Raw genomic sequence first — 115,343 nt, forward strand, 5'->3', positions numbered from 1 at the left:
TAACAAGCAACTACGATGTTTCATATGTAAATGGAACTTTGGCAATAACCAAACGCTCACTTAACTTCACAGGAACAAGAGCATTCGATGGTTCAGTGACCTTTGCAGCAGCAAACTTAATTGCAGGCAACATTGTAAACGGTGATCCTGTTTCAATTGGGGGTAGCGCAACTGTTTCAAGCAGTAACCAAGGATTTTACACCAGTTTTGTCACAAATAACCTTACTTCATCTAATACAAACTATAAAGTTATCGGTGGTACAGTTAATGTTACTATCACTCCTGCATCAACATCTGTTACTGTTGCTTCTGTTTCTGTTCAGTATTCTGATCAAGTTACTTTAATCGCGACTGTTACTTCTTCAACTGGTCAAGCTGAATTAAATGCTACTGGTGGTACTGTAGCATTTAAAATTCAACTGAATAGCAACCCAATCATCACGCTTGGTTCAGCTTCGTTCACGTCAGGAAACACCGTTAGTAAAGACTTTATTATCACCCAAGCTCCTGGTACATATAAGGTAATTGCAGTTTTTACGCCTAATTCAAGTAATCTAAGTGGTATAACAAATGATAATACTGGACCGTTAACAGTAACTCAAGAAGATGCCCGTGTTTATTATACAGGGTCGACATTTGTTTCGACTTCAAGCAGTACTTCAAACACTGCAACTGTTGTTTTGAATGCAACAGTAAGGGATGTTACTGCCGAATCAGGGGATCCTTTATATGATGCCTATGCAGGTGATATCAGATATGCTAAAGTGAGGTTTGTTAATCGGGATGCTGGTGATGCACCTATTTCTGATTGGTTATCTGTTGGTTTAGTTAATCTTGCTGATTTAAAAACTGGAACTGTAAGCTATGTTTGGAATAGTGCAAGTACAGGTAGTGGAGATTCTGAACAGTATACAATTGGAATGATAGTTGACAATGGCTATTATATAAGAAATAATTCTGATGACAATACTGTAATAACAGTTTCCAAACCGCTTAATGACTTCATCACAGGAGGTGGTTATATGATACTTAAAAACTCTAATGGTCAACTTGCTGGCGATGCTGGTAGAAAAAATAATTTTGGTTTTAATGTCAAGTACAACAAAAGCGGTAAAAACCTTCAGGGTAATATCAATTCTATTTTCCGTAGAACTGAAGCTGACGGCAAATTACATGTTTATCAGATCAAAGGGAATGCAATGAGTTCTTTGAGCTTAATTGTCGAATCATCTACTACAGGTCCAGCAAAAGCAGTCTTTGATGGTAAATGTAATATTAAAGATATTACCTATACCAATTCTGCTTCACCTGAATACATCAAGATGTACGTAACGGATGGTTATCCAACGTCAGTTGATGGTGGTGCTTTACTACACGTAACAATGACCGATATGGGTGAGCCTGGGAAATATGATTCTATAGGAATTACAGTTACTTCAAGCAAAGGTGGAGTTTGGTTCTCAAGTAATTGGAACGGAATACAATCTGCAGAACAGATTATAGATGGAGGTAACCTTCAGGTTCATGGCTCCTCAAGTTCCATTGGTACTATTCCAACAGCTTTAGGTTTTGTAATGCAAAGTCCAGTTACATCACCGGTTAATTATGGTACAGAAATAACATTTAAAGCAACAATTACAGAATCAAATTCTGCAAATCCTTCAGGTTATGTTTATTTTTATGATGGGGCAAATTACCTTTCAAAAGGGGTAGTTAGTACAACAAGTGGAGTGACTTCAGTAACTTTAAAAATTGCTAATCTAGTTGCTGGTTCACATGATATTATTGCTTATTATAGTGGTGATTCTAAATTCGCTACTAGCACTAACTCTTTAGCTCTAACAGTAAATGCTTCAACTGCCCGCAGCAGTTCAGTAGTAACGGCTAAGAAAATAATATTAGCACCAGTAGGATTGGAACTGGTTCCATTCAATGTAATCGCTTACCCTAACCCTTCTAATAATCAATTTACATTGGCAATTGAGGGAGGTAGCAATGAAAAAGTGGAAGTGAAAGTGTTTGATTTATTGGGCAGATTGGTAAAAGTCATTAATAAAAATGACGCACAACCTACACTATTTGGTGAAGATTTACCAGCAGGTTCATACATAACAGTAATCAATCAAGGAATTGAGACAAAAACAGTTAGATTAATTAAAAAATAATTAAATTTTAAATAATGGTTAGTTTAAAGCCAGTCCAATTAGATTTGGGTTGGCTTTTTAATTCTCACACCTTCAATTTGAAGACAAATTTTAAAATTTAGTTAAAAAAAGGATGGGCTTAAAAACTTACATTTTAAAAAGGGTAGCTTTGAGTAAATTAAAAAAAAAACACAATTATGAAAAGAAATGCAACCGCAGTATGGAACGGCTCTCTTAAGGAAGGTGCTGGAAAGCTTACGACACAAAGTAAAACATTAGAGAATACTCAATATTCATTCAAATCTCGTTTTGAAGAAGGTACAGGTACAAATCCTGAGGAATTAGTAGCTGCAGCACATTCAGGTTGCTTTACGATGCAACTTTCGGCTTATATTACCGAAGAGGGTTTCGAAATTGAAAGTATTGAGACTAAATGCGATATTGATCTAGTTGATGGAACCGTTATTAGTTCTCATTTAACGGTAAATGCTAAAATAAAAGGGATTTCTGATGATGCTTTTCAACAACAAGTCACAAAAGCAGAGAAGAACTGTCCGATATCTAAATTACTGACTGCCGCGATTTCTACAACAGCCACATTGCTATAAAAAAGAAGTTTGAAATAAATAAGAAAAGGCTCCATTATGTTAATGGAGCCTTTTCTTATTTTAAAATTGATTTACTAAAACAGACACTATCGTCTATTCCTTCGTATTGTCCGTAATTTGAGGTTATGACGAAGCCATTTTTCTTGTACAGTGCGATGGCTTCCGGGTATTTTTTACCGGTTTCCAAAATGCAGCTTTTGAAGTTCTCTTCTTCTGCCCAAGACTCCAATTCTTTCAGAATTTTTGAGGCTATGCCTTTACCACGGTCTTCCGGATTAACAAACATCCTTTTTATTTCGGCAACTTCGTCTTTGTACACTTTAAAAGCGCCACAACCAATGGCTCTTTCGTCTTCGTAAACGACTAACGCGTGTTTGATGCTGTCCGTTTTGTTAAACTGCGCATAAAAGCTGTGTTCCTCCCCGTCGCGATTTTCAATATCTTTGTCGAGTTCCTGTATTAAGGCGATAAAATCAGGATTTTCAGCAGAGGTCCTTATAATTTGTATCATCTTAATCAAATAAATCAGATGATAAATAGCGATCACCTCGGTCACAGATTATGGCAACAATGACCCCCGATTCTAATTCTTCGGCAATTTTCAAGGCCGCCGCCACAGAACCACCGCTGCTCATTCCCGCAAAAACACCTTCTTCAAGCGCCAGTCGCTTGGTCATTGCACGTGCTTCTGTTTCACTTACTTCAATAATACGGTCCACTTTTGAGGCATCAAAGATTTTAGGCAAATATTCCTGCGGCCATTTTCGAATACCTGGAATTTGAGATCCATCACTCGGTTGCGCACCAACTATTTGTACATTTGAATTTTGTTCTTTTAGGTAGGTAGACGTTCCCATAATAGTACCTGTGGTCCCCATAGCAGCAACAAAATGAGTTACGGTGCCATGCGTATCATTCCATATCTCTGGACCTGTTGTTTTATAGTGGGCTTTCCAGTTGTCTTCATTGGCAAACTGGTTCAACATGATATAACCGCCTTCAGCTACCTTTTTGTCGGCATAATCTCTTGAGCCTAATATTCCTTCTTTTGCAGAAGTTAGGATTACCGTCGCACCATAAGCGCGCATGGTTTGGGTACGCTCTTTAGTAGAATCTTCGGGTAATACAAGTTCGATTTCTATATTTAATAATTGGGCAATCATGGCTAATGCGATTCCCGTATTTCCACTAGTGGCTTCAATTAATTTATCTCCTTTTTTAATGTCCCCTCTTTCTAAAGCGGATACAATCATATTATAGGCAGCACGATCTTTTACAGAACCTCCAGGATTGTTTCCTTCGAGCTTCAACAATAATTTTACATTCTTATTTTTAATCAAATTGACGCTTTCGACCAAGGGGGTATTCCCAATCAGGTCTAATAATTTTTTAGGCTCCATGCTATCTTAGTTCTTTTATTTTTACTTCTGTGGTTGTGGTATTGGTCACTAGTGAATTTTTAGGAATGGATTTGGTAATCCATGAATTCCCACCAATGATACTGTTTTTTCCGATTACGGTATTTCCTCCTAAAATGGTAGCATTAGCATAAATGCATACGTTTTGCTCCACCGTAGGATGTCTTTTTGCATTTTTCATATCTTTGCTCACGCTAAGCGCCCCTAAGGTTACCCCTTGGTATATTTTCACATTTTTTTCGATAACGGTTGTTTCTCCAATTACGATACCCGTCGCATGATCAATGAAAATGGGTGAATCTATTTTGGCTCCTGCATGGATGTCTGTTCCCGTAATTCTATGGGCATATTCGCTCATTAATCTTGAAAAGAGGAGCAGGTCTAAAACATAAAGTTCGTGGCTTAGTCTATAAATCGCGATAGCATAAAATCCAGGGTAGCCAAGGTATACTTCCTCGATGCTATTGGAAGCAGGATCATTTTCTAAAAAATAATTAGCATCTTGATTTAGTTTTTCAAGAACCGAAGGCAATTTTTCCAGATACTGATCCCAAATAGAATCACAGATTCCTTTTGGTTTTTTGCAGGCGATTACAGAAATTTCTTTGAAAAGAATTTTAAGTTCGTCAATGCTTTCGCTCAAAGGAGCATTGGCATCAAATAAAGTATAGAATAATTTTTCAGTAAAATCTTCTATTTTTGTTTTGATTCCGTAATTAATTGAAGAATGTCCCTTTAAAGAGATTATATTTTTAATAATCAGATCTTTTGTCATGATTATGGGATTGAATGGTTAGTAGAAAAGGCTTTAAATATGCAGAAATTAGGCATTGCAACAACAATTTCCTTCAGAAATTGATAAAAAAAAGTGAAAATTGAGGTGCTTTTTGATCATAATTTTGTTTTTGGTCTCAAAAAATAAGACGAAACAAATATATTGAACTATTTTGAATTAAACTCGAAGAATGACCATAGTCTCAGTAGAAGAGTGCTGATTTAAATTCTAATAGGTACAGAGTTCATTATTTTTTAAAAAGGAGGTTTTTAAATCCGTAAATTAGCATAGTAAAAACGATATAGATGGCTAGTATACCTACTTTTAAAAGTGATCTCTCAAATAAGGAATTCCCTTTGAAAGATAAGATCTCCGGGAAAATAATTCGAAATCCAATTTTAGCATTGATGCAAAACGATTTCCCTAATTTTTCGAAAGAGCAATCTTTATCTGTTACAGAATTAAATTTATATAAGGAAAAATACATCTCAAGCTATTTATCCAATGAAATAGGGGCGCTTTCGAATATTGAAAGTAAAATTAATGATGAACTAAAAGAGTATGACTCTCTGGTAAGTACAATTGAAGAAAAAGCAGAGCCTCGAACTTTTGGACAGATTATCGCTGATAAAGTGGCTGATTTTGGAGGTAGTTGGAAGTTTATAATCCTTTTTGGAGTTTTTATTGTACTTTGGATTTTATCAAATATATATATCTTGTACAATAAAGGATTTGATCCTTATCCTTTTATTTTATTGAATTTAATCTTATCCTGTCTTGCGGCTTTGCAAGCTCCGGTTATTATGATGAGTCAAAACCGCCAAGAAGAAAAAGATCGAGACAGAGCGAGAAGGGATTATATGATTAATCTAAAATCGGAACTTGAAATTAGAATGCTGCATGAAAAACTGGATCATTTAGTGAGACATCAACAAGAAGAATTAATAGAAATTCAAAAGATACAAATCGAAATGATGAATGATATCTTGAGTAGGATCAATAAATAAATGAGCTGAATTGTGGTTAATCGAAGTTCCTTAAAAATGTTTGTAGAAGTAACCGGCAATCATAAAAAGAACATTAATAAAAGCGACAACTAAAATTAATTTTTGAGAAATAAATCCCTTGTAAATAAAATGAAAACCAAGAAGGACTAAAAATAAAAGCGAGGTAAATAGGGCAGGATACATTTGGAAAGAAGCGGTAAGATCCCCTTTTAAAAGTAAGAGGAATGAACGTTGAAAACCACAGCCCAAACACTCCACTCCAAAGAGTGTTTTGCTTAGACAAGGAATCATATATTTTTCTAAATTCAAAGGTTTTGTTTTTTTACAATTTACAAAATTTCAGCAAACCATTTAATAAAAAAGAGAGCCAATTTTAAATTTATTACATTTGGAATCTGATAGGTAAAGAAATGAAAAAATTAATAATTCCAATGATGATTGTGGCAATACTTGTTGCTTTCTTTGAGCAGGTAAGTGCGGAAAAAAATGTGTATATAACCGTAATTGCAATTGCCGTTTTTATGTTTGGCATGATGCAGTTGAGCGCTAAAACGCCGAGTAAAAATCAAGATAATCAAGATAAAGAAGAAAAAGATGTTTAATAAAGGAGATAAAGTTTCAGTGCTGGACGAAGCCATAAATGGAGTAGTCGTATCTGTGAAAGATAAAGAGGTTACAATAGAAACAGAGGACGGATTCATGATGACATTTTTTGTCAATGAATTACTTAACATGAACGATTCCAGTAACTTAATGGATTCTATTAGAAGAGTTAATAGAGATGAAATAGCAAAAGAAAAAGAGATCCCAAAACCGAGGAGTTTTGTTAAAGAACGCAAAGATAAGCACGAAAGATCAGCCCCGGAATTCGATTTACATATAGAGAAATTGGTGCCAAACAAACAAGGGATGTCAAATTACGACATTCTTACTTTGCAATCTGAAACAGCTAAACGTCATATCGAATTTGCTATTCGCAACCGTATTCCGAAGATTGTTTTTATTCATGGTGTTGGTGAAGGTGTGCTAAAAGCAGAGCTGGATTTTTTATTGGGACGCTATGACAATATTGCTTTTCAGGAAGGTAATTATCAAAAATATGGTCAAGGTGCCACTGAAGTATTTATTAAACAAAACAGTAAATAAAATGCTGTCAGTTTAAAAAATAGTCCCGTTTGTAATTACAAACGGGACTATTTTTTGTTTTTTTTTAGGCTAGAACTGGTCGATTAATTAGAGGTTAATAGGACTCCATAAGTGAAACTATCACCCAGTAAAAAACTGTTATTTCCTTTTTTTAAAGTTGCTTTTTTAATGACAATGGTATGTTTATAATTTCCCGGTCCGTTCGTTGTAGTGGTTACTTCGATGATACCACTAGTTCCTGGAACACCTGCGACACCATTCCATTCTTGGCTCAAGGTAGGAGTAGTTGGGGTTGTTGTATTACAGAAATAGGATGCCGTTAATAACCCCGAAAATAAGCGATAAGTAAAGATGTTTGTAGACGTTCCAATAACCCCTGTTCGAGGGGTATTTAATGGTGTTGCTTCGTTGACAATTAGACTTGGATCTATATTAAGCATTAGTGCCTCACTGGTGGTGTAGTTGTAAATTTGATTAGAAGTCCCACATTTTTCTACTGTTTCATCAAAAAGAAAAGGTAAACTCGTAGCTGTAGTTACGTAATCCCCAAAAGGGAATGTTTCATAAACTTGGGTTCCGTTAGTTTTTGCAAAAGTAATATTTTTGAAAACTATGTTATGATTGTAGCCTGTAATTCGGGTACTGTTTTGAGTTGTGTTTACTGTTTTTACTGCCGTTGTAAAAATTTGTATTTGACCGGCTGTTGCGCTCCATTGGTCCGTTACGTAAGGTGTTGCAGGCGCAATTGTTTCACAAATGTTATCAGTTGCAACTGTACCATTGTAAAGTCGATAAACAACTCTATTTGTTGAGTTTATATCAATAATAGTTGGCGCACCTACAGTTGAAGGTTCAGTTGTAAATGAGGTAGTAGGGATGTCAAGAATCAGTGCCTCTTTATCATTTAGCTTGTAAATAAGATCATTTGTAGAACAACTTTCGGTTGTTACGTCTTCGAAGTTAATGTCTTCTTGAATTAAATTACCATCATCACAACCATTTAATGCTAACACAAAAACCAATAGGCTTAGAACTCTTTTCATTGTAAAATATATTTTTACAAAAATAGCTAAAAAATTGACAATTGATATTGGAGAATACACAATTGATATTTCATAACTTTGCAGTAATGAAAAAGATATACCTCGATAACGCATCAACGACAGCCATAAGACCCGAAGTTATTCAAGAAATGACCAAAGTGATGGCAGAAGATTTCGGAAATCCTTCGTCAACTCACAGTTTTGGCCGAAATGCCAAAAGTGTTTTAGAACTTTCCAGAAAATCAATTGCAAAGCAGTTGAATGCTGCTGCCCAAGAAATTATTTTTACATCTTGTGGGACGGAAGCCAATAATTGGATCCTTCGTTCTGCTGTGGAAGATTTGAAAGTAAAGCGCATTATAACCAGTAAAATTGAGCATCACGCAGTTTTATATACGGTTCAGGCATTGCAGAAAGAATTTGATATTCAGGTAGATTACGTTGCTGTCAAGCCAAATGGAGAAATTGATATCACAAATTTAGTTGAACTGTTAGCGCAGAATCATAAAACCTTAGTGAGTCTGATGCATGTTAATAACGAAATAGGAACTGTTTTAGATTTAAGTAGGGTTGCACCAATATGCAAACAATACAATGCGCTATTGCACTCTGATACGGTTCAGTCTATTGGAAAGAAAGAAATTGACCTGAAGGAGCTGCCTATTGATTTTTTGGTTGCTAGTGCTCATAAATTCCACGGTCCTAAAGGTGTGGGATTTGCATTCGTACGGAAAAATTCAGGCTTGCAACCATTATTTTATGGCGGTGAACAAGAGAAAGGATTGCGAGCTGGAACAGAAGCAGTACATCAAATAGCAGGAATGGCAAAAGCGATGGAGCTTTCCTATGCCAATTTAGAGACTGAAAGAGCTCAGATTTCCGAATTGAAAAAGTATTTAATTGAACAACTTGAAATCGATTTTCCTGGATTTATCGTTAATGGAAGTCAAGACGGTTTTTACAATATGCTAAATGTTTTATTGCCTTTTTCTAAGGACAAAACAGCCATGATTTTATTTCATTTAGATATGAAAGGGATTGCAGTGTCACGGGGAAGTGCTTGCCAGAGCGGAAGCATCAGGGCATCACATGTATTAGCTGAAATGCTTTCGGATGAAGATTTAAGAAAACCAAGTTTGCGTATCTCTTTTAGTCATTACAATTCTAAAGAAGATATAGACGTATTGATAGATGCTTTAAAAAGTATTTAAGTAAAAAAAAACCGCCAATTGGCGGTTTTTTTTAGACTGCTATATTTTCATTAAGTTCTGCCTCTTTTGCTCTCCTTATTTCTTCTAGAATTGTTTTTCTCTTTTTAGCTGTTATCATTAAACCAAGCATCATTATAATTGCTGTCATCAAGATTACTTGAATAATTAATGACTTGTTGACTAAAAGGATCATATGCTCAGGAGCGATACCCAAGAATAATAAGATTGTAATAAGCCCTCTAGGTGCTACAAAAAGCAAAGGAAATAAAGGCATTTTAGAAACTTTAAGCTGAATGAAACGCAAAATAAAAAGCATTACTACAATTCCTACAGCCCAGATAAACGTATCTGGATTTACAATTTCAGTGGTTTTAATCAAATACCCAAATAAAAGAAAGAATAATGCTCTAACCAGAAACGTAGCTTCAATTATCAATTCTTTAAACTTATGAACTTCCTTGTTCAGTAGGTCAAGTCTAAACTGTTGTGTCCATTTGTAGTGTCTTAACTCATCTAAATTACCAATTGACAGTCCAAAGACTAGGATGAAAATAAGTGCTGGTAAATGGAATATTTTTGATATTTCGTAAATTAGTATAATGAGCAGAACGATTGGTACAAACTTAATGTGGTGTTGAATTTTATTTAAAAGAAAGGATAGTAATATAGTTGCTACAAAAGAGATTGCAATTATGATTAGTATCTCCAGACAAAAGTATCCAAATGTTTCTAAGCCAAAGCTAGAGTTGTAGGCAATGAAATTGAAGAATACGACTCCAAAAATATCAGATAAGCTACTTTCGTAAATGATAAATTCCTTTTGACTAGAAGAAAGGTTTATTACGCTTGGAATCGCGATGGCGCTACTGATTACGCAAAAAGGAATCGCATTTATCAGACTAGATCTAAAAGAGTATCCTCCATAATAATGCAACAAATAGGCAAGGGAAAACGCTAACACAATCAAAGGCAAGAAAGCTCCTATAGATGATTTTTTTATCAATCCAATTTTAGATTTATTGAGTTCTAGTTCCAATGAACCTTCTAATACGATCAGAATAAGTCCAATTGTACCTAATACAGGTAAAGTAGCGGTAAGATCTGGTAGGTCAATATCAAAAAAGTAAGTTGCTTCTCTAACGACCCACCCTAAAAGTAATAATAGTATAACTGATGGTATTTTTGTCCTTGATGCCGTAAGGTCAAATAAATATGCGATGAGCAGCAGCAGACAAAGTGAAATTATAACTGTCATAGAAAATTAATTATATTTTTTAATTTTTAATGGTTTCCACAAGCAATAATGGAGATCTATTTTCTGAAATATAATACATTAGCTTGTCAAAACATAAATATATTTTTAAATATAAATAAATATTTGCGATTTAGCATTGTTTTTAGAAGCTAATAAGCTGTAAGTAAATGCTCTAATTTTTAATTTTTGCAGTCTCTAATTTTTATAAAAGTAACAGAAGCTAGCTATGATTCGGAGTATTTCTCCATTATTAAGTGAGTATTAGAAAAAAAGTAGAGTCAGCACTTTAGTTTATATTTTGTGTTTGTCTTCAAGACCAACTTGATAAATACCGGGGTATAGTACGTCCATATTTTCAATTTATAAGTTAGTGGGACTCAGAATTACGCCTAGCTTTTCTACAGTAATGATAATGGACTATTTTGTGATTCCTTTATCTGTAGTTTTTAAATGTTACTTTTTTTGTTCCTTTATTTTTTGTTTTTCTAGTCTTCTGAAGTAACCTCTGAAGAGAAAATTGTGTTTTAAAGCTTCTAAATTTTCGTTTAGTTTAGCACTGGATTCATTGACATTAGTCATTGTTGAGTCAATTTTATTTACAAGGTTGGGATCATTAGAAAGGTAGTTCAAGGCGCCTTTTCCATCTTTAATGTTTAGAATGGTTTTATTAAGATTAGTCACAACCCTATTTATTTCTAAACTTGAATTATCTAGATTATTAACGATTGTCTTTATACTATTGGCGACAGCTGTATCTTTTAAAAGACCTATTACGTTGTCTTTATTGTTCATCGATTCAAGAAGTTTGTTTAAATTTTTAGTGGCATTTGAGGTTTCTCTTCCTGATATTTTTAAATAATGCATGGTTTGTTTTAAATCTCTAGCTAGCTCAGCATCATTTAATAAGAGGCCTATAGTTCCTTTTCCAGCATTAATTTCTTCGGTGATTGTGAGTAAGTTTTCAGTAAGTAGTGCTGCATTATTATTTGTTTTACTGAGGGTGTTCAATAATTCATCTGTACTGACACGATTTACAGAGCGAATTTCATCTCCTGGTTCAACGGGCGCGTCAGTTCCTTTTCCAGGCAGAATATTTATAATCATACTCCCAACTAGTCCATCCGAACCAATAGTAGCTACTGCATCTTTCTTTATGTGTTTAAAGATAGTCTTGTCAATAATCATGTCCACTTTGATGTTAGTGTCATTGAGCATTTCAATCCCACGAACAGTTCCTACATTTACACCGGAGTAGCGGACATTATTTCCTATTTGCAAACCATTTACATTATTGAAAACAGTCTCCAAATGACTTGTTTTTCCAAACATTTTTTGCTTATCGCCAATGAGATAGGTAGCTAATATAAAAATCAGTAACCCAATTATTACAAAAAGGCCTAATCTTATTTTTTGTGATGTTGTTTTTTCCATGTCTATACTTATTTAAAAAAAGCTTGCACTTTTGGATCTGTTGAAGTTGATAATTCATCAAATGTTCCTTCGGCATAATTAATACCGTCGACCAGTAATATCATTCTATTCGAAATTACTCTGGCACAATCGACATCGTGTGTAATGATGATAGATGATGTATTGTATTTTTCTTGGATTGATTTCATTAATATCAATATTTCTTTGGCTGTGATAGGATCTAATCCTGTTGTGGGTTCGTCATAAAGAATAATTTTAGGTTGTAGAATTAGGGTTCTCGCTAAGGCAATTCTACGTTTCATTCCGCCTGAAAGTTCGGCTGGCATTAAGTTTACGGCATGTGCTAATCCCACATTTTCAAGTGCTTGCATCACTAAAGGTGTAGTGTCTTTTAGGACTCCGAATTTTTTAGTGTGACGACGCAATGGAAATTCTAAATTTTCTCTGACGGTCATCGAATCATACAATGCACTCCCCTGAAAAAGAAAGCCAATTTCTGTTCTGATTTCATCCAATGTTGTTCGACTGAGCTCTCCAATTTGCTCTCCCATAACCATAATGGAGCCACTATCAGCCTTTTCTAGCCCGATCAGGCATTTAATCATTACAGATTTGCCTGAGCCTGATTTTCCCATAATAACCAAGTTCTCACCTTCATGCAAAGTCATGTTAAAACCATTTAGAACATGATTGTCTCCATAGCTTTTTTTCAAGTCTTTGATTTCTATAATAATTTTTCTCTCTTGTATATTGGTACTCATAATTAGTTATAAATCATAAAATATATTAGTAACAAAAACAGCTATAAAATCGATAATAAAAAGGAGCATAGAGGTATAGACTACTGCAGAATTAGCGGCCACACCAACACCTGCCGTTCCTTTTTTACAATAATACCCTTTAAAGCATCCTACTAAGCCAATAGCAAAGCCAAAAAAGAAGCTTTTGATTGTAGCAGGTATCAGATCTCCAAATTCCAACGCATTAAAGACCTGATTGAAGTACAGTAAAAAAGATACATGCCCTTTTACATTTTCAACCAAATACGATCCAAAAAGAGCGATAGCATCGCCAAAAAAGACGAGTAGGGGAAGCATTAAAGTAGTAGCCATAATTCTGGTGACCACTAAGTATTTGAATGGATTGGTACCAGATACTTCCATAGCATCAATTTGTTCTGTAACGCGCATGGACCCTAATTCAGCACCAATACCGGAACCAATACGTCCTGCACAAATTAAAGCTGTGATAATAGGGCCTATTTCTCGAATTATTGAAATACTTACCATAGAGGGCATCCAAGAAACGGCGCCAAACTCAAGTAGAGTAGGGCGTGACTGTAAAGTAAAAACCAAACCTATAATAAATCCAGTAACAGCAACTAACAGCAAAGAGCGATTCCCCATATAAAAACATTGACGAAGAAATTCTTTAAATTCAAAGGGACGTCTGAAAGACTCTCTGAAAAAGCGACCGGCAAAATAGGAAAGTTCTCCAATTTCAAGTAAGAAAGATTTGATCAATTCGATTATCTTAAAAATGGCATTCATAAGCATCATGAATTAATTTTTATAATAGCAGACTACTCAAATATACGATTATTCTACTGATTATGAGATGTTTTAAATGCTGTAAAACTGATTTATTGGTGAGTTAGTCGAGGAAAAAGACTCTTTTATATAGATAATTTAATATTTAGTAAATACACTCTTATAAAAGACTAAAATGAAAGCTAGTGCTAACGCAGAACTGTATTTTTGAATATTGAAATTTATGTATGGTCTGAAAGATTTGCTCTCGCCAGTTAATTTTCAGATGGCTCACTTTATTTAAAGTAGCAGTTCAGTGGTTTTAAGAACTATTGAGTTTTTTGCAATTGTCGACTTAGAGAATCAATAAATCACTGATATCAATTCTATTGCTTTCATGCGGAATCGTGTTGCAGGTGATAATTTCCTTAGCACCAGAATTTTTTATTTCCTGATAAGCATTTTTAGCAAATACTGCGTGTACACCAATGCAAATAGGGGGTTTCATTCCTGCATTTTTTAAATGTGTAATCGTTTCAATCATGGTTCGTCCTGTTGAAATAATATCATCAACTAAAATAGGAATGTGCTCCTTGTACCGATCGACATTTGGTATAGATATTTCTACATCGTGGTCGCCATGACGAGTCTTATTTAAAATTATAAAAGGAGCATTGGCATTTTTTGCCACCTCAGCGACCCATTGTTCGCTTTCGCTATCGGGACCAATCAAAATAGGTTTTTCGATAGTATATTTTATCCAAGCTGAGATATGACTTGCGGCATGTGACACTGTGGTGGGGATGCTGTAAATTTCAGATAGAGAACTTCTTCGATGTAGGTGTGGGTCAATCGTTATTAAAGTATCTACAAATCCAGAAATTAAATTTGCAAAATACGTTGAAGTAACACTTTCTCCAGTATTGAAGGCTTTGTCCTGACGCATGTAAGCAAGATAAGGAGCGATGAGGCAAATGCTTTTAGCACCAAATTCTTTTGCGGTCTTCGCCAAAAAGTAAAGCGGTAACAATTTTGAGTCTGGTAGATGAAGGGTGCAAACTAGGAATACTTTTTTATCCTTTACATCAGATATAATTCGAACATAGGTTTCTCCATCAGGAAAAGAACGAATTTCGACAATTCCTTTTTCGGCCTGCTCTTTTTGAATAAGTATTTCGGCCAAATCTTCATTTCCAGGTAAAGCAAAATATATTTTTTTCATAACCGTTATTGAATTAAAATGATATCCTCTTCTGATTTCATGTAATCGATCGAGTATTTCAGCTCGCCTTTCGTTTCTGAATATATAGAATACAATAGATCTCCTTTTTGCACTTGTGTGTTCAAAGGCGTTTTTAGCGATACTCCTGCTTTGCTATCGTGCGGAGCGCCAGCGAGTTTTGCAATTTTCGCCAGTCTTCTGTTGTCAATTTCAATAACAATACCTGATTTCTCTGCTATAACATCTTCTTTATAGATAGCATATTCAGGTTCTCTAAAACCACCTTGCGCTTGGCATATAGCAAGGAACTTTTCGTATGCTTCCCCTGATGAAAGGATTTCCTTTGCAAGTTGTAATCCACTTTTGTTTTTTGTGCCATGAACCATGTCAATAATGCTCGCTGAAAGAAGTAACGATTTATTTCTTAAATCTTGAGGCGCGTCTTTTTCGTTTCGCAAAACACTCAAGACATCCATTGCTTCAAGTGAGGGACCAATGCCTCTGCCGATGGGTTGTGATCCATCAGTAAAAAGAACATTTACTTTGATTCCCATTGATTTGCCTACGACATTGAAGTAATATTTTAGTTTTTCAGCACCCTCTTCCGTTCTTACTTTTGCAGTTTTTCCTATTGGAATATCAATAACTACATGTGTGGAACCTGCTGCAACCTTTTTGGATAATACAGAGGCTATCATTTGTCCTTCACCATCTACATCAAGTGCTCTTTCTACACGTATTAGGATATCATCAGCGGGGCTGAGCTTTATGGAGCCGCCCCATACAAAGCATCCATTTTCTTGCTCTACTACTTTTTGAATTTGTTTGATACTGAGGTCTATTTTTGTCATGGTTTCTAAGCAGTCTGCTGTGCCTGCTGGGGATGTAATTGCACGAGACGAGGTTTTAGGTATCGTAAGTCCTAAGGCTGCTACGATAGCCACGACGATGGGGGTTGTTCTGTTTCCCGGAAGACCTCCTACACAGTGTTTGTCGACTACAATTTTTTTATCCCAAGACAATCTTTGTCCTGAGATTACCATCGCTTTGGTGAGTCCTATTATTTCGTCAATACTGAGGTTGTCACCGCCACAAGCCGTAATGAATGCTGCAATTTCAATATTAGAATATTCTCCCTTTACAATATCGTTTATAATGTTTTGTAATGCCTCATAATTCAGCTTCTGTCCATACATTTTAGCTCTAATACTTCTCATTGAAGTAACAGGCTGAACATGTGAAAAACTAATTTCGTCTCCCTCTTTAGCGTTTAAGTCACCCCAAGCACTTTCAGACAACCCCGCTTCTCCAGCTTGTAAAATTCCATCCGTAATAATGTATAAAGTGGCTATTTTAGATTTCCCTTTTACAGTTACCAATACTCTGTTTAACGCTTCAAAACCTTCAGATTTGCAGATGTGGCAATCTTTACGCATGAAAACAACATGTTCTCTTTGGGTGTCAATACCAAGATGGACTAATTTTAGAGTATTGAAAGTAGTATCCATTCTAATTTATATTTAAATGATTATTCCAATAGTATAGAGGAAAGAATTAATCTAATTATCCGAATTCATTCATCAGGAAAGGCAATCAGCAATCGATTTGATAGTGCGAGATTTCTATTATACCCTTCATAATTTATCAAAGACCAAATGAAATAGTTTAGAGATATAAATTAACTAGCTCTAATTTAGTCATTTATTCCATCATTTTTTTTAATTCTGCTATTGTTATAGGTTTTACTATATAATTACTTACCGCATCATAGGATTTTGCTTTAATTACATCGGCGGGATCTACTGAGCTTGTTATTATAAATATAGTTATTGGTCTATCATTTGGTATCTTAATAAACTCGTCAAGAAATTGCCAGCCATCCCAGACAGGCATGTTCAAATCCAATAATATTAAGTCAGGTAATTTTTCACCGCTCAATATAATGGGTTTCAATTTATCATAGGCTTCTTTTCCATTACGAAAGACCATAAAGGTTTCACAAAAATTAGCTAATTGCATTATTTTTTTTGTTCCAAAAACAAAAATTGGGTCATCATCAATTATACAAGCAATATCAATTTTTTTCATATTTAAAGTATGTTTTAAATGTTGTGCCTTTATTTTCTTCGCTTTCTACTTCTATTTTTCCACCGATCGCTTCTACTTGGTTTTTTGTTATAAACAGTCCAATGCCACGCGCATCTTCATTAGTATGGAATGTTTTATACATCCCAAAAAGCTTTCCTCTATTCTTTTTCATGTTGATCCCTATACCATTGTCTTCGATATGTACTACTACATAATCATTAGTGACAGTACAATATACCTTGACAAAACTTTCTCTTTCACCTGTTCTATATTTTATACCATTGGTGATGAAATTGAGTAATATACTTTCGAGATAGGCGGGAATTGCCTGAATAGATATTGCTGGGTCAATATGATTATATATAGTTACATCTGCTTCTACTGCAATAGTAGAGATGTTTCTAATTGTATTTTCCATGAACTCATATAGTCCTAAATTTTGTAGATTTTCAGTAATTGAAGTATTCATTAAAACAACTTCATTTAGATGAGTGATTGTTTCTTTTAAATTATTTGAGGCTGTATTCAAAAGTTGAATAAATTCATTCTCTGATAATTCAGGGTGCTCAAACGCTAATAAATCAAGCATCATAGTTATGTTCCCAGAATGGGATCTTAAATTATGTGAGACTATATGTGCAAAATTCTTGAGTCTTTCGTTTTGGTCTTTCGTGACATGAAGTAAAGATTGAATTTCTTTTTCTGTTTTTTTGATATAACTAATGTCAACAGCTATACCTAAATAGCCAGTAATATTTCCATCCGTTTTTACTGCAGTAACGGTAAGTTGGACAGGAAGTTGCGTTCCGTCCTTTTTAATGTAAGTCCATTCTCGTGTGTCGTAATCTCCTTTATTTGCTGCATACGTAAAGACGTCAAATCCTTCGACAGTGTCATCATGTTCAATAGAAAGTTCATAAGCTCTCGTCTCTATTTCTTTTTTTAAATGAATCAATAATGGTGTTTGATGAAAAAGGATTTCTTCTTTTTTATATCCTAGAAGATTTTCTGACCCTTTGTTGAAAGTGGTAATGATTCCGTTTATATCTGTCTCTATAATCGATACCTGAGTGCTGGATTCGATTAATCCCTGAATTTTAGAAATGGTATCTGCGAGCTCTTTTTCTGCTTTTTTTTGTGGAGTGATGTCTATAATTTGAGAAATAAAATACAAAGGCTCGTTGTTTTCATTTCTAACTAGTGAGGCTGATAATATAATATTTATGGTACTACCGTTTTTGCAAATGTATCTTTTCTCCATATGATAGAAAGAGCGCCTGCCTTTTACAAGTTCCTCTAATAATTTCAAATCAGCTTCTAAATCATCAGGATGGGTAATATCTTGAAAAGTTTGGTTCATTAATTCTTCTTCAGAGAAACCTAACATAGTACATAGAGCGTGATTTACCTTGAGCCATTTACCTTTTTCATCTAATAGTGCCATTCCAATGGCTGCATTTTCAAAGTTTCCTCTAAAGGCCGCTTCGCTGATACGAAGTTGTTCTTCCGTTTTTTTTCGGGCAGTAATGTCTGCCGTATACATGATAATTCCTCCTACAGTTCCATTGTCATTGTGCCAAGGTTTTATTTCCCATTCGAGCCATTGGATGCTACCATCTTTTCTCACAAATTTATCTTCGTCGCGCTTATCGGTCATTCCTTTTAAGCACTTTTCATGGATTTGTTTCCATTCTTCACCAATTTCAGGAAATAAATCATAATGGGAAGTTCCAATTATTATTTTGTCTTGCAAGCTGTAATCTACTTTCCATTTTTCGGACGACGCTAGATAACACATTTTAGTGTCAAACATGGCAATTGCAGTTGGTGTCTCTTCGATAAAAACAATATTTCTATCAATGATTTTTTTTTGTTCTGTGATGTCATATTGAGTCCCAAACATCATTAAGGGTTTGTCATCATCAGTCCAACTAATGATTTTACCTTTATCTAATATCCATATCCAATGTCCGCTTTTATGTTTTATACGGTATTCTGAATGGTAGTACTCTGTTTTTTTATCAAAACAATCCTTTAGTTTTTCATTAGATAATATTAGGTCATCTGGGTGTACTAGATCTATCCAAGTTTGAATACTGATAGGTTCAAGTTCATTAAGTGAATAGCCAATAATATTTGCCCAAAGTTCATTATAAGAGGTTTCTCCTGTTTGAATATTCCATTCCCAAGTTCCTGCATTTGTTCCCTCAAGTACACTTAAAAGTTTTTCTTTTTCTTGTGTGAGTTGCAGGTTAGCTTCTTTAAAGAGGGTGATATCCTGGAAAGTCCCATAAATACGAGTGCATACATCTTCTGAAAATACAGCCTGACCTATTGATCGTACCCAGCGGGTATTGCCGTTTAAAGTCTTTATCTGTAGTTCATGATCGTAAGGAATCCCTTTCGATACTGTAAGTCCAAATGAAGCTGTAATTAAATCTCTATATTCCCCTTCTTTATAAAAGTTGATAGCGGTATCCAGATCGGGTTCATAATTTTGAGGAGCCTCATGAATTTCTTTAGTCATGTCACTCCAATAGAGATTTTGATTAAGTAAATCAACCTCCCAATATCCTATACGGGCAGCTTGATTGCATTTTTCTAGAAATTCTTTTGCCTTAATACGTGAGCCCGTTTTTTCTTTTTGTACAGCTACTTGTTCGTGACTTTCCTCTTGATGACTTATTTTTGTATGACCACTTAATATACGGAATGTATTTCCTTCATTATCTTTAATAGGCATTGTTCTATATCGTAGTGAAGTGATGCCACCCATCTTATGATTGAATCTTAAAATTGTATCAACTTCATTAACGGGAACAGCATTGGCTTTTTTTAAATCTTCGGGGTGGATTATATTTTGCCATGCTGAGGTATTGTTCGACATTTCTTGAGGATCGTAGCCAATAGTCGACCAGAATTTTGAACTAATCCACTCTTTTTCTTTTTGTTCTATATCTCTATAGGATATTCCATCTGAGCCCCATTCTTGAATGAAATCAAAAATGGAAATGTCTGTTTTTAACAGTTCATAAAACTCTTTTTTTAGGTAACTCATATACTTTAATTACTTTCAAGGAATGAAAAATGAAAACGCTTTTATTAGTTTCATTAGGTTTCAAACTCCTTTTACGATTTAATTGCTCTATCTTTTATTAAAAAAGATAGAGCAATTAAATCGTAGGTAATAGTCTTAAAAACTATTAAACCAATTTGTTGATTAATAAATAAAGGATAAATTTGGAAAATGAAAAAATAATCAAAAAAACTATAGCTTTTTTTGAATTGCATTTTTGATGTAGTGGTATTTACACAAATATACAAAGAAATTGTTGGGATGCTTTATTTTATATCTTAAAAGTAAGGATATACTTATTAGGCTAATTTTCATAAAGGCGTAGCCTATTTCGGACGTTAGCCAATTCTTTTTGCAATGAATCTATCTTTTGCAGTAAATTAAAAACAACATCAATGCCTTCTATATTGACATCTAATTCCTGATGCATTCGAATCATTTTTTCTATTTCATAAATAGAGTCCTGATGTATATATTGTATGTGTTCCACTGTTTGAATTTCTACTAATCCAAGTTCGCTTAGATTATTAAAGAAAGTTAGTTCTACTTTATAATGGGTAACTAATGTGTTTATGGGAATGAAGTTTTCTATGTTCATAGGGTTTTTAGCTTAGAAAGTTCAGTGAATAATTCTTTTTCTTTTTCAGAAAGACTTGTTGGAATCTTTATTTCATAGGTGATGTAAAAATCTCCAAATTGATTTTCTTTTTTATAAACGGGAAATCCTTTTCCTTTCAGTTTTACTTTTGTTCCATTTTGTGTTCCAGGTGCTACTTTCAGTTTCACCTGTCCATCAAAAGTATCGACGGTAATGTCTCCTCCTAAAATAGCGGAATATAGGTCTAAAGCAACAGTTGCGTATAGGTTCTCTTTGTCTCGTTTAAAAGCAGTGTGATTGTCTATGGTAAAAGTGATGTATAAATCTCCTTTTGGGCCACCTCCAGATCCTGCAGCTCCATGTCCGGTAATCTTTATAACCTGACCATTTTCTACTCCAGCTGGAATAGTAAGGCGAATGTTTTTGCCATTAATGGTTAGCGTGCGTTTATGAGTAGTATAAACATCTTTTAAGTCAAGATGCAATTCAGCATTAAAATCTTGTCCTTTAAATTGCGCAGTACGACCACCGCCTCTTGCAGAGCGACCGCCAAACATAGATTCAAAAAAATCTGAATAATCTGCACCGCCACTAAAACCACCGCCATAATCTGCTTGCTGTCCACGTCCATTGTATTGCTGCTGTTCCCTTTTCGATTGTTTATACTGATCCGCATGTTGCCAGTTCTCACCATGGACATCATATTTTTTACGATTTTCAGGGCTACTCAATACCTCATTGGCTTCATTTAGTTCCTTGAATTTTCTTTCGGCTTCTTTGTCGTTTGGATTCAGGTCAGGATGGTGTTTTCTGGCCATTTTACGATATGCTTTTTTAATCTCAGCTTCAGTTGCCTTTTTATCGACCCCTAATACTTTGTAATAGTCTATAAATGCCATTTTGTATTATTTTTTCAATTATTGATAAGGCCTTTCTCTTTAAATATCACCTACTATAATGTTCTTACTTTTGTAGAAAAAGTACAGAATATTACTTCATAAATTTAGTCATTTTTTAGATGATAAAGTGCAATAAAATGTTTTATTACAGATTATTATAAATTGTAAAGGTCCCGAAAAGAGACCTTTTAATACTATACTTTTTGTAATTCTGAGTTACATATTCTTAATCCCACAAAAGTTTTACTGTATTCGATTTCAAATCTTGCTTCTTTTTCAAGTCAATTAGAAATGATTTATAACCTATGAATTCAGTGTCTTTTGGGTTAATCTGCAAAACAAAATTTATTTTTCCTAGCAGGTGTTCTAAATAGTTCCTTTGGTTAATTTCTTTGTATTCCCGATGCTCATCAATTCCAAATTTCTGGATGTAATACATAGCTTGTCTTAACTCATTGCGTTTGTGAAACACGACTTGTGGTTTTTCATTGACAACTATACCGGTCACCGTTTGGCGGTTACAAGGTGTCATGAGTTTGGTTTTAGCAGTATTGATTTTAAAGTTCATTTTTTCAATGATTGGGTTTATGGTGTCAAAGAGTTCTTTTTCATCGAAATCTCCTGAAAAACTGAGGTCATCGGCGTAACGGGTATATCTTATTTTTCTTTGAAGGCAATAATCAGCAATCATTGCATCCGCCTCTTTAAAAATTATATTTGAAAGGGAAGGGCTTGTAGGAGCACCTTGGGGTAAAGTACCATTTCGTGTACATAATTTGGCTAGCAAATCAGAAACGCTTTTAGAATATCCTAATTCAGTAAAAACTTTTTCTACACTGTCAATTGTAATGGAAGGGAAAAAATTTTCTAAATCCAGCGTAAATACTTTCGGTTGGTTTTTATGAAATTTAAGGTTTTCGATGAGGCTTATATTTGGTTTGTAGGCTTTGGCAAAAGGACTCACCGGAATATTGTACAAGATATTTTTTAGAAGCCAATGCTGAATTTCTTTTAAACTAGGTAATGGTTCAGATATTGATCTTTTTTTTCCGTTTCGTTTAAGAATTTCAAAATCACGGTAAAAGTATTTTGTATGAAGAGCAGCTTTCTTTAGATATTCCTTTTTGTAGCCCACTAATACAGATAAATGTGAAGTATTATAAATTACGGGAAGGTCATTGGAAAATAAAGGAGCTGCATAATCCAAACAACGTTGGATATTCTGTTCAGAGTAGCCTTTCTTTAAAGCTTCTTTGGTGAAAGTGTCTTTGTAGTTTGAAAAATTCATAACGTTAATATCGTTAATGGAGTGAGGACTTTTATGTCGCTCACTCCAATTAGGAATACGGGTTTAAAAGGTTCGGAGCTCTGCGAAGAATCTTTTAAACCCAGTGCTTGAAAAAGCATTCAATTACAGAACAGTGACTCACTGCTCCGATGTTAGCTGAACTAACACAATCTTTAAAAAGCAAATCAGAATTGCAATTCATTCTGAAGTGGAATGTATATGGTTTTCCTAGACAATTTTGGGATTTTACTTTTTAAATCCTTTACTATCCATTCTTCTTTTTTTCTTCGTTGTATTTTTGTACGTTCCATAATAAAGCCCTCTGTTAAATATTATTCAGGTATAGTAACTCATTTTAAATAAGTCGATTATCTTAATTAAAGTTACGAAAAAATATTTAAAAGTTAATTTTTATACCCTTTTATTTTAGTTCCAAAATAAAAAAACCACCAAAAATTAATTTGGTGGTTTGAGATAATCTAAATGATTAATTCTTCAGTAAGAAACTATTCTTTTACCAAGTACTTGATGTTTTTTACTTTTCCATTAATAACTGTTTTCAAGAAATAAAATCCCTTATTTAAATTTGGTAAATCTAAGTAAGTTGCTGTGTTTCCAGCTTGGACATTATGTGTAGACTGTTGTACTAATTGTCCATAAAAATTGTAAGTTAAAAAACTTACAGTAGCATTTGATGAACTGTTAATACTAATAGTTACATGGCTCAAAAATGGATTTGGATAAACAGTAACATCAGTAACAACTACATTATCTTGAGTTGCTTGACAATTCCCTAAACTGTCTCCATGTGCTAAATGTGCACTTACCGCATTTTCATCAACACAAATTACATTTCCATTGTGACACATTTCTACTTTAGGATTTTTAGGGTTGTTACCACAACGAACATCTACAACAATTACTGTTTTTTCTACGGACGTAGAACAACCATTTGCATCTGTAACAGTTAAGGTATAAGTTGTAGTTTCTTTAGGACATACCTCAATAGTGCTAGTCGAAGCACCATTGCTCCATTTGTACGTATAAGGTAGAACCCCGCCATTTACGTTACCTGCAAGAAGTTTTGTGCAAGAAGTTTTAGCATAACCATAGTATACTGTAGCTTCTTTAGTGGAAGGAATTACAATAACTGATGGTTCATTTACTGTGAATGTAGAAGTGATTACTTTGTTTAAAGCATCTTTAACAGTTACAGTATAGACCCCAGCAGCGAGATCAGATATTGTATTTGTATCTGTTGTTGAGTCTGTACTCCAGTGGTAGGTATATGGAGTAATTCCTCCAGAAACAGATACTGTAGCTGTTCCGTTAGCTTCTCCATTACAACTTACATCAGTAGTAGTTAAAGCATCAACAGTCATTAATTTTAACTGTAAACGTGCACTTACTGGGAAGTGATCTGAAGCTGTTTTTGTGTAATCACTAGAGAAAAATTCATAATGCACTCTTGCTGATTGATCAATATATAAATCAGCTAGTTCGTTAGAAAGAGTAATGTGATCAATCATGTTTTCATATGTTGCATACGATCTAAATCCTTGCTCACTTAATGTTTTTGTTACCACATTATAATTTGCAGCATCATTAACATAAGCTACGTAAGTAGAAACAGTCGTAGACACATCTGATACGGTGTAATCAACATCGTCATTATAATCTCCAAGTAAGATTAAGTTCGCATTTGGATATTGTGCATCTAAAGTATCTTTTAATACCTCAACATCAAATTTACGCATGTCGTATTTGCCTTGAGCATCACCACTTGTATTGGCTCTTGCATGAAGGTCAATAATGTTAATTTGTTGTTTGTTACCATCAATAGTAACATTAGCAGTTAACATAAAAGGCAATCTTCCGCTGGCAAAAAAACGTGATTTATCAGTGCTTGGATAATTAACTAATACGGATGTGTCACCACCATTATAATAAGGGTGAATTGTTTTTAATAACACTTTGGTACTAACTGGTTCTACCGTTTTGTTTTTGTAAATGAATCCAACTTTTTGTTTTGGTCCTGTTGCATCAAAAGGGTATGAAGTAGCTTCAGATAAAATAAAACTGTAATCATTCATTTCGCTTACCATTTGAGCCAACAAGGCATCATCAGAAACTTCTTCTACAGCGTAGATATCTGCATCTAATTGTTGTAATATAGTTTTAACAGCTTCTTTTTGTATCGCATCTGAGTTTGGTTTTCCAGCTGCTGGAGAATTTGTTTCATCACCAAACCAAGCTACATTCCAAGTAGCAATATCCAAAGTTTTATCTTTAGAAATAGCTAAATCACTTCCAGTCTGTTGGTATTTATCAGCACATGGGAAGTCTGTTCTTATTCTAGGCAAAAGCTGTTGTGTTGCAAAATAATTTCCCACAACACCAATAATTTCAGAACAAGTTTCTGGTTGAGCAAAACCTACAAGTTCATTCACATCAGCATCAATACGCAGTTGAGCGGTACCGCTCTGATCACTAATGTTGATGCTTGAATTTCCAAACATAATAGCACCCGGCTTTGGAAAGATAGTGTTCACAACGCGTACTAATTCTGCAGGGTGATTTGCCAATTCATTTAGAGTGATCGTTTTAGGTTGGATAGGCTGAGTAGCGACTCCGTTATAGGTCACTGCTTTGACTGGACTTATTTGAACTTGATCTGTATAGGTGCTTTTCGTTCCCGTCACAGTAATAGAATCACCTATTTTAAATAATCCAGCACCATGAACTGTTTTGTCAAAAACAGCTATTGCACCTGATGCGTCTTGAATGTAAGCGCTTCCTGCAAATTGATCAGAAACAGTTAAGACACCTGTAACCGTTACTATTTCACCATCGGCTTTAGATCTTGCTTCAGCAATGGGAATGATGGTGATAATGTCTGAAGCATTTCCAAAAAACTGTCCTTTGTTTATTGCTCCATAAGTACTGTTAGCTGCCTGCCAAATAAAATCAGCATAAGTAAAGCCAGCTCCTGTTAGTTGCAGGGAAGTTCCCACTGCGGCAGTACTAGCCTCTGCTATCCCGATATCAGTACTTGTCATTCCAAGTGCAGGTCCGTTAGTAGCAGTAAAACTACCTTCGTAACTTAAAAATTGGATTACTTTACCACTTGGGTTTACTAATGCTACTCCGTCTGGAGAGCCATTTTGTAAATTTAGGATAGGGCTAAAAACAGTTCCGTAACCGTTTAATTGATCAGTTATGATTCCTGATAAATTTATAATTGGCGTGTAACTTTTCCCATCGGCTCCATTGTATGGAACTAAACTCCAACCGGTTAAATCTATTCCTGCATAACCTGCTATTTCAACACCTTCTCCAACATCAGTTCCTGCGTTGTCATAGTGAATTTCATTTACGAATACTAAATCTCCAAATTTTTGTCCTTTGTTAGTGTTACCAAAAGTACTAACTGTAGCCGTCCAAGTGAAATCACTGTATTTTGTTCCTCGTCCAATTAATTGAAGTGAGTTTCCTACCGTTTCCGTGCTAGTCTGAGCAATACCAATATCGGTACTGATCATCCCAATTGCAGGACCATTAGTTGCTGTAAAAACTCCTTCATAGCTCAAGAATTGAATTACTTTATTGCTTGCATCTACTAAGGCTAATCCGTCAGGAGAACCATTTTGAAGTCCAGAAATAGCTACTGATAGCGTACCATAACCGTTTAATTGATTTGGGATAATACCAGATAAAGTACCTATTGGATTATAGCTCTGTCCGTTAGCTCCGTTATAAGGAATGATTTTCCATCCTGTAACGTTTGTCCCTGCCAATCCAGCTATTTCAACGCCTTCATTACTATCAGTTCCTGCGTTATCGTAGTGAATTTCATTTATAAATACAGATCCAGCAACTACTGGAGTACTGTTATTTAAAGTTTTTACCGGAACATTAGCACTTGCTGGAGATGTATTATCATCGGCGTCTAAAGCTAGTACAGTAAAATTATAATCAGTATTAGCAATCAAATTATTAATTGTGAAGCTACTGCTTGTCGTTGCTGCTACTAAAGTAGTACCATTGTAAATTTCGTATGATACTGCTCCGGTCACTGTATCCCAAGATAAGGTTGTTGCAGTTGCTGTAATATTGCTTGCGACAACATTAGAAGGCGCAACCAAAGGAATTTTTACAGTCGAAAAAGATTGCCCACTGTTGATAGCTCCATAGGTACTTGCTGTCATAGGTTGCCACGTAAAATCACTATATTTTGTACCAGTTCCTTTTAACTGTAATGACAATCCGATAGCTTCTGTTCCGTTTTCTGCAACTCCAATATCAGTACTAGTCATACCGTTTGCTGGACCGTTTGTGGCAACAAAAACACCTTCGTAACTTAAAAACTGAATAGCTTTCCCAGTGTTGTCAACTAAGGCAATTCCATCAGGAGAACCATTTTGTAAACCATTTATGGCTACGAAAACAGTTCCAAAACCATTTGATTGATTTGGTATTGTTCCTGATAATGTACCAATTGGAGTATAAGAAGCGCCACCATTACCATTGTAAGGAATAATACTCCATCCTGTTAAATCAGTTCCTGCAGTTCCTGCAATTTCTACCCCTTCGCCTACATCAGTACCAGCGTTATCGTAATGAATTTCATTAATGAAAACAACAGATGTTGTAGGAGCAGGTGGTGGAGTGCCAACTAGCGTAGTCACGACAATACTGTTACTACCATTTGATATGTTTCCAGCTGCATCAAAAGCTTTTATAGAAAAAGTATAATTTGTATTAGCTGTTAATCCTGATAAAACATAATTAGCTGTCGATGACGAAGCGATTTGTACCGTTCCGTTGTAAATTCTATATCCTAAAACTCCCACATTATCTGTAGATTGAACCCATGCTAATGTCGTTCCAGTTGCAGTTGTATTTATAGCATATAAGTTTGCAGGTACTGATGGTACTTCTGTGTCTAATACAATAGTTCCATCAAATCTATTTTGTGCTTGAGGTCCTCCCCAAATTGTTGTTGCGAAAGCAGGATTGTCAATAAAAGGGTTTCTATTTCCTTGAACACCCTCTAATATTGTATTTCTGTTTATTTCTACTTGGGAAACAGGATCTTCAACATTCCATTGCAATAAAATATCTGGAATATCTGCATTGAAAGTTTTTGAACCCACAGTAACTACATTAGGTAGACATTGATTTCCGTAACGCACATACATGTACATTACCATACGCGCTACATCTCCTTTCCATTCGTCACCTGGATACCAATAAGTACCGTTTACTAACTTTGAATTCCCAGAACCAGCACCAAAAGGATAGTTGTTTCTTGTTGCATTCAATGTAATATCAGAAGCTCTTAAATGATGTGCATCACTTCCAGGCCCATCAGTGCCTAAATTTGGATTCCCCAATGACTTTGCATAAACATGCTCTCTGTTCCAGTTTCCTTGGTTTCCGCCATTTAAATCTTTAGACCGAGTACGGTCATTAGTAATATCGGTATCGGTATCATTGTAACCGTAAATCAATAATACTTTGCTAGGATCAGTAGGATCTAAGTCAGTTTGTTTTAAAGCATCCCATACTCCAGGAGTATAGCTCAAGTTAGTCGTATTGCTACTTATTAAAGTGGCAAGACTTGTTTTTAAGGCATTTCCCGTTTGGTTGACATTGGTCCCAGAGTAATAAGTGGGAACCTGACCAAATGATAAGAGACTTAAAAAACAAAATACAGCAACAAGAAGCAGCTGCTTTTTTAGGTAAAGTTGTTTCATGGTATTTGTAAGTTTATTAAGTCGTAAAAATATACAATCCCACACTTTTATAATTATATTAATATTAACAAATTGTTATAATTATTAACAATATACGGAGTGATGTAAATGATTATTTAATAAAAGCACTGTTGTATCATGTAAAAACGTAATAAATTGTAGTTTTCTAAAAATAATTATTACGGTATAAAACTCTAATTAAATGGCGTTATTGATGGTCTTGCTCTTATGGATTTACAGACTAAATAAAACAATTAAATTGATCAGTAAAATTTTTTGAATCTGTTTTGGGGAAAATAAGTAACTATATTGAGTATGAGCCTGGCAGTCCAATAGGACAACCAATTTATAAAACTCGAGGATATATTATTTCTTTTTTTTAGTGATTCGGGAGTTATTCTCTGACACTTTGATATTACTTCGTTGAGGTGCTCTAAATAGGTGCTGGAAAAGACGGTAGATTTAATTTCAACATTCATTTCGAGACTTCCATAAGAACTCAAATTATTGAGGTTGAAAGAACCGATAGTAGTCCAACAGCCGTCAACAACCGCTGCTTTTCCATGCAAAACGGTTTTATTCCATTCATATAATTCAATGTTATTGTCTAAAAGTGCAGCGTATATATGATAAGTAGCTCGTTTGGAAAGAGTAACATCTGATATGCCGGCTAGGATTAATTTAACTTTCACCTTGTTTTTTGCGGCTTTTTTCAATGCGTTATTCATTCTTCTGCCAGGAAGAAAATAGCTACCCACAATGACAATTTCTTTTTTAGCAGCAGTAAAGGAATTAATATAAGCATCATAGATTTCGTTTTTACTTTTAAGCCAGTCATTTTGAATAATACTGATCACAGTTTCTTGCTGTGTCTGTAAAACAGATTCTATCTTTTTTTTGAAAAAATATCTTTTCTTAAAAAAGAGGTCTCGACATAGTAATTGGAGTTTTTTGGCTATTACCAAATCATCTATCTGAACTGCGTAATCTAGCCAGGGTTCTTTTCCGGGGACACCATCGTATTTATTTGCAATATTTATTCCGCCAATCATAAGTACATGTGCATCTGCAACCACGACTTTATGATGTAACCTTCGGCCAATGTAAAAAGAGTTTGCTGAAAAAAAAGGAGAAAAAAAGCGAAAGTGAACTCCGCTTTCGGTTAATTCCTCTACTAATTCTTTCGGAAATGAAAAGGAGCCGAAGCCATCCAATAATAGGTACACCTTTACACGACGCGCTGCCGCTTCTTTAAGTTTTTCTATAATCGTAGCTCCAGTGGCATCGTTTTCAAAAATATAAAATTGAAGATGAATCTCGTATTTCGCATTTTGAATAATTTGTTCCAATCGGGAAAAATAGTCTTTGCCACTGTACACTAATTCTAGGCAATCAGGATGGGTTGTTTTTTGGATTTTTGGCATAGGCTTATCTTGATTTAACCCCTTTTATTAAAAGAAATTCCAATATATTTTCAGTATCAAGGGTCCCGACAAGGAGACCGTTTTCCATGACTAACATCAAGTTGGATTTATTGACAGAAACTAATTCAAAGATATCTTCGAGCAAGGTTTCTACATCCAAATAGATTAAGTTCTTGTTCATTGCAGAGCGTACATCAGTATTTTCCCCTCTTTCAGAAAGAGCTGCTATAATTTGATCCCGATTTAACGTACCAACAGGTTCATTATTCTCGGTGATCATAAATATCTTGGACTGACTGTCTAATAGTAGTGCTATAGCTGTTTTAATAGGCTCGTTTACATCAATAGATAGATATTGTTTCATAAGAACCTCCCGCACTTTAAACCCTTTGAGAATGAATTTGGAGGCGGCGTGCTCTGTTTCCATTTGAGCAGAGACAATAACAAATAACCCTATGAAAATTAGAAAAGGATTAGAAAAAAAGCCTAAAAAAATGAAGCCCATTGCTATAAATTGACCAATTCGTGCTGCTATTCTGGTTGCAACATGTCTTCTAAATTTAAAAGCTAAGAGTGCTCTAAGAATTCGTCCACCATCCATTGGGAAGGCCGGAATCAAATTAAAAACGGCCAATACGATATTTACAATAAAGAAATTAAGGGAAAAATTACTAGCATTTACACCAGTTGATAATTGTGCAGCGAGTACCTCTGCATTTTCTGGAAAAGTTATAAAAAAACCGGTTATTAATGCCAATAAAATATTTACCAGCGGCCCGGCAAAAGCAACTACTAATTCTTCTATGGGTTTTTCTGGCATTTTGTCTAATCGAGCTAAACCGCCAATGGGAAGCAATGTGATGTCTTTCGTTTGTATTCCATAATTTTTTACGGCCAGCGCGTGCCCAAATTCATGCATAACAACCGTGACAAAAATACATAGAACAAAAATGACCGACCAAAGGATTTGTAAAGCATTATAGCCTGTCCGATAGTTGATAAAAACGATAAAGGCAATAAGTAACGAAAATGTCCAGTGTATAAAAAGACCAACACCAGCTACTTTTCCGATTTTAAATGTTCCTTTCATTTTTTATTATTTTGTAACATTATAAATTCCAGTATAATTAGAAATAAAACACAAATAGTTGAAAATTAGAAAATTGTAATATTTTACATATAGAGGAAAGGAGACTTATCCTTACACTAAAGTACAATTTTTTTTTGAAGAAATGATGAAAAGAAAGATTAGGATGGATTTGTTTGTGCGAGTGCAACCTAAATCTAAGGTGTATGTTTGTATTACACTTTTTTAGAACGTCTAATGATCCATTTTCCTATTTCTACTGCCCAAAAAACGATGCTTGATGCCAATAAGGTTATAGCTAACTCATACAGCGACAGTGGTTGGGTTTTGAATACCATATTAAAGAAAGGTACATAGATAATCATCAGTTGGAGGAATACAGTCAACATCAAAGCTCCCAAAAGAGGTTTGTTCGAAAAAACGCCAATTTTAAAAAGGGATTCTCCTCCAGAACGAATTGCCATAACATGTCCCATCTGGCTAAAACAGAGAACTGTAAAAGCAATTGTTTGCCAATGTTGGATGTTTGCTTGTATTGCCCAGTATTGAATACTCAGCGTTACCACACCCATTAGTAAACCAACGCTTAGTATGTGCAATGCCATCTTTCCTGCAAATATATTTTTCGTCGGATTTCTTGGTGGCCTACTCATTATACTATCCTCAGCTGGTTCAGAAGCTAACGCTAATCCTGGTAATCCGTCAGTTACAAGATTAATCCATAAAATATGGATGGCGAGCAGGGGAAAGGGTAAACCAAAGAAAGGCGCAAGGAAAATGGCGCAGATTTCTCCAAAATTCCCCGTCATAATGTACTTTATAAATTTTAAAATATTATCAAATATCACTCGACCATGCTTTACGGCGATCATAACGGTAGCAAAATTATCATCAAGTAAAACCATGTCAGCTGCCTCTTTAGTAATGGCTGTTCCATTGATGCCCATAGCAATTCCAATGTTAGCGCTTTTTAGGGCAGGGGCATCATTTACTCCGTCACCGGTCATCGCTACAAATTGATTTTTTGCTTGTAGCGCTTTAATAATTTTTAATTTTTGCTCTGGGTTCACACGGGCATAAACACGAACATGTTCCACTATATCCAAAAACTCTTTTTCTGATAATTCAGCAAGTTTAGTTCCGCTCAATATTAGATCTTCTTCTGAGGTGATTATGCCTAGCTGCTTTGCAATGGCTTTTGCAGTGAGCTTGTGATCGCCGGTAATCATAACAGGTATAATTCCAGCTTGTATACATTCTGAAACTGCTTTTTTTGCTTCGCTCCTTGGCGGATCAATCATTCCTGCAAATCCTATAAAGGTTAATGACGATTCTATCTCCTCTATATTTAAAGTCTCTGGCAAGGATTGTATTTCTTTTATGGCATAACCAATAACCCGATAGCCTTCATTAGCTAAGTCGTTTGCTTTTCGATCAAACTCAGCAATAAGAGGTTGTTGATTTTTAGTTATTTTATCTAAAAGGACATCAACAGCCCCTTTAGTAATAACGAGTATTCCTTTTTCTGTTTGATGTAGCGTTGTCATGCATTTTCTTGAAGAATCGAATGGAAACTCTGCTACTCTTGGAAATTCTGTTTCTAATTCCTTTTTATTACTGTTTTTATTTAAAGCATATTGTACCAATGCGATCTCCGTTGAATCGCCATGCCAGCTTCCGTCTTCTTTTACTGAGACATCACTATTTAATGCCATCGCTATAAGCATAGAATTATTTTCAATAAAAGAAGTTTCAGTTTTTATATCAGGAGTCAAATAAACTTCTTCAACGGTCATTTGGTTCTTAGTTAGTGTTCCAGTTTTATCAGTGCAGATATAGGTCACCGAACCAAGTGTTTCCACCGCCGGAAGTTTTCTTATCAAAGCATTATTCTTTGCTAATCGTTTAGCGCCAAAGGCAAGTGCAATTGTAACAAGTGCTGGTAAGGCTTCTGGAATGGCCGCCACAGCAAGTGAGATAGACGTTAACAGCATGCTTAATATATTTTCGCCATTAAGGTAGCCTATCATAAAGATTAAAGTACATATTATCAAGATGGCAATAGACAGCCGCTTACCAAAAGCCGCTAATCGTATTTGTAGTGGAGTTATTGATTCATGTACTTGAATCATCTGGGCAATGTGACCTAGTTCTGTTTCCATTGCGATTGCTGTAACGTAGGCGCATCCATGTCCTTTTGTGATAAAGGTACCTTTGAAGCCTATATTGCTTCGATCTCCAAGCGAATAGTCGCCGTCAGGCAATTCGTTTACCGTTTTATCAATAGTATTTGACTCGCCAGTAAGCGTTGATTCGTCTACTTTAATTTGGTGGGTTTCAATAAAACGAACATCAGCGGGTATTCTGTTTCCGGCTTCGAGCAAAACGACATCACCGGGAACTAAGTCAGTAGAAGCAATGGTTATGGTTTTTCCTGCTCGAATTACCCTTGTTTCTTCTGGAATTATATTTTTAAGGGCCTCCATTGCTTTTTCAGCTCGGTATTCTTGCACAAAACCGATTGCCGCGTTGACAATTATGATGATAAGAATTATAATAGTATCTGTTAAGTCGCCCATTATACCTGAGACAATTGCCGCCAGGATAAGGATTAGAATCATAAAGTTGGACAATTGATTAAAGATCATCCGTAAAACAGTATTCTTTTTTTTGAAGTCAATTTTGTTTTTGCCATATTGGGTCTGGCGGTCTTTTGCATTTTTTTCATTTAGGCCTGCTGGGGATGTGTCCAACTTCTGGGATACTTCAGAAAGCGAAAGTAAGTGCCAATTAATGTTCATCTGACTTAGTTTTAATTAACCGTTCCTTCTGGTTTTTTAAATTTCAATTAAGGTAGTCATTAATTGATTCCGTAGGGGCAATTATTTAAAAGAATTTTCTTAGAATTGAAAAAATAAAAATCAACTGAGTAGCAAATTTTTTAATCAGGAAAAAACAGTAATTATCCTCTTTAAGTACTTAATTGTTAATGGAGTAATATAGAATTGAATTATTTGAAACAACTTATTTAAGTTCGTTTTTAGAGAGGCCATTATAAGCCCAAGCATTAAAATTAACAATGGTGGTCTGTGCAATTCTTTCTAATGCTTCTTTGGTCAAAAAGCCTTGATGTCCTGTAATTAACACATTAGGGAAGGAGCGGAGGATGGTGTATAAATGATCCTCCAATTTTTTATTAATGTGGTTACCAAAGAAGATTGTTTTTTCTTTTTCATAAACGTCTAAACCGGCTGCTCCTATATTTCCCATTTTGAGTGCGTCTATTAAATCCTCCGTGTTGACGATAGTTCCTCTTGCAGTATTAATAAAGATAACTCCTTTTTTCATCAGCATAAAATTGCTTTTGTTGAACATGTATTTTGTTTCAGGATTAAGCGGACAATGAACAGAAATTACATCTGAATTCTTACAAACATCTTCTAATGTGGTATAGGATAGATTTGTTTGCTGTATCAATTCTTCATTTTCCTGCGGGTCACAAGCTAGAATTTGGCAACCAAAACCATGCATGATTTTTGCGAAAGCGGCACCTATTTTTCCAGTTCCAATAATTCCCACTGTTTTTCCATGCAAGTCAAAGCCTACCAAATGGTCTAGACGGTAGTCACCCATTTGCATGAGTTTTTGACCCAGAATTATTTTTCTGTTTAACGCCATTAATAATGTTACCGCGTGCTCCGCTACAGAATAGGGTGAGTAGGTAGGGACATTTGCTACTTTGATTCCTAAAGCTCTGGCTTTTTTTAAATCGACATAGTCATATCCCACAGATCTTAAAGCAATATATCTAACGCCGTAGAAATATAATTTTTCTAGTACGCTATCAGAGGCATTGTCGGGTGTAAATAGTGAAATCCCTTCAAAACCTTCTGCTAGTTTCGCCGTGTCTTCATTTAAAGCTTGGTTCGTATATTCTATTTCTAATTTCCCATGTGTAGCATTTTCGATAAATGGTTTGTCAAATGCGTATATGCTGTACATTAAAATTTTCATGATGTGTTTTTTATTTCCAATAAAGGAATGGTTGCTTTCGTTTTCGTAGCGGTATTTTTCATTTTGCGAATCAATTATTTAGAATAAAACAAATTAAATTGTTTTCCAACGGTCTAAAGTAGGCAGAATGTTTACCGCATCTTGGATCAAATGTTCTGAAAGTTTCAATTTCTTCATTTGTGTTTCTACTGTTTCTTTCATATCGCCAAACGTCATATTTGGATTAACAAATGAACCACCATCGTAACAAAATTTACAGTACTCATCCGTTTTTAGACCGTTTGCTTTCGTGCCTTTTAAGGCCTCGTTGTCAAGTGGAATTCCACAGCTTTGACATAATACTTTTGGTTCCATATTTTCTAATTTTAAGAGTTCAATTAATATGTTTTTTAATCTCTTTAGGTTTAATTCCTTCTAACTTTCCTTCGGTTTTTCACCACAGATTATAGCTTTGTAAAGGATTTTTAAAAATCTGTAGCTATTTGTATCTACTATATCGTAGGCTCTGCTCTGAGGTGATTTATTTATAGTCGTACCATATTTTTCTTTTCGGTTTCTAAAATATTTTCAATTCCTTTGATAATAGCATCGGGATTAAATGAAATGCTGTCGATTGCTTCCTCTACTAAAAATTGTGCAAATTCTGGAATGTCACTAGGAGCTTGACCGCACAATCCGACTTTTATGTTATTCCTCTTTGCGGCATGTATTGTTTCCCTAATTAAATTTTTGACTGCTGGATTCTGTTCGCTAAACAAATTACTGATTAATGCAGAATCACGATCCAGACCCAGTGTAAGCTGTGTTAAATCATTGGAACCAATTGAAAATCCGTCAAAATGAGAGGCAAATTCATCGGCTAATATCACATTACTTGGAATCTCTATCATGACATATACTTCGAGGCCGTTTTCTCCTTGTACCAGTTTGTTAGTAGCCATCTCTGCAAGCACCTTTTGTCCTTCTTCGATAGTTCTACAAAAAGGAATCATCAGTTTTACATTGTGAAAACCCATTTCGTTTCGCACTTTTTTCATGGCTTCGCATTCTAGTGCAAACCCTTTTCTATAAAAATCGCTGTAGTAACGAGAAGCACCACGGAAACCAATCATCGGGTTTTCCTCATCGGGTTCAAAGTATTTTCCGCCAATCAGATTAGCATATTCATTACTCTTAAAATCACTCATTCTCACAATTACATCCTTTGGATAAAAAGCCGCTGCGACAATTGAAACGGCTTCCGCTAGTTTGTCAATAAAATAGTTTTTGCTATCCTCATATCCTTTCGTTAATTCCGATATTTGGTCAATTACCGTTTGATCAGTTACTTTTTCGGGCTCACAAAGTGCGAGAGGATGAATTTTAATACTATTGGAAATTGCAAATTCCATTCGCATCAAACCAACTCCCTTATTGGGATAGTTACTCAATTCAAAAGCTCTATCAGGATCAGCAAGAATGAACATAGGGTCGGTTTCTGGCATGGATAAATGACTGAAATCCTGTTCTGTTATTTTCCATTCTAATTTGCCTTCATATACGTTGCCATCTTTCCCCTCAGCGCAGGAAACCGTAATTTGCTGCCCGTTTTTAATTAGGGTAGTAGCATCACCGCAGCCTACTACGGCAACGACGCCCAGTTCTCGTGCAACAATAGCGGCATGACTGGTTCGTCCGCCTTTGTTAGTGATTATGGCAGCTGCTTTTTTCATGATTGGGTCCCAATCGGGATTTGTCAAATCGGTAACTAGAATCTCTCCTTCTAATAATTGATTTCCTTCTTGCGGGCTATTGAGTATACGTGCTTTTCCAGTAGCTATTTTATCACCCAGTGCAATTCCTTGTGTGATAAGTGTGCCGTTTTCTGTGAGTTTGTAAATCTCCCGAACTTGTTTTTTATCTTTACCGTGAACCGTTTCAGGCCGTGCCTGAACAATATAAAGCTGATTGTTTAGTCCGTCTTTTGCCCATTCGATGTCCATAGGTTTTTTATAATGTTTTTCAATTTTGTAACACCATTGCGAAAGTTGTATAACCTCTTTGTCATTCAATGAAAATTGATTTTGTTTTTCGATTGATGTGGGTTTATTTATGATGGTATTTTCAGCAGAAGTTTCGTCACTCTTATGGGCATAGATCATCGTGAATTCTTTTCTACCGCAATGTCTTTTCAAAATGGGATTTAGTTTTGCATTTTCTAAGGTGGGTTTAAATACCATCCACTCATCTGGTGTTATGGTTCCTTGGACAATATTTTCGCCAAGACCCCAACTGCCGTTAATGATAATGGTGTTTTGAAAACCGGTATCAGGATCAATTGTAAAGGCAACACCCGAAGAAGATTTATCACTTCGAACCATCTGTTGTACGCCCACAGAGATTGCGATATCTAATTTTGTAAACCCCATGTCATGGCGGTACTTTATGGCACGATCTGTAAATAAGGAAACGTAACAACGATGTACAGCGTCAATTAATTGGTTTTCACCACTAATATTAAGGAAAGACTGCATTTGTCCAGCAAAACTTGCTGTTGGTAAATCTTCTGCCGTAGCGCTGCTTCTAACCGCTACTCCAAGGTTTTTTATGTCGCTTTGTTTGCTTAGCGATTGGTAGGCAGTTTGTATTTCGGCATGTATTTCGTAAGGAATAGGCGCTGATAGAATTAATGCTCTGGCTTTCTGGCCCACTTCAGACAGGTTAGTGTAGTGTTTTGTGTCTAATAGGTTCAATATATTATCCAATGATTTTTCCAAATTGTTTTCTTTTCGAAACAAACGGTAACCAGCTGCAGTAACTGCAAATCCATTAGGAATATTGACACCAATAGGATTCAATTGGTTATATAGTTCCCCAAGAGAGGCATTTTTACCCCCAACTTGATCTATTGCAGCAATACCAATTTGGTTAAAAAACAAGATGTATTTATAATTTTCCATATTTAATATATTAAGTTTTTAGTGACGTCTGCTTTATTTCAACTCGGCAATAGGAAAATATTTGGAGCGTATTTAATCTGTTCGAAATCAAAAATGAATTTTTAGACCCTATGCTAGAATTACAGGTACGATTTGGGAACTACAGTAAGAGCCAAGTAGGTGTGCCCTTTATAACTATTTTAGTGTACTACTAATTTAATCAAAAAAAAATATTTTTGATATATAAAACGTGTTTATTTTAAAAGTAATTGAATTTAATAATCTAATTAACAGCAGTTTGTAGGTTTTTTTTTGAATCGTTCCTTTTGTACCTTTAGTGTAATTTCGTTTGTTAAATTCAATTACTTGTAGCGTTTTCCATTTAAGAAGCAGTTAAATGAAATACTTAGATAGCTAGTATGGCGAAGCATCATAATTTACAGGCAAATACAGCTTTAATTCAATTATTATTTTATTTTTGTATACCCTCGGGAATTAATTGTTTATTGGAGCTACAATATTAATACGTTCTTAATACTTCAAATACATAGTTTTTTTTCGAATAATTGACCCCAAATCAATACCCGCCCGAAATAATGAAAAAATCAATATTACCGTTAAATGAATCAGAAAGGCTAAAGGCTCTTGCGAGCTATTCCATTATGGATTCTTTGCCTGAAGAGGAGTATGATTCCATTACACAGTTAGCTTCTTACATTTGTGGTACACCTATTGCCTTAATAAGTCTATTAGATGAAAAACGACAATGGTTTAAATCAAGTGTAGGTTTAGGTGCTAGCGAGACTGCTCGAGACATCTCTTTTTGCCAATATACAATTATGGGCGATGAGGTGTATGAAGTTAATAATGCAACAGAAAACAAGATTTTTGCTAATAATCCCTTAGTTACAGGAAACCCTGATATTCAGTTTTATGCTGGTGCTCCGCTGCAGGATGCTAATGGATTTAATTTAGGCTCACTTTGCGTCATTGATACGAAGCCAAGGATACTATCTAACGAACAGAAAACCGCTTTAAAATTATTGGCTAATCAAGTTATTCTATTATTGGATCTTCGAAAAAAAAATGTAGATCTTAAAAACACCCAACTCGAATTTAAAAATTTTATTGAACTCTCAAAAGATTTAGTATGTATTGCTAATGTGGATGGAACATTCCGTAAAGTAAATCCGGCTTTTACAATTGTTTTGGGGTACACTAAAGAAGAATTAGAAGGAAGGCCATTTGTAGATTTCATTCACCCCGAAGATTTAGATAAAACTTATAAAGAAGTAGAAAAACTAGCTCTAGGGCACAAAACAGTTAGTTTTGAAAATCGTTACCTCTATAAAAATGGTGCGTATATTTTGTTAAGCTGGAATACATCACCAGACCCTGAGACGGGAAATCTCTATTGCATTGCGAGAGATATTACTTTTGAAAGAGAGCAACAAGAAAGTGTAGTGCAAACTAAGAATGAATTAACTGCCATACTTAATGCATCTGAATTCTCAATAATTGCAACTGACCTTGATGGAACAGTGAAGCAATTTAATAAGGGGGCTGAGAATTTACTGGGTTATCAAGCAGATGAAGTGGTAGGGAAAGCTACAGCAGCTATTTTCCATGTCGTAAATGAAGTGGTAAAACGTTCCCAAGAGTTAAGCGAGGAACTCGGTGAACTTGTTGAACCAGGATTTGAGGTACTTTTTATTAAAGCTCGAAAATTTGGAATTGCAGATACACACGAATGGACTTATTTAAGAAAAGATGGTACTACTTTTCCAATACTATTATCAATTACTGCCATTAAGAATAGTGCAGGAGAAATAACCGGTTACTTAGGAATAGCTAAGGATATTTCACAGGATAAGGAAGCAGAACAGAATTTAATTAACAGCAACATCTTGCTAGATGAATCCCAACGGATTGCTAAAATAGGAAGTTGGAAATATGATGTAAATACAAATGATCTGGTTTGGTCAAAAGGACATTATACTATTTTTGAATTGGATGAGCTACCTGAAAATGAACTTAATGATGCGTATCGTAGTCGTATTTACCCAGAGGATCTGATAATCTTAGATGAATTAAGTGAAAATATAAATAAGACCGGTGAGAATTTTAAAATTAGCTATCGAATAGTATTTCCAGATGGAAGAATAAAGCAAATTGTAGAAATAGGCCAACCTTCTAAAAATCGAAGAGGAGAAGTAATTAGCATGCAAGGCACAATCCAAGATGTAACGAATGAAAAAAGAATAGAAGAAAATTTAAGAAATGCTAATAAACTCTTGGATGAATCCCAACGGATTGCTAAAATAGGGAGTTGGAAATACGATTTAGTCACAAGTGATTTAATTTGGTCAAAGGGACATTATCAAATTTTTGAGTTGGAGGAATTACCATCAGATCAACTCAATGCTGTTGCAAGGTCAAGAATTCACCCTGATGATTTATCAATACTTGATGAATCTGACAAAATCATGATGGAAACCGGCGATGACTTTAAAATTAATTACAGAGTTTTATTTCCAGATAGTAGAATAAAACAAATTATAGAAATTGGGCAACCCTATAGGAATGAAAAAGGGGAAATCATAGGAATGCAAGGAACGATTCAGGATGTAACAAAGGAAAAAGAAGCGGAGTTAAACTTAATTAACAGTAATAAGCTATTAGACGAATCTCAAAGTATGGCTAAGATTGGAAGCTGGAAATTTGATTTAATAACTCGTCATTTAAGATGGTCTAAGGGACATTATCAAATTTATGATTTAGAAGAATTACCCTCTGATCAACTGTTGATTGCGTATCGAGATCGAATTCATCCCGATGACCTAATAACGCTTGACAATATTATAGCGAATACATTAGACACAGGTGCTGATTTACACTATAATTATAGACTTTTATTACCAGACGGCAGCTTAAAATATATTTTAGGAATAGGAAAGGTAAATATAAATGACCAGGGAGAAGTTATCGGTATCCAAGGTACCATCCAAGATATTACCGAAAAAACGTTAGCCGAACAAATCATAATTGAAAAAGCAAAAGAGATCAACGATATTAGGTCTGCTTTAGATGAGTCATCGATAGTAACAATTACAGATCACAAAGGTGTTATCACCTTTGTGAACGATAAGTTTTGTAGCATTTCTAAATATTCGAGAGAAGAACTTATGGGGCAATATCATTATCTTGATAATCCGCATTATAAATTAAATAAGTTCATTAAAAATATATGGACGACTATTGGTAACGGCCGTAATTGGCAGGGAGAGATCTTGAATGTCGCAAAAGACGGATCATTTTACTGGGTTTATTCCACAATTGTACCTTTTTTAGATAAGAAAGGAAAGCCATATCAATACATCGCAATAAGTTCAGATATTACCGATCAAAAAAAAGCGCAGAAAACTTTAAATAATGCATTAACTGATGTTGAGAAAAAGAATAGGGAATTAGATCAGTTTGCTTATGTAGTTTCGCATGACCTTAAAGCCCCTCTTAGAGCGATTAATAATCTTTCGGAGTGGATCATGGAGGACATGCCTGAGATGCCTGATGATGTAAGCGCTAACTTTGGATTATTACGAGGCCGTGTCATGCGTATGGAGAATTTAATTAATGGAGTTTTAGATTATTCTCGTATAGGTAAAACTTCAATTGAAGGACAGCTGACGGACTTGAAAAAAATGTTACAGCAGATTGTTGAAACAATTGTTCCTACTGAAGGATATGAAGTTTATATTGCAGACACTATGCCTGAAATAAAAATTGCAAGAATATTATTTGAGCAGATTTTCGCTAACCTTATCAGTAATGCAGTAAAATATAATGACAAACCAATAGGGAAAATAGAATGTCTATATAAGTCATTACCTAACTTTCACCAGTTTACGATCAAAGATAACGGTCCTGGAATAGCAGAAGAATACCATGAGAAAGTGTTTAAAGTTTTTCAAACCATTGAAGCTCGGGATAAAAAGGAAAGTACCGGTGTTGGACTGTCTATTGTACAAAAGATAATTGAAGAGATGGGAGGGACTATTCACATCGAATCGGAAGAAGATAAAGGTGCAAGTTTTATTTTTACAATTCCAAAAAATAAAAAATAATGGAGTCAGAAAAGAAATGTCAAGAAGAGCTAACCGCTCTCAAAAAAGAATATGAAGATTTTGTTTACATTGTTTCCCACGACATTAAAACTCCAATGCGCGCTATTGTAAACATAGCTACTTGGATTGAAGATGATTTAGGGCCTAATGTTGATCAGGATATTTTAGATAATTTCAGTTTATTAAAAAATAGAGTGGGGCGTCTAGAAAACATGATGAATGCTTTATTAGAACTTTCACATGCCAATCGAACCAAAATGGAACTATTCGAAGTGAGTATTCCAAAATTGGTAAATGACTGTATTGCTATGTTAAGTGATAAAACAAACATAGAATTTCATACTAGTTATAATTTAATTGATGAAAAATGCATTACTTTGGGAAAAAAACTAGAGAAAGTAATTTATAGTTTACTTGACAATGCCGTTCGATTTCATGACAAAGAAAAAAAGAATGTCTCTATTGAAATAGTTGAAAATGAAACCGACTATGAAATAGTAATCGGAGATGACGGTCCTGGTATTCCAGAAGAGGTAAAAGATAAGATATTTTCTGTTTTCTATACCGTTAATTCTAAGGATGTTGTAGATTCAACCGGTGCGGGTTTAACAATATGTGAAAAAATAATAAAAATGGTAGGAGGAACAATAGAATATACTCCTGGATTGAATGGAGGTTCCGTTTTTAAATTTAATTGGCCTAAAGCAATAACAATAAATAATTAAAATTATGATACAGAAATTGGTAAATATTTTATTGGTAGAAGATGATGAGGTAGATGTAATGAATGTTAAAAGAGCATTCTCAAAAAACAATATCAAGAATGACCTCTTTGTTGCAGGAAATGGTGTTGAGGCTTTGGATATGTTGCGTAACTCGATCGTTCCTTTGCCAAGAATAATCATATTGGATATTAATATGCCTAAGATGAATGGAATAGAGTTCCTTAAAGAACTAAGAGAAGATGAAAGTCTTAAAAATATCTCAGTATTTGTGATGACTACTTCAAACGAGGATAGTGATAAAATTAATGCCTACAATCTTAATGTTGCCGGGTATATTTTAAAACCATTATCTTTTGAAAAATTCATTTCCTCTGTGGCTACACTAAAAGATTTTTGGTCTTTATGTGAAATGTAAAATCTAATAGCAATAAAAGTAAATTATGATAAACTCAAACATCTTATTCGTAGATAATAGTAAAGTTGGTATCGAAGGTGCTAAAAAGGCATTTTCAACACTTGGTATCGAAAACACTTTGCATTTTGCTGAAAATGATGTGGAAGCATGGGATATGCTTGATGGGAATCATAAAATTTCTCCTGTACCTAAAATTCTTTTGATTGATATTAATCAGGAGGGGATAAATGGTCTAGATTTAATAAATAAGATAAGAAGCCATGAGGATTTAAAATCAATATTAATATTTGTAATCACGAGTATAGATAATGAAAAAAATCGCAGCGAAGCTTTAAATTTAAATATTGCCGGATATATTCATAAACCAATTGATAACGACAACATTGATTTTTTTTCAATCCTATATAATTATTGGAATATTATTGAATATTCTAGTGAAAAAAAATAAAAATACTATAATATGGCTGTAGCCTTAAATATATTGGTAATCGATGATGATAAAGTTGATTTGATTACTATAATCCGTTCGATTTCACATTCTGGTATCTTAGCCGATGTAGAAAGCGCTTTTTCTGCCAAAAATGGAATAGAAAAGATTAAGGCATTTAACTACGATCTTATCTTTTTAGATTATTTGATGCCTGATAGTGATGGTATTTCTTTTCTAAAAATTTTAAAGGACCTAGGAATTGAAACACCGGTAATTTTCGTGACTTCTCAGGGTGATGAAAAGATTGCTAGTCAGGCGATTTTAGGAGGAGCAGCAGATTATATTCCAAAATCATTATTAACGCCTGACGGGGTTTCACAAAGCATAAGAAATGCACTTAAACTTCATGAAAGCCTTGCGCAAAGAAAGAAAACAGAACTAGAGTTAAAAATTAATTCGAATAGACTTTCAGAGGCTCAAAAATTGGCCAAAATAGGAAGCTGGGAATTAAATCTAGTCGACGATGCCGTTTTTTTCTCTGAACAATTTTATACTATTTTTGAAATAGACAAAAACAGCACTCCATCATTAGCCCTTTTAAAATCTCGCTTAATTAATTCAGATGACATCAAATTATTTGAAGACAACCTGAATTTGGTCGAAAAGAATAATTCAGAAGTGAAGTTCAGCCATAGCTTAACTGCTAAAAATGGTTCTGTTAAATACATTAATGAGTACATAAAGTGTTTGAACGATGAACATAACCAGCCGTTCAAGATTTTGGGCACTATTCAAGATGTCAGTGATCAGAAAAACATTGAAAGAGAACTTATAAAAGCAAAAGAACTGGCAGAGCAATCAGTGCGCGTAAAAGAACAGTTTCTTACTAATATGAGTCATGAAATCCGTACTCCAATGAATGGGATTCTTGGGTTTGCAAGAATTCTGGAAGGAACGACTTTAGATAGTGATCAGGAGCAAAGTGTAAAAGCTATTAAAAGAGCGGGAAATAACTTAATGGTTATTATAAATGACATTCTTGATTTTTCAAAAATCGAAGCAGATAAAATGATAATGGAAGAAGTTACATTCTCTTTATCAAAAAAAGTAAAAAGTGTTATAGAGGTACTTTCTACTATTGCGGAGGAGAAGAAGGTAAAATTACTTTTTGAAATTGACTCCAAAATTGAAGATTCTTTGATAGGCGATCCTACAAGGTTGTCTCAAATTTTGATAAATTTATTAGGGAATGCCTTGAAATTTACCGAAAAAGGATATGTTGAGTTGGTTGTTTCACAAGAAAGAGAATCTGAAACAGATACTTTTATACGGTTTACCGTGACTGATACCGGTATCGGAATTGCAGAAGATAAAATAGATTCGATATTTGACAGTTTTAATCAAGCTTCTAATGAAACGTCCAGAAAATTTGGTGGTACAGGTTTGGGATTAACTATAACCCGAAAATTGATCGAATTGCAGGGTGGTACAATAGCTGTAAAAAGCCAAATGGGAAAAGGAAGTGAATTTTCATTGCTTATTCATTATCCAAAAGATAAAAGCGGAATAAAAGATGTTACAATAACAGAAAATACAACGCTAACACATGATTTCTTAAAAGACACAAAAATACTATTAGTTGAGGACAATGAACTAAACCAACTTTTAGCCGTTAAAGTTTTTAAGAAATGGGATAAAGAAATTGATGTTGCAGATAATGGAAAGATAGCCATTGATAAAATTGAAAAAAATAATTATGATATTATTTTAATGGACATTCAAATGCCAGAAATGGATGGGAATGAACTGACAAAATACATTCGAAATCATATGGGCGCTAAATCAAATACCCCAATAATAGCAATGACAGCCCATGCCACATTAGAAGAAGAAAACCGTTGTTTGGAAAATGGAATGAATGATTATTTATCAAAACCATTTCATTTTAATGTGTTACTTGAAAAACTATATAATAATTTAATGAAGACAAATACCACCGTTTCATCTGACTTAGCAGCAGAGAAAGTCGAATCTGAAAATTTAATTGATCTTACATATTTAAATGATTTTGCTGATGGAGATGCCGATTTTATTGAACAAATGGTACATATATTTATACAAAACTCACCCATTTCATTAAAAATAATATTGGAAGCTAATCAAGCAGACGACATACAAAACCTAAAAAGTGAAGTGCATAAACTGAAGTCTTCTATCAATTTGTTAGGAGTTGTTTCAGCACTAAAGAGTATTGAGGTTATTGAGGAAGAAATTAATAGTAATCCATTGGGACAAAAAAGAAAAGAAGAAGTGATTCATCTTAACGAAATTTGCCAGTTGGTTTTCAATGAATTAGAATCATTACATGGTTTCTCAAAAATATAGTCTAATTTTGTGCATTAAATTGTAAAGAAAGATACTATCTTAAGCGTTTTATTTACTAACCATTAAAAATAAACCTACCAAATACTACTTTTGAAAAGTATACTCTAGCGATAGAAATATATTAATCAGTTTTTAAGAAATTATTTTACCCAAATAATAATTAAATTAAAACAAATGAAAATTTTAATAGCCGAAGATGATGAGATGATGCTTAGAACAATGGAGTTTAAGCTAAAAAGAGAAGGATTTGATGTAATTGCTTGTGCCAATGGTGAAAAAGCAATTAATAAAATAATAACGGAGAGTCCAGATGTAATAATTACAGATATCATGATGCCAATAATTACTGGACTTGATATCGTTAGAAAGGTAAAAAGCGAGTTAAATCTAAACATTCCTATAATAGTATTATCTGCTGTTGGTCTAGAGAAGACTGTTTTAGAAGCTTTCGAATTAGGAGCAGATGATTTTATAACTAAGCCTTTTAGTCCAAACGAGTTAATTGTCAGGGTAAGACGACTTATGTTAAAAGTGTAAAGGTAGTTATGTCGAATAGGGCTGCGCTAATCCTTTTTTAAATATTTAAAAATCGTTACTTTTAGTAGCGATTTTTTTTTGTGCTAAATGGAAATAAACAAAACATAGTAGTTGAAATAATTGTATGTGTTTGTTTTTCAGTACTTTATTTTCCATGTGGTGTCGTTATTAGTGGTTTATTACTTAGTGCATTTTACATAACTACATTCCTTTTTGAACCCCCAAAAAAAACAAGTACATTTGCAGACCGAAGACAAAAAATATTTTTGTTAGTTGGTAACATTGATTTAGCCATTTCGGCAAATGACTTAGATGTCAATTTTTTTATCGGTTTTAGAGGTTGGTGTACTATTGCTGATTCTTTTCCAGACCATAATCTCACAAATATTTTATAAAATAGAATGAAACAGTATTTCAACTTATTCGACTTTACGCAAAAAGTAAATTACAGAACGGAAGTTTTAGCCGGTTTAACCGTTGCAATGACTATGATTCCAGAATCATTATCATTTGCAATATTAGCTGGTTTTCCACCATTAGTTGGATTGTATGCTGCATTTATAATGGGGTTAGTTACAGCTATATTTGGAGGGCGACCTGGAATGGTATCTGGTGGTGCAGGGGCAACGGTGATTGTTTTAATAGCCTTAATGAAATCAAATGGGTTAGAATATGTATTTGCAGCTGTTGCTTTGGCGGGGGTAATACAGATTTTGATAGGCCTATTTAAGTTAGGCAAGTTCATTCGGCTAGTACCACAACCCGTTATGTTTGGTTTTGTGAATGGTTTAGCGATTATTATTTTTATGTCGCAGCTGGAGCAGTTCAAAACAATAGTAAACGGAGAAAGTGTTTGGTTATCAGGTAGCCCAATGTATATTATGCTCGGTTTAGTGGCTTTAACTATTGCGATTGTGATACTTCTTCCTAAGGTAACTAAAGCTGTTCCTTCGTCATTAGTTGCTATTATTGTGGTTTTTGGATTGGTGTTAGGATTGGGAATTGATACAAAAACAGTTGCAGATATTGCTTCAGTAAGCGGTGGTTTCCCACCATTTCATATTCCAGATATTACTTTAAGTTTTGAAACATTAAAAATAATTTTCCCATACGCACTAATTATGGCCTCAGTAGGACTAACAGAGGGATTATTGACGTTAAACCTAGTTGATGAAATGACGGGAACAAAAGGGAGTGGAAATCGCGAATGTATTGCCCAAGGGAGTGCTAATATTTTAAATGGTTTTTTCTTTGGAATGGGAGGCTGTCCTATGATAGCGCAAACTTTGGTTAATCTTTCAGCTGGTTCAAGGGCTCGTTTGTCAGGGATAGTTGCTGCATTAGCGATTCTTGTTATCATTTTGTTTGGTGCGCCCGTTATTGAACTATTGCCGATAGCGGCTTTGGTAGGAGTGATGATAATGGTGGCGATAGGTACATTTGAATGGATTAGTTTTAAAATAATCAATAAAATGCCAAAGCACGATATATTTGTTGGAGTCTTAGTGGCAATCATTACTCTTTTATTGCATAATTTGGCATTGGCAGTTTTGATTGGAGTGATCATTTCAGCTTTAGTTTTCGCTTGGGAAAGCGCTAAACGCATACGTGCTAGAAAATATATCGATGATAAAGGGGTTAAGCATTATGAAATATATGGACCTTTATTTTTTGGTTCTACTACTGCTTTTGCCGAAAAATTTGACGTGCTTGAAGATCCTGAGGAAGTAATTGTTGACTTCAGAGAGAGTAAAATTTCTGATATGAGCGCCATTGATGCCGTAAATAAATTAACAGAACGCTATGCAAAAGTGGGTAAAAAGATCCATTTGAGACATTTAAGCGCTGACTGTCGTCAGTTATTGCATGATGCAGATAAGGTTATTGATATTAATATTATTGAAGATCCTACATATAAAGTAGTTGCTAATTAAAGCTTGAATAATTTAGGGTTTGTATCCACTTATTTTCAGATGATTAAATGAATTATATAGACACTGCTGCTATCTAATTTTATTTACATTTTAGTTTTTTTAGTAACACTATTTTGGGCTAGAACATAGCGACAAATAAAAAGCGAGCTCATTTATAATATTAAATGAGCTCGCTTTTCTTTTTTAGGAACTGTGAAAGTACCTCAGTATTGTTATGTAGTGTTTTTTAGCGATTAAGACTAGTTTGACGTTCTACATTCCACATGGATTGATTAATGATTATTCAAACGACCTAATGTGCTGTCAAGTGATGTTTTTAATTTGGTAATGGCACCTTTCACCGCTAGCTCATGATTGTTAGCATGATTTGAAACAAGAATTGGTTTCATTCCTTCAAGACGTGCTTCTAGTTTACACAGTTTATCATTTTGTCCTTCTTTGTGTCCATTTTCATCTGAAAAATGAGCTTCTATCCTTGTAATGTGCGCACCAAATCTGCTTAATTCTTCAGTTAGTAAGGTACTTAATTGTGCTCTGAATGCTTCGTGTAAGGTTAAGTTGTTGTCTGAATTTAATTGAATAGTCATAAATAATTTTTTTTGTTATTAATTTTTTTGTTTAAAGAAGGTTAGTCAAATTAAAATAATGCTTTGCGACAATACTTCTGCAATTTGGGATACTCTTATCCTACTAATATACAAAATTGGTGAGTACCGTATTTAAATGCAATTCCTTCTTTGCAATTAATTTGTTATTATGTAAATTTAAGTATTATCGGACGAAAAGTGTTACATCTAAGCATAAATAAATTATATCATTCACACATCTAAGGGATACTATTCCGCAGCATGGGTATATAAAAAAGAATATATAGAAGAATGTATTTGAAGTCTCTTGAAGTTGCGAGAACTTTAATTTAATAGTAAATATCTAGAATGATGCTGCGCTTTGAATCGTCAATTAGTTTTTCAATTCGTTGATAATATTGTTCATTTACCATCGGACAGCCAAAGCTATATCCTATTTGATTATTCTGTTCTTCATAAGGTACATCGGTGCTTTTATGGAGAACAATATTTCTAGAGAAAGATTTGTTGTTAGTAGCATCTAATCCGTATAATTTGTAGGCTTTACCATATTGTCCATTATAACTGTTTCCGATGCTGTAACTGCCTAAAGAGGTACAAAGCGAACCATTTTCATTACTAAATTTTTGGTTTCCATCACTTTTTATTCGAGAACCAAAACCATGGGCTACTAACCCTTGATCTAGTAGTACATCATTTTTTAGATCATAAACAAAAAACCTATTTTTTCCTGACATTACTTCCATGTCTATAAAAAAGGCAATTTCTTGATTGTAATTGGAATTATTGCGAACTAAATCCTTGATTTTTTTTACATGTTGCAAAAGTTTTTCTTCGGTTGCGCTATTCAATTCAATATAGGCAAAGGGATTACTATCAACATTTTTTGCAAATATGTTGGTGCTCAAAAAGAAGAGTCCTATTGACAGCGAAACAAAGAATAGCTTTCTCATTTTGCAGGGGTATTAAATTATTGAACTGCTTTACAAAGTTAAGAAAAACAAAGGTGTGGTACGTTGAAAATCAGTATTTTAACAAATTTAAGGTGAAGGCTACCTCTTTAATTTGTTTTTATAAGAGCTAAATAGATTTATACATCCGGTACATGCCTCTTAAACTGGGATGGATTAGTTCATATTCTAATTCGAATGTACCACAAATTTTGTAGTCCATTTTTTCATAAAACTGCAATGCTTTTTTCTGGGTATCTATGGCTTCCAACCATAAAAAGGAGTGGCCATTAGCTGCCAGTCTATTTTCTGCCCAATGGATGAGACTTTTTCCGATGCCTTTCCCATGAAAAGCGGGGTCGAGATAAAGTCGATCTAGTTTTGCAGACTTTCTATCTTTATGTTCAACCAAAGTAACACTTTCGATTAGTTTTAATATCCCAATTGCTTCAGATTGATAATAGACAAAATAATAGGAAGAATTAGGAGTAGCGAGGTCTCTTTCTAGATTAGCGTAGGAATATATTTTATTCATATACCAGGCACCGGCATCGAACCACAAATGACGGTATTCTGGAAGATATATTTTGGACATTAAGGCGAACAGTTTTTCCTGGTCATCAATTGAAATTGGCTTTAACGTAATGGTGTCAGATACTGCTATCATGTTTTTATTATTCGTTTTCTTTATAATTTAGGATATTAAATAGCTGTATTCCTACGTGAAAAGATCATTTACTGTAAAAGTAAGGAATGCTAGGAAAAAGTCTCTTTTTTGTTCTAATTTTATTTAAATAATCATGTTAGAAAAAAACCAAAGTGGTGTTGCTAATATTGGGCTATTAAAATTTTCTGTAGTAAAGTGCTCAATTTTATAAGTTTGGAGGACTGTGTACAATCGCTATTCTATAATAGGTTTCCAAAGAAGCTCATTTTTTTTGTATAGGTTGGGTTCGCCAGTCATTTTAGTTGTCATAGAGAATATCTATAAGTATATAAAATCTATAGATAAAAAATATCGAAAATGTTTTTGTAAATTTGGAAGACCAATAAACGTAAATTCAATAAAAATGGAAGAAAATAAACAATCAAGCGGATCATCTTATAATACAAACAGCGAAAGCAAGTGCCCCTTTTCAGGAGGTGCTGCAAAGCAAAGTGCCGGTTCGGGTACTACTAATAAGGACTGGTGGCCAAATCAATTGAAATTGAACATACTTCGTCAACACGCGGCGCCGTCGAATCCGATGGGTGAAAATTTTAATTATGCAGCTGAGTTTAAAAGTCTGGATCTCGATGCGGTGAAGAAAGATATCTTTGCTCTAATGACAAACTCCCAAGACTGGTGGCCAGCAGATTATGGTCATTATGGACCGTTCTTTATTAGAATGGCTTGGCACAGTGCAGGTACGTATCGTACAGCTGATGGCCGTGGTGGTGCGAGTTCTGGTTCCCAGCGTTTTGCACCCCTTAACAGTTGGCCTGACAATGTGAACTTAGATAAGGCTCGTTTGCTACTATGGCCAATCAAACAAAAATATGGTAAGAAAATTTCATGGGCTGACCTTATGATCCTAACTGGTAACTGCGCTATCGAATCAATGGGTTTAAAGACTTTTGGTTTTGGAGGTGGACGTGAGGATATTTGGCAATCTGAAGAAGACATCTACTGGGGTTCTGAAGGGAAATGGTTAGATGACAAGCGCCATACTGGTGACAATGAGTTAGAAAATCCTCTTGCTGCCGTTCAGATGGGGCTTATATATGTAAACCCTGAAGGACCAAATGGTAATCCTGATCCACTTGCATCTGCACGTGATATTCGAGATACATTTGAGCGTATGGCTATGAATGATGAAGAAACTGTTGCCCTTATTGCTGGGGGACATACTTTTGGTAAAGCACATGGGGCTGCTGATCCAGACAAATATGTTGGAGCGGAACCTGCAGCCGCAGGGATTGAGGCACAAGGTATTGGTTGGAAAAATAATTTTGGTAGTGGAAATGGTGAACACACTATTTCAAGTGGGCTAGAGGGCGCTTGGACCACAACACCTACAAAGTGGAGTAACAATTACTTCGAGAACCTTTTTGGATTCGAATGGGAGCTTACCAAGAGTCCGGCAGGAGCACATCAATGGCAACCGAAAAATGGAGCAGGCGCGGGTACCGTACCAGACGCTCACAATCCATCAAAGAGCCACGCACCATTTATGCTTACAAGTGATATTGCTTTGAGAATGGATCCTATTTATGAGCCAATTTCTAGACACTTTTTTGAAAATCCTGATAAATTTGCAGATGCCTTTGCTCGTGCTTGGTTTAAACTGACGCACCGTGATATGGGACCTATAGAACGTTACCTTGGACCAGAAGTTCCGAAAGAGCAACTAATTTGGCAAGATCCTATTCCAGCTGTAACACACCAACTAATTGACAGTACTGATATAGCTACGCTAAAGACTAAAATACTTGATTCAGGGTTAACTGTGTCACAATTGGTATCTACCGCTTGGGCTTCGGCATCAACTTTCCGTGGGTCTGATAAACGTGGTGGTGCAAACGGTGCACACATACGTCTTGCACCTCAAAAAGATTGGGAAGTTAATAACCCTGCTCAGCTAGCGAAAGTAGTGCAGACACTTGAACATATTCAGTCAGAATTTAATAATACTCAGTCGGGGAACAAGAAGGTTTCAATTGCCGACTTGATTGTCTTGGGTGGATGTGCCGCTATTGAAAAGGCTGCAAAAAGCGCTGGTCATGCTGTGACAGTTCCATTTACACCAGGTCGTGGTGATGCATCACAAGAGCAAACAGATGTGGAAGCATTTGCTGTTCTTGAGCCTCAAGCAGATGGTTTTCGTAACTATTTGAAGGCGAATTATACGATATCAGCAGAGGAAATGCTGGTTGACAAGGCACAATTGATGACACTTTCTGTACCTGAGTTGACCGTTCTTCTTGGTGGGATGCGTGTTCTGAACACGAACTTTGATCACTCTACACATGGTGTGTTTACTAAACGTCCAGAAGTACTTACTAATGATTTCTTCTTGAATTTACTTGATATGGGAACAACATGGAAAGCAGTTTCTGAGGATGAAAAAGTATTTGAAGGTCGCAATCGTAATACAGGAGAAATAAAAGGAACTGGAACTCGTGCAGATCTTATATTCGGTTCGAATTCAGAGTTACGTGCTATTGCTGAAGTTTATGGATGTGCTGATTCATCAGAGAAGTTCGTAAAAGACTTCGTGACAGCATGGGATAAAGTGATGAACCTAGATCGTTTTGATATAGTCTAATAGGTCGCAAGACCAATAATAATTTTATAAAAAAAAGTGGTCCGGTAACGGGCCACTTTTTTGTTTTGTATTGTGAAGGCTTTCGTAAATTTATAAAGTACCGAAAGACTGGATGTAGTCATTATTTCCCCGAATTTTAATAAGTGAAAAATTCTCCAATGTGCCATAGAATACCGGAGGGATCGTGCAGGAAACATTCTTTTCCCCAGTCGTATTCCTGAATGGGAACAAGTTTCACATCAGTATATTTAGTGGTAAGATCCAAGGTTAAAAGTGATGCCCAAAAATCATCGACACTATCTACTTCTAAAAAAAGCATAGAATTGTCTATCCAATCCCGAACGTAAGCATCTTGCAAATAAAAAGCTACTTCTTCCATTTTGAAGACAGACATCGTATTGCCCAAAATAGTTTCTTCAAAACCCAATTCAAGATAAAAATTTCGCGACAATTCAAAGTCTTTGGCACCAATAAAGGGGCGAATTGATTTAGTTTTCATAGGTTAGTTTTACAGCGTCCCGCGTATTAGCGTAAAGTTACATTTTTTGTTATTAACTTGATAGGATGCTGCGATGTCAAATTTTGTAATAAGGTCTAAAAGAGGTGCTTCACTCATGGTTAAGTGAAGTCCTCAAGTAGAGTGGGTTATAATTTACTATCCTTAATCTTTTGTTGCAGTTCTGCGTCTTTTTCACTAGTACTTGTTAAAGCATAGGCAAATGCAACACCAAACAATAAGGTGATTATTCCTGCGAAATAGGGTATAAAATCAGTCATTTTTTTTTCTTTTTATTAGATGTAAGTAAATGCCAAAACAAAGTATTGATGGTACCCAAAGTCCTATGAAAATCGCATGATTTTCGTAGCCATTAAAAAATAAAATTTCAGAGTACACTAATGAAGCAAAGGCCGCAATAAATAGCAACTTATCAGTCAAGTTAAATTTATAAAACATAGTTTATTAATTATTTTAGTCCTACATGTATGGCTTGTCGGATGGCGCCCCGTTTTTTTTAGTGGGTTCTGGACTCCACGTTTTAATGTGATTACTGTAATAGGAGATGATCGTATCAGTTTCTTAAGCGAACTGATTTGTATTGTGGACCAACTTACGTACAGCCTTAGTTGGTAGAATAAACCGTTACACTGCTGCAACGGTTTTTAAATAAAGAAGTTAAAATGTTATTTAGGCATTACCACGGTATCTATTGCATGAATCACTCCATTTGAAGCAGCTACATCGGCAAGAATAACTGTTGCTGTTCCACCATTTGCGTCAGTCAACATCACTTTTCCGTCTTTCAAGCTTAAAACGATTGTACCTCCCTGAACAGTTGTAACACTGTATTTTCCGTTATTTTTGTTTATTGCATCAATTACTGTTGCAGCGTCAAATTTTCCTGACACAACATGATAAGTCAATACTGCTTTCAGTTTGTCCAAATTTTCTGGTTTCAATAAGCTGTCTACAGTTCCGGCTGGAAGCTTTGCAAATGCAGCGTTATTAGGAGCAAAAACGGTGAAAGGCCCATCTCCGCTTAAAGTTTCAACTAATCCTGCAGCTGTTACTGCTGTTACAAGCGTTGAGAAATCTGCATTTCCAGCAGCTACGCCTACGATGTTTGGAGTCTCAACAACTGCGGTTGTGTCCATTGCTACTACTGTTGAATCTGCCATCTCTGTCGATTCAGCTTCTTTTTTTTGACCACAAGAAGCAGTTATTACTCCTACTAATACAAATGCACTAATTGTTTTTACTAATTTCATAGCTAATATTTTTAAGTTTAAATTAAATTAAGATACTCAAAGGTAATCATTTATATGTTTTGTTCAGCATTTTTAGAAAATAATTAAACAAAATATAAATTTGATATGTAATAGATACTAGCAGTTGACCTTTAATCAGCCTAATTTAGAGGTAAAACGGCTTTCTCATATCTAGGCACAACTTGTATTATAATTAGTAGTTTATTTATTTTTCAACCAAATTTCTTCACGATTCTTACTCTTGAATAGTCATATCTCATTCTTAGGATGGGAACTTTGAATGTTTAAGTTGGGTTGCTGTTTAGAAGCTGACGCAATGGTTAAGTGGTTGTATAAAAAGAAGAGAAGGAAAACCATGCTATTGAGGCCTTCCATAAAAAAAGAAGCATTAAAGCTTCTTGTATACTCAAAATTCATAACGTTAAGATTGAAAGACGGAAGTGTAAGTGGTAACAGCTACCAGCCTTGGAGGGTTCAATAATGGTTTATTATTTCGTTTATTTATTATTGCTCGGTTATTGGCTTCTGAAGCCCATTGAAGCCATAGCCGTGGGGGTGTTTTTACCAATATCTTTTCCAATCAGAAAAAAAACGAAAAGGAACATATCCTAAATTGCTCATTTTTATTTCAATAGAGCTTTTCAATTCTTTATAATTAGCTAAGTGGAATTCGGATATATGAACCAGACTTTTTTTATTTTTTATCAGATACATTACTTCATAATTTCCCGCATTAGAAGCTTCGATTGAAGTTTCAAAACCATCAAAAGTGCTTATTTTGATTTTTGTTTTAGAAAATAAAATATTAGTTATTCTTATTTCTTGGCTATTTATTTCTATCCAAAGCACGCGTTTTATAGTTCCTAAAATAAACCAAAAGCATGTAAATAACATAATTGAAGAGACAAATAAAAATTTCAAATTACAATTTTCTCCAAATGTTTCCACTCTATTTATAAAAAGATAAATTGGCAAAAAGAATGTGGGGATTATCATAGCGACAAAAAGATATGTTTTGAAAGAAAATCGAGATTTTATCATTTTATACAAATATGGTTTTAGATTAGTGACAATGTTTGAAAGTTACACGATTCACAAGAGATGGGAAAACAGTGTTTTATGGTTAACGGGGACATCATCGTCATATGATAATTATACTAAAGCCTTTTTTATTGCGCTACTGTTGTTCAATGACATTTTTATTCTTTAGCTCCATGTAATATAAGTCAAAGCTCTCTGCCCAATAATTTTTTTCGACTTTCATAAGCTTGAACCCCATCTTTTCGTAGAATTTGTAAACAAGTTGAGTCGTTCTTACAATAATTAGATCAATTTCAAAATTCTTATTCAAATAGTTAATTCTGTGTTCAGTCAATTTTTTTCCAATTCCTTTTCCTTGTGATTCAGGTTCAATAATATCCCAAGAAATGTAAGCCGTTTTTTCTTTTGGAAAATAGTTGATTCCAGCTGCTGCTATAATTTTACTATTTTCTTCAACTACAAAGTAATCTTCTATCTCTTTATCAAGATAGGCTATTAAATCTTTTTCTTCTGCTGGGGCAAAAAAAGTAGGTGTGTTTGATCTTAGAAGTTCAATCACTGCGACTTTGTCATTCTCTATATAAGGTCTTATTTTCAATGTGTTTCTACAATTAATAGTGTCAAAGCTCCTGTAAGCTATGTTTTGGTTTAAGTGGGCTTAGTTTTCTCTTTCATGATAAAGATGTTCCAGTGATCGTACATCAGTCAATTCGTCTAGAACTCCATTACTAGCTGTTTTGATTTTGTGAAATGTCTTTCCAAATATAATTACTAACGGATTTTCCATTTGTCATTATCAAAAAACCGATTACTGTTGAAAAGAAATAGTACATCAGCCAGCCCGTTTCAAGGTAATTTATAAGTAGTTCTTTTTGTTTTAAAAAGTCGAATATTGAAGTAGCGAGACTGGGGAATGATTTTAAAAACCATACTGCTCCAATTATAGTTACTGTTATTGCTAAAACTGTTTGCGCAGGAAGCTCTAATTCAATTCTTTCTTCTATGAATTTTTGATCCAGTTTTAAGATTTTAATAATCCATTCCGTTTTAAATAGAAATAATCTCGTAACCAAAACATAAACTAGTAAAGTTATAAAACACATAAACCAAACTAAGATCAAATTATTCCAACCGATCTCACTGTCGATAAAACTTAAAGTTGATGTAAATTGAGGAATTATCCAAACACAATTTACTAAAAGCCATAATCCAATTGACTTGATAACAATTTTCCAAAACGTATTTATATGCATATGATTTCTTTGTAAGTTCGGTTTTCCGAAAGTTGTACATAATTTGTATATCAGTCTCATAAAAACCAGACTAAATCCGTAAGCTAATATATAGATAAAATAGTACAAATCATCATGTATGTTCAGGTGTTGCGCAAGGGATGGAAGCCTTTTATGGAATGCAATGAAATAAAATATATAGCATACAGCGCGACCGCACCGAAATGAAGTGGAAGTGGGGGTACGCCCAAAATATAAGATATAAAAAAATCCGACTGGCTTACACCAATCGGATTTTTGAACTATTAATATGTATTTGTTTTACAACTCGACAATAATTTCGTTTTTACGATTAAAAACTTCAAAAGGAGGATTGTACCCTAAAAAGTAAAATCGGTTAGTGTGCTTAATTCCCTCGGTATCTAAAGCTACTTTTAGTTTCTCTTTATACTTTTCTATTTTCTTATCACTAGCCCAACCGCCAAAGGATATGGCAGCAACAGTTTTTGCGGGTTCTTCTCGAAATTCTATCTGCGATTGGCTAGGCTGAGGAAGTGTTTCTTTTTTGAATTTTTTTGGAACCAAAAACATCATCGTCATAGAATCTTCGAGAGACATCGCTACCGGTGAGGTCATGGATATTTTTTCGTTTCTTTCATTACCGCCAAAAATATACCCTGCTAAAATGGAGAAACCCTTACTAGATGCCTCTTTGTATTCCTTTGTGGAGAGCTTGACGGAAGTAAATAAACTGGCCTCGTAGCTACGGATTTCAAATGCGTCGTATTTTTTATTGACAACATAAGGATAGGTTTCAATATTTTTTTGCTCCCTCATAACATAAATTTGTACAATAATAAAGGCTATGAGTAGTACTCCAAGTGAGATATATAATATTTTCATTGTTTGAATATAAGTGATTATCAGCTGAATTGGGAGTGATTTGCTTCTGTTAAAGATAAGTTTTTTTTGGAGGTACAAATCATTTTTTTTACACAACTAGTTATAGTAATGATACCGCTAGCACACGAATTCTGTGGCATGGTAATTCAATACCTTGATAATTCTATTTTATTCTAGTGTTCCTCATTTCCAAAAGGTTTTATAATAATTCCTAAACTAAATATAAACCCGTCAGTAGGGGCGTATAGTTCTGGAAATACTGGGTTTTCGTGAGGCGGTAATAGCAGTGGTGAAAATCTACTTTGTCTTCTGTCTGTAAAGTTTTCAAAATTCACGAAAACACTACCAAACTTTAAATTTCGCATGAGCAATAAACCCACTGTAGTAAAATCTGTTGTCTCAGTTCCGTTTGATAACAACTGCTTTCCTGTATAAAAGGTTTCGAATCCGATGCGCCATTTTTCAGATTCATACATAAAAACGCTTCCTCCGTTGTGTTTTGCAGTTAAAGGTTTTTGTGGATTTCCTTGTAAATAATTTAGTCTGGTATCTATTAGCGCATAATTTAAAAACCATCTAAAATCTTTGTAGCTGAACTTGATATTAGTTTCAGCTCCTTTGCTTAGAATTTTATCCGTTGCATTCTCATAGGTAAAGAAGCCATCATTTGTGCTATTCAATAGTAAAGCATTGTTAATTGCGGTGACGTAAAATAGTTGATTGATGGAAAAACCTACTACGTCAAATAAGTTTACGTTATAGTTTACATCAAAATTAACACCGTAGGAACGCTCTGGTTTTACTATTGATTTATCGATAGCAAGTACATCTTTAAAATTAATATATTCTGCCTCTTCAGTAAAAATATCAGGAATTTTATAGCCTAAACCACCACCAATTCTGCTCGAAAATCCGCTATCATTTTTGTATAGTAAAGACAACCTTGGTAGTGGAAAAAAGCCAAAATCAGTGTTGTAATCGCCTCTTAATCCTGTTTCTAAGATCCAATTGTCTGAAAGGTCATAGATGTTGTTGATAAACATTCCGTAGGTAAGATCTTTTTGGTCGCGTTGCAGTGTAGCATTTTCATTTTCATCAAAGTTTGAGGAGTATATATTGGCACCAAAAATCCATTCCGTTTTTTGGGATTCTCTTTGATAGTTAATTTCGGTGAAGGTATTTATTTGCTTACCGTCAAAGTTAAAATCAGGAACAGTAAGATTTCGGTCAAAAAAGGAGATACTATTTTTGATATGAAAAGAACTTACTGAATCCAGTTGCGTTTGATACACTGCTTGACTGCTTAGCCTTTTTGAAATGTTTTCTTCGGTGTATTGGTGAATTCCATTTTTACCACTTTTAATCGCTGTCATATCGCCACCGATTCGATCATCGTAAGTCCCGTTCAATCCAAACCAAAAAGTAGTTTTTTCTGATGGGTAATAATAGAATTTTGGGTTAAATGAAATGGATTTTGTTTTTGGTAAATTACTAAAGTCATCGTCTTCTGTATCATATGCTTTTTGATAATGTCCAGAGCCGTATAAAGAAATCCCCACATTCTCGTTCCTTTTGCTATAAAATACATTAGCAGTGCTTCCTAATGCCTGTGTTTGAGTGAGCATAATATCTAAATCTGCCTCATCACCAGGTGTTTTTGATACCATATTTACCAAACCTGCTATAGCGCCACCACCATAAAGAGTAGAGGAGCTTCCTTTAATAATTTCAAATTGTTGCAAGTCTAAGGGCGGAATTTGCAAAATACTCAAACCACTTGAAAATCCTCCATAGAGAGGAAATCCGTCTCTTAAAAGCTGTGTGTATCGTCCATCAAGACCTTGAATCTTAATATTTGTACTTCCACTACTTAAAGAAGTTTGCTGCATTTGTATTCCTGTACTTTCTCGAAGTACCATAGAAATATTGGTTGGATTCATAGCCGCTTTTTCGCCCAGTTCTTCGCCACCAATAAACTCTATTCTTGTTGGGATTTTCCTAACGGTTCTTGTACTTCTCGACGATTGTACTACCACTTCGTCCAGTTCGTGATCGTCGTCAGTTGTTAATTTGAAAATTAATGCGGTTGCACTGGGTGTAAGAATACTTGTTTTTAGGGTTTTATAGCCTAAATAAGAAATTGTAATAATGTGTTGTCCATTTGGAATTTCGGTAAAAGAGGCATTTCCGTCACGATCAGTTACTGCTCCTTTTTCTACTTTTTCAAAGTAAACCGTTGCGCCTAATAAGGGTTCGTTTTCGGTGGCCGTAATTACTTTTATTTGCACGGCTGATGTTTGCGCTTTTAATGAAAAGCACGCTGTAATGATGAGCATTGCGCTCAAGATGTATTTCTTCATTGAAGATATAAATTGATTTAGTAATTTGTTTTTTTTGACTTTGTAGTCAGTTAATTAGCTAATCAATTGCGGCGGTTGCCAAATATTAGAATCAAAATCAAATCGATAGATTGATTGATAAGAAGAAAATACTGTTGTTGGAATTTCTGTTTCTACTTCAAAATTGAAGGACGTAAGAGGTTCAGAAGTGATAGACATTCCGCAACAGTTGCAAATGCAAGTAACAGGACATGAATCATCGCTTTCGTTTTGATGATTGTGGTTCACACTTATTTCGTCTTGGTGTTGGTCTTCCGTATTATTACGGTTAGAACAAGGTTTTATTGACAAAAAAAGTAGTAGCAGCGATAATATGATTGTTGTTCCTTTCATAAGCAATCGCAAAGTTAATAAATACAATTTTTATACTACTGAATTGTTTTGTTTGTTTTTTGTGATGCTGTTCTCTTATGTATTAGGGAAAGTAAATGTGGAGTTTGTTATTTTGGCTTTTTAGCAACAGCTTTCGTTCTGCTGTATCGAAGGACATTTTACGGAGCCATAACTACAATATACACAGCAGTCGCCATCGTTTGGGCGTAATACCTTTTTACAGCTTTCACATTCGTAAAAGAATTGACAGGATTCTGTAGGCATTTCTTCAATTTTTTTATGTCCGCAGTTTGGACAAGTAATTTCTGATTTTAATTGGATTTCCATTAGTTTTCTTTTTTGTTAGTTACTTTGTAGCCTGTTGAGTTAATTACTTTTGTAATGTCAGTTTCATTGGTTTTGGTGCTGTCAAATTCAATGATTGCGTTTCCATTTTCATAGGATACTTTTGAGGTTACAATTCCGTTGAGTTTATTTACGTGTTCTTCACAACTTGCACAGGTCATTCCACTGATTTTAAACTCCGTTGATTGAATGTTTAATTTGTCAACTACGATTATTTGCTTTTCTGTGTTTGGGTAGAATACTCCCGAATAGTATGGAAAAGCCAGCATTATAACTGCAAAGACCGTTACAATTCTTAAAAATATTTTTGATTGAATAAGTTTTGGGTTTCCTGGCTTACTGGCAGTCAGGTTGTCCGTTTCACATTCGCAGTCGATTTCATTTTTAGGTTTTAATATATGATACCAAGCAAAACCAAGAACCAAAATTGTCAATCCAATTAGATAAGGTCTAAAAGGTTCTATCCAAGAAAATGTTGAGGCAATTCCGCTTGTTCCTGCGATTATAGCCAAAATAGGTGTAATGCAACATAGTGAAGCTGTAATTGCGGTGAGCAAACCTGCACCTATTAATTTTTTTTCACTTTTCATATCGCGTCTACTATTTTATTTTTATCAAGTATTTCAAAAAACGGATGCAGTAATTTTTCGTATTCAGTAGTTAGTGAGTAAAAAATAGTTTGAGCTTCTCTATCAGTTTCTAATAGATTTCTATCTTTCATTTTGCGCAAGTGTTGAGAAATAGCAGAAATGTTCATTCCAAGAATATCGCTTATATCACAAACGCAAAGTCTTTTTTCCTCAAAGAGTAGGTAAAGTATTTTAAGTCTTACGTTGTTTCCAACTAATGAAAGCCCATTGGCTAAATAGTCAAACGATTCGTTTAATTGCAAAACGGTGTCTTTACAACGGTTTATTTGCTCAATGTCTGCTTGTTGTCTTATGCAAGAATTATTTTCCATAACACAAAGTTACATTTATTTCTTATTTAAGCAAATACTAAAATAAGTAAAAACAAGAATAAATTTGGTCTTTCTGACGAGTTGTGTGGTTTTAGGCTTGTCACTAACTAGTAAATTACCACGATGCTTCAGGCTTATTCATTAAGCTACTATACAAATAAAATAGTACAAGTCATTTCATAGTTGTGGCCTATGAGATTGCCCCAGTGCTTCGGGTAAAAAAATAATTTTTAATTCCTCTCTAATTATCGTTAAAACGCTGTGCTATACCACCTCTATCTTTGGTTTCTACAACTGTTTTTTTTACGAATTTTAATAATTAGCACGAATTAATAATCAAAGTACTTGCGAAAACAGTGTTTGATCTCCATATAATGATGACATTCACTGTCTTGTTTTGAAATACTATAATTTTAAAAGCAATAGTTTTGTCAACTTCTTATCTTTGTTAGGCTAGTTAATGAAGCCTAAAAATAAAAATCATGATATTAAATAGAAAATTTATTCTCGAAGGAGCATCACAGCAAAAATTTGCAATGGATTTAAGTTATTCTGAATCTCGGGAACAAAAAGGAGTAATCATTTTTTGTCATGGATTTAAAGGTTTTAAAGACTGGGGTTGTTGGCAAATGGTCGCCGACTATTTCGTAGAAAATGGTTTTGCTTTCTTAAAGTTTAATTTTTCGCATAACGGAATGGGACTAGAAGATGCAGTCGAATTTACGGACCTCGATAAATTTGCTACTAATACTTTGGGAAAGGAAATGGAAGATATTGAGAGCGTGGAGCAATTTATAGTCAACGAATTACCAACAATTTTACCTGTAATTAACACAGATAAATTTTTTATAATAGGTCATAGCAAGGGAGGCGTTTCGGCATTATTGTATTGCACGCAATACGATACTAAAATTGAAAAAGTATGTACGTGGGCGAGTCCGTTTGATTTTCATCGTTCTTGGAATTCAAAATTTATGGACCAGTGGAGAGCTGATGGTGTTCAGTATATTAAAAATGCGAGAACTAATCAAATGATGCCTTTGGAGATAACTGTTTTGGATGATCTTGAAACCAATAAAGAAAAGTACAGTTTGGTTAATGCGGGTCAAAAGCTCCAAATTCCGTATTTGATTATTCAAGGAACGAATGATCAAGCGGTGAAAATGGAAGAGTTCAATTTGTTAAAGAAACATTTTAGTAAAGCAAAAAGCCATGTAATTTTAGAAGCCAATCATGTTTTTGGAGGATCACACCCTTATTCAGGAACTGAATTACCAGAGCATACTCAAGAATTGGTTGTAGTGACCAAAGAGTTTTTCTCGTAGTTGAGACTAGCTTCTTCTATAACTTGTCTAAAAAAAAGACTATAAACAGATAAGTTGCTATTTCACCCAGATGTACAAATTAAACGTAGCCTTTCACAAATAATTTCTACACAGTTTGTGGTTTTATATGACGATTTCGGGCTTGGCGAGGTTGCGAACTTCGTAACCGTTTATTTTCCTCTAAAGATAAAATTTCTTGCGGAACGTAAACGCGAATCTACCACAAAATTCGAAATCTTGCCAAACGGCTGTTATGCGTTCGCCCTTCTTTCTCGGTCGTGGTTTGTCTGTCCAATATTGCTGTGTCTGTGCGGTTGGAGAGGCATACTCTCTTGCAAGTTTTGGTTTAGCGTTGGCTTGTGCGACTTGCAAGAGTGTATGACTGTGAAAGGGAATTAACTTGCACAACAACTTAATTTAGAAATGTCCTTGCCGAATGTGATGGCTGCTAATTTTATTCCTTCTCCTAATGTCAAATATGGATAAAAACTTTCTGCCAAATCTTTTACAGTTATTCCGTGTTTGATAGCCATACTTAATTGTTGAATAAGTTCTCCACCTTCAGGTGCTACTATTCTTGCTCCGATTAGTTTGTCTGTGTCTGTGTTGCGAATGAGTTTGATAAAACCTCTTGTGTCATTTGCTGCTATGGCTCTTGGAACGTCCTTCAATTCTATTTTAGAAACTTCAAACGGAATGTTTTGAGCTTCCGCTTGTGCTTCGTCCAAACCTGCACCTGCCACTTGTGGGTCGGTAAAAACAACCCAAGGCAATGAAGAATAGTCGGCTTTGTTTTCTGTTCCTGTAAAAGCATTTTCAACTGCAATTTTTCCTTCAAAAGCCGCTGTATAAACAAATGCTGGCGTATTCGTCACATCGCCTATAGCATATATGTTTGGTAAATTGGTTTCCATTTTTTCGTTTACCAAAATGTGTCCTGTTTTATCAATTTCCAACCCAATATTTTGCAATCCCAATTTTTGCGTATTAGGTTTTGTTCCTGATGCCACTACAACTTTTCCTTTTTCTATGATTTGTGTAAAAGAACCGTCTGGACATTTGCAATGAATGATTGTTTCGTTTTCTTTTTTCTCAAATTTTACCGCTCTGAAATTGGGTAAGATTTCAATACCTTCTTTTCGCATTTGAGTTTCCAATGCTTCACTGATGTCAGGTGTCTGGGTTCTTAATACTCGGTCTGTAAATTCAATGATACGTACTTTTACACCCAGACGGTTGTATGCCATTGCGATTTCTAACCCTATGTAACCAGCACCCATAATGGTAATGCTTTCGGGTTTTTCTTCTAAATCAAAAAGCGAAACATTGGTAAGAAAACCAATTTCATTTAGACCTTCTATATCGGGTATATTAGTTGTAGCACCTGTGGCAATGATAAATTTCAAAGCGGTGAATTCTTTTTGACCATCAACAACGATGGTTTTGTTGTCTTTAAATTCTGCCCAGCCTGTAACCATTGTTAGGTTTTCAAAATCGCTGACAACATCCATATATTTTTTTTCTTGAAGTGTAGCCACCAATTTTTTCTTGTCCTTGATAACCTGTGCAAAATCAATCTCAGCTCCTTTGGGCTTGATGCCTGCAAAGTTAGAATGTGTGGCGTGATATGCAGTTTCTCCTGCTCGGATTAAGTTCTTTGACGGCACACAACCTACATTTACACAAGTTCCGCCAAAGTCCAAGCCACCGTTTACCATTAAAGTGGTTAATCCCAAACTATCAGCTTTAATAGCTGCGGAAAATGCTGCCGAACCACCGCCAATAATGATTAAATCAAAATGGTTTCTGTTAGTATCGCTATTTTCCTTAACCGCTTTTACTTTGTAGGTTTTTGTTTCGTTAATAGTATTGACAATTTGTTCTTTGCTTGTCTTGTTTGGGTCAAACGAACATTCGCAACTTCCGTTTGAGTAGCTTACGTTGGCTTCCGATATACCTTCATTTTTTGAAAGTAATTTTTCAATTCCTGTTGCACAATGGTCGCAGGTCATTCCGGTTATATCGAGTTTTATTGTTTCTTTATTCATTTTATTATTTAATTAAATTCTTAATAATGTAATCAAAAAAATTATTTACAACCATTAGGACCACAAACGTGTCCACTTTCACCGTGTGCAGGATTTTCATTTGTTACTTCTCCTGAAACTTTGTAACCTGTTCCGTCTATTGCTTTTGTGATAGTTGCTTTGTCCGTTTTAGAATTATCAAATTTAACATTAGCAATTCCTTTAACGCTGTTAGCCGAAACACTTACAATTCCTGGCAACTCATTCACTGCGTGTTTTACGTGTTCTTCGCAGCTCGCACAAGTCATTCCGCTTACATTGAATTTTACTTCTTGAATGTTGTCAGAAGAAACTACTACAACCTCTTTGTCTGCTTTTGGGTAAAAAATGTGTCCGTAATATGGAAAAGCCATCATCAAAAATGCAAACACCGTTACAATTCCTAAAAACTTTTTGGTTTGCATAAAAGGTGCTTTCTCGCCTTCTTCGCAATCACATTGTATTTCTTCGGCTGTTCGTGGTTTGAGTTTTTGATACCAAGCAAAACCCAAAACTAAAACGGTAATACCAAGTAAGTATGGTCTTGCAGGTTCTAACCAAGAAAATGATGAGGCAATGCCTCCAGCACCTGATATAAGGGCTAAAACTGGTGTTATGCAACAAAGTGATGCTGCAATGGCTGATAGGATACTCGCTCCTTCAAGTTTTCCTGATTTTGATTTGTTATTCATACTGTTTCCTTTTTGAAATGTTTGTTAGAAATAATTGTGAAAAACGGTCGAAGCAAAGTCAGTTGTTCTGGTTTAAGAGAGTAGAAAATGGTTTGTCCTTCTCTTCTTCCTTCAATAATGTTTCCGTCTTTAAGTTTCCTCAAATGTTGTGATACGGCAGGAATGCTCATTCCTAAAATGTCTGATAAGTCGCAGGGGCAGAGTTCGTTTTCTTCTTCTAAAAGAAATAAAATTTTTAGCCTCACTTCATTTCCTGCAAGAGCCAACAAACCGCTCAATTGTCCAAATGCCTTGTCGTTTGCCCGTAAAGTTTCTCTACAATTGTCTATCTGAACCTTGTCGGCAAACACCCTAATACACGATTGATTGTTGTCCATTATTTTTTTGTTTTGATTTAATAACGTAACAAAGATATAAATAGTTTGCTTATTTAAGCAAATTCTTAAATATATTTTTCAAAAGGTCGTCATTTTGGTCAGCGGTGGGTGATTTAGCTCTTTTGGTTTTGCGAAGGGTCGGCTTGTGTGTCGGGCAAAACCAAATGTGCTAAATGTGCGATTGGCTTTTTTTCTGTCCGTTCAATGTAGCACGGTCGTCTTTTAGGTTGACGCATAACGTTATGCCACTTTGAGATGGCTGGAAGTTCGTAACCGCTCAATTTTCGGCTTAACGAAAACTTGATGCGAAACGGTAATTCTACTAAAAGCCCAATCTCGCCAAACGGCTGTTAGGCGATGTAACAATTATTCACAATGTTTTTACGTTTTGTTAGTCTCTTTTTAAGTTTATTATAAATCTCGTCCTAATTATTTTTGCATTATAAGTTTAATCAACTGTTCCACACTTAAAAGTATCCCTTTCGATATTTAACTTCTTAAACATCATTAAAAAGTCATCTATTTTAGTGTTATAATCTGTTTTTCCGTAGCTAAGATAAATTGTTGTTTTTAAGTCACTTTTAATTATAAACTTCTTTTTAAATGGTTTACATTTTCGGGCATAAAATTTCATATAGATAGTATTATCAACAATGTCTTGAGGGTTCAAATAAAAAATGTCAATTCCATCAAAATCAGAACAACATTTCGCTTGAATTCTTTTATTTCCAGAATATACTTCAGTAAATGTTCCAATTAAAGTGTCTTTTGTGTTTTTTTCGATAGTTAACAAATCTACTCTAAAGTCTTTTTTAAACTTTTCAGCTTGCCCAAATATTGACAAAGTAAAAAGTACAAATAATGTGTAAATAATATTTTTCATTTCAAGCATTTTACAATATTAATTATTTTATTAAATAGTAAGGAACATTATTTCTTCACAATTCTCTTAATTTTTGGAGTTATATCGTCTAACTTCCCTTGGCTTTGCTCGGATTTAGGGACTAATATAAGATTTATCTTTCGGATTATTACTTATAATTCAAGTACAAGACCAACTTCAAATTAAGTCGAATAACCCAATCCGGCAAAATCGCTTTTAGGCGCTGGCTTTTCTTTTTTACAATTGATTTTCAACTTATTCAATACTGTCCTTTTTAAAAAGCAACTATATTAGTTCGAGTCAAACTCCCTCACTTTTGAAGTCCTTAAACCCAAAATCCGATTTTTTACTTATTCATATTTCCATTTGTGTCTAAAAAAGTCAGCCGTAAAAAGTCCTAAACCTGTCAATAACGCTCCTGCAATAAATTGCCAAGCATAAAAATGTGCATCAGAATTGCTAAAAACATTTTCAAATCCGAATACTGTTAACCCATTTATGAAAAACATTGTCAGTACGGCAAAGAGTATTTTCATTCCTATAGTTTTTGATTTGAAATAGACAAAGAGAGATACAATCGTAAAAATAAGATTTAATGATATAGCTAAGTCAAGGGTCTCTATTCCTATTAAATCTTCTGTAAGAGCTAATGTTCCGCCGTTCCAATACATTAAAATGACTTGAACAATTGGAATGAATGAAGTAATCAAAAGTACTCCACAGAAAATCAGTGATATTTTGTATTCGTTCAGTTTCATTTTTTTTAAGCTTGTGCCTAACGTATTTAGATAAGATTAGTTACGTTGTTTAAGCACCTAATTGAGCAAATACGAACGGAATAGAAATCCGAGTATTTTCGTAAGTAGGTTTGTACTAGCAATTAATTTTATACCGTGTTGGTGGTCATTTTTTCAATTATACGATTTTCTTTTAATCATTCTAACAGATATTATACGAATATCATTAATAGGTTTATCTTCTTTATTTGTTTCAACTTTGGCAATACGATCAACAACATCTATTCCTTTAATTACTTCACCAAAAATCGTATAATTTTGGTCTAATCTTGGTTCACCACCAATAGTTTTGTAAATTTCTCTTTGAGTTTCGGGAAGGCTATATTTTATCATCGTTTCCAGTTCAACAGTGGTTAATGAATCAAACTTTTTCTGAAGGATATCAAATTGAACAATATCCTCTTCACTGGCTTCTTCTTTAGACAATAAGCTCAATTTTTGATATTGTTCAAAAGCATCTTTTAATTCGGGTCTATTGAAAACTTTATTTTTTGCCGTCATAGAATTAATTCTCTCTGTGGCTTTATTTATAGTGCTATCCGTTTGTTTTCCTGTTTGAATAATGTAAAACTGGAAACCACTGGATGAACGATTTGGATTAGAGATATCTGATTCTCTAGCTGCGCCTAATGCCCCTCGTTTATGAAAAAGATCCTTTCTAAATTCAGATTCAATGGTATATGACAATTCTGGATCTCCTTCAGGATCATACGTTTTAGAGATTTTAGTGGTTGGGTTTCCTGCTTGGATTACAAAATTATCTTTTACCCGATGAAATGCGATACCATCATAAAATTTTTGGTTAACTAACTTTATGAAGTTATTACGATGCTTTGGTGTTTCATCTGATAGGCGCAAAATAATAGTACCAAAGTCGGTTATCATTTCTACATCTTTTGATAAATCACGTTTCTTGACACCTTCATAAACTCTTTTATTACAACCAAGAGAGATCACTATTATATATACAACCAAGAGTTTTGTAATTATTTTCATAGAAAAGGATCTTAATTATTAAGTTTCAAAGGACCACCAACGTTTTGCCACTTAGAGATGGCTGGAACTTCGTGGCCGCTCAATTTTCTGCTAAACGAAAACTTGATGCGAAGCGGTAATTCCACTAAATTCCAGCTATGTAAAAATGGCGGTTGGTGGCTGCCTTTCTTTTCGGCTGTTTTTTATAAAATATCTATTTACTATTCGCGCTTATAAAATGGCTCTACACTATTTAAAAAATAATCACTTAGACCATTTTTCTTATCTACTTTAATGAAGTCAACAAAGTCGTCTGCATCTAAAAATTGTTTTGCTGTAAAACCTGCTTCTTGTGTTAAATTTTCAATATTTCCGTCTGCCTCTAGTCCGAAAATATAATGAGGAGGTTCTCCACTTTCGGAATCAAAAATCCAACCAAGATAAGCTGCTTTTAAATTTGGTTTATTTGCAAACAAAATTTTTAAAGAATTAATGATTTCGGTTGGGTATTTTGTTGGTTGTCCGATTTGAACTTTAGTCTTTTTCTCAATTGTTAATGTTTTTGATGTGTCAGTTAGAATTTTACCACTTAACATTCTTTCAACTTCATCGGGTAATAGTTCTTTACCATATTCCGAATATGGATTAAGAAGAAAAGTTGCTCCTTTTGCTAAATCGAAAAGATTTTCTCCTGTCATTTCCATATATTCAACTTCTTCTTTAACAATACCTTTATCAAATATCCTATCTGTTGATGTGAATACTGGGATTTTTCCATCTGGATACGAAACTATTTTAACTTTAGTATCTTCTTGCAAAATTTGACTGCCTTTTTGGATTTCAGAATTTTGGGTAAGAATAATTAATTCGGCAGAAAGTATACGCTTATAGAATTCTGCTCTATATGCTGGTTCCGTTGCTGCTTTTTGAAGAAGAGTTTCTAAAGTAAAATTATCCAACGGCTGTTGGCTTTTTTTCTTCTTAAAGAGGTCGAATAATCCCATTGAAATATTTCTGTTTTATTTGTTAGATTCTTGATTCTGCGGTAAGGTTGCCCATAACGTCCTGGTACTATAGTGGGTTTGGGACTAAATAAAGCCCTATTTTTCGTATTTGCTAAATCATCCCAAATACGAAACCAACTTTCCATTAAGCCAATTGCCCAAATGATTTGTAGTAGCTTTTAGCCGGTGTTAGATTTTTTTCATTAGAAATTCTCCCAATCCAAGTTTCAATATTACTTCGGTTTCGTTTAGCTTTAGAATTAAAAGGTTAAGTTCTTCTTTTTCAGGAGTAATTAAAGTAATCAATTTTGTTTTTTCATTAAACGACCATTTTCCTTTCATATTTTGGCCAAATGCAAAAGCATTAAATTCGCTATTACTTTTAAACTCAAAAGTCATTTTATTAATTATATCTGCTTTTAAGGTTTGTCTGCCGAGATCATCAACTTCTTTATTTAAAGCTTTCTTAAAAATCCATTTTCCTTGTAAATTCCCTGCGCTTTGAGCGCTCAAAGACATACTTACTAAAAGAAAAAAGAACATTATAATATTTTTTTTCATACAATTTTAGTTTTATTATTGATTGTTGCACGAGTACTAATAACTCATAACGTTCCGCTACTACAACGGGTTTGGGATTATATCAAGCTATATTTTCGGTAAAAGACTGAACTTTGAAACACAAAACCAACTTTTCATTAAGCCAGTTGCCCATATCCGTTGTAGTAGCTGTTAGGCACAGTATTTTTATATTCGTTCTTTAAAAACTCCATAATCAGTAAACAAATTTGATTTCATTTTCTTTTTAGGAGTTAAAAAATAAGTCTTGCAAGATATGATTTCATTTGTACTTTTTGACAATATTAAATCTTCAATGTCAATTGATATAATTTCAAGATTATTATTTTGTTATGCATTGATTTTCTTTTTTATCATTTTTTGAATAAATACATTGTTTGGGATGGATATTTCCTCCGATTCTTTTTTGTTTTGAGAATAACAAAAAATAGACCTATATCACTAACTCTTCCTTCAACTTCATAATCTTTGTCAATTATGGTGATTGTGTCTTCAAGTTTAACTGAGTGATTAAAAAATATAATTATACTTGAGGTTATATTTGATAGAATTGACCATTGAGCGAACAATGCGATTCCAATAACAGTAAGCACTGTACTAATAAATAAAGCTAATTCCTTTTGGTCAACTCCCCAAATTAATAGAATAAAAATTGAAAAAATTGAAAAATAAATTAGATTTAGTGCTTTTTTTATAATTTTCCCTCTTTGTTTTTGAACTATCTTTTTTGTCATAGTTCTATCAATCAGTTTGCTCGATATTATTCTCAACAGGATATAGGCTACAACTACAATTACAGATTCTATGATTTTATGATTATTTGGTTCCATATTTTTGAATTCAGTTGTTTTTTGGTTACTTACGTACAACGTTTTGCGGCTTTAAGAAGTTGGGGATTTGTAAGCCCGAAACTTTCGATTAAACACCGAAAATCAAAAGTACAAAACAAACTTTAAACTCCCTAAAAGCCCAATTTCTTAAAACCGCTGTTGGCAGTAGTTATTTTTCAATAGCAATTAATGGAACTTTGCTATTCAAATTATCCCTTGTTAAGATTACAGCATTTGGCTTCCCTTGGTCAAACTCAAATTGTAACAAGTTAGGATAATCGATAATTCTAAATAATCCATTTTTTAGATAGACCAACTCATTATCATTTTTTCCTTTAAAATGTTCCAAAAGCTGAGATTCTACATAGAGACGGTTATTTTTTTCTACTATTTTGGTTTCAACTCCCTGACCATAAAGAAAATCATCATAAGTACCAATCAGTTTTTCTTTTAGAGTTAAAGGTATTTCCTGAATTTCATCATTAAATGTTTTTCCTTTCCAGTCCATCAGTTGTAGAATTGTTTTTTGCGTGTGACTCATTACAGGGAAACGATTAGGTTTTTCACCATTGGCAAGAAATGCAAAGCCATTTCCACCTGTCATAGTAGCTCCCAAAGTACCACCCACTCCAGTGTTAGAACCGTTACACAAAAACCAATCATAGTTATTGTAACCGAAAGACTTTTGCCATCCATAGCTCCAGCCGCCAACAGCATTTTGTAACGCCGTTACTGCTGTTACTTTTTTTGCCAAAGTATTAGAAATTACTTTATTGTTTTTATTACGTAAAGCATTTTGCATTTCAATAGCCAGTTTAGCCAAATCCGTTGGTGTAGACCACATTCCTGATGGTGCAACTTGTGGAATAATTGGCATTCCTGTTTTAATCACTTTTCCGTCTTTATCATGAACAAGAGCCACATTAGTTAGAAATCCATTTTCATTAGGCTGTATCATTGTTGTATTGTTCATGCCAATAGGAGAAAAAATATAGTCTGATGCAAGCACTGCAATAGGTTTATTAAAAGTGTCTTCTAATGCCATTTGAATAATGGTATAACCACCACCGCTGTATTGCCAGCTAGTTCCAGGTGTAAACAAAAATTCTATTTCTTTATCATATCTCGGTATTTGCCCTAAAAGACTTTGCTTTAGTGTTGGAATAGCTTCTCCGTCATAATGGTCTTCAAAACCACCTTGACTTGTACCAGCTGTATGATTCAGAAATTGTTTCCAAGTTGGACTATTATTTTCAGTAAACTTACTTTTTGGCAAATGCCAACGTTTTAAGTATTTGTCTATGGGCTCATCTAAATTAATTAAGCCTTTTTCTTCAAGCATAAAACAAAGTAGAGCTGTAATAGGTTTTGAAATTGATGCCGTTGAAAAAGCAGTGTTTTTATCTATCTTTTCTTTGGAATTTACCGATTTTACACCAAATTGCTCAGAATAAACGATCTCGTAGTTTTCAAAAACAACAACACTAAATCCGGGAAGTTTGTATTTTTCTAATTGTGGGTTAATGTTTAAGCTGTCGGTAAGAAAGTTGTAATCTGTTTTTTTTGTCGATGCTTTATGACTTGTTTGGCCACTCGAGATCGTTACTAAAAGAAGTAGTAAATAAAAAGGGTTTTTCATGGTATCGTATTTTTAAGTTAAAAAATTATTTCGATACAAATTTGAGATAGAAATCAAGACTAGGCGACCGAGTGGATGTATTCGAACGCTTTTGTTTTAAAAAATAAGTACGAGTAAATAAAACAACAAGTACGAATAGTTACAAAACATTGTTATACAATATTTTACGATAATCAGTTGGTGTGCTACCTGTGTGTTTTTTAAAAGCCGTATTAAAAGAAGATTTCGAATTAAAGCCCACTTCATAAAGAATTTCTAAAATAGTTACCTTACTTTTTGTATTGTCTTTTAAAATTTCCATAGCATGTTCTATTCGATAAGAATTAACGAAATCATAAAAATGCTGATCTAATTCATGATTGATTAAAATGGATAACTCCCGAGTTGGGATTTGAATTGTATTTGAAATATCTTGAATGGTTAGAGAAGGATTTAGAAAGGGTTTTTCGGCAATCATAAACTGTTTTAATTTCAATAACGTATCCTCTTGCTTTTTTTCATTTCCTGCCAAAGACTCGCTGTCTTTATCTTCCAGAATAATATCAGAAACCAATTTTAATTTTGAATCGATATTTCGAAACAAACCTGGATTGTTTAATGCTTTCAATAAATACCAACAAGTAATAAACAATTGAAAAATTAGGAGTCCACTATTGATCCCTTCAGAGATGTATTCATATTCCGAAAATTTAAAAATGTTTTTTACAAGAGCAATCAAATATAAAATTGTCAGTGCTGTTGTAAACTGGAACAACCACTGATAGGAATTAATATTGGCTCCTGCATAATTTTCAAGGTATAATTTTTTTGTTTTTCGCAATAGCATAAAAACTGCAATAAGATAAACAACGATTTGAGTATGAAAAAGAATGTGATTGAATTGCAGTTCAAATATACTTTGACGATTTTGAAGAAAATTAATTTTAGATACTTCATTTACGGAGTAAAAACGAGGTAATAAAATAACATTTCCAATCAAAAATGGAAGCAGGTGTACTAAATATTTGGGTTTAAGCTTAAAATCTGAATAGCAAACAGATAAGACATACAGATAAAAAACAGGAATTTGTAAGAATGCAAATGTATTTCTAAGCATTCCTAGATTTGAAGGTTTTTGAACGACTAAACTTAGCAAAGGTCCACTAACATCTATTGCCGTTAAAATTAAAAAAATAGCAAAAAGAGCATTGCTTGTCTTTTGTTTTGTTTTAATGCTAAATAGAAAAAAGGCAAGAAACAATGAAATGAACAGCGAAATTGAAGTTACAATAACCAATAAACTAATATTATCCATTCTTTATTTTCTTTTGTTGCATTAAGTTATTGAATTCGTCATTACGATTTATAATTACTGCCAACGTTTTGCCGCTTTGAGATGGTGTGTGGTTCGTAACCTTTCAATTTTCGGCTTTGAATAAATATGATGCGAAGCGGTAATTCCACTAAATTCCAGCTAGCTCAAAATGGCGGTTAGCAAATCGGTTTTTAATTCCATTCGACGTTCAGTTTATCCAATTCGTTTTTCAATTCAGTAAGTGAATTCGGGTCGATTATTTGTGTATTGATTGTCAATTTAGTTTTTTCTGTTTTTATGATATAATCTCCAGCAAATTTTTTGATTTGCTTTATATCAGTTAGATTTATTTTCTTTCCAAATGGACTATTCTCTTTTATAAATCCGTGTTCAATTGTTAAATATTTATTTTGCCTTTGGTAAAAATACAAACTCAAATACATTGCAGAAATTACAATCCAACCATAATCAGTCCAATTCGGTTTATCTGTTGTTAGAATTAGGATAAAAAACCAAACTAACCACATCAACCCGAAAATTAGATTGAAATTCTTATTTCTTTTTTTATAACTTATTTTCATTTTTAAGCTTTTTTACTTGTGTTTGTCTTAAACTGTTTGCTAACGTTTTGCCACTTTGAGATGGTGTGTGGTTCGTAACCTTTCAATTTTCGGCTTTGAATAAATATGATGCGAAGCGGTAATTCCACTAAATTCCAGCTATTTAAAAATGGAGGTTATGCAACGTTTATTTTTTTAATGTAGAAATCATGGATTTGATATCACTTCGTAAAATTTCTAATATTGTTTGTTTGTCTACCAAAGTTTTTTCTGTCTGAGGCTTTTCTGTAAATTGATACCAATACGGACCTTCTTTTACAATAATGAAATTGTTAGGAATTTCTTTAATTTTAATAAATTGAGAATCGCCTTCTAGCGGAACAATTTTTTCGGCATAATCATTTCCAGTATTTTCTTTGTACATGCTTTTCAAGCTTTTCCTTTTAATATCTGGCATTGCATGACTTCCTTCATATAGAAAACCAACTTTTGATTTTTCGGAAAAACAAATTGCAGTAACATATTCTCCATCACTAATCTTTATTAATCTAAATGTCGAAATCCACTCAAAACCAGCTTTTTTCATCTCTTCTTCTAAGATTTGGGCAACTTCGTATTTGTTAACCCAAGCTGTTGTCAATTTATTACCAGGCAAAAATTTTACAAAATACTCATAATAATTTTCTGGTGTGATTTTTTGGGCTTGTGTTTGTAGGCTAACTAAAACTAATAGTAATAAAAGGATTTTTTTCATTTGTTCATTTTAAGATTGACGTGTTTTTTTAAATGTTGCACAACGTTTTGCTGCTTTGAGATGGCTGGAAGTGCGTAACCGCTCAATTTTCGGCTTAACGAAAACTTGATGCGGAACGATAATTCCACAAAATTCGCAAATGGCACAAGACGTGTGTTAGCACTAGCCTTTTATGTAATTTTTTAATAAATTTTCTGGTTTATAAGTATCAATTTTATCTTCTGCTATAAATTTTATATTAACTAACTTATTTAGTGTTTTACAGTACTCTCTTATAGTTTTACGATATTGGTATAAACTAAGTGGATACTCATTACCAGAATATATAACTAAAAGAGTAGGGGCACTGCGTCTTTTAAAAGTTTTTTCATAATACTTGGACGAAAGAGTTAATTGAGTTGCAGCCTCTTTTAAGTTTTCAATTGAAATTGTGTTTTTATAAAACTTTATCTCGATTATTTTATCTGATCTTAATGAAATATCTTTACTCTTTAAGATTACGTCATAATTAAAATTTCCGATTTTAATGTTTTGTGAAGGAGAGTATTCACGCTTGTAAAATTCGGCCAATTGTAAGTAAATTCGATTTTCTATATTTAAGTAGTTATCAATATCTTGGTTTAAATTTTCATCAATATTTAAATCATTTTCGTCATCATTCAGTTCGATATCATCAGCTAATTTAATATCATCAGCAATTATTTCTCTCTTCATTTCAGTACTTAAATTTTGAAACTCCTTTGATTTTAATTCTTCATCTTGAATTCTGTCTGTTATAAGTTGCCGTTTGTTCCATCTATACAATCCTAAAAAAAGCATAAGAAAGCCAGTAAGGACTAAAGTCGAAGATATAATGGGAAATAAATTATTAACTGTCAAGAGCGTATTTTGCTGATTTTGAATAATCTCTTTTGCAATTGGTGTCAGTTTTTTTATTTTTTCTTCATCAATTAGGACTACAGAATTATTTTGAATAATAAACCACGGTAATAAAAATGCTAGACCAATGAAGATTGTACCTAGTGAAGTTAAGAATCTATTTATATCTGTAAACTCAATTTTATTCATATTTTTTTCCCGATTCGATTGTTGGTTAGTGCTAACGTTTCGCCACTTTGAGATGGCTGGAAGTTCGTAAACGCTCAGTTTTCGGCTTAACGAAAACTTGATGCGAAACGGTAATTCGACTAAACTCCAGCTAACTCAAAACAGCTGTTATGTGCTGGCTTTAATTTATTCCAATAACGTCTTTTCGAACTTCTTTACGCCATTTCCGACCATATTTTTTGTCTAGATAATTAAAAACAGTTTTATTGTATTGAATTACACATTCTTCATTTGGAGGCATACAACCAAAATCATAGTATTCTATATTATACTTTTTCTCAAATTCACCTTGATTATGATAAATTATTGGAGCAATACTCCCAATTAGTAGCAATCTTGGTTTCTTTAGTTTAATATCGATTTCGGCAATCTCTTTATTTATTTCGCAATCTGAGGTTACAAGTAAATCGAAATTGGTAATCGACTTATCTTTTATCTCAACTTCAAATTCTTTTGGTTTTATATTGAAATCGATAACTTTAATCTTATAAACTCCGCTTTTTAAATTTTCGAATTTGTAGTTTCCTAAACTATCAATATCAGCAATTTTGAGATTTGGCCTAAGTTCTAATAATATGCTTTTTGGCGTAATAAGTTCAAGTCCAAAAAGAACTTTTAGATTTCCACTAATGCTTAATCCATTCGATTTATCTTGACTATAGATCGAATTAATAAAGAGTAATAATATGAATACTGATTTTCTCATTTTTTGGTAAGCTTGCACATAACGTTATGTGGCTTTGCAAGGTTGCGAACTGCGTAATTGATTACTTTCCGCTAAGATAAATGTTCTTGCGAAACGTGAACTTGAATTTAGCAGAAAATTCGCAATCTTGCAAAACCGCTGTTATGCGACGTTTTAATATTAAATTTCTAGTTCTGGAATTGCTTCTTTCATACTTTCATTGTGATAATTTTTAAGCCAAATAATTTTAGACTTTATTTTGTTTAATACTTTCAAATTTTCCTCGTCACTTTCAAGATTTATCTGTTGATCAATATCTATTATCTTTTGTTTAATTATATCTCTGTGTACTACAAGAAATCCATTAACTGTCTTTAAAGCATCCAAATTCCCAAGCATTGTAGTAAATACAATTCTAATATTGTATTTCAAATAATCTAAATAATAAACCCCATCATCATCAACTCTTAAAAATGTATCTCGATCATAAATTTGTTTCGAGATGAAATTGAATGCTTTAATGAATTGTGTATTGTCTGTGATGTTTTGGCTTAATACAATTCTAGGATTTACAGCTCGTTTTGACTCATTAAAATACGCATCAATCACTCCGTCACCGACAGCATAATTATCACGTATTAAACAATACTTATTGGATATTCCACCTCGCACTAATATTCCGTGTTCTTTTAAACAATTAAATATGTATGTTTGAAGTCGATTCATAATTATAAATAGAGTGTTCGCTGAATGCATCATCCGAATTTGCTCTGAAAGAATCTCTTCAAATTCTTTTGGTTTAAAATTAATAATTAACGAATCTGAAACGAAAGTTGTTTGGATTTCATAATATTTGTACAAATCAAAAGACTCACTTTGATAAAGATTTTTAATTTCGGGATTATTTTGGTCATTAAAAATCTTCTCATTTGATTTCATAAAATCAAGAAAATCATTAGCATACTTATCGTTGTTGATTTCACCGTTAATTTCGCGGTAACCGAGCATATCGATAAATAAAACCCATTGTTCTAATTTCATACTTTTTTGGTTTCTGTGGGTAAATGTCGCATAACGTCTTGCCGCTTTGAGATGGTGTGTGGTTCGTAACCTTTCAACTTTCGGCTTTGCAGAAAAGTTGATGCGAAACGATAATTCCACTAAACTCCAGCTAGCTCAAAATGGTGGTTGGCAGATGTTTTGTATTAGTTTGCACTTGGAACTGTAAGTCTTTTTATTTTAGATTCTAATCCTATTAATTTAGTCGGGTCTGGAAATAAATTTGATACATTTTCTGGTGCGACCAATGCTGGATGTATTTCTGCACCTTTACCGATTAATTCAGCAAAAATTGTAATCGAGTTTTTTATTTTTTGAATATTTTCGGGTGCATTGACTTTAAAATGTTCAGAATTCAAGTGTTCGGCTTCAGCTTGAATCATTAAATTTGTTTCTGCTTTTTGTGCTTTTAATATATCTTCTAAACTTTCATTTTTAACTTTTAATCCTCTGACTTGTTCTTCTAATAATTTTCCTTCCTGAATTTTTTTGAAAATCACTGCAGCTGACCAAACTAAACTGGCTATGACAGTTACAGCGGTTGTTCCAACTAAAACATTGAGCCATATAGAACCATTTTCAACACTAATAATTCTAGTTTGTCCATTTACTTCTTCGTTAAATATTACTTGTGTTAATCCAACGTGGATTTCTCGAGATACTTTCGAAAGCTCATCAAAGTCATTTACAGGAGGTAATTTTATATTTATTGAGTCAATACTTTCTTCTGGAACGGTGCTTTTTAAGACTTCATAAAAATTTTCAATTAAACTTTTTAAAAGATTTAATTGGATTGATATTAGCGAATTTTCATTAGCTTGAACTCTAATAGTATCATTTGAAGTTGTAAAAATTGCTGAGTCTAATAGAATTTTAGTGACGCTTTCAAAAAGTCCCATTGATTCTAATTCACTTATTATTACTCGTAATTCTTTTAAATTTGAAATTTCATAAAGTGTATTATTGGCATTCGGTATTTGGTTAATTGTCCAAATTAAGCGAGTTTGTATATTCTGTAGTTGAAGTTTAATTAGCTTTAATGATGCTTCCATATAAATTATTATCTATTTCTTTTTGTTTTCTCTCGGTTTTTTCTAAAATATCTGCCAACTTGTATATAGACGAAATAAAACTTCGCCAATCTACCCTTTTTTCGGTGTATATGTGAAGTTTCGTTTCGTTTTGTCCAATCAAATATATTACTTTATTTCTTACAAATCATCAAAGGGGCTTTTTATTTGTTGCAGGCTTTTCGTACTAACGTGAGTGTATATTTCAGTAGTTTTACTGCTATTATGTCCTAATAATTCCTGAATATAGCGCAAATCAGTGCCGCTTTCTAGTAGATGAGTTGCATAACTGTGCCGCAACCAATTTAAAGTGACAGGCTTTGTGATTCCTGTTTTTTGTAATGCTTGCTTTAAAATACTTTGCAGGCTTTTTTCAGAATAGGGTTGTCCAGGAGCTTGTCCTTCAAAAAGCCAGGTTTTTGGTTTGTAAGCGATATAATATTCACGAAGCATTGTTAATATCATTGGACTCAGAGGTGTAATTCTATCTTTTTTTCCTTTAGCATTCTTTAGCAGCACAATATTCCTTTTCGAATCAATATCTGAGAATTTTAAATTTAAAAGTTCACTTCTGCGTAACCCGCAACTGTAAATCATGCTTAGCATTGATTTATGTTTGATGTTGCTGTGTGCGTTCAAGATCAGTTTTATTTCTTCTTTACTTAATACATTAGGTAAAACTTTGGCCCTTTTGGGACGGTGAATTTTATCAACTTCCATTTTGGTTTCTCTGACCGTCATAAAAAATAATTTTATTGCATTTACCCCGTAGGATAAAAAAAATGACGCATTCGGTTTCTAAGATATATTTTTCCATTTCCGGATTTTAAATATTTCTCTCTCCTGGTAGCATCTTGTTGGTTTATGCATCCTTCAAAATATATTAATTTTAGAGGCAATCTATATTTAGTAGATTGCACTTTAGCTGATAGATGTTCATTTAACCTCTTTTTTAAATCGGAGGTGTAACCAGTATAAAACTGATTATCTTTTTCACTTAACATAACATAAACGTAGTAATACATAGGTTCGATTTTTTATCCAACGGGGTGAACAATCTGATTTTGATACGAGGCCGAAAGCTTGTTCTTCAATATATAGTCGTTGTTGTATATAATCACGTCTTCATTTGTGATTTTGGCAACTGGTTTTTCTCTATAGAAGACCAGGAAAGATTTCAAGGCTTCGCTATAAGTTGCAATGGTGCTTTGGCTATAGCGTTTAGAGCGCAGCCATTGCTTGAATTTCTCAATTTGCTCTATTCCCTCCATTGATGGTAAAGAGTGGGAGAGTGGTGCTATGTTGAAACGTTCTCTGTTTTCTATCGTGTCAGGAATATGCCAAAGCATTTTTTGTTGACTCCATCTTGCTCCGTCTACTTGTTTGATACGGGATATTAAGTCGGCATTTTTTTCAAAATATACGGCTATACGTTTTTATGTCTTGTGTACGATGAGTTTTGCTGTCCAGTTCGTAGTGTGCTGATTTTCTGGTTTTAAAGGTAAGAAAAAGAGAGTATGAAAAGGGAGAAGTGAGTGTTGAAAATAGAAGTGGTGTGTGGTGCTCGCGTGAAGGATGGCAGTGGAAATCCTTTTATGTAGTGCAACGAAATAAAAGATTGCAATGTACAGCCTGACGCTGCTGGAACGGAGTGGAAGCTGGGGCACGCCCATAAAAAAATCCGACTTGCTTTCACAAATCGGATTGATGTAATTGTTGTAGGGATACACTTCAGTGCGTCTTTACATGTTGATTATTTTACAAATGTATTACTTCGCCATAAGCGTCAGCAACTGCTTCCATAACGGCTTCACTCATTGTAGGGTGAGGATGAATTGCTTTTAGGATTTCATGTCCTGTAGTTTCCAGTTTACGAGCTACAACTGCCTCAGCAATCATATCAGTTACTCCTGCACCTATCATGTGACATCCTAACCATTCACCATACTTGGCATCAAAAATTACTTTTACAAATCCGTCTGGTGTTCCAGAAGCTTTTGCTTTTCCTGATGCTGAGAAAGGGAACTTACCAATTTTCAATTCGTATCCTTTTTCTTTAGCTTGTTTTTCAGTTAAACCTACAGAAGCAATTTCAGGAGTGGCATAAGTACAACCCGGTACGTTTCCGTAATCGATAGGCTCTACATGCATTCCTGCAATTTTCTCCACACAGTTGATTCCTTCAGCAGAAGCTACGTGAGCTAATGCTTGTCCCGGTGTAACATCACCAATGGCATAGTATCCAGGAATGTTAGTTGCGTTGTATGCGTTTACAAGAATTTTATCTCTGTCAGTAGCGATTCCTACTTCTTCCAGTCCAATGTTTTCAATGTTAGTTTTAATTCCAACAGCTGAAAGTAAAATGTCTGCTTCTAGGACTACTTCTCCTTTGGCCGTTTTTACAAATGCTTTTACACCTGCTCCAGTAGTATCAATTTTCTCAACAGAAGAGTTGGTCATGATTTTTACTCCAGATTTTTTCATTGAACGCTCCATTTGTTTCGAAATGTCTTCGTCTTCAACAGGAACAATGTTTGGCATAAATTCTACAATAGTTACCTCAGTACCCATTGAATTGTAAAAATGTGCAAATTCGACACCTATTGCCCCAGAACCTACGATGATCATCGATTTTGGTTGTGTAGGTAAAGTCATTGCTTGACGGTAACCAATAACTTTTACGCCATCTTGCGGCAAGCTTGGTAATTCACGAGAGCGAGCTCCAGTAGCAACGATAATATGGTCTGCACTATATTCTGTAACTTTATTGTCTTTGTCAGTAACATCAACTTTTTTTCCTGGTTTTAGTTTTCCAAAACCATTAATTACGTCGATTTTATTTTTTTTCATCAAGAACTGAACTCCTTTACTCATGTCTGAAGCAACGGTTCTACTGCGTTGTACTACGGCAGGAAAATCTTTGTCAAATGATGAAACAGTCAATCCATAATCAGAAGCATGTTTTAGATAATCAAAAACCTGTGCTGATTTTAATAATGCTTTGGTAGGGATACAACCCCAGTTCAAGCATACACCACCTAAGCTTTCTTTTTCAATCACGGCTACTTTAAAACCTAATTGCGATGCTCTAATGGCAGTAACATATCCGCCTGGTCCACTTCCTAAAACAATGATATCGTATTTCATTTTTACACGTTTTTCTAAATTAATTGATTTGGCGAATTTAAGAATTTATTCTGTTTTGGGAAAGATTAGGAGGAACAAAGTTTTAAAGATTAAAAAAGTGAGGTTTAAGAATGAGTTTAAAGCGAGGGTAGTGGGGCAAAAGGAGGGGTGGAGTTGGGTAAAAGTGAGAAGTGAATCGTGAATCGTGAGTAGTGAGAAGTGAATTGTGAAAAGTGAGTAGTGAGAAGTGAATTGTGAAAAGTCCATGAACCAGTAGTAATCCTCAATCAGTTTTAAATATTTATATAAAAAGGGTTCAACTTTAATTAAAAAGCTAAACCCTTCTGTTCTTTAATTTATAACCTTTTACGACGATTTCAAATATAAGTTAATTACTTCTCATAACCCATAACCTAACACCCAAAACCCAACCCCCAAAACCCATAACCCATAACCCAAAACCTAATTAGCTACTGAAAACTGTGAATCATACAGGTTCTTATAATAGCCGTTTTCTTTATTGATCAATTCCTGATGTGTTCCTTGTTCCACGATTAATCCCTTATCCATTACCACAATTTTATCAGCATTGATTATAGTTGCGAGTCTGTGGGCAATTACAATCGAGGTTCTTCCTGTGGTTATAGTTTCCGTAGCACGTTGTATCAATTCTTCAGAATAAGTATCAATCGAAGAAGTCGCTTCGTCCAGAATAAGAATACTAGGGTTACTCACATAAGCTCTCAAGAAAGCAATCAATTGACGTTGTCCTGAAGACAGCATTACGCCGCGTTCCTTTACATCAAAGTCATAATTATCCGGTAAACTCATAATAAAGTCATGTACCCCAATTTCCTTGGCCGCAGCCAAAACATCTTCTCTAGTAATTGTAGAGTTGTTCAACGTTATGTTGTTGAAAATAGTGTCAGCAAATAGGAATACGTCTTGCAGTACCACCGCAATTTGCTTGCGCAGTGATCCCAAAGTATAGTTTTCAATATTTTCATTATCAATACAAATGGTACCGCTATTAATTTCATAAAAACGGTTTAGTAAATTGATAATAGTAGATTTTCCAGCACCTGTAGAACCTACGATAGCAACAGTTTCTCCCGCTTTTACATTTAAATCGATTCCTTTTATCACCTCTTCATCAGGAATATAGCTGAAACGGACGTCTTTGAACTGAATATTTCCAAGGAATATAGGCGCTTCAACGGTTCCTGTATCTTGAATTTGATCTTGTGTGTCGATAATGGCAAAAACACGATTGGCAGCAATCATTCCTAGTTGCATCTCATTGAACTTATCAGCAATCTGGCGCAAAGGATTAAATAACATCCCTATAAACATCGTGTACGAAAACAAATCTCCAAAAGTGGTGAAATTATCGCCATTCAGTATCTTGATTCCGCCATAAAAGATAATAAAACCAAGGGTTAGCGAGGAAATAATATCAGCAATGGGAAAGAAAATGGAGTTGTAAAGAATTGTTTTTATCCACGCCTTTTTATGTTTGTCATTGATCTCTTTAAATTTATTGGCTTCAATTTCTTCCCTGTTGAACAGTTGCACAATCTTCATTCCCGTCACTCGTTCCTGTACAAAGGAATTCATGTTTGAAATTTGGTTTCTAACGTCCTCAAAAGCCACTTGCATCTTACGCTGAAATATTCTCGTTATAAACACTAAAACAGGCATCGCCACAATCACAATCCAAGTCAATTGCCAGTTCATGTAGAACATGAAAAACAGCACCACCACCATTTTCATTAAGTCACTGATAATCATAAATAAACCCTGACTAAAAATACGCGCAATTGATTCGATATCCGATACAGATCGGGTTACCAGTTGACCAACCGGTACCAAATCAAAATATTTCATTCTGAAACTCAAGATGTGTTTGAATAATTTGATTCGAATGTCTTTTACGATGTCTTGTCCTAGCCAGTTCGCCCAAAAAACAAAGTAAAACTGGGAGAATACTTCGCACAACAGCACTATACCCATCAAGGTGATGTAGTATAATAAGCCTTTGGCATCCTCGGTTTGGATGTATCCGTCTACGGTTTGCTTCAGTAAATACGGACGCAACGCAGCAAATACGGATAAGGAGATGGCAAATATAATTACGCCGTTAAAACGCCATTGATATGGCTTAGTATATTGTAATATTCGTTTGAATAATCGGGTGTCGAATGCTTTTGCTTTCATTTTTTTTAAGCTGAATTTAGTTCAGTTTTTTCAGGAGCTTAATCCTGCTGTTCATTACAATCTTGACCGCCGAACCCCGGCGCTCAAGGATTTCCATTGCCATCAGGGCTATGGATGTATTTATTTTAAAGTCCTTGGTGCTAAGTACTAATCACTAGGTACAAAGGATTTTCTCTTATGAGCTAATATAATCGTATTCTATTTCAGTCAGATATAAACCATGAGCTGGTACTGAAAACCCCGCTTTATCTCTATTTTTATTTAGGATGATGGTATTAAAATCATCAAGTGTAATCTTGTTTAGCCCTACGTTTACTAATGTTCCCACAATAGAACGTACCATATTTCTCAAAAAACGATTGGCCGAAATCGTAAATACGAGTTGGTTGTTGTTTTGTTTCCAGTTCGCTTCAAAAATCGTGCAATCAAAGGTATTTACGTCCGTGTTTACCTTCGAGAAACATTGAAAATCGATGTGATTAAACAACAGCGCTGCCGCTTTATTCATCAGTTCAACATCTAATTTTTGATGAAAGTACCAACTCTGCTCTTGCAAAAATGGATCCTTAAAAGTGTTGACATGGTATTCATAGGTTCGCTTTAAAGCATCAAAACGGGCATGAGCTTCGTCTGCAACGGCAATAATATCGTAAACCGTAATATCTTTTGGTAAAAAAGAATTGAGTTTATGAACTAAACTCGGCACGTCAAAAGGAGTTTCAAAATCAAAATGAGCATACATTTGCTTAGCGTGAACACCAGTATCTGTACGTCCGGCTCCCATAACACTGATTTCTGAGTTGAGCAAGGTAGAAACAGCCTTGTTCAGTGTTTCTTGAACTGACGCCGCATTCGGTTGGTATTGCCAGCCGTGGTATAGGGTTCCGTTATATGCTAATTTTATAAAATACCTCATTTGAACTTTCAGATTTCCCTCTTTTTACTTCACAATCAGATTGCGCTTAAGGAAATCATGTTTACACAATTAATGGCACAAAGATACTTATTTAATTTTTTTCAAGTAGAGCCAAAGTCATACTATTTTTGTAACTATTTCGCTGTCATTCACGACTCCTTTGTTCGAGTGTTTTGGCTGATAGAATGTGATTAGTTACGGGAATCTATAGCCAAAATGTATCGGGATCTTTTGTTTAACTGCTTGTTCTCGATATAATTTTTAAAGCGGGACATTATTTTTATAGGATATTATTATACGTAACTTTAAAAATCACTCGAACTGAAGTGAGGTTTGCCATAAGCTTTAGAAGACTATATCAACCAAAAGCAAGCTTTTTTTGGGCTGAAATTTATTTTTTATTTGGAGTCGGAATGTCTAATTTTACCAAAATTCCTAGCCCAGATAGAAGTGTTATCCTTTTTATTTTTTGTCTTTAAAAAAATAAAAAAATACAAGCGGATAGCTGGATTAGCTCCTTAAAATTAAAATCGAAGCCCACTAAAATCAAAAAAATAACATAAAATTTTGAGTAAAAAAATTCTTTTGCTTTCTGATACACACAGTCACATTGATGATACCATATTGAAATATGTCGCTCAGGCGGACGAGGTGTGGCATGCCGGAGATATTGGCGATTTAACCGTGACTGATACTTTAAAAAAACTAAAGCCGCTGCGTGCGGTTTATGGAAACATTGATGATGCCAAAGCGCGCTTAGAGTTTCCGCTTCACAATCGTTTTATGTGTGAAGGGGTTGATGTATGGATTACGCATATTGGTGGGTATCCAGGGAAATACAATCCTGCTATAAAAGCGGAGATGGCTGCAAATCCACCCAAATTATTTATTTGTGGGCATTCGCATATTTTGAAAGTTATGTTTGATAAGAAGCATAATCTGTTGCATATGAACCCCGGAGCTTGCGGAAAAAGTGGGTTTCATCAGGTACGCACCATGTTGCGCTTTGTAATAGAGGGAGACAAAATAAAAGACTTGGAGATTATTGAAATTGAAAAACGAGTCTAGCTATGCAAGATGTGAAATAGGAACTTTAATGTGTATTGATGTTCCTGAATTTAGTTTGGACTGTACAACTAGCTCCCCTTTCATATTGTTTATTCTGGCATTAATTTGATTCAGCCCAAAACCTTCAATAGTATTGTATTTGTTAGTGTCAAAGCCTGTTCCGTTATCCCAAACATGAATTAGTAATTGATCGTTTACTTGCTGTAAGCTAAGGGTTGTGTTTTTGGCCCCGCTGTGTTTATTGATGTTATTCAACAACTCCGTTATCATAAAATACATTTTCATTTCAAATTCAACATTGTATCGTGTTTTTTCATCGATTGTACTTGAATATTCAAACTGGATACTGGAATTTGAGTTTTTTTCGCACAAATCATTAAGCGCATAAAAGAGGCCGAAACGCGCCAGCAATGAAGGTAAAAGTTCATGGGACAAATCGCGTACCTTATCATGGGCTTCTTTTAAGATGGCTTTTGTTTTTACTATTTCTTCTGATTCGATAGTATTCTTCGAACTAAATACACTCAAATGTAAACCTGCCGATGATAGTAAAGCGCTGATGTTGTCATGCAAGAAGTTGGCAATTTTTTTTCGTTCCAGCTCTTGACCATTGATGGATGCATTAATGATATTTTCCTGAATTTTACTTTGGATTTCGCTGAGCTTGTTTTTTTGTTTCAGTTTTGTATTTTGAAAGAAAAAGTAGAAAAGGATAATGGCTAATAGCAGTAATGAGATAATAATAACGCTTATTTGCTTGTTCTTGGTCTGTTTTTCTATCAGTAGCTGCTCTTTGGTTTTGTATTTTGTCTCGATATTATCAACCTCTCTTTTGTATTCATCTAATTGGAGATTGATTCCAGCGACATTGATTTTTTTTACCTTCTCTTCATAATTAAGGTTTGCTGTGATGGTATTATAGGCTGCTAAATTTTGATATGCTTTTTCAAAGTCGCCATTTTTCAATAAAAACTTAGAATATTCCTGATGTGTAAATGATAGATCTGATTTTTCGTCTCCTTTTTCCCCCAGTAAGATGGCTTTTTCAAAGAAAGAAGTGGCTATTTTAGGTTCGTTTCTGTAGCCATAATACATTCCATTAAGCATATTTAAGGCAACAATTGTTGATTCGTCGCCAAATTTAGGATGGTATTTATTGACAAAATCGAGGTACGGGGCGCCTGAGTTGAAATCGCCAATGTCAAAATAAGCCCAAGTTATATTCAGATTTGTAAAAACAATTTGTACTGAATCGCCAATTCTTTTGCTATAATCAAGTGACTTTTTATAGTAGTAAATCCCTTTTTTGTATTCTTTTTTATCAAAACAATAGATGTTTCCTAGATTGTTGTAGAGCCAGTTTTTTAATTCGCTATTGTTGGTTCTGTTAGCATATACAAGTCCTTTTTGATAGTAGAAAAAAGCTTTGTCGAATTCACTTAACTCATCAAAATTAGCTGCAATAGTATTATAACAACTTGCTATTAAGTAATCATCATTAATTTGGATTGATTTTGTTAAGGCAATTCGTGATTTTATTAATGATTTCTCGTATTTCTGTTCTTTCATCAGAAGCGTTGCTTCACGAATTATATCTGCTATCTTTTGTTTGTCAACTAGATTAGATTGAGCAAATATACTAGTACAAGCAGTAAGCAGTAATAAAAGAATTAATAACGGTTTGTTTTTTAAAAGCATAGACAACTACAGATTATGAAAAATAAATAAACTTATGATTTAATCAATTTGTTTTTAAGAGCAAACTTAACCAAGCTGATTGTGTTCTTTGCTTTTAGCTTTTTCATGATGTTTTTACGGTGCGTTTCGACGGTATTAGTGCTGATAAACAATTTCTCACTAATCTCTTTTCCGCTATGCTCTAATGCAATTAAAATGATAATTTCAAGTTCTCTCCCCGTTAAAATGGAATCTACGATTGAATTTTCCTTGTTTAATTTTGAATTGTTTTTTGTTGCGGTATTGAATATTTTTTCTCTAACAGTATTACAAAAATATTCTTCTCCGTTAGAAACAGCTTGAATAGCTTCCACAATATTTTCTCCAGCACATTGTTTAGTCAAATAACCGCTCACGCCTAATTTCATGACTTCCTGAATAATCTTTAAGTCATCATAACTAGATAGGATTATTACTTTGCACGGATACCCTTTTTTTGTAAACTCTTTAATTACTTCTATTCCGTCTTTTTTTGGCATGCTAATGTCCAGAATAAGAATATTTGCCTTATTGTTGATTACTTCATCATAAAGGTTGGTGCCGTCTAAAGAAAACCCGATGACCTCAAAATTAGGGACCGTATTTAGCAGCGTACGCATACCGTCTATTAGTACTTGATGATCATCTGCAAGGTGTATTCGTATTTTATCTTTCATGCCGTAGGGGATTAGACCAAAATTAGAAAAAAAAGGACAATAATTTACTTAAATAGTTTTATTTGTTGCGCTATTCTCAGTTATGGGCACAAAAAAACCCGAATTTACATTCGGGTTCTCTTCGCACTAATAAACTAATGTTATGGGTCTACCTCAATCTGTCCACAGATTTTACAAGATCTTCGTCCTTTTTGATGGCCTTATTAGCTAATACTAATAATACGATAGCAACAATAGGAAGAAACATCCCAATACCTTTCTCAGAAACAAGAACTGTTTCTCCAGATAAGTTTAGTGAACGATATACAAATAATCCCAATAAAATTAAATTTAAAATTATATTCAATCTGCCAATAACAAATTGATTTTGTCTTTTTTTATAGGAAACAACACTTACAATTGAAATCGTAGTGCTTAAACCCAAAAGTATAACATAAAACTGATTTTGCATAAAAAAATATTCCTTTCCGTCGCTCATGGTCCAAAGCGGAAATAAAAAAGGTAATATTCCTGTCACTACAAAAGCAAGAAATAAATATATCGTCTGAATTCTTTGTATCATTTTGTTAATTTTGTTTGACAAAAATATATTTTCTTTTTTTAAAATACTATTGTATCATTAAATTTTATTCGTATTATTGCATAAGAGTACCGTAAGCACTTCATACTGCGGTCAATTCATAATGATATAGTTACTACCTATCTTTTTAGTATTATCCAAATTAATTAAACCAATAGAACATTCATGTTTGATATTTTTGCATTAAAAGAAATGAAGCTTTCTGAGCTTCAAGCTATAGCTAAAGCAGCTAAAACCATAAAGTTTAACGGTGTTAAAAAAGAAACCTTAATAGGTCAGATTTTAGAACATCAAACAACTAGAGTTGAGCCAGCTTTAGATTTAAAAATGGAATCCATTGCCGAGGACGATAAGCCTAAAAGAGCTCGTATCGTTCCCGTTAAAAAAGCGGCCATTCAAAAAGCAAAAATTAGTCCTTCTAATAATGGGGAAGCTCCAGTAGACACAGATCTTGAAGCTAAGATTGATGTTCCTGCAGAAGTTCAAGCTCAAGTAGAAGCTGTGAATGAGGCTGAATCAGGAAATGAATCTTCAGTGTCAGAAAAAAAAGTAGGCAAGATTATTAAGTTTAATAAATCAGCATACGAAAAGAAAATTGCTTTAAAAAAGGATAAAGAAGAAGCAAAGGAACTCAACAAAGAAACTGAAGAGGTTGTTGCAAATGATGCTGCTGAAACGCAAGAAGTCGCTGCGCCTGTAAAAAAAGTAAATCCAAATCAGTTAAATAAACAAAATCAAAACCCAAATTTTAAAAGTAAGAAAAGTAATTTTAGGGATTCTGATTTTGAATTTGACGGAATAATAGAAAGTGAAGGCGTTCTTGAAATGATGCCAGATGGCTATGGTTTCTTACGCTCTTCAGATTATAATTACCTAGCGTCACCAGATGATATTTATTTATCAACATCTCAAATCAGATTATTCGGACTTAAAACCGGAGATACAGTTAAGGGTGTGGTACGACCTCCTAAAGAAGGGGAAAAGTTTTTTCCATTAGTAAAAGTATTGAAAATTAACGGACATGACCCTCAGGTCGTTCGTGATAGAGTTTCATTCGAACATTTAACACCTGTTTTTCCATCAGAGAAATTTAATTTGGCGGCAAGACAAAGTACGATTTCAACTCGTATTATTGATTTGTTTTCTCCAATAGGAAAAGGACAACGTGGTATGATTGTGGCTCAGCCAAAAACGGGTAAAACCATGTTGCTGAAAGAAATTGCTAACGCGATTGCTGCTAATCATCCTGAAGTTTATCTTATTGTTTTATTGATTGACGAACGTCCAGAGGAAGTTACAGACATGCAACGTAGCGTGCGTGGAGAAGTTATTGCTTCTACTTTTGATAGAGAACCTCAAGAACACGTTAAGATTGCTAATATCGTGCTTGAAAAGGCAAAACGATTAGTGGAATGTGGTCACGATGTTGTGATTCTTTTAGATTCTATCACGAGATTGGCGAGAGCATACAACACGGTACAACCTGCATCAGGTAAAGTATTGAGTGGGGGAGTAGATGCTAATGCGCTACAGAAACCAAAACGATTCTTTGGAGCTGCCCGTAATGTTGAAAATGGTGGGTCTTTGAGCATCATTGCAACTGCACTGACAGAAACTGGTTCTAAAATGGATGAAGTTATTTTTGAAGAATTCAAAGGTACCGGTAATATGGAATTACAATTGGATAGAAAAATCGCTAATAAACGTATCTTCCCAGCAATTGATTTAACCTCTTCTAGTACAAGACGTGATGATTTATTATTAGATCAAAAAACCTTGCAGAGAATGTGGATCATGAGAAAATACCTTGCAGATATGAATCCTGTTGAAGCAATGAGTTTTATAAATGACCGTTTCAGACAAACTAAGAATAATGAAGAGTTTTTAATCTCGATGAACGACTAGAAAAAGGTTTAAAGTTTAAAAAGTTTAAAGTTGGAAAAGATTATGAGCTAAAAAATTAATGGCATAAAAAAAGTCCTCGATTTCCGAGGACTTTTTTGTGAATTGTAGATTTGAAACTTTAAACTTAACTGTATTAGTTAGTTCAACTTTAAACCTTCAACTTTATTGATTTCTTCTTTTCTTTCTAAAAGAGCCATATAAAAACCATCAAAACCAGATTCTGAAGCCAGAATTTTTTGATCTTTAATGAAGTTGAATTCTTTACCAATATCAGTAGTTAAGAACTTAGCTATTTGATCTTGATTTTCAGAAGGTAATATAGAACAGGTTGCGTATACTAGTTTTCCTCCTGGTTTTACAATTTTAGAATAACTTTCTAAAACTTCTGATTGTATCTTACGGATATTGTCAATAAATTCAGGTTGTAATTTCCATTTAGCATCAGGATTCCTTTTAAGAACTCCAAGTCCACTACAAGGCGCGTCGATTAATACACGATCTGCTTTTTGGTGTAATTTCTTAATTACTTTTGTGCTATCAATGATACGGTATTCAATATTGAATGCGCCATCACGTTTGGCTCTTATTTTTAACTGCTTTAATTTACTTTCATATAAATCCATTGCAATCAGTTGCCCTTTGTTTTCCATTAAAGCAGCGATATGTAATGTTTTACCACCTGCACCTGCACATGTATCTACAATGCGCATTCCTGGCTTAACATCAAGGAAAGCAGCCACAAGTTGCGAGTTAGCATCTTGAACTTCAAAGAAACCTTTCTTGAACGCGTCTGTCATAAAAACATTAGCTCTTTCTTTAAGTACTAAAGCATCAGGTTGATCTTTTAGTAAATCAGTATCAATGTCTAAGTCCATTAAGATCGCTCTTAATTCCGCTTTAGTCGTTTTTAGCGTATTAACTCTTAGGATAACTTTGGCGGGTTGGTTTTGTGCTGTAATTTCTTTAGCCCAAACTTTTTCACCTAATTCTTTTACTCCTAATTCATCCATCCAATCTGGAATAGATTCTTTAAGGGCTCTCACTTTTGACAATTCATCAAAGCGACCTTTTATTTTTCTTTCTGGTGTTCCTTCTAGTTGACGCCAATCAGGGATTGGATATCCTCTTAATACAGCCCATACTGAAAACATTCTCCAGATATTGTCTCTGTCAAACGGTGCCTTTACTTCTGCAATTTCAGCATATAATCTTTTCCATCGTACTACTTCATAGATGGTTTCGGCAACAAATTTTCTATCAGAGCTTCCCCAACGTTTGTCTTTTTTTAAGGCTCTTGCAACCACTTTATCTGCATATTCCCCTTCGTTAAATATTGCATTTAGGGAATCAATGGTGGTATAAACTAAATTTCTGTGTAATCTCATTTTAAATAATTGAGGTGCAAAGGTACTATTAATTGGTCGAAAGTTAAATTTTAAATAATGAATGTTGGTTTTATATTTTTTTAAAACAAAAAACACTGCTATTAGAGCAGTGTTTTTGAAATTTTTAAACGGGAATAGTTACTTAACTCTTGTTAAACCAATGTTTTCAGGAGCGTGAAGAACCATAGGGAATTGTTCTATTTTTACAGAACTACTGTCAAGTCCAAAGGCTCTTTCTTCAGACAAACTTAGTTTCTTAATAAAGAAGTAAGAGTTCATAATTATTTTTTCATGCCATCTTAAATCACTATCATTTGAAAGGAATTTCTCAGACAAAACAAATTTGAAATCACCTATTATATTGTTTTTACTCAAAGATTCATATCTACTTGTAATATCTACCTCTCCTTTTTTCACCATATCCTTGATAACTTCCTTGAACATCAGGTTTATTTTTGTAGGCTCTCTAAACCCTAAATTAAAGTCGACGCGATATAAATCATCCTTAATGATTTCCGTTACTTTATATTCGGTTTTATAGGGTTCAGATAATATGTTCACGTGAACAAACCAATAGATATCGGCTCTTTTTGGTCTTTTTTGCAAAATGGAATACATTACTTTTTCTTCAATTTCATCCACACGATTGGCATTGGTCATATAAACCAAGTGGGTCGCATATTTTGGAATCGAAAGGTCGGCACCTAATTCGGTCAATACTTTTTTATAATCTTCAATTTTTACAATTTTTGTGTAACTCTTGTTGATTTTTTTGGCTAAATACCAGATAGTCATAATCGAAATTAAAACTAGCGCAATAATTAATGTTACATAACCACCTTCTGAAAATTTTGTGATATTAGCCACTAGAAAACTAAATTCAATCAATAGATAGGTTGTGATTAGGGGGATGATAAAATATAATTTTACTCGTTTCATGATTAAATAGAAATTAAGTAAAATAGTAGTCATTATCATGCACAAGATTATGGCTAGACCGTAGGCATGTTCCATGTTTCCAGATTCCTCAAAATGCAAAACTATTCCAACACACCCAAAAAACAACAGCCAGTTTATTGAAGGGATGTACAATTGTCCTTTTAGTTCAGTAGGATATTTTATTTTTACTTTTGGCCAAAAATTTAATCGCATGGCTTCATTTATCAATGTAAATGAACCACTAATAAGGGCCTGAGAAGCAATAACAGCGGCAAGAGTCGCAATTACAATACCGACAGGTTGAAACCAGTCTGCCATAATCAAATAAAACGGATTACCGTTTGGTCCTCCTAAGGTTTTCAGTGTCTCTCCTTCATGATGGATTAAAAAAGCCGCTTGTCCAAAATAATTTAAGACCAAAGTAGTTTTTACAAAAATCCAACTGATTCGAATATTTTTCCTTCCGCAGTGTCCCATGTCTGAATACAATGCTTCGGCACCTGTTGTACATAGAAATACAAAACCCAAAACGAAAAATCCGTCTGGGTGAATCGATAATAAATGATAAGCATAGTAAGGGTTAAATGCTTTAAAAACTTCAGGATGCTTTGTGATTTGGATCAAACCAAGGATTCCAAGCATGCTAAACCAGATAAGCATCATGGGAGCAAAAAACTTACCTACTAATTTTGTTCCAAATTGTTGAATGCTAAATAGTACGAATAGGATACCAATAACAATAGGAATTGTGTTTATTTGAGGGTAATAGGTTTTTATTCCTTCCACTGCAGAGGACACAGAAATGGGCGGGGTAATGATTCCGTCTGCAAGTAGTGCGCTACCACCAATAATGGCGGGAACGATTAACCATTGAATTTTTGTTTTTTTAACTAAGGCATACAAAGCAAAGATTCCGCCTTCACCATGATTATCTGCGCTTAAAGTAATGATAACGTATTTTATGGTAGTTTGTAAGGTAAGGGTCCAAAAGACTGCTGAGATTCCTCCTAAAACAATATCTGCATTAATAATACTTTCACCAAGAATGGCTTTCATAACATATAGAGGGGATGTCCCAATGTCGCCATATATTATTCCCAATGTAATCAATAATCCGCCTAAAGATAATTTTGAATGTAGGTTTTTATGCGATGTGCTCATGTAGTACTTTTAAAAACTCGTCAAATTTACTCTTTTTAAATAAAATAGGCTTGTTTATTTAGAAAAAGACATAAAAAAAACACGCTCAATTGAGCGTGTTTAAAATCATTGTATTTCACTGTTTTTAGGATCTCCTATTGTTTCCTCTGGAAGAATTATCTCGACCTGATTCTGTTCGTTGTGGAGCACTCTTTTCAGAATTTCCTCTTTGAGTTTGAGTTCTTTGAGGAGCACTTTCTCGAGGAGCGTTTGCTCTGTTTTGAGAATTGTCTCTTTGCGTTTGAGTTCTTTGTGGTGCACTTTCTCGAGATTGATTAACTCTGTTTTGAGCGTTGCTTCTTTGCGTATCAGTTCTTTGTGGAGCAGATTCTCTAGAAGTGTTATTTCTGTTTTGAGAATAGTCTCTTTGCGTTTCAGTTCTTTGTGGGGCATTTTCTCTTGAAGGATTTGATCTGTTTTGAGAATAGTCTCTTTGTGTTCCTGCTCTTTGTGGCTCAGTTTCTCTTGAAGTTGTACTTCTGTTTTGAGAATTAGCTCTTTGATTTGTTGTTCTTTGTGGAGCAGCTTCTCTTGAAGTAGTGCTTCTGTTTTGAGAATAATCTCTTTGATTTGTATTTCTTTGTGGAGCAGATTCTCTTGAAGTTGTGCCTCTGTTTTGAGAATAATCTCTTTGATTTGTATTTCTTCGTGATTCTGTAGTTCTTGATGATTGGTTTCTGTTTTGAGAATAACCAACTTCGTTTCTAGATCCTACATTTCTATTACCTCTTCTTTGTTCTAATTCATAACGATTAGAAACATTGGCGTTTCTTCTCGAAAAGTTATTATTAGGGTACTGTCTTTCATAACCATTTGAACGTCTCGAGTTATAAAGCACTACCGCTTGGTTACTTCTTCTGTAATTCACATAATTATAGTTGTTGTATACATTCAAACTAACTTGGATGTTATTTCTATATCTGAACACAGGGAATGGGTTCCACGCATAATAGTACGATGGGTAATAATTCCAATACCAGTTAGAAACATATGGTCTGTAATTGTAAGACCAAAATGAAGCATAAATAACGGGAGTTCTATAATATACGGGTTCGTAGATATAGTTTGGGCCATACATATACTCATTACCTACAACTTGTAGATGTACCTTGTTGTATCTGTCTTTTTCTATTTCGATCGTTGCAACATCTTGATAAACATCACGGTCAAGTACAGATTGTATGATAACAACGTGGGTTCTATTTTCCACGGTTTCTATAACCCGTAAGTAATCTACTTCGTTATCGTTGTTTAAATCCAAATTTGATATTTGTAGTTCAGGGTCATTTAGTTGTCTCTCAAATTCTTGAAGATCTCGTGAATCTCCAAAAATATCAGCAACGGCTCTCAAATCTAAATTATCGCTAATTTCATTTGTCATTGCATTAACCCTGTTTCTATCTTGCGCTTGCACTATAAAAACTGAGGTTATCAGGCTTAATAATAATAGTTTAGTTTTCATAGTATGTGTATTTATATTTAACAATAACTGATTATCCAATTACTGTGCCAATAAATTTTAAGACCATTTGGTATTGCTATATTAAATTGTATTTTAGCTTCAAATAAAAGGATTGAAATGAGAAATGTTTTTTTAGTAGTACTGGGTTTGTTTTTTTTAAATCCCTGTAAAACAACAAGCTACATAGGTGTGGGTAATGATAAGATTATTTTTAAAACAGTGAGTATAGATACACTGTTTCAAGATAAAATCAGTATTAGAGCCATTAGCACGGATGGAAATAAAATTTGGTTTGCAGCGAATGATTCAAGGTTTGGTTATTATGATTTGAAAATAAAAGAAAAAATAGAACGTAAAATAACGAAGGATACTTTAAAATTAGAATTTAGAAGTATTGCTCAAACTACAAAAAATATCTTTTTGTTGAGTGTTGCTAATCCGGGTTTGCTTTATAAAGTTTCTAAGACGGGCTTAAAAACAACGTTAGTGTATCAGGAAAATAATGCAAAGGTTTTTTATGACAGTATGCAATTTTGGAATAAGAACGAAGGAATAGCAATGGGCGACCCTATAACTGATTGTCTTTCGATTATTATTACCAGAGATGGCGGGAACACATGGAATAAAGTTCCGGCATACAAACTGCCTAAAATTGTTGAAGGGGAAGCTGCTTTTGCAGCAAGTAATACTAATATTGTGATAAAGGGAAATAATACCTGGATTGTTTCAGGGGGTCAAAAAGCCAGAGTATTCTATTCTGCCGATAAAGGGAATACTTGGAAAGTGTATAATACTCCTATTGTACAAGGGAAAGCCATGGCGGGAATTTTTACGGCCGACTTCTATGATGCTAAAAGAGGGTTTGTTGCAGGAGGTGATTATGAGGCACTTAATCAAAATTTCGGAAACAAAGCGAGAACTGCTGACGGAGGTAAAACCTGGGAGCTCATAGCCGAAAATCAAGGGTTTGGATATGCTTCTTGTGTGCAATATGTTCCACATAGTAACGGAAAATCATTAGTTAGCGTAGGTGCATCCGGACTTTATTACTCGTATGATAGTGGGAATACATGGAAACAACTGGCTTCTGATCCGAGTTTGTTTACCATTCGATTTTTAGACAATCATACTGCAATTGCTGCTGGTAAAAATAAAATGATTCGGATTCATTTTCTAAAATAAAACCCTATTCGATGCTACGGTGCATGGAATAGGGTTTTAGATGTTGAAACGTGGTATTATATTATTTTTTTGAACTTCTGTATTGATGCAATAATTTTCTATTGAAACCTTCTTCAGATTTTCTGAGTTTTATAATTTTTACAGCAGGTAGTACTGCTTTTAGATCCTTGCTGAATTTTTTTCGTAATAAGAATAATTCCTCATCTGCGCTTTCAATTTGGTTAAGCAATGTACTAGCTTCTTTTTCACTCATGTCATCTAAAGCACTATCATTCATTCGGCTTTTAAAGGCTCTCATTTTTTGATGCCTAATATCAAATTGTTTATCATCATACGTATTGTAGATAGGCCAAAACTTTTGGGCTTCACGAGTTGTTAAGTCTAATTCGGTAGTCAAGAAAGCCACTTTTAGTGCTTTAATTTGCTCTTTTTTGTCCTTCATTCCGGAGTCTTGTGCGTAAAAACTAAAGGAAGTCAATAAGAGAAGTATTGGGATAATTTTTTTGATGTTCATTGTATATGATTTTTTATTATACTTTTTCACAAGATTTATTCTATTATAAGATTTTCTAAATTAGCATTGCTCACTAATATATCTTCAATAGTTGCATCTTCTAAAGCTATGGTAGCGTTGATATTATTAATTTCATCAGTATCCAAACCATTAATTAGATCGTATTGATTTATATTGGATTGGTAACTTAAATAATTTTCCAAGGTGGCTGTGTCTATTTCTTTACTATTTACATTAACGGTACTAGTGTAAAATACAGGAACAAGTAATGCTATAATTAAAACGGCGGCAACCATCATCATTATTTTTTTATTTTTTTGAAAAAGAGAAATTACCTTTGGTTCATTTTCAGGTAATTTATGCATTAGCTTTTCTGAAAAATTTTCAAAGTAATGCTCTGGAGTTTTAAATCCAGACTCAATTTTCGGCTCGTTTTCTAATTTAAATGCTTTCATAACATATATAGGACTTAATTTTAGACAAAAGGTTTAATTTGAGGTTACAAATGCTTCTATTTTTTTTACGGCATGATGGTAGGAAGTTTTCAATGCACCCACTGAAGTACCTAATATTTCTGATATTTCTTCGTACTTTAATTCTTCAAAATATTTCATTTTAAAAACCAACTGCTGTTTTTCAGGAAGGGTAACAATCGCTTTCTGTAGCTTTATTTGGATTTCATTTCCGTCAAAATAGCTATCGGATTTAAGGTTGTCAATAGTTTTGTTTTGTAATGTTTCAGATGAAACCCCTCCTTTTTTAGCTTTTTGACTTAAAAAACTAAGGGCCTCATTTGTGGCAATGCGGTACATCCAAGAAAATAACTTGCTTTCTCCTTTAAAATTTTTTAAATTTTGAAATACTTTAATAAATGTATTTTGTAAGACATCATCAGTATCATCATGATTTAAAATGATGTTCCGAATGTGACTGTACAGAGGCTTTTGATAGGTTAACAAGAGTTTTTGAAACGCCTCGTTTTGCGTTTTGGCGTTCAATAACTGTTGTATAAATTCCTCTTCTTCCTGCAAAGTTGTCTTTTATATAGTTAGATAGGAAATTATGAAATAGGTTTAATCAACAACTAAAAAAAAATTAAAACTCTGAAGATTCTTCCTCCGTAGTTTTATGTGTAGGTATTTTTTTTGGTTCGATAGGTTTTACTGATGGTTTCACTACTGGCTTAATGACTTTAGCGGGTGCAATTGAACTTACAGGTGTTGCTTCTGGAGCGACAACGGTCGTTTTTACTGGGGCCGGAGTGTACGCTTTTACAGGTATGATTTTCGGTAAAACCGGAATGTAAACTTCAGTAACCCATTTAGATGGATTTTTCATTTCATTTTTACCTATCGAATAAATCTCGATATGCGAAATTAGTGGGTCTTGAGTTAATTGGTTTTTATTAAGAAACGCAAGAGCCTTGTCATATCCATCTTTGATATGCGAATAGTCTCCTGTTAAAGTTGTTTTTACTCCTTCGGATGCTTCCAGTTTTCCAGAAACCATGTCGCTCCCGTAACTAATGAATATTTCCTTTTTTATCGGTACGCAGATCGAAATTTTAGCTAATCCTTTTACCACGTCATACGTATGATAAATCACAAAAGGCTTTCCATTTACATCAATTTCATTCTCTTCACAAAATGCAATTATAGTCGGGATGACTATTTTAGTGTTTTTATTGATTTTAGATAGTTCACTTGTAAAAGTTTGAGCTAAATAAAAGGTTTGAGGTTTTTTTACTAGTCCGTTTACTTTTACTGAAAAGGTATTTATTTCATAATCAAGTGATTTATCTAAATTCGCTAGACTTTTTTCATACATTGTTCCAATAACTTTGTCTACTCCTCCATTCAAAGCAGTGTATACTTTAAAAAGAAAACTCATCTCTCCAGTAGTTTTCCATGTGACCTTTGTACCACCAACGGTATCTTTAAAACTCCAGAAAACGGACGAAGAAGTTCCATTGTAATTCATTTTTTGAGCTATACTGTCATTTTCTTTGACAAAAAGAGTGCGCATTTCTCCTGGTCCATCTTTTCCTTCCCAAGAATAAGATGCTCCTTTACCAACGGTTACTTGCGGATATACTATTTTCATCTCTGGATCTTCAGAGGTCCAAGAACCAAAGTCAGCCCAATTTCTGTAATCGTTTACATAGTTAAATACGGCACTTTTTGGTGAATTTATGATTTTGCTTCTTTCGATAGAAAAGTTGCCTTTTTGAGTTGCAATAAAGATGGACAGAGCCACTATACTAAGTAATAGTAAAAGAAAAATATATTTTAAAATCCGCATAATAGATTAATTGTTTTCAACGGTAAAGTTAGAATTTTTATTAATATCTAAGACGAATCCTAAAAAAATTATGGAAATGCTAAATTTTAATGTAGGAGCACTTTTTTCTCGAGATATTTAATAATTAGATTAGCACGATTATATCTAAATGATTCTAAATGTAGTAGTACGGCTAATAAATGAACTAATTAAAATAGTTCCTAAAAAATGTTTTATTGCCGTTTAGTATTTGAAGCATTATGAGCACTGATTTTTATGTTTTATTTAAAGAATATGTATATTTGAGGAGTTATAATTTATTAAACATCTAAAAATCAATAATAATGAAATTATTTAAAAGCGCGGGTCTTTTTATGACTCTAGCAGTTTCTGTTGTTTGCAATGCTCAAAAAGTGGAAGCAACAACAGTAAAAGCAGCAGAGAATGAGCCTTTTAATTATCTTGTGGAACAGTTTGCCGACATTAAGGTGTTGCGTTATCAAATTCCAGGATGGGAAGATCTTACTCTTAAAGAGCAGAAACTAGTTTATTACCTTACTCAGGCAGGAACTTCGGGGCGTGATATAATGTGGGATCAACATTATAAATACAACCTAAAGATCAGAACCGCATTAGAGCATATCTATCAAAATTACAATGGAGATAAAACGTCTGGAGATTGGAAAAATTTCGAAATTTATCTTAAGAGAGTTTGGTTTTCAAATGGAATTCATCACCATTATTCGAGCGATAAAATCAAACCTGATTTTTCAAAAGATTATCTTGAGACTGTGATGAAAGCAACCAAAACTGAATTAGAGTCTGCGGTCGTTGCTATTATTTTTAATGATGTAGATTCTAAAAGAGTTAATCTTGATGAGTCGAAAGGGTTACTTGAAGGTTCAGCGATTAATTTTTATGCTAAAGGGATCTCATTAAAAGAAGCAGAAGATTTTTATGCTAAAAAAGTAAGTCCAGATCCTACTAAACCTTATTCTTATGGATTGAACTCTAAATTAGTTCGTAACGCAAAAGGACAGTTAGAAGAAAAAGTTTGGAAGTGTGACGGCATGTATAGCGATGCAATCGAAAAAATTATCTTTTGGTTGAAAAAAGCAAAAAGTGTTGCTGAAAATAAAAAACAAGGAGATGCTTTAGGACTGTTAATCAAATACTACAAAACAGGAAGTTTAAAAACTTGGGATGATTATAATATCGCCTGGTTATCAGCTACTGAAGGAAACATTGATTACATTAACGGATTCATTGAAGTGTATAATGATCCTTTGGGATATAGAGGTTCTTATGAAGGAATTGTACAAATTAAGGATTTTGATATGTCCAAAAAAATGGAAAAGGTTTCTAAAAACGCACAATGGTTTGAAGACAATTCTCCATTAATGGAACAACATAAAAAGAAAAACGTAGTTGGTGTTTCTTATAAAACAGTGATCGTGGCTGGAGAATCTGGTGATGCATCACCAAGTACACCTATTGGAGTAAACCTACCAAATGCAGATTGGATTCGTGCGGAACATGGTTCTAAATCAGTTTCTTTAGGAAATATAATCGATGCTTATTCTAAAGCTGCGGGAAAAGGTAAGTTAGAAGAATTTGCAAATGATGAAGAAGAGATAATTTTGGCAAAAAAATATGGAGAAATAGGGGATAAGTTACATACCGCTTTACATGAAGTAGTAGGGCACGCTTCAGGACAAATTAATCCTGGTGTAGGAACTCCTAGAGAAACATTGAAAAGCTATGCTTCAACTCTGGAAGAGGGAAGAGCTGACTTAGTAGGATTGTTTTATTTGTATAATCCTAAAATTCAAGAATTAGGCTTAGTTGACGATTGGAAAAAAACAGGAATGGAGTCTTATGACAGTTATATTAGAAATGGCTTAATGACGCAATTAGTACGTTTAGACTTAGGAGCTGATATTGAAGAGGCACACATGAGAAATCGCCAATGGGTTAGTGCGTGGGCATTCGAAAAAGGAAAGAAAGACAATGTAATTGAAAAAATTAGCCGCGATGGAAAAACGTATTTCAATATTACAGATTATGAGAAGCTGCATGATTTGTTCGGACAATTGTTGCGCGAAGTACAACGTATAAAATCCGAAGGAGATTATACTGCAGGTAAGGCTCTAGTTGAAAATTACGGTGTGAAAGTGGATCAAAAGATGCATGCGGAAGTATTGGAACGAAATAAAAAATTCCCTTCGGCACCTTATAGCGGTTTTGTAAATCCGGTGTTGGTTCCTAACGTAGATTCAAAAGGAAATATTATTTCTATTGATGTAAAACAACCAAAAACTTTTGCAGAACAAATGTTGAACTATTCTAAAGACTTTAGCTTTTTACCGCTAGAAAATTAGAATAAAATGAATAAAAAAATGCCCGCTGAGAAGCGGGCATTTTTTGTTTTAAAAAGTATGATTAACGTTTAAAATAAACTTTTATCACAAATAGAATCCCAATAAAAACAAGGAAACCTATTAATATCTTGTAATTTCCTTTGTAAAATTCTTTGTGAATTTTTATATCTTTTCGGTAAGCAAATATCATCGCAATAACAAAAGCAACAAAAAAACAGACTGCAAATATCAATTGTCCTTGGCTAAACATAGTGTAAATTATTTTTGGCAAATTTAATCAATTGTTTGCGATTAGTTGCTAATTTGCGATCTCATTTAATCAAATAATATTATGCAAAAGCAAATCGATTCAGTTAAAGAGTTTCATACGGCATTTAAAATAGGGCATAGTGAAACACCAATCGCCAATTTAGGTGAAAGTAAGAACACACTACGGTATCATTTGATGAAAGAAGAAAATGAAGAATACCTGGAGGCGGTTCAAAATAATGATTTAGTTGAAATAGCAGATGCCTTAGGCGATATGATGTATATTCTTTGTGGAACTATAATTGAACATGGATTACAACATAAAATAGAAGCTGTTTTTGACGAAATTCAACGCAGTAACATGAGTAAATTAGATGAGTTAGGGAATCCTATATACCGTGAGGACGGCAAAGTAATGAAAGGACCTAATTATTTTAAACCTGATTTTTCTAAAATATTGGGTGAATAACAAACTTGAGTTTGGTCGTTTAATTTTAGGTGTTTTACGTTTTAGAAAAAGCCTGTATCCGTATCCTGAAAAATGAGTTTATAAAAAAAAGCGATTTCCAAATCTGGAAATCGCTTTTTTACTTAAGGTAGTACCCGTTAATTAATGGGGACTGAAATCTATACTTTTACAGTCCAGCCAAATGTATCTTCAGCCAGTTTGTGTTGCATATTTGTTAATTTATCTTTCAATTGCATTGCATATGAATTTTCAGTTTTTGGCAATTCATAATAAACATCTTGATATGAGAATCCAATAATCGGATTAACTACGGCTGCAGTACCTGCTCCAAATATTTCTTTTAAAGTACCGTTTTTAGATGCTTCAACAAGTTCTGAAACTAAAACTGGGCGTACTGAAACAGTGATGCCTTCTTTTTCAGCCAAGTCAATAAGACTTTTTCTGGTAATACCATCAAGGATTCTTTCACTTGTAGGAGCAGTGAATAAAGTATCGTTTATTCTGAAAAACACATTCATTGTACCAGCTTCTTCCAATTTTGTATGTGTTGCATCATCAGTCCAAATTACCTGTTGAAAACCGGCAGCATTTGCTAAGCTAGTTGGGTAAAATTGTGCAGCATAATTACCTGCGGCTTTAGCAGCTCCAATTCCACCATTTGCGGCTCTACTGAAATGCTCTGCTATTAATACTTTTACTTCCCCAGAATAGTACGATTTTGCAGGAGATAAAATAACCATAAATTTGTAATCATTAGATGGATTTGCAATAACTCCCTCACCGGTAGCTATCATAAAAGGTCTGATGTACAATGAATTTCCTTTTCCTTTTTTTATCCAAGCTTCATCTAACTTTAATAATTCGTTTAACCCATTCATAAAAACATCCTCAGGAACTTCTGGCATAGCCATTCTTACAGCTGAATTATTGAATCTTTTATAATTCTCATCAGGTCTAAAAAGCCAAACGTCATCACTTTCATCTTTATAAGCTTTCATTCCTTCAAAGATAGCTTGACCATAATGAAAAACTCTAGCCGAAGGGTCTAACAAAAATGGTGCGTACGGCTTAATGACCGGTTTTTGCCATTCTCCATTTTTAAAGTCACATTCTAGCATATGATCGGTGAATACCGAACCAAAGCTTAAATTGTCAAAATCTACTTGGTTAATTTTTGAAGTCGCTGCTTTTATGATATCAATTTTGTTAGTGTGAGTTGTGCTCATAATATTATTTTGTTTTTATTTTAGTGTTGAAAATAGTGTTAACGGTTAGTTACAACATGCTATTAATGCAAATTAAACTTTGATTCATGCAAAATTAAATAAAAATCAATGAAATTCTTATGAAAACATCATTAATTATAGCTTTTAATTGTGATTTATTTACAGTTATTAAAATCAAATAAAAAGCTTGTATTTTCTGTCGAATTTACAATAAATGGGGTTTTTTGAGTGAACTATAACGGATTTTATTAAATTTGACCAAGTACAAAAAACATAAAATTAATATTACCTTCAAAAATAGTATTTTGAAAAGAGAAATTATACAGACACTTGATGGTTCGACCACCATACAAATTAAGGAATGGGATGAATGCTATCATTCTAAGCATGGTGCGATACAGGAAGCCCAACATGTTTTTATAAAAAACGGACTATCGTTATTTCAAAACAAGGAAATTTCAATTTTAGAAATAGGTTTCGGTACTGGACTGAATGCTTTTATTACGTTTTTGGAGGGAAGGAAGATGAATCAATCTATTGACTATGTAGGAGTAGAAGCCTACCCTATATCAGCAGAAGAACTGGTTTCTATGAATTATGTTGAAGAATTGAATGCAACTGATGATAAAGGCATTTTTGAACTTATGCATCAATGCAATTGGGAAGAAAAGGAGACTTTTGGGAATGATTTTTCATTAACCAAAAGGAAGCAGTTATTTGAAGAGATTAATGATTTAGATCGATTTGACCTGATTTATTTTGATGCTTTTGGTTATCGTGTACAACCAGATTTATGGAGTACTGCCATATTTAAAAAAATGTTTGATGCGCTTAAAGACAATGGGGTTTTAGTTACCTATGCGGCTCGTGGTGTTGTGAAAAGGAGTATGATTGAGGTAGGTTTTACTGTAGAGAAACTGGCAGGTCCTCCTGGTAAAAGAGAAATGTTTCGCGCAAGAAAGTTTGCTTGATTTTTTAGTGGATTGAATTGTAAGTTTTTTTATTATAATAGCATGTTGAAATAATAATGAAAATTACACGTTAAGTTTACAAGCGGTAAGTATAAAAAATGTATTTTTACAATAAGTTAAAAATCAAAATTTAACCATAAATTCTTAATTTATTATGTCTAAAATCATGTATGATTACACAAAATCAATACTAGAAAGAGTGAGTTTCGACCCAATACTTTTTTGTAAAGAGTTAGAAAAAGCGATCAAAACATTGTTGCCTTATGAGATGGAACAATTGCGAGAGTGGTTATTTAACTTTATAATCGAAAAACCAGAATTACAGCAATGTGTATTAAAAGTAAACCCATAAATTAAAAAAGGAACCTTGATAGGTTCCTTTTTTTTTACTTTAAAACGTAAAAAGTATACTACAATTACTATTTAGTTTAAAATTAGTGATGTAGGAATTTTAATAAATTAGATTGTAAAAAGTGTATTTAAACGATGTTTATTGTGTTTAATCTGCTTTTTTACTGTGATTATTGTCATTAATCAATATATTTACAATATGTTTTATTAAGATAATTTTTAAACCCTATTGTTATGTCTAGAATGATTTATGATTACACAAAAGAGGTACTTGAAAGAGTGAGCTTTAACCCCGAGCTTTTTATTAAAGAGCTTAAAAAAGCAATTAGAAATTTATTACCCTACGAAATTGACCATTTAAGGAAATGGCTTTTGTTCTTTACGAATGAAAAACCAGACTTAAAAGTGTGTCTTTCTATAATTGAATGAAGACTAAAAAAAAGGAACATCAGCTGATGTTCCTTTTTTTTATTTGCTTTTGAGTGGGCTTACAATTTGTACATTTTGAAAAACAATAGCTCCTTTTATTACTCCGGCGATTGTGGTTCGTAGTGCGTCAATTATATGCATTTTCAATTCACTTTTTGGAAAAATTAAGCTAACTTCTCTAGCTGGTTTTGGTTCTGCAAAGTGACGTAGTTTCACTTTGTCAGATTCTTTTAAATCTAAAGTATGCAAATAGGGAAGTAGCGTTGTACCTAATCCTTCATCGGCTAGTTTTATTAATGTTTCAAAACTTCCGCTTTCTATTTGAAAATGGCTAAATTCATTTTTCGGATTGTTTTTGCACAAATTCAATATACCGTCTCTGAAACAGTGACCATCTTGGAGTAAAAGGATTTCATCTAGATTTAAATCGGAGATGGTAATTTCCTCTTTATTAAACTGCTGATGACTTTCAGGAATGTAAGCTACAAAGGGTTCGAAATATAAAACGATTTCCTTTATTTTTTCTTCCATCAAAGGAGTGGCTGCAATTGCAGCATCCAGATGGCCATTATTAAGTTTAGTGATAATCTCCTCCGTATTTAACTCTTCTATTATCAGTTTAACTTTTGGATATTTTTTTATAAAATTATTTAAAAACATAGGAAGCAACGTGGGCATGATTGTAGGAATTATTCCTAATCTAAATTCCCCTCCTACAAATCCTTTTTGTTGTTCGACAATGTCCTGGATGCGATCCGCTTCATTGACAATATTTTTAGCTTGATTGACAATCTTTTGTCCAATATCAGTAAGCTGAATTGGTTTTTTAGATCGGTCAAATATTAATATGCTTAATTCCTCTTCAATTTTTTGAATTTGCATACTTAATGTGGGTTGCGTAACAAAACATTTTTCTGCAGCTAAGGTGAAATTTTTATGTTCAGCAACTGCTAAGACGTATTTCAATTGAGTAATTGTCATTTTTGATAGTATTTTACAATGCAAATATAAAAACAATCAATTTAATTTATAGTGTATTTCGTGGTTTTCTTGGTTACTTTGTTAAAAATAAAAACATGAAAACGAATATTTTAGGTCTACCAGTAAAAGAAACAGAAATAATAATCAGTGAACTAAATTCATTATTGTCCAATTATCAAGTTTACTACCAGAATTTGAGAGGAATTCATTGGAACATTAGAGGAAAACGTTTTTTTGATTTGCATGTAAAATTCGAAGAATTGTATAATGATTCACAATTAAAGATTGATATGATAGCGGAGCGTGTTTTAACTTTGGGAGGGACTCCTTTGCACACATTTGAAGATTATATTAAGCACAATAAAATAGAAGTTGGTAAAAATATTTCAAATGATGAAAAAGCGGTTCACCTAATTGTGAATTCATTGTCTCATCTATTAATTTTAGAAAGAGAAATTTTAAATAAAACAGCAGTGGTTAATGATGAAGGTTCTAATGCCATGATGAGTGACTTTATTGCTGAGCAAGAGAAAACGATCTGGATGATGCAAGCATGGTTAGAAGAATAGCACATTCCCTTTTTACTTTATCAATAAATGAAAACCAAAATAGTAGTTACATATTATTTTGGTTTTTTTGTAAATGTTAAATTTTAACAAAATTATTTCCCCTTAGTTCCAAATTGAGAAGTTTAATCATACTTTTGTAATAATGAAATTTATAGCACGCATTTTTTTATTCTTATTTATAGCTTTTCTAGCAACGCCAGCAATAGTGACGATGATAGAGAAGTCGTGCGATACTTCTGTCTTTTTTAGTTTATCTGAAGAGGAACATACTCAAAAAGAGGTTAAAGTTTTTGCTTACCACACTGAAATAGAACTTGGATTCTTATTGGGAAAGCATAATAAATCAAGCCTTATCCATTCTGTAAATCTCTCTAAACACGATAAGATTTCAGCAACTATATTTTCCCCTCCACCTAACTTGGCTTAATACTTCGGATTGTATTTTTTAAAAAATTAACTGTCTCATTTAAAAATGTTGTGGACAGTTTACGTATAAATTATTGTAGTATTATGACAAAGAAAATTAATCTTTTTGCCAACCTTAAATCTGATTTTGCATCAGGTTTAGTGGTTTTTTTGGTGGCGCTCCCATTGTGTTTAGGAATTGCGATGGCTTCTGGTGCACCTTTATTCTCGGGAATTATTTCTGGTATTATTGGTGGAATTGTAGTAGGGTATTTGAGTAAATCACACCTTAGTGTTTCTGGACCAGCAGCTGGTTTAACAGCTATTATATTAACAGCAATCACTGATTTTGGTGCTTTTGATATTTTTTTAACGGCAGTTTTAATTTCTGGGTTTGTTCAACTTGGTTTAGGATTTATAAAAGCAGGTAGTATCTCAAATTACTTCCCAACTAATGTAATTGAAGGGATGCTTGCCGGAATTGGACTTATTATTATTCTAAAACAATTACCTCATGCATTTGGTTATGACGCTGATTTTGAAGGAGACCAATCTTTTGTGCAAGCAAACGGCGATAACTCTTTCTCTTCATTATTTGAAGTTTTTAATCACGTTCAATTAGGTGCTATTGTAATTACGGTGGTTTCCTTAATCATTCTTATTTCGTGGGATAAAGTACCTTTTTTAAAGAAGTTGAAATTAGTTCCAGGTGCGTTAATCGCTGTAGTCGCTGGGATTGTTTTAAATGAAATTTTCATTTCATCAGGAAGCTCATTAGCAATATCTAAAGAACACTTAGTTTCGTTACCTATTCCTACATCTTTTGATGAATTAAAGTCAATCATTGTTACACCTAATTTTTCAGGTTTCACAAATCCTAAAGTATGGGTTGTAGGTTTAACGATTGCCATAGTCGCTTCTATCGAAACATTATTATGTATTGAAGCTTCTGATAGAATGGATGCTCAAAAAAGATATACGGATACTAATATAGAGCTTAAAGCACAAGGTATTGGTAATATTGTCAGTGCATTAATAGGTGGTTTACCTATGACATCTGTGGTAGTACGTACATCTGCTAATAATGCAGCTGGTGCAAAATCAAAAATGTCTGCTATCATACACGGAGTTTTACTTTTAATAAGTGTATTAGTTATTCCAGTTATTCTTAATAAAATACCATTAGCAACATTGGCTACGATTTTAATTTTAGTAGGATATAAATTAGCTAAGCCGGCTACTTTTAAACACTTTTGGGAGAAAGGAAAATACCAATTTATACCTTTTGTAGCTACCTTAGTTGCGGTTGTTACAACTGATTTATTAAAAGGAGTAGCGTTAGGTATCGTAATTAGTATTATTTTTATCTTAAAAGGGAATCTTAAAAGAGCTTATAGCTTTAAAAAAGAGGAGTATGTTGATGGAGATATTATTCATATTGATTTAGCCCAAGAAGTTTCTTTTTTAAATAAAGCAGCTATAAAAAGCACATTAAATGATATTCCAGAAAATTCTAAAGTAATTATAAATGCTGATGACACTGTTTATATTGCACATGATATTTTAGATTTGATTAAAGAGTTTAAAGAAACCCGCGCTAAAGAAGAAAATATTAAGGTAAAACTTAAAGGGTTTAAAGAAGCATACGATTTAGAAAACTCACCTGATAGTGCTAATCATGTTTCTTTTGAACATTATTATGATGTTGCAAAAAGAAAGATGGTAAAAAAAGAAGTAGCTACTGAGACTTTAGAAAATAAGTAAACAAAAAAATTATAGATTAATTAATACTCGTAATTTTAGTAAATTATAGAGTTGGTTATAAATTTAAAAACTTAAATAAAAATGAGTGATTTTTATAAAAAAATATTAGAAAACAATAAAGAATGGGTTGAAAAAGCATTAGCTGTAGATCCAAATTATTTTGCAGATTTGGCCAAAGGGCAAACACCACCATTATTGTGGATTGGTTGTTCAGACAGTCGTGTTCCAGCAAATGAAATTATCGGTGCTAAGCCAGGTGAGGTTTTTGTACATAGAAATATCGCTAATATGGTGGTCCATTCAGATATGAATATGTTAAGCGTGCTAGACTATGCAGTTAATGTATTAAAGGTAAAGCATGTTATTGTTTGTGGGCATTATGGATGTGGTGGAGTTAAAGCGGCTATGGGTAATCAGTCTATTGGTATTATCGACAACTGGATTCGTCATATTAAAGATGTTTATCGTTTACATAATGACTATTTAGATTCGATTGAGGATGAAACAGAACGTTTTAATACTTTTGTAGAAATCAATGCAAAAGAGCAAGTTTTTGATTTATCTAAAACGTCGATTGTACAGGCAGCATGGAAAAACGGCCAAGATCTAAGTATTCACGGTTGGGTTTACGGTTTAAATTCAGGTTTTGTAACCGACTTAAATGTAAATATTAGTTCCAATAAAGAGTTGGATGAAGTTTTTCAATTGAAGTTCTAAAAATAAAAAAAATCGCCTTAGGGCGATTTTTTTATTTAATCTATATCTATATCTGAATTTTCATTGAAGGCCGACGGAAGTAATTTTGGAATAAATTTGATAAGGATAGGTAATAGCAAGCTACCTCCAGGAAGCAAAAATATAGTCAGGGACGGAATGGTTTTGCAAATTTCTAATAATTGCTTTTTCACCTTTTTCTTTTCTCTTTCATCCAAGTCTCTCCTTGTGGAGATTCCTAAAAGTATCATTAAATCTCTACTTTGAACAATTTCTTTGACCAATCGATTTTTGTTTCGTGTAATTAATGTGATTACACTTTGAGTCGTTTGGTCATAAAAATGTTTAACAGGATTCGAATAGTTGAAATAAGGAATTTTGCTTTTATGTTTTGTGATAAATGCATCGGTATTATTAATGCTTTCCGTTACAAAAGAGTCAGGAACTGAAATCAGTTCTGCTAATTTGTGCAAAAAGTAAGCTTCTTCATTTTCAATCTTTCCATCGCTCCACAGTGCCATTCCCGCCATATCAATTAGATAATATTTCTCTAATTCAGATTCAAAATATTTCAGATTGAGTTCTTCTAGATTTTGAACACTTACTTTTGAAAATTTACTATAGCGTACTGAGGCTTCAAACAACTTATTTAATAAATCGTCATATTTGGATTTATTGGATTTGGTTTTTAAAGCAAGAGAAACAATGCTAATGACTGCTTCTTCTATTTTTTTAAGATATTTCTCGGGTATTTGACCATGAATTAAATATTGGCGAAAAGCTAAAACATCTATAAAAAGTAAAGCATTCGTTACAATATGAGAAAAGTTTTTGCTGATGATGTCAATGTTGGTTTGAACTCGATCATCAATTATTTTTTCCAAATTTAAAGAAGGCGGACTATCAGGTAATATTTTTTTTAGCAAATTATACCCTTGAGGAGTCATCTCATTATAGAAGTCTAAGGCTTTAGACAGAAAATTATCTGGATTGTTGTCACGGGTACTTAATCCATAAATTGCATAGAGTGTATTTAACAAAGCAACCTTTGGGATTTCATTTTGAACCCAGCCCTTCGTTGTTATAGGAACGGTGGTTTCAAAAGAAACAATGTGTCCGTATATAAATCCTGTTTTTCTAATATTGGTGTAAAACAAATCAGGACTCTCGTAAACAATTTGTTCCTTGTTCTTTTGTTTTGAAAAATACTTATCTATCCAACCGGATGCTGAAGGGTTAATCATTGTTTATTTTTAATAGTACAAAGCTATGTTATTTTATTGTCTTGGGATTAAATAAAAATAAAATATGCCTACAGTTATTTTAAAATAAGTACAGGCATATTTATACTAGTAAATTACTTGATAATAGCTGAACATGCTACTCTTGCTCCGGCATTACCAGAAGGTTGCGATACAAAATCATCAGCTCCTTCATGTACAATTAATCCTTTACCTAAAATATCTTTTGTAGGATCTCCTGAACCAATATTCCATTCATCTGTAGTTATAGTTATCGTTCCATTACCGTTAGCGTCAGCTGTGAAATTCCCTATGTCGCCTTTATGGTATTCGCCTACACCCCATTTTCCGTGTTTTTTGAAGGTAGGGTTCCAATGTCCGCCAGCTGAGCTTCCATCTGCAGCTGAACAATCAGATTTTTCATGGATATGAATGGCATGAATTCCTGGTTTTAACCCTGCTATTTTAGCTACGAAAGTTACTTTGCCATTTTTCTCAATAAAAGTGGCTGTACCAGAAACGTTGCTGTTGCTTTTTGCTTCAAAAGCAATAACTAATTTTTTAGCATCACTAGAGCTACTGTTGGTTTTACAACCAATAATTACAGCAATTATAAGGGCGATTGAAAATATGATTTTTTTCATGATAGTTTGTGGGTTACAATTATTATATAAAATTACGTATAAAATAACTATCGATAAATTAAATCACTATTAAATATTTAATAGGATAGTCTCACAAATTGTGGGGACTTATAAATGGTTACTTACATTCAGTGGTAAGTATTTCTATTTTGATTATTATTTGCAAGCTAAATAAGTAGTAAGTTTCTCTTTTTGGAGGTGTATAAGTGTACTTATTTATAGAAATAGTACTTTTTATTACCCAAATTGGGTTATAAAGCACTTTTATAAAGAGTTCGCTAACTGTTATTAATGAACTTTTTAATAGAATAAATGTAAATTGTTCATTATTCTGTTTCTATAGTTACGGTATTCTCTGTGAGTTTTTCTAATGTCTATTTATGGGTTGTATCGGCTCTTTTTTGACTAAATTTGCAGTCCAATATTTTGCTTTTTTAAGACTGTTTTTAATTAAACAGGTTGACATTGATTAAAGATCTTTAATCATTTACTCATTTAAGTTTTTTCGATATACACGCTAGGACATTTAGTCATTAGTTATGCTGTTATTTTGCTTTTTTCGCAAAAAAAAAGGTTCCTGATTTATTGATTATGATAGGAATATAAGTAGAGATTTAGTCCCTACGGGAAGTGTATATCGTTTTTTTAGATTATCCTTGGAGGCAATTATTTGTGCGTTTAGATTAATATTGGTTGGTTACGATTATTAGGTTTTATATATAAATGGAGGGTTTAAAACCCTTAGAGAGATTAAATTACATTAAATAACAAAATGATTTATGGCTAAGAAGATTATAAGAAGTGATGAGAGGAAATCCATTTTTGGATTGGATGTTAATGGGCCTGTGTTTTTTACATCGGCGATTACCATCATCATCATAATAGCATTAACGCTGATGTTTAAAGACGGGGCTGAACAAGTTTTTACGGAGGTTCAGAATTTTGTTGCCAATAAAGCGGGTTGGTTTTTTATCTTAAGTGTCAATATTTTCTTGATATTTATGGTTTATTTGGCCTTCAGTAAATTTGGCCATTTAAGAATTGGAGGGCAAAACGCAAAACCTGAGTTTAAAACGCTGTCGTGGTTCGCGATGCTTTTTAGTGCGGGAATGGGAATTGGATTGTTGTTTTGGAGTATTTCAGAACCAGTTTATCATTTTCTAAGCCCACCAATGGCAGAAGGCGGAACTGCTGAAGCAGCCAAGGAAGCTATGAGGTTTACCTTCTTACACTGGGGCTTTCATGCCTGGGCAGTTTATGCATTGGTAGGATTATCCCTGGCGTATTTTACGTATTCACGAGGGCTTCCACTTACCATTAGATCTATTTTTTATCCTTATTTAGGAGATAGAATTTATGGGAAAATTGGAGATGCCATTGACATCTTCGCTGTAATTGCTACTTTATTTGGTCTTGCTACTTCTTTAGGAATGGGAGTGCAACAAATTGCAGCAGGATTAAATCACCTTTGGGGAATAGATAGTGGTGTACAAACTCAAATTCTTTTAATTGGTGGAATAACTGCAATTGCTACCGTTTCAGTTGTTTTAGGAGTGGATAAAGGGGTGCGAATCCTGAGTGAATGGAATATGAGAATAGCATTGACTTTTCTTTTAATAGTTGTGGTATTAGGACCAACAATCTTTATTTTTAAATCATTCGTACAAAATACAGGAAATTATTTATCTAGTATTTTAGAACTTTCAACTTGGACAGAAAGTTATACGGGTGCTAACTGGCAAAATGCCTGGACCGTTTTTTACTGGGGAT

At 33.9% G+C, this 115,343-nt stretch carries 104 protein-coding genes (1 of these 104 running past the window's edge); 28 read left to right on the forward strand and 76 right to left on the reverse strand.

Annotated elements, in window-relative coordinates; all coding sequences use genetic code 11:
• Window positions 1-2,165 (forward strand): Ig-like domain repeat protein (locus AAC069_RS13405; RefSeq protein WP_339920965.1); only part of this gene is annotated, 2,165 nt, incomplete at its 5' end.
• 176 nt (window positions 2,166-2,341) lie between these two features.
• Window positions 2,342-2,752, forward strand: coding sequence for an OsmC family peroxiredoxin (locus AAC069_RS13410; protein ID WP_339920966.1), 411 nt, complete (start codon window positions 2,342-2,344; stop codon window positions 2,750-2,752).
• Between the two features lie 55 nt (window positions 2,753-2,807).
• On the opposite strand, the gene AAC069_RS13415 is transcribed toward AAC069_RS13410, so the two are convergent.
• The 3 genes from AAC069_RS13415 to epsC are packed head-to-tail and all read right to left on the reverse strand — an operon-like array spanning window position 2,808 to window position 4,945.
• Window positions 2,808-3,263: a GNAT family N-acetyltransferase gene (locus AAC069_RS13415; RefSeq protein ID WP_339920967.1), complete on the reverse strand. Its 456-nt coding sequence runs from the start codon at window positions 3,261-3,263 to the stop codon at window positions 2,808-2,810.
• 1 nt (window position 3,264) lies between these two features.
• Window positions 3,265-4,152 (reverse strand): cysteine synthase CysM, encoded by an 888-nt coding sequence (cysM, locus tag AAC069_RS13420; RefSeq protein WP_339920968.1) that lies wholly within the window; start codon window positions 4,150-4,152, stop codon window positions 3,265-3,267.
• Between the two features lies 1 nt (window position 4,153).
• On the reverse strand, window positions 4,154-4,945 hold the full coding sequence (epsC, locus tag AAC069_RS13425; protein ID WP_339920969.1) for a serine O-acetyltransferase EpsC: 792 nt from the start codon (window positions 4,943-4,945) through the stop codon (window positions 4,154-4,156).
• 305 nt (window positions 4,946-5,250) lie between these two features.
• Here epsC and AAC069_RS13430 point away from each other — a divergent pair, with 305 nt between their 5' ends.
• Window positions 5,251-5,952, forward strand: coding sequence for a DUF1003 domain-containing protein (locus AAC069_RS13430; RefSeq protein WP_339920970.1), 702 nt, complete (start codon window positions 5,251-5,253; stop codon window positions 5,950-5,952).
• A 30-nt stretch (window positions 5,953-5,982) separates the two neighbouring features.
• Here the strand turns inward: AAC069_RS13430 and AAC069_RS13435 are convergent, their stop codons facing one another.
• The gene (locus AAC069_RS13435) at window positions 5,983-6,261 is read right to left on the reverse strand and encodes a DUF2752 domain-containing protein (protein ID WP_339920971.1); all 279 of its coding nucleotides are present in this window, start codon (window positions 6,259-6,261) and stop codon (window positions 5,983-5,985) included.
• A 101-nt stretch (window positions 6,262-6,362) separates the two neighbouring features.
• On the opposite strand from AAC069_RS13435, the gene AAC069_RS13440 reads away from it, so the two are divergent.
• Window positions 6,363-6,554, forward strand: coding sequence for a hypothetical protein (locus AAC069_RS13440; protein WP_091092786.1), 192 nt, complete (start codon window positions 6,363-6,365; stop codon window positions 6,552-6,554).
• The gene (locus tag AAC069_RS13445; protein ID WP_339920972.1) at window positions 6,547-7,098 is read left to right on the forward strand and encodes a Smr/MutS family protein; all 552 of its coding nucleotides are present in this window, start codon (window positions 6,547-6,549) and stop codon (window positions 7,096-7,098) included. Before AAC069_RS13440 ends, AAC069_RS13445 begins: the two co-directional genes overlap by 8 nt.
• A gap of 83 nt (window positions 7,099-7,181) precedes the next feature.
• Here AAC069_RS13445 and AAC069_RS13450 read toward each other — a convergent pair whose 3' ends face one another.
• Entirely contained in the window at window positions 7,182-8,141 is a 960-nt protein-coding gene (locus tag AAC069_RS13450; RefSeq protein ID WP_339920973.1) for a hypothetical protein, read from the reverse strand.
• A gap of 86 nt (window positions 8,142-8,227) precedes the next feature.
• Here AAC069_RS13450 and AAC069_RS13455 point away from each other — a divergent pair, with 86 nt between their 5' ends.
• Window positions 8,228-9,352 (forward strand): cysteine desulfurase family protein, encoded by a 1,125-nt coding sequence (locus AAC069_RS13455; protein ID WP_339920975.1) that lies wholly within the window; start codon window positions 8,228-8,230, stop codon window positions 9,350-9,352.
• Window positions 9,353-9,383: 31 nt separating this feature from the next.
• Here AAC069_RS13455 and AAC069_RS13460 read toward each other — a convergent pair whose 3' ends face one another.
• The 18 genes from AAC069_RS13460 to ppsA all read right to left on the reverse strand — a co-directional run bounded on the left by AAC069_RS13460 (window position 9,384) and on the right by ppsA (window position 37,961).
• On the reverse strand, window positions 9,384-10,607 hold the full coding sequence (locus tag AAC069_RS13460; protein WP_339920976.1) for a sodium:proton antiporter: 1,224 nt from the start codon (window positions 10,605-10,607) through the stop codon (window positions 9,384-9,386).
• Window positions 10,608-11,060: 453 nt separating this feature from the next.
• Window positions 11,061-12,038 (reverse strand): MlaD family protein, encoded by a 978-nt coding sequence (locus AAC069_RS13465; RefSeq protein WP_339920978.1) that lies wholly within the window; start codon window positions 12,036-12,038, stop codon window positions 11,061-11,063.
• Window positions 12,039-12,046: 8 nt separating this feature from the next.
• Entirely contained in the window at window positions 12,047-12,799 is a 753-nt protein-coding gene (locus tag AAC069_RS13470; protein ID WP_339920979.1) for an ATP-binding cassette domain-containing protein, read from the reverse strand.
• A 6-nt stretch (window positions 12,800-12,805) separates the two neighbouring features.
• Entirely contained in the window at window positions 12,806-13,588 is a 783-nt protein-coding gene (locus AAC069_RS13475) for an ABC transporter permease (RefSeq protein WP_176980640.1), read from the reverse strand.
• Between the two features lie 334 nt (window positions 13,589-13,922).
• Window positions 13,923-14,789, reverse strand: a complete 867-nt coding sequence (locus tag AAC069_RS13480; RefSeq protein ID WP_339920980.1) for a ribose-phosphate pyrophosphokinase — start codon at window positions 14,787-14,789, stop codon at window positions 13,923-13,925.
• A gap of 5 nt (window positions 14,790-14,794) precedes the next feature.
• Window positions 14,795-16,297, reverse strand: a complete 1,503-nt coding sequence (locus tag AAC069_RS13485) for a thymidine phosphorylase family protein (RefSeq protein WP_339920981.1) — start codon at window positions 16,295-16,297, stop codon at window positions 14,795-14,797.
• A gap of 193 nt (window positions 16,298-16,490) precedes the next feature.
• Window positions 16,491-16,877: a response regulator gene (locus tag AAC069_RS13490; protein ID WP_339920982.1), complete on the reverse strand. Its 387-nt coding sequence runs from the start codon at window positions 16,875-16,877 to the stop codon at window positions 16,491-16,493.
• On the reverse strand, window positions 16,864-19,935 hold the full coding sequence (locus AAC069_RS13495; RefSeq protein WP_339920983.1) for a PAS domain S-box protein: 3,072 nt from the start codon (window positions 19,933-19,935) through the stop codon (window positions 16,864-16,866). The genes AAC069_RS13490 and AAC069_RS13495 overlap by 14 nt, the downstream gene beginning before the upstream one ends.
• Before the next feature lie 322 nt (window positions 19,936-20,257).
• On the reverse strand, window positions 20,258-20,551 hold the full coding sequence (locus AAC069_RS13500; protein ID WP_339920984.1) for a chaperone modulator CbpM: 294 nt from the start codon (window positions 20,549-20,551) through the stop codon (window positions 20,258-20,260).
• Window positions 20,548-21,450, reverse strand: a complete 903-nt coding sequence (locus AAC069_RS13505) for a J domain-containing protein (RefSeq protein ID WP_339920985.1) — start codon at window positions 21,448-21,450, stop codon at window positions 20,548-20,550. The genes AAC069_RS13500 and AAC069_RS13505 overlap by 4 nt, the downstream gene beginning before the upstream one ends.
• A 226-nt stretch (window positions 21,451-21,676) precedes the next feature.
• Window positions 21,677-22,738 (reverse strand): retron St85 family RNA-directed DNA polymerase, encoded by a 1,062-nt coding sequence (locus tag AAC069_RS13510; RefSeq protein WP_339920986.1) that lies wholly within the window; start codon window positions 22,736-22,738, stop codon window positions 21,677-21,679.
• Between the two features lie 506 nt (window positions 22,739-23,244).
• Window positions 23,245-28,497 (reverse strand): endonuclease, encoded by a 5,253-nt coding sequence (locus tag AAC069_RS13515; RefSeq protein WP_339920987.1) that lies wholly within the window; start codon window positions 28,495-28,497, stop codon window positions 23,245-23,247.
• 263 nt (window positions 28,498-28,760) lie between these two features.
• Entirely contained in the window at window positions 28,761-29,921 is a 1,161-nt protein-coding gene (locus AAC069_RS13520) for a phospholipase D-like domain-containing protein (protein ID WP_339920989.1), read from the reverse strand.
• A gap of 4 nt (window positions 29,922-29,925) precedes the next feature.
• Window positions 29,926-31,011 (reverse strand): site-2 protease family protein, encoded by a 1,086-nt coding sequence (locus AAC069_RS13525; RefSeq protein WP_339920990.1) that lies wholly within the window; start codon window positions 31,009-31,011, stop codon window positions 29,926-29,928.
• 212 nt (window positions 31,012-31,223) lie between these two features.
• Window positions 31,224-33,809, reverse strand: a complete 2,586-nt coding sequence (locus tag AAC069_RS13530) for a cation-translocating P-type ATPase (protein ID WP_339920991.1) — start codon at window positions 33,807-33,809, stop codon at window positions 31,224-31,226.
• 223 nt (window positions 33,810-34,032) lie between these two features.
• On the reverse strand, window positions 34,033-35,022 hold the full coding sequence (locus tag AAC069_RS13535) for a 2-hydroxyacid dehydrogenase (protein WP_339920992.1): 990 nt from the start codon (window positions 35,020-35,022) through the stop codon (window positions 34,033-34,035).
• Window positions 35,023-35,115: 93 nt separating this feature from the next.
• A complete protein-coding gene (locus AAC069_RS13540) occupies window positions 35,116-35,376 on the reverse strand; it encodes a zinc ribbon domain-containing protein (RefSeq protein WP_339920993.1) in 261 nt (86 codons plus the stop codon).
• Between the two features lie 170 nt (window positions 35,377-35,546).
• Window positions 35,547-37,961 (reverse strand): phosphoenolpyruvate synthase, encoded by a 2,415-nt coding sequence (ppsA, locus tag AAC069_RS13545; protein WP_339920994.1) that lies wholly within the window; start codon window positions 37,959-37,961, stop codon window positions 35,547-35,549.
• A gap of 575 nt (window positions 37,962-38,536) precedes the next feature.
• On the opposite strand from ppsA, the gene AAC069_RS13550 reads away from it, so the two are divergent.
• The 7 genes from AAC069_RS13550 (at window position 38,537) to AAC069_RS13580 (ending at window position 48,490) form a co-directional block, all read left to right on the forward strand.
• Window positions 38,537-42,064 (forward strand): PAS domain S-box protein, encoded by a 3,528-nt coding sequence (locus tag AAC069_RS13550; RefSeq protein WP_339920995.1) that lies wholly within the window; start codon window positions 38,537-38,539, stop codon window positions 42,062-42,064.
• Entirely contained in the window at window positions 42,064-42,789 is a 726-nt protein-coding gene (locus AAC069_RS13555; protein ID WP_339920996.1) for a HAMP domain-containing sensor histidine kinase, read from the forward strand. The genes AAC069_RS13550 and AAC069_RS13555 overlap by 1 nt, the downstream gene beginning before the upstream one ends.
• A gap of 4 nt (window positions 42,790-42,793) precedes the next feature.
• The gene (locus AAC069_RS13560) at window positions 42,794-43,204 is read left to right on the forward strand and encodes a response regulator (RefSeq protein WP_091092840.1); all 411 of its coding nucleotides are present in this window, start codon (window positions 42,794-42,796) and stop codon (window positions 43,202-43,204) included.
• Window positions 43,205-43,229: 25 nt separating this feature from the next.
• Window positions 43,230-43,652 (forward strand): response regulator, encoded by a 423-nt coding sequence (locus AAC069_RS13565; protein ID WP_339920997.1) that lies wholly within the window; start codon window positions 43,230-43,232, stop codon window positions 43,650-43,652.
• Window positions 43,653-43,664: 12 nt separating this feature from the next.
• Window positions 43,665-46,019 carry a response regulator gene (locus AAC069_RS13570; RefSeq protein WP_339920999.1) on the forward strand — a complete coding sequence of 785 codons (2,355 nt, stop codon included), beginning with the start codon at window positions 43,665-43,667 and terminating at the stop codon, window positions 46,017-46,019.
• Window positions 46,020-46,193: 174 nt separating this feature from the next.
• Window positions 46,194-46,556, forward strand: a complete 363-nt coding sequence (locus tag AAC069_RS13575; RefSeq protein WP_339921000.1) for a response regulator transcription factor — start codon at window positions 46,194-46,196, stop codon at window positions 46,554-46,556.
• A gap of 401 nt (window positions 46,557-46,957) precedes the next feature.
• A complete protein-coding gene (locus tag AAC069_RS13580) occupies window positions 46,958-48,490 on the forward strand; it encodes a SulP family inorganic anion transporter (RefSeq protein ID WP_339921001.1) in 1,533 nt (510 codons plus the stop codon).
• Between the two features lie 272 nt (window positions 48,491-48,762).
• On the opposite strand, the gene AAC069_RS13585 is transcribed toward AAC069_RS13580, so the two are convergent.
• From AAC069_RS13585 to AAC069_RS13595, 3 genes are all read right to left on the reverse strand, one after another.
• Window positions 48,763-49,077, reverse strand: a complete 315-nt coding sequence (locus AAC069_RS13585) for an HPF/RaiA family ribosome-associated protein (protein WP_339921002.1) — start codon at window positions 49,075-49,077, stop codon at window positions 48,763-48,765.
• Between the two features lie 329 nt (window positions 49,078-49,406).
• Window positions 49,407-50,030, reverse strand: a complete 624-nt coding sequence (locus AAC069_RS13590) for a murein L,D-transpeptidase catalytic domain-containing protein (protein WP_339921003.1) — start codon at window positions 50,028-50,030, stop codon at window positions 49,407-49,409.
• Window positions 50,031-50,157: 127 nt separating this feature from the next.
• Window positions 50,158-50,694, reverse strand: coding sequence for a GNAT family N-acetyltransferase (locus AAC069_RS13595; RefSeq protein ID WP_339921004.1), 537 nt, complete (start codon window positions 50,692-50,694; stop codon window positions 50,158-50,160).
• Between the two features lie 403 nt (window positions 50,695-51,097).
• On the opposite strand from AAC069_RS13595, the gene katG reads away from it, so the two are divergent.
• Window positions 51,098-53,335, forward strand: a complete 2,238-nt coding sequence (gene katG / locus AAC069_RS13600; RefSeq protein WP_339921005.1) for a catalase/peroxidase HPI — start codon at window positions 51,098-51,100, stop codon at window positions 53,333-53,335.
• A gap of 136 nt (window positions 53,336-53,471) precedes the next feature.
• On the opposite strand, the gene AAC069_RS13605 is transcribed toward katG, so the two are convergent.
• The 12 genes from AAC069_RS13605 to AAC069_RS13660 form a co-directional block, all read right to left on the reverse strand.
• Complete coding sequence (locus AAC069_RS13605) at window positions 53,472-53,834, reverse strand: glyoxalase (RefSeq protein ID WP_339921006.1); 363 nt, start codon at window positions 53,832-53,834, stop codon at window positions 53,472-53,474.
• Between the two features lie 146 nt (window positions 53,835-53,980).
• Window positions 53,981-54,112, reverse strand: coding sequence for a hypothetical protein (locus AAC069_RS13610; protein ID WP_339921007.1), 132 nt, complete (start codon window positions 54,110-54,112; stop codon window positions 53,981-53,983).
• Window positions 54,113-54,517: 405 nt separating this feature from the next.
• A complete protein-coding gene (locus AAC069_RS13615; protein ID WP_339921008.1) occupies window positions 54,518-55,102 on the reverse strand; it encodes a fasciclin domain-containing protein in 585 nt (194 codons plus the stop codon).
• Window positions 55,103-55,663: 561 nt separating this feature from the next.
• The gene (locus AAC069_RS13620; protein WP_339921009.1) at window positions 55,664-56,050 is read right to left on the reverse strand and encodes a hypothetical protein; all 387 of its coding nucleotides are present in this window, start codon (window positions 56,048-56,050) and stop codon (window positions 55,664-55,666) included.
• 229 nt (window positions 56,051-56,279) lie between these two features.
• On the reverse strand, window positions 56,280-56,741 hold the full coding sequence (locus tag AAC069_RS13625; RefSeq protein WP_339921010.1) for an N-acetyltransferase: 462 nt from the start codon (window positions 56,739-56,741) through the stop codon (window positions 56,280-56,282).
• Window positions 56,742-56,871: 130 nt separating this feature from the next.
• The gene (locus tag AAC069_RS13630) at window positions 56,872-57,396 is read right to left on the reverse strand and encodes a hypothetical protein (protein WP_339921011.1); all 525 of its coding nucleotides are present in this window, start codon (window positions 57,394-57,396) and stop codon (window positions 56,872-56,874) included.
• A gap of 300 nt (window positions 57,397-57,696) precedes the next feature.
• Window positions 57,697-58,278 carry a heme-binding protein gene (locus AAC069_RS13635; RefSeq protein WP_339921012.1) on the reverse strand — a complete coding sequence of 194 codons (582 nt, stop codon included), beginning with the start codon at window positions 58,276-58,278 and terminating at the stop codon, window positions 57,697-57,699.
• 173 nt (window positions 58,279-58,451) lie between these two features.
• Entirely contained in the window at window positions 58,452-60,638 is a 2,187-nt protein-coding gene (locus AAC069_RS13640; protein ID WP_339921013.1) for a TonB-dependent receptor, read from the reverse strand.
• Window positions 60,639-60,692: 54 nt separating this feature from the next.
• Entirely contained in the window at window positions 60,693-61,010 is a 318-nt protein-coding gene (locus tag AAC069_RS13645; RefSeq protein ID WP_339921014.1) for a DUF6660 family protein, read from the reverse strand.
• A 120-nt stretch (window positions 61,011-61,130) separates the two neighbouring features.
• Window positions 61,131-61,337, reverse strand: coding sequence for a GDCCVxC domain-containing (seleno)protein (locus AAC069_RS13650; protein ID WP_339921015.1), 207 nt, complete (start codon window positions 61,335-61,337; stop codon window positions 61,131-61,133).
• Window positions 61,337-61,945, reverse strand: coding sequence for a mercuric transport protein MerTP (gene merTP / locus AAC069_RS13655; protein WP_339921016.1), 609 nt, complete (start codon window positions 61,943-61,945; stop codon window positions 61,337-61,339). The genes AAC069_RS13650 and merTP (AAC069_RS13655) overlap by 1 nt, the downstream gene beginning before the upstream one ends.
• Window positions 61,942-62,316: a metalloregulator ArsR/SmtB family transcription factor gene (locus AAC069_RS13660; RefSeq protein WP_339921017.1), complete on the reverse strand. Its 375-nt coding sequence runs from the start codon at window positions 62,314-62,316 to the stop codon at window positions 61,942-61,944. Before AAC069_RS13660 ends, merTP (AAC069_RS13655) begins: the two co-directional genes overlap by 4 nt.
• A 482-nt stretch (window positions 62,317-62,798) precedes the next feature.
• On the opposite strand from AAC069_RS13660, the gene AAC069_RS13665 reads away from it, so the two are divergent.
• Window positions 62,799-63,641: an alpha/beta hydrolase gene (locus AAC069_RS13665; RefSeq protein WP_339921018.1), complete on the forward strand. Its 843-nt coding sequence runs from the start codon at window positions 62,799-62,801 to the stop codon at window positions 63,639-63,641.
• A 395-nt stretch (window positions 63,642-64,036) separates the two neighbouring features.
• Here AAC069_RS13665 and merA read toward each other — a convergent pair whose 3' ends face one another.
• The 23 genes from merA to truA all read right to left on the reverse strand — a co-directional run bounded on the left by merA (window position 64,037) and on the right by truA (window position 86,271).
• Window positions 64,037-65,689, reverse strand: a complete 1,653-nt coding sequence (gene merA / locus AAC069_RS13670) for a mercury(II) reductase (RefSeq protein ID WP_339921019.1) — start codon at window positions 65,687-65,689, stop codon at window positions 64,037-64,039.
• Window positions 65,690-65,730: 41 nt separating this feature from the next.
• Window positions 65,731-66,399, reverse strand: a complete 669-nt coding sequence (gene merTP / locus AAC069_RS13675; RefSeq protein WP_339921020.1) for a mercuric transport protein MerTP — start codon at window positions 66,397-66,399, stop codon at window positions 65,731-65,733.
• A complete protein-coding gene (locus AAC069_RS13680; protein WP_339921021.1) occupies window positions 66,396-66,776 on the reverse strand; it encodes a metalloregulator ArsR/SmtB family transcription factor in 381 nt (126 codons plus the stop codon). Before AAC069_RS13680 ends, merTP (AAC069_RS13675) begins: the two co-directional genes overlap by 4 nt.
• 448 nt (window positions 66,777-67,224) lie before the next feature.
• The gene (locus AAC069_RS13685) at window positions 67,225-67,659 is read right to left on the reverse strand and encodes a hypothetical protein (protein ID WP_339921022.1); all 435 of its coding nucleotides are present in this window, start codon (window positions 67,657-67,659) and stop codon (window positions 67,225-67,227) included.
• A gap of 350 nt (window positions 67,660-68,009) precedes the next feature.
• A complete protein-coding gene (locus AAC069_RS13690; protein WP_339921023.1) occupies window positions 68,010-68,417 on the reverse strand; it encodes a hypothetical protein in 408 nt (135 codons plus the stop codon).
• A gap of 153 nt (window positions 68,418-68,570) precedes the next feature.
• Window positions 68,571-69,452 carry a peptidylprolyl isomerase gene (locus tag AAC069_RS13695; RefSeq protein ID WP_339921024.1) on the reverse strand — a complete coding sequence of 294 codons (882 nt, stop codon included), beginning with the start codon at window positions 69,450-69,452 and terminating at the stop codon, window positions 68,571-68,573.
• 200 nt (window positions 69,453-69,652) lie between these two features.
• The gene (locus AAC069_RS13700) at window positions 69,653-70,435 is read right to left on the reverse strand and encodes an enhanced serine sensitivity protein SseB C-terminal domain-containing protein (protein WP_339921025.1); all 783 of its coding nucleotides are present in this window, start codon (window positions 70,433-70,435) and stop codon (window positions 69,653-69,655) included.
• A 189-nt stretch (window positions 70,436-70,624) separates the two neighbouring features.
• Window positions 70,625-70,996 (reverse strand): DUF4923 family protein, encoded by a 372-nt coding sequence (locus tag AAC069_RS13705; protein WP_339921026.1) that lies wholly within the window; start codon window positions 70,994-70,996, stop codon window positions 70,625-70,627.
• Window positions 70,997-71,367: 371 nt separating this feature from the next.
• Window positions 71,368-71,844 (reverse strand): mechanosensitive ion channel domain-containing protein, encoded by a 477-nt coding sequence (locus AAC069_RS13710; protein ID WP_339921027.1) that lies wholly within the window; start codon window positions 71,842-71,844, stop codon window positions 71,368-71,370.
• A gap of 169 nt (window positions 71,845-72,013) precedes the next feature.
• Window positions 72,014-73,483 carry a serine hydrolase domain-containing protein gene (locus tag AAC069_RS13715; protein WP_339921028.1) on the reverse strand — a complete coding sequence of 490 codons (1,470 nt, stop codon included), beginning with the start codon at window positions 73,481-73,483 and terminating at the stop codon, window positions 72,014-72,016.
• A 139-nt stretch (window positions 73,484-73,622) separates the two neighbouring features.
• Window positions 73,623-74,777: a helix-turn-helix domain-containing protein gene (locus AAC069_RS13720; protein ID WP_339921029.1), complete on the reverse strand. Its 1,155-nt coding sequence runs from the start codon at window positions 74,775-74,777 to the stop codon at window positions 73,623-73,625.
• A 191-nt stretch (window positions 74,778-74,968) separates the two neighbouring features.
• Window positions 74,969-75,358 carry a hypothetical protein gene (locus AAC069_RS13725; protein WP_339921030.1) on the reverse strand — a complete coding sequence of 130 codons (390 nt, stop codon included), beginning with the start codon at window positions 75,356-75,358 and terminating at the stop codon, window positions 74,969-74,971.
• 166 nt (window positions 75,359-75,524) lie between these two features.
• Window positions 75,525-76,091 carry a hypothetical protein gene (locus AAC069_RS13730; protein ID WP_339921031.1) on the reverse strand — a complete coding sequence of 189 codons (567 nt, stop codon included), beginning with the start codon at window positions 76,089-76,091 and terminating at the stop codon, window positions 75,525-75,527.
• Between the two features lie 162 nt (window positions 76,092-76,253).
• Entirely contained in the window at window positions 76,254-77,159 is a 906-nt protein-coding gene (locus AAC069_RS13735) for a hypothetical protein (RefSeq protein ID WP_339921033.1), read from the reverse strand.
• A gap of 160 nt (window positions 77,160-77,319) precedes the next feature.
• A complete protein-coding gene (locus AAC069_RS13740; RefSeq protein WP_339921034.1) occupies window positions 77,320-77,904 on the reverse strand; it encodes a hypothetical protein in 585 nt (194 codons plus the stop codon).
• Between the two features lie 159 nt (window positions 77,905-78,063).
• On the reverse strand, window positions 78,064-78,924 hold the full coding sequence (locus AAC069_RS13745) for a hypothetical protein (protein WP_339921035.1): 861 nt from the start codon (window positions 78,922-78,924) through the stop codon (window positions 78,064-78,066).
• Window positions 78,925-79,088: 164 nt separating this feature from the next.
• A complete protein-coding gene (locus AAC069_RS13750) occupies window positions 79,089-79,994 on the reverse strand; it encodes a hypothetical protein (protein ID WP_339921036.1) in 906 nt (301 codons plus the stop codon).
• Window positions 79,995-80,153: 159 nt separating this feature from the next.
• Entirely contained in the window at window positions 80,154-80,753 is a 600-nt protein-coding gene (locus tag AAC069_RS13755; protein WP_339921037.1) for a tyrosine-type recombinase/integrase, read from the reverse strand.
• A 20-nt stretch (window positions 80,754-80,773) separates the two neighbouring features.
• Window positions 80,774-81,037, reverse strand: coding sequence for a GIY-YIG nuclease family protein (locus AAC069_RS13760; RefSeq protein ID WP_339921038.1), 264 nt, complete (start codon window positions 81,035-81,037; stop codon window positions 80,774-80,776).
• Between the two features lie 12 nt (window positions 81,038-81,049).
• Complete coding sequence (locus tag AAC069_RS13765) at window positions 81,050-81,361, reverse strand: site-specific integrase (RefSeq protein WP_339921039.1); 312 nt, start codon at window positions 81,359-81,361, stop codon at window positions 81,050-81,052.
• Between the two features lie 409 nt (window positions 81,362-81,770).
• Window positions 81,771-83,159 carry a dihydrolipoyl dehydrogenase gene (gene lpdA / locus AAC069_RS13770; protein ID WP_339921040.1) on the reverse strand — a complete coding sequence of 463 codons (1,389 nt, stop codon included), beginning with the start codon at window positions 83,157-83,159 and terminating at the stop codon, window positions 81,771-81,773.
• A gap of 441 nt (window positions 83,160-83,600) precedes the next feature.
• The gene (locus AAC069_RS13775; protein ID WP_339921041.1) at window positions 83,601-85,355 is read right to left on the reverse strand and encodes an ABC transporter ATP-binding protein; all 1,755 of its coding nucleotides are present in this window, start codon (window positions 85,353-85,355) and stop codon (window positions 83,601-83,603) included.
• Window positions 85,356-85,530: 175 nt separating this feature from the next.
• Window positions 85,531-86,271 (reverse strand): tRNA pseudouridine(38-40) synthase TruA, encoded by a 741-nt coding sequence (gene truA / locus AAC069_RS13780; RefSeq protein WP_339921042.1) that lies wholly within the window; start codon window positions 86,269-86,271, stop codon window positions 85,531-85,533.
• Window positions 86,272-86,838: 567 nt separating this feature from the next.
• Between truA and AAC069_RS13785 the strand changes: the two genes are divergently transcribed.
• Complete coding sequence (locus AAC069_RS13785; protein WP_339921043.1) at window positions 86,839-87,339, forward strand: metallophosphoesterase family protein; 501 nt, start codon at window positions 86,839-86,841, stop codon at window positions 87,337-87,339.
• On the opposite strand, the gene AAC069_RS13790 is transcribed toward AAC069_RS13785, so the two are convergent.
• From AAC069_RS13790 to AAC069_RS13800, 3 genes are all read right to left on the reverse strand, one after another.
• Window positions 87,340-89,037, reverse strand: a complete 1,698-nt coding sequence (locus AAC069_RS13790) for an ATP-binding protein (RefSeq protein ID WP_339921044.1) — start codon at window positions 89,035-89,037, stop codon at window positions 87,340-87,342.
• A 32-nt stretch (window positions 89,038-89,069) separates the two neighbouring features.
• Window positions 89,070-89,732 carry a response regulator transcription factor gene (locus AAC069_RS13795; RefSeq protein WP_339921045.1) on the reverse strand — a complete coding sequence of 221 codons (663 nt, stop codon included), beginning with the start codon at window positions 89,730-89,732 and terminating at the stop codon, window positions 89,070-89,072.
• A 148-nt stretch (window positions 89,733-89,880) separates the two neighbouring features.
• A complete protein-coding gene (locus AAC069_RS13800; RefSeq protein WP_339921046.1) occupies window positions 89,881-90,294 on the reverse strand; it encodes a DUF4293 domain-containing protein in 414 nt (137 codons plus the stop codon).
• A 183-nt stretch (window positions 90,295-90,477) separates the two neighbouring features.
• Between AAC069_RS13800 and rho the strand changes: the two genes are divergently transcribed.
• The gene (gene rho / locus AAC069_RS13805) at window positions 90,478-92,217 is read left to right on the forward strand and encodes a transcription termination factor Rho (protein ID WP_339921047.1); all 1,740 of its coding nucleotides are present in this window, start codon (window positions 90,478-90,480) and stop codon (window positions 92,215-92,217) included.
• A gap of 137 nt (window positions 92,218-92,354) precedes the next feature.
• Here rho and AAC069_RS13810 read toward each other — a convergent pair whose 3' ends face one another.
• The 3 genes from AAC069_RS13810 to AAC069_RS13820 form a co-directional block, all read right to left on the reverse strand.
• Window positions 92,355-93,602, reverse strand: a complete 1,248-nt coding sequence (locus AAC069_RS13810; RefSeq protein ID WP_339921048.1) for a methyltransferase domain-containing protein — start codon at window positions 93,600-93,602, stop codon at window positions 92,355-92,357.
• 138 nt (window positions 93,603-93,740) lie between these two features.
• The gene (locus AAC069_RS13815) at window positions 93,741-95,702 is read right to left on the reverse strand and encodes a KUP/HAK/KT family potassium transporter (RefSeq protein ID WP_339921049.1); all 1,962 of its coding nucleotides are present in this window, start codon (window positions 95,700-95,702) and stop codon (window positions 93,741-93,743) included.
• 124 nt (window positions 95,703-95,826) lie between these two features.
• Window positions 95,827-97,203: a hypothetical protein gene (locus tag AAC069_RS13820; RefSeq protein WP_339921050.1), complete on the reverse strand. Its 1,377-nt coding sequence runs from the start codon at window positions 97,201-97,203 to the stop codon at window positions 95,827-95,829.
• A gap of 117 nt (window positions 97,204-97,320) precedes the next feature.
• Between AAC069_RS13820 and AAC069_RS13825 the strand changes: the two genes are divergently transcribed.
• Window positions 97,321-98,385 (forward strand): oxidoreductase, encoded by a 1,065-nt coding sequence (locus tag AAC069_RS13825; RefSeq protein WP_339921051.1) that lies wholly within the window; start codon window positions 97,321-97,323, stop codon window positions 98,383-98,385.
• Window positions 98,386-98,446: 61 nt separating this feature from the next.
• Here the strand turns inward: AAC069_RS13825 and AAC069_RS13830 are convergent, their stop codons facing one another.
• The 4 genes from AAC069_RS13830 to AAC069_RS13845 all read right to left on the reverse strand — a co-directional run bounded on the left by AAC069_RS13830 (window position 98,447) and on the right by AAC069_RS13845 (window position 101,200).
• A complete protein-coding gene (locus AAC069_RS13830) occupies window positions 98,447-98,899 on the reverse strand; it encodes a sensor of ECF-type sigma factor (protein WP_339921052.1) in 453 nt (150 codons plus the stop codon).
• Between the two features lie 35 nt (window positions 98,900-98,934).
• Window positions 98,935-99,354: a hypothetical protein gene (locus AAC069_RS13835; RefSeq protein WP_339921053.1), complete on the reverse strand. Its 420-nt coding sequence runs from the start codon at window positions 99,352-99,354 to the stop codon at window positions 98,935-98,937.
• A 33-nt stretch (window positions 99,355-99,387) separates the two neighbouring features.
• A complete protein-coding gene (locus AAC069_RS13840; protein WP_339921054.1) occupies window positions 99,388-99,930 on the reverse strand; it encodes a sigma-70 family RNA polymerase sigma factor in 543 nt (180 codons plus the stop codon).
• 64 nt (window positions 99,931-99,994) lie between these two features.
• Window positions 99,995-101,200 carry an SRPBCC family protein gene (locus tag AAC069_RS13845; RefSeq protein ID WP_339921055.1) on the reverse strand — a complete coding sequence of 402 codons (1,206 nt, stop codon included), beginning with the start codon at window positions 101,198-101,200 and terminating at the stop codon, window positions 99,995-99,997.
• Between the two features lie 323 nt (window positions 101,201-101,523).
• Here AAC069_RS13845 and AAC069_RS13850 point away from each other — a divergent pair, with 323 nt between their 5' ends.
• Complete coding sequence (locus AAC069_RS13850; protein ID WP_339921056.1) at window positions 101,524-103,560, forward strand: dihydrofolate reductase; 2,037 nt, start codon at window positions 101,524-101,526, stop codon at window positions 103,558-103,560.
• Window positions 103,561-103,621: 61 nt separating this feature from the next.
• Here AAC069_RS13850 and AAC069_RS13855 read toward each other — a convergent pair whose 3' ends face one another.
• Window positions 103,622-103,810, reverse strand: a complete 189-nt coding sequence (locus AAC069_RS13855; RefSeq protein WP_339921057.1) for a hypothetical protein — start codon at window positions 103,808-103,810, stop codon at window positions 103,622-103,624.
• Window positions 103,811-103,891: 81 nt separating this feature from the next.
• Between AAC069_RS13855 and AAC069_RS13860 the strand changes: the two genes are divergently transcribed.
• The gene (locus AAC069_RS13860) at window positions 103,892-104,278 is read left to right on the forward strand and encodes a nucleoside triphosphate pyrophosphohydrolase family protein (protein WP_091092951.1); all 387 of its coding nucleotides are present in this window, start codon (window positions 103,892-103,894) and stop codon (window positions 104,276-104,278) included.
• 158 nt (window positions 104,279-104,436) lie between these two features.
• Here the strand turns inward: AAC069_RS13860 and AAC069_RS13865 are convergent, their stop codons facing one another.
• The gene (locus AAC069_RS13865) at window positions 104,437-105,504 is read right to left on the reverse strand and encodes a branched-chain amino acid aminotransferase (protein ID WP_339921058.1); all 1,068 of its coding nucleotides are present in this window, start codon (window positions 105,502-105,504) and stop codon (window positions 104,437-104,439) included.
• Window positions 105,505-105,809: 305 nt separating this feature from the next.
• Here AAC069_RS13865 and mnmD point away from each other — a divergent pair, with 305 nt between their 5' ends.
• The 3 genes from mnmD (at window position 105,810) to AAC069_RS13880 (ending at window position 107,255) form a co-directional block, all read left to right on the forward strand.
• Entirely contained in the window at window positions 105,810-106,475 is a 666-nt protein-coding gene (gene mnmD, locus AAC069_RS13870) for a tRNA (5-methylaminomethyl-2-thiouridine)(34)-methyltransferase MnmD (RefSeq protein WP_339921059.1), read from the forward strand.
• Window positions 106,476-106,629: 154 nt separating this feature from the next.
• A complete protein-coding gene (locus AAC069_RS13875; RefSeq protein WP_091092957.1) occupies window positions 106,630-106,827 on the forward strand; it encodes a hypothetical protein in 198 nt (65 codons plus the stop codon).
• A 233-nt stretch (window positions 106,828-107,060) separates the two neighbouring features.
• Window positions 107,061-107,255, forward strand: a complete 195-nt coding sequence (locus tag AAC069_RS13880) for a hypothetical protein (RefSeq protein ID WP_091092959.1) — start codon at window positions 107,061-107,063, stop codon at window positions 107,253-107,255.
• Between the two features lie 39 nt (window positions 107,256-107,294).
• Here AAC069_RS13880 and AAC069_RS13885 read toward each other — a convergent pair whose 3' ends face one another.
• Window positions 107,295-108,236, reverse strand: a complete 942-nt coding sequence (locus AAC069_RS13885) for a LysR substrate-binding domain-containing protein (RefSeq protein WP_091092962.1) — start codon at window positions 108,234-108,236, stop codon at window positions 107,295-107,297.
• Between the two features lie 95 nt (window positions 108,237-108,331).
• Between AAC069_RS13885 and AAC069_RS13890 the strand changes: the two genes are divergently transcribed.
• The 4 genes from AAC069_RS13890 (at window position 108,332) to can (ending at window position 111,691) form a co-directional block, all read left to right on the forward strand.
• A complete protein-coding gene (locus AAC069_RS13890; protein WP_339921061.1) occupies window positions 108,332-108,805 on the forward strand; it encodes a Dps family protein in 474 nt (157 codons plus the stop codon).
• A gap of 142 nt (window positions 108,806-108,947) precedes the next feature.
• On the forward strand, window positions 108,948-109,232 hold the full coding sequence (locus AAC069_RS13895) for a hypothetical protein (protein ID WP_091092964.1): 285 nt from the start codon (window positions 108,948-108,950) through the stop codon (window positions 109,230-109,232).
• A gap of 83 nt (window positions 109,233-109,315) precedes the next feature.
• Window positions 109,316-110,974, forward strand: a complete 1,659-nt coding sequence (locus tag AAC069_RS13900; protein ID WP_339921062.1) for a SulP family inorganic anion transporter — start codon at window positions 109,316-109,318, stop codon at window positions 110,972-110,974.
• Window positions 110,975-111,055: 81 nt separating this feature from the next.
• Window positions 111,056-111,691: a carbonate dehydratase gene (can, locus tag AAC069_RS13905; protein ID WP_339921063.1), complete on the forward strand. Its 636-nt coding sequence runs from the start codon at window positions 111,056-111,058 to the stop codon at window positions 111,689-111,691.
• A 35-nt stretch (window positions 111,692-111,726) separates the two neighbouring features.
• On the opposite strand, the gene AAC069_RS13910 is transcribed toward can, so the two are convergent.
• Both AAC069_RS13910 and AAC069_RS13915 read right to left on the reverse strand, forming a co-directional pair.
• On the reverse strand, window positions 111,727-112,932 hold the full coding sequence (locus AAC069_RS13910) for an LETM1-related biofilm-associated protein (RefSeq protein WP_339921064.1): 1,206 nt from the start codon (window positions 112,930-112,932) through the stop codon (window positions 111,727-111,729).
• 113 nt (window positions 112,933-113,045) lie between these two features.
• The gene (locus AAC069_RS13915; RefSeq protein ID WP_339921065.1) at window positions 113,046-113,573 is read right to left on the reverse strand and encodes a superoxide dismutase family protein; all 528 of its coding nucleotides are present in this window, start codon (window positions 113,571-113,573) and stop codon (window positions 113,046-113,048) included.
• Between the two features lie 779 nt (window positions 113,574-114,352).
• Here AAC069_RS13915 and AAC069_RS13920 point away from each other — a divergent pair.
• On the forward strand, window positions 114,353-115,343 hold the 5' portion of the coding sequence (locus AAC069_RS13920; RefSeq protein ID WP_339921066.1) for a BCCT family transporter. Its footprint extends 650 nt past the window's final position; the window shows 991 of its 1,641 coding nt (coding positions 1-991); its start codon is at window positions 114,353-114,355; its stop codon lies off the right edge, out of view.

The organism is uncultured Flavobacterium sp. (assembly GCF_963974175.1).
Taxonomy (GTDB): Bacteria; Bacteroidota; Bacteroidia; order Flavobacteriales; family Flavobacteriaceae; genus Flavobacterium.

Coding starts and splice junctions, on each gene's coding strand:
- AAC069_RS13665 (WP_339921018.1), top strand. CDS start 62,799: ATGATATTAAATAGAAAATTTATTCTCGAAGGAGCATCACAGCAAAAA.
- AAC069_RS13445 (WP_339920972.1), top strand. CDS start 6,547: ATGTTTAATAAAGGAGATAAAGTTTCAGTGCTGGACGAAGCCATAAAT.
- AAC069_RS13640 (WP_339921013.1), bottom strand. CDS start 60,638: ATGAAGAAATACATCTTGAGCGCAATGCTCATCATTACAGCGTGCTTT.
- AAC069_RS13825 (WP_339921051.1), top strand. CDS start 97,321: ATGAGAAATGTTTTTTTAGTAGTACTGGGTTTGTTTTTTTTAAATCCC.
- AAC069_RS13800 (WP_339921046.1), bottom strand. CDS start 90,294: ATGATACAAAGAATTCAGACGATATATTTATTTCTTGCTTTTGTAGTG.
- AAC069_RS13430 (WP_339920970.1), top strand. CDS start 5,251: ATGGCTAGTATACCTACTTTTAAAAGTGATCTCTCAAATAAGGAATTC.
- truA (WP_339921042.1), bottom strand. CDS start 86,271: ATGAGGTATTTTATAAAATTAGCATATAACGGAACCCTATACCACGGC.
- AAC069_RS13535 (WP_339920992.1), bottom strand. CDS start 35,022: ATGAAAATTTTAATGTACAGCATATACGCATTTGACAAACCATTTATC.
- AAC069_RS13685 (WP_339921022.1), bottom strand. CDS start 67,659: ATGAAAAATATTATTTACACATTATTTGTACTTTTTACTTTGTCAATA.
- can (WP_339921063.1), top strand. CDS start 111,056: ATGAGTGATTTTTATAAAAAAATATTAGAAAACAATAAAGAATGGGTT.
- AAC069_RS13520 (WP_339920989.1), bottom strand. CDS start 29,921: ATGCCAAAAATCCAAAAAACAACCCATCCTGATTGCCTAGAATTAGTG.
- AAC069_RS13745 (WP_339921035.1), bottom strand. CDS start 78,924: ATGAAATTAGAACAATGGGTTTTATTTATCGATATGCTCGGTTACCGC.
- AAC069_RS13475 (WP_176980640.1), bottom strand. CDS start 13,588: ATGAATGCCATTTTTAAGATAATCGAATTGATCAAATCTTTCTTACTT.
- AAC069_RS13750 (WP_339921036.1), bottom strand. CDS start 79,994: ATGGAAGCATCATTAAAGCTAATTAAACTTCAACTACAGAATATACAA.
- AAC069_RS13820 (WP_339921050.1), bottom strand. CDS start 97,203: ATGAAAACTAAACTATTATTATTAAGCCTGATAACCTCAGTTTTTATA.
- cysM (WP_339920968.1), bottom strand. CDS start 4,152: ATGGAGCCTAAAAAATTATTAGACCTGATTGGGAATACCCCCTTGGTC.
- AAC069_RS13865 (WP_339921058.1), bottom strand. CDS start 105,504: ATGAGCACAACTCACACTAACAAAATTGATATCATAAAAGCAGCGACT.
- AAC069_RS13530 (WP_339920991.1), bottom strand. CDS start 33,809: ATGAACATTAATTGGCACTTACTTTCGCTTTCTGAAGTATCCCAGAAG.
- AAC069_RS13735 (WP_339921033.1), bottom strand. CDS start 77,159: ATGAATAAAATTGAGTTTACAGATATAAATAGATTCTTAACTTCACTA.
- AAC069_RS13575 (WP_339921000.1), top strand. CDS start 46,194: ATGAAAATTTTAATAGCCGAAGATGATGAGATGATGCTTAGAACAATG.
- AAC069_RS13700 (WP_339921025.1), bottom strand. CDS start 70,435: ATGGGATTATTCGACCTCTTTAAGAAGAAAAAAAGCCAACAGCCGTTG.
- AAC069_RS13645 (WP_339921014.1), bottom strand. CDS start 61,010: ATGAAAGGAACAACAATCATATTATCGCTGCTACTACTTTTTTTGTCA.
- AAC069_RS13635 (WP_339921012.1), bottom strand. CDS start 58,278: ATGAAAATATTATATATCTCACTTGGAGTACTACTCATAGCCTTTATT.
- epsC (WP_339920969.1), bottom strand. CDS start 4,945: ATGACAAAAGATCTGATTATTAAAAATATAATCTCTTTAAAGGGACAT.
- AAC069_RS13615 (WP_339921008.1), bottom strand. CDS start 55,102: ATGAAATTAGTAAAAACAATTAGTGCATTTGTATTAGTAGGAGTAATA.
- AAC069_RS13630 (WP_339921011.1), bottom strand. CDS start 57,396: ATGCATATAAATACGTTTTGGAAAATTGTTATCAAGTCAATTGGATTA.
- AAC069_RS13525 (WP_339920990.1), bottom strand. CDS start 31,011: ATGAAAGGAACATTTAAAATCGGAAAAGTAGCTGGTGTTGGTCTTTTT.
- AAC069_RS13515 (WP_339920987.1), bottom strand. CDS start 28,497: ATGAAACAACTTTACCTAAAAAAGCAGCTGCTTCTTGTTGCTGTATTT.
- AAC069_RS13560 (WP_091092840.1), top strand. CDS start 42,794: ATGATACAGAAATTGGTAAATATTTTATTGGTAGAAGATGATGAGGTA.
- AAC069_RS13555 (WP_339920996.1), top strand. CDS start 42,064: ATGGAGTCAGAAAAGAAATGTCAAGAAGAGCTAACCGCTCTCAAAAAA.
- AAC069_RS13595 (WP_339921004.1), bottom strand. CDS start 50,694: ATGATAGCAGTATCTGACACCATTACGTTAAAGCCAATTTCAATTGAT.
- AAC069_RS13790 (WP_339921044.1), bottom strand. CDS start 89,037: ATGCTTTTAAAAAACAAACCGTTATTAATTCTTTTATTACTGCTTACT.
- AAC069_RS13495 (WP_339920983.1), bottom strand. CDS start 19,935: ATGAGTTACCTAAAAAAAGAGTTTTATGAACTGTTAAAAACAGACATT.
- AAC069_RS13590 (WP_339921003.1), bottom strand. CDS start 50,030: ATGAGAAAGCTATTCTTTGTTTCGCTGTCAATAGGACTCTTCTTTTTG.
- AAC069_RS13660 (WP_339921017.1), bottom strand. CDS start 62,316: ATGGAAAATAATTCTTGCATAAGACAACAAGCAGACATTGAGCAAATA.
- AAC069_RS13725 (WP_339921030.1), bottom strand. CDS start 75,358: ATGAAAATAAGTTATAAAAAAAGAAATAAGAATTTCAATCTAATTTTC.
- AAC069_RS13510 (WP_339920986.1), bottom strand. CDS start 22,738: ATGAATTTTTCAAACTACAAAGACACTTTCACCAAAGAAGCTTTAAAG.
- AAC069_RS13410 (WP_339920966.1), top strand. CDS start 2,342: ATGAAAAGAAATGCAACCGCAGTATGGAACGGCTCTCTTAAGGAAGGT.
- AAC069_RS13775 (WP_339921041.1), bottom strand. CDS start 85,355: ATGAAAGCAAAAGCATTCGACACCCGATTATTCAAACGAATATTACAA.
- AAC069_RS13855 (WP_339921057.1), bottom strand. CDS start 103,810: ATGTTTAGCCAAGGACAATTGATATTTGCAGTCTGTTTTTTTGTTGCT.
- AAC069_RS13455 (WP_339920975.1), top strand. CDS start 8,228: ATGAAAAAGATATACCTCGATAACGCATCAACGACAGCCATAAGACCC.
- lpdA (WP_339921040.1), bottom strand. CDS start 83,159: ATGAAATACGATATCATTGTTTTAGGAAGTGGACCAGGCGGATATGTT.
- AAC069_RS13720 (WP_339921029.1), bottom strand. CDS start 74,777: ATGGATAATATTAGTTTATTGGTTATTGTAACTTCAATTTCGCTGTTC.
- AAC069_RS13740 (WP_339921034.1), bottom strand. CDS start 77,904: ATGAGAAAATCAGTATTCATATTATTACTCTTTATTAATTCGATCTAT.
- AAC069_RS13540 (WP_339920993.1), bottom strand. CDS start 35,376: ATGGAACCAAAAGTATTATGTCAAAGCTGTGGAATTCCACTTGACAAC.
- AAC069_RS13830 (WP_339921052.1), bottom strand. CDS start 98,899: ATGAACATCAAAAAAATTATCCCAATACTTCTCTTATTGACTTCCTTT.
- AAC069_RS13690 (WP_339921023.1), bottom strand. CDS start 68,417: ATGAAACTGAACGAATACAAAATATCACTGATTTTCTGTGGAGTACTT.
- AAC069_RS13710 (WP_339921027.1), bottom strand. CDS start 71,844: ATGGAACCAAATAATCATAAAATCATAGAATCTGTAATTGTAGTTGTA.
- AAC069_RS13730 (WP_339921031.1), bottom strand. CDS start 76,091: ATGAAAAAAATCCTTTTATTACTATTAGTTTTAGTTAGCCTACAAACA.
- katG (WP_339921005.1), top strand. CDS start 51,098: ATGGAAGAAAATAAACAATCAAGCGGATCATCTTATAATACAAACAGC.
- AAC069_RS13765 (WP_339921039.1), bottom strand. CDS start 81,361: ATGCTTTGGCATATTCCTGACACGATAGAAAACAGAGAACGTTTCAAC.
- AAC069_RS13580 (WP_339921001.1), top strand. CDS start 46,958: ATGAAACAGTATTTCAACTTATTCGACTTTACGCAAAAAGTAAATTAC.
- AAC069_RS13490 (WP_339920982.1), bottom strand. CDS start 16,877: ATGAAAAAAATTGATATTGCTTGTATAATTGATGATGACCCAATTTTT.
- AAC069_RS13680 (WP_339921021.1), bottom strand. CDS start 66,776: ATGGACAACAATCAATCGTGTATTAGGGTGTTTGCCGACAAGGTTCAG.
- AAC069_RS13480 (WP_339920980.1), bottom strand. CDS start 14,789: ATGAAAAAAATATATTTTGCTTTACCTGGAAATGAAGATTTGGCCGAA.
- AAC069_RS13815 (WP_339921049.1), bottom strand. CDS start 95,702: ATGAGCACATCGCATAAAAACCTACATTCAAAATTATCTTTAGGCGGA.
- AAC069_RS13810 (WP_339921048.1), bottom strand. CDS start 93,602: ATGAGATTACACAGAAATTTAGTTTATACCACCATTGATTCCCTAAAT.
- AAC069_RS13860 (WP_091092951.1), top strand. CDS start 103,892: ATGCAAAAGCAAATCGATTCAGTTAAAGAGTTTCATACGGCATTTAAA.
- AAC069_RS13550 (WP_339920995.1), top strand. CDS start 38,537: ATGAAAAAATCAATATTACCGTTAAATGAATCAGAAAGGCTAAAGGCT.
- ppsA (WP_339920994.1), bottom strand. CDS start 37,961: ATGGAAAATTATAAATACATCTTGTTTTTTAACCAAATTGGTATTGCT.
- AAC069_RS13470 (WP_339920979.1), bottom strand. CDS start 12,799: ATGAGTACCAATATACAAGAGAGAAAAATTATTATAGAAATCAAAGAC.
- AAC069_RS13890 (WP_339921061.1), top strand. CDS start 108,332: ATGAAAACGAATATTTTAGGTCTACCAGTAAAAGAAACAGAAATAATA.
- AAC069_RS13880 (WP_091092959.1), top strand. CDS start 107,061: ATGTCTAGAATGATTTATGATTACACAAAAGAGGTACTTGAAAGAGTG.
- AAC069_RS13850 (WP_339921056.1), top strand. CDS start 101,524: ATGAAATTATTTAAAAGCGCGGGTCTTTTTATGACTCTAGCAGTTTCT.
- AAC069_RS13585 (WP_339921002.1), bottom strand. CDS start 49,077: ATGACTATTCAATTAAATTCAGACAACAACTTAACCTTACACGAAGCA.
- AAC069_RS13500 (WP_339920984.1), bottom strand. CDS start 20,551: ATGAACATAGAAAACTTCATTCCCATAAACACATTAGTTACCCATTAT.
- AAC069_RS13565 (WP_339920997.1), top strand. CDS start 43,230: ATGATAAACTCAAACATCTTATTCGTAGATAATAGTAAAGTTGGTATC.
- AAC069_RS13900 (WP_339921062.1), top strand. CDS start 109,316: ATGACAAAGAAAATTAATCTTTTTGCCAACCTTAAATCTGATTTTGCA.
- AAC069_RS13460 (WP_339920976.1), bottom strand. CDS start 10,607: ATGACAGTTATAATTTCACTTTGTCTGCTGCTGCTCATCGCATATTTA.
- AAC069_RS13885 (WP_091092962.1), bottom strand. CDS start 108,236: ATGACAATTACTCAATTGAAATACGTCTTAGCAGTTGCTGAACATAAA.
- AAC069_RS13450 (WP_339920973.1), bottom strand. CDS start 8,141: ATGAAAAGAGTTCTAAGCCTATTGGTTTTTGTGTTAGCATTAAATGGT.
- AAC069_RS13715 (WP_339921028.1), bottom strand. CDS start 73,483: ATGAAAAACCCTTTTTATTTACTACTTCTTTTAGTAACGATCTCGAGT.
- AAC069_RS13895 (WP_091092964.1), top strand. CDS start 108,948: ATGAAATTTATAGCACGCATTTTTTTATTCTTATTTATAGCTTTTCTA.
- AAC069_RS13915 (WP_339921065.1), bottom strand. CDS start 113,573: ATGAAAAAAATCATATTTTCAATCGCCCTTATAATTGCTGTAATTATT.
- AAC069_RS13795 (WP_339921045.1), bottom strand. CDS start 89,732: ATGAAAGATAAAATACGAATACACCTTGCAGATGATCATCAAGTACTA.
- AAC069_RS13845 (WP_339921055.1), bottom strand. CDS start 101,200: ATGCGGATTTTAAAATATATTTTTCTTTTACTATTACTTAGTATAGTG.
- AAC069_RS13650 (WP_339921015.1), bottom strand. CDS start 61,337: ATGGAAATCCAATTAAAATCAGAAATTACTTGTCCAAACTGCGGACAT.
- AAC069_RS13755 (WP_339921037.1), bottom strand. CDS start 80,753: ATGACGGTCAGAGAAACCAAAATGGAAGTTGATAAAATTCACCGTCCC.
- AAC069_RS13760 (WP_339921038.1), bottom strand. CDS start 81,037: ATGTATTACTACGTTTATGTTATGTTAAGTGAAAAAGATAATCAGTTT.
- AAC069_RS13605 (WP_339921006.1), bottom strand. CDS start 53,834: ATGAAAACTAAATCAATTCGCCCCTTTATTGGTGCCAAAGACTTTGAA.
- AAC069_RS13415 (WP_339920967.1), bottom strand. CDS start 3,263: ATGATACAAATTATAAGGACCTCTGCTGAAAATCCTGATTTTATCGCC.
- AAC069_RS13835 (WP_339921053.1), bottom strand. CDS start 99,354: ATGAAAGCATTTAAATTAGAAAACGAGCCGAAAATTGAGTCTGGATTT.
- AAC069_RS13505 (WP_339920985.1), bottom strand. CDS start 21,450: ATGGCATTTATAGACTATTACAAAGTATTAGGGGTCGATAAAAAGGCA.
- rho (WP_339921047.1), top strand. CDS start 90,478: ATGTTTGATATTTTTGCATTAAAAGAAATGAAGCTTTCTGAGCTTCAA.
- AAC069_RS13485 (WP_339920981.1), bottom strand. CDS start 16,297: ATGGATACTACTTTCAATACTCTAAAATTAGTCCATCTTGGTATTGAC.
- merTP (WP_339921020.1), bottom strand. CDS start 66,399: ATGAATAACAAATCAAAATCAGGAAAACTTGAAGGAGCGAGTATCCTA.
- merTP (WP_339921016.1), bottom strand. CDS start 61,945: ATGAAAAGTGAAAAAAAATTAATAGGTGCAGGTTTGCTCACCGCAATT.
- merA (WP_339921019.1), bottom strand. CDS start 65,689: ATGAATAAAGAAACAATAAAACTCGATATAACCGGAATGACCTGCGAC.
- AAC069_RS13610 (WP_339921007.1), bottom strand. CDS start 54,112: ATGACTGATTTTATACCCTATTTCGCAGGAATAATCACCTTATTGTTT.
- AAC069_RS13570 (WP_339920999.1), top strand. CDS start 43,665: ATGGCTGTAGCCTTAAATATATTGGTAATCGATGATGATAAAGTTGAT.
- AAC069_RS13695 (WP_339921024.1), bottom strand. CDS start 69,452: ATGAAAATAATTACAAAACTCTTGGTTGTATATATAATAGTGATCTCT.
- AAC069_RS13465 (WP_339920978.1), bottom strand. CDS start 12,038: ATGGAAAAAACAACATCACAAAAAATAAGATTAGGCCTTTTTGTAATA.
- AAC069_RS13440 (WP_091092786.1), top strand. CDS start 6,363: ATGAAAAAATTAATAATTCCAATGATGATTGTGGCAATACTTGTTGCT.
- AAC069_RS13875 (WP_091092957.1), top strand. CDS start 106,630: ATGTCTAAAATCATGTATGATTACACAAAATCAATACTAGAAAGAGTG.
- AAC069_RS13910 (WP_339921064.1), bottom strand. CDS start 112,932: ATGATTAACCCTTCAGCATCCGGTTGGATAGATAAGTATTTTTCAAAA.
- AAC069_RS13705 (WP_339921026.1), bottom strand. CDS start 70,996: ATGAAAAAAAATATTATAATGTTCTTTTTTCTTTTAGTAAGTATGTCT.